Origin of the sequence: Serratia ureilytica, from assembly GCF_013375155.1 — a bacterium.
Taxonomy (GTDB): Bacteria; Pseudomonadota; Gammaproteobacteria; order Enterobacterales; family Enterobacteriaceae; genus Serratia; species Serratia ureilytica.
Window position 1 is genome coordinate 113519 of the sequence record NZ_JABXOF010000002.1, and the last position, 113056, is coordinate 226574.

At 59.8% G+C, this 113056-nt stretch carries 112 protein-coding genes and 1 pseudogene (2 of these 113 cut by a window edge); 64 read left to right on the forward strand and 49 right to left on the reverse strand.

What is annotated here, in order from left to right; translation table 11 throughout:
- Together HWW83_RS03920 and HWW83_RS03925 are read right to left on the reverse strand one after the other, a co-directional pair.
- Positions 1-636: the 5' portion of an ABC transporter permease gene (locus tag HWW83_RS03920; RefSeq protein ID WP_129992984.1), read on the reverse strand. It extends 420 nt beyond the left edge of the window; the window shows 636 of its 1056 coding nt (coding positions 1-636); the start codon lies at positions 634-636; the stop codon falls past the left edge of the window.
- On the reverse strand, positions 636-2204 hold the full coding sequence (locus HWW83_RS03925; RefSeq protein WP_089197169.1) for an ABC transporter substrate-binding protein: 1569 nt from the start codon (positions 2202-2204) through the stop codon (positions 636-638). The genes HWW83_RS03920 and HWW83_RS03925 overlap by 1 nt, the downstream gene beginning before the upstream one ends.
- Before the next feature lie 279 nt (positions 2205-2483).
- Between HWW83_RS03925 and HWW83_RS03930 the strand changes: the two genes are divergently transcribed.
- Together HWW83_RS03930 and HWW83_RS03935 are read left to right on the forward strand one after the other, a co-directional pair.
- On the forward strand, positions 2484-3131 hold the full coding sequence (locus tag HWW83_RS03930; protein ID WP_033643455.1) for a hypothetical protein: 648 nt from the start codon (positions 2484-2486) through the stop codon (positions 3129-3131).
- Entirely contained in the window at positions 3121-3312 is a 192-nt protein-coding gene (locus tag HWW83_RS03935; RefSeq protein WP_033643456.1) for a hypothetical protein, read from the forward strand. The genes HWW83_RS03930 and HWW83_RS03935 overlap by 11 nt, the downstream gene beginning before the upstream one ends.
- A 50-nt stretch (positions 3313-3362) precedes the next feature.
- On the opposite strand, the gene cbl is transcribed toward HWW83_RS03935, so the two are convergent.
- The 3 genes from cbl to chaB all read right to left on the reverse strand — a co-directional run bounded on the left by cbl (position 3363) and on the right by chaB (position 5789).
- A complete protein-coding gene (cbl, locus tag HWW83_RS03940) occupies positions 3363-4316 on the reverse strand; it encodes an HTH-type transcriptional regulator Cbl (RefSeq protein ID WP_033634950.1) in 954 nt (317 codons plus the stop codon).
- A gap of 299 nt (positions 4317-4615) precedes the next feature.
- Complete coding sequence (locus HWW83_RS03945; RefSeq protein ID WP_033643457.1) at positions 4616-5311, reverse strand: gamma-glutamylcyclotransferase; 696 nt, start codon at positions 5309-5311, stop codon at positions 4616-4618.
- A gap of 250 nt (positions 5312-5561) precedes the next feature.
- Complete coding sequence (gene chaB / locus HWW83_RS03950) at positions 5562-5789, reverse strand: putative cation transport regulator ChaB (protein ID WP_033643458.1); 228 nt, start codon at positions 5787-5789, stop codon at positions 5562-5564.
- A 130-nt stretch (positions 5790-5919) separates the two neighbouring features.
- Between chaB and HWW83_RS03955 the strand changes: the two genes are divergently transcribed.
- Positions 5920-6738, forward strand: coding sequence for a siderophore-interacting protein (locus HWW83_RS03955; protein WP_033643460.1), 819 nt, complete (start codon positions 5920-5922; stop codon positions 6736-6738).
- A 292-nt stretch (positions 6739-7030) separates the two neighbouring features.
- Positions 7031-8134: a sodium-potassium/proton antiporter ChaA gene (chaA, locus tag HWW83_RS03960; RefSeq protein WP_025303229.1), complete on the forward strand. Its 1104-nt coding sequence runs from the start codon at positions 7031-7033 to the stop codon at positions 8132-8134.
- 36 nt (positions 8135-8170) lie between these two features.
- On the opposite strand, the gene lpxO is transcribed toward chaA, so the two are convergent.
- The 6 genes from lpxO to putP all read right to left on the reverse strand — a co-directional run bounded on the left by lpxO (position 8171) and on the right by putP (position 15856).
- Positions 8171-9073 carry a lipid A hydroxylase LpxO gene (lpxO, locus tag HWW83_RS03965; RefSeq protein ID WP_025303230.1) on the reverse strand — a complete coding sequence of 301 codons (903 nt, stop codon included), beginning with the start codon at positions 9071-9073 and terminating at the stop codon, positions 8171-8173.
- A 234-nt stretch (positions 9074-9307) separates the two neighbouring features.
- Positions 9308-10096 (reverse strand): phosphate starvation-inducible protein PhoH, encoded by a 789-nt coding sequence (gene phoH, locus HWW83_RS03970; protein WP_015378226.1) that lies wholly within the window; start codon positions 10094-10096, stop codon positions 9308-9310.
- A 717-nt stretch (positions 10097-10813) separates the two neighbouring features.
- Positions 10814-12112, reverse strand: coding sequence for an iron uptake transporter deferrochelatase/peroxidase subunit (efeB, locus tag HWW83_RS03975; RefSeq protein WP_060660591.1), 1299 nt, complete (start codon positions 12110-12112; stop codon positions 10814-10816).
- 11 nt (positions 12113-12123) lie between these two features.
- Positions 12124-13260, reverse strand: a complete 1137-nt coding sequence (gene efeO / locus HWW83_RS03980; RefSeq protein WP_170853382.1) for an iron uptake system protein EfeO — start codon at positions 13258-13260, stop codon at positions 12124-12126.
- Between the two features lie 20 nt (positions 13261-13280).
- Positions 13281-14126: an iron uptake transporter permease EfeU gene (gene efeU, locus HWW83_RS03985; RefSeq protein WP_033643493.1), complete on the reverse strand. Its 846-nt coding sequence runs from the start codon at positions 14124-14126 to the stop codon at positions 13281-13283.
- 245 nt (positions 14127-14371) lie between these two features.
- Positions 14372-15856, reverse strand: a complete 1485-nt coding sequence (putP, locus tag HWW83_RS03990) for a sodium/proline symporter PutP (protein ID WP_033643494.1) — start codon at positions 15854-15856, stop codon at positions 14372-14374.
- A 571-nt stretch (positions 15857-16427) separates the two neighbouring features.
- Here putP and putA point away from each other — a divergent pair.
- Together putA and HWW83_RS25825 are read left to right on the forward strand one after the other, a co-directional pair.
- A complete protein-coding gene (gene putA / locus HWW83_RS03995) occupies positions 16428-20399 on the forward strand; it encodes a trifunctional transcriptional regulator/proline dehydrogenase/L-glutamate gamma-semialdehyde dehydrogenase (RefSeq protein ID WP_046896608.1) in 3972 nt (1323 codons plus the stop codon).
- Between the two features lie 202 nt (positions 20400-20601).
- Positions 20602-20694 (forward strand): annotated as a pseudogene (locus HWW83_RS25825) (type II toxin-antitoxin system HicB family antitoxin); the annotation flags it as partial.
- A 29-nt stretch (positions 20695-20723) separates the two neighbouring features.
- Here the strand turns inward: HWW83_RS25825 and tcyN are convergent.
- The 7 genes from tcyN to HWW83_RS04030 all read right to left on the reverse strand — a co-directional run bounded on the left by tcyN (position 20724) and on the right by HWW83_RS04030 (position 26713).
- Positions 20724-21476, reverse strand: a complete 753-nt coding sequence (gene tcyN / locus HWW83_RS04000) for an L-cystine ABC transporter ATP-binding protein TcyN (protein WP_033643496.1) — start codon at positions 21474-21476, stop codon at positions 20724-20726.
- Between the two features lie 3 nt (positions 21477-21479).
- Complete coding sequence (gene tcyL / locus HWW83_RS04005) at positions 21480-22142, reverse strand: cystine ABC transporter permease (RefSeq protein WP_033643498.1); 663 nt, start codon at positions 22140-22142, stop codon at positions 21480-21482.
- Positions 22142-22942, reverse strand: a complete 801-nt coding sequence (gene tcyJ / locus HWW83_RS04010) for a cystine ABC transporter substrate-binding protein (protein WP_122003927.1) — start codon at positions 22940-22942, stop codon at positions 22142-22144. Before tcyJ ends, tcyL begins: the two co-directional genes overlap by 1 nt.
- Before the next feature lie 115 nt (positions 22943-23057).
- Entirely contained in the window at positions 23058-24050 is a 993-nt protein-coding gene (locus tag HWW83_RS04015) for a D-cysteine desulfhydrase (protein ID WP_033643500.1), read from the reverse strand.
- A gap of 124 nt (positions 24051-24174) precedes the next feature.
- Entirely contained in the window at positions 24175-24684 is a 510-nt protein-coding gene (fliZ, locus tag HWW83_RS04020; protein WP_033643501.1) for a flagella biosynthesis regulatory protein FliZ, read from the reverse strand.
- A 56-nt stretch (positions 24685-24740) separates the two neighbouring features.
- Positions 24741-25463 carry an RNA polymerase sigma factor FliA gene (locus HWW83_RS04025; protein ID WP_004934752.1) on the reverse strand — a complete coding sequence of 241 codons (723 nt, stop codon included), beginning with the start codon at positions 25461-25463 and terminating at the stop codon, positions 24741-24743.
- Between the two features lie 182 nt (positions 25464-25645).
- Positions 25646-26713, reverse strand: a complete 1068-nt coding sequence (locus HWW83_RS04030; RefSeq protein ID WP_033643502.1) for a flagellin FliC — start codon at positions 26711-26713, stop codon at positions 25646-25648.
- 281 nt (positions 26714-26994) lie between these two features.
- Here HWW83_RS04030 and fliD point away from each other — a divergent pair, with 281 nt between their 5' ends.
- The 4 genes from fliD (at position 26995) to HWW83_RS04050 (ending at position 30369) form a co-directional block, all read left to right on the forward strand.
- Entirely contained in the window at positions 26995-28395 is a 1401-nt protein-coding gene (gene fliD / locus HWW83_RS04035) for a flagellar filament capping protein FliD (RefSeq protein ID WP_033643503.1), read from the forward strand.
- Between the two features lie 26 nt (positions 28396-28421).
- A complete protein-coding gene (gene fliS, locus HWW83_RS04040) occupies positions 28422-28832 on the forward strand; it encodes a flagellar export chaperone FliS (protein WP_004934758.1) in 411 nt (136 codons plus the stop codon).
- Complete coding sequence (gene fliT / locus HWW83_RS04045) at positions 28832-29200, forward strand: flagella biosynthesis regulatory protein FliT (RefSeq protein ID WP_033643504.1); 369 nt, start codon at positions 28832-28834, stop codon at positions 29198-29200. The genes fliS and fliT overlap by 1 nt, the downstream gene beginning before the upstream one ends.
- A 308-nt stretch (positions 29201-29508) precedes the next feature.
- Positions 29509-30369, forward strand: coding sequence for a helix-turn-helix transcriptional regulator (locus HWW83_RS04050; RefSeq protein ID WP_033643505.1), 861 nt, complete (start codon positions 29509-29511; stop codon positions 30367-30369).
- Positions 30370-30845: 476 nt separating this feature from the next.
- Here HWW83_RS04050 and HWW83_RS04055 read toward each other — a convergent pair whose 3' ends face one another.
- Positions 30846-31775, reverse strand: a complete 930-nt coding sequence (locus HWW83_RS04055) for a LysR family transcriptional regulator (RefSeq protein WP_033643506.1) — start codon at positions 31773-31775, stop codon at positions 30846-30848.
- Positions 31776-31904: 129 nt separating this feature from the next.
- On the opposite strand from HWW83_RS04055, the gene HWW83_RS04060 reads away from it, so the two are divergent.
- On the forward strand, positions 31905-32504 hold the full coding sequence (locus HWW83_RS04060) for an FMN-dependent NADH-azoreductase (RefSeq protein WP_176589000.1): 600 nt from the start codon (positions 31905-31907) through the stop codon (positions 32502-32504).
- A gap of 168 nt (positions 32505-32672) precedes the next feature.
- Here the strand turns inward: HWW83_RS04060 and HWW83_RS04065 are convergent, their stop codons facing one another.
- Together HWW83_RS04065 and fliE are read right to left on the reverse strand one after the other, a co-directional pair.
- Entirely contained in the window at positions 32673-32873 is a 201-nt protein-coding gene (locus tag HWW83_RS04065; protein WP_176589001.1) for a hypothetical protein, read from the reverse strand.
- Positions 32874-32952: 79 nt separating this feature from the next.
- Positions 32953-33267, reverse strand: coding sequence for a flagellar hook-basal body complex protein FliE (gene fliE, locus HWW83_RS04070; protein ID WP_033643509.1), 315 nt, complete (start codon positions 33265-33267; stop codon positions 32953-32955).
- A 315-nt stretch (positions 33268-33582) separates the two neighbouring features.
- On the opposite strand from fliE, the gene fliF reads away from it, so the two are divergent.
- The 14 genes from fliF to sra all read left to right on the forward strand — a co-directional run bounded on the left by fliF (position 33583) and on the right by sra (position 44814).
- The gene (gene fliF / locus HWW83_RS04075; RefSeq protein WP_033650870.1) at positions 33583-35277 is read left to right on the forward strand and encodes a flagellar basal-body MS-ring/collar protein FliF; all 1695 of its coding nucleotides are present in this window, start codon (positions 33583-33585) and stop codon (positions 35275-35277) included.
- Positions 35274-36266 (forward strand): flagellar motor switch protein FliG, encoded by a 993-nt coding sequence (gene fliG / locus HWW83_RS04080; RefSeq protein WP_004934775.1) that lies wholly within the window; start codon positions 35274-35276, stop codon positions 36264-36266. The genes fliF and fliG overlap by 4 nt, the downstream gene beginning before the upstream one ends.
- Complete coding sequence (fliH, locus tag HWW83_RS04085) at positions 36259-36963, forward strand: flagellar assembly protein FliH (RefSeq protein WP_176589002.1); 705 nt, start codon at positions 36259-36261, stop codon at positions 36961-36963. The genes fliG and fliH overlap by 8 nt, the downstream gene beginning before the upstream one ends.
- Positions 36963-38324 (forward strand): flagellar protein export ATPase FliI, encoded by a 1362-nt coding sequence (gene fliI, locus HWW83_RS04090; RefSeq protein ID WP_004934781.1) that lies wholly within the window; start codon positions 36963-36965, stop codon positions 38322-38324. Before fliH ends, fliI begins: the two co-directional genes overlap by 1 nt.
- A 20-nt stretch (positions 38325-38344) precedes the next feature.
- Positions 38345-38791, forward strand: a complete 447-nt coding sequence (fliJ, locus tag HWW83_RS04095) for a flagellar export protein FliJ (RefSeq protein WP_033643513.1) — start codon at positions 38345-38347, stop codon at positions 38789-38791.
- Positions 38788-40017 carry a flagellar hook-length control protein FliK gene (locus HWW83_RS04100; RefSeq protein ID WP_176589003.1) on the forward strand — a complete coding sequence of 410 codons (1230 nt, stop codon included), beginning with the start codon at positions 38788-38790 and terminating at the stop codon, positions 40015-40017. The genes fliJ and HWW83_RS04100 overlap by 4 nt, the downstream gene beginning before the upstream one ends.
- 165 nt (positions 40018-40182) lie before the next feature.
- Complete coding sequence (gene fliL / locus HWW83_RS04105) at positions 40183-40668, forward strand: flagellar basal body-associated protein FliL (RefSeq protein WP_033643515.1); 486 nt, start codon at positions 40183-40185, stop codon at positions 40666-40668.
- Positions 40669-40673: 5 nt separating this feature from the next.
- Positions 40674-41678 carry a flagellar motor switch protein FliM gene (gene fliM / locus HWW83_RS04110; protein ID WP_004934798.1) on the forward strand — a complete coding sequence of 335 codons (1005 nt, stop codon included), beginning with the start codon at positions 40674-40676 and terminating at the stop codon, positions 41676-41678.
- A complete protein-coding gene (gene fliN / locus HWW83_RS04115) occupies positions 41671-42087 on the forward strand; it encodes a flagellar motor switch protein FliN (RefSeq protein WP_004934799.1) in 417 nt (138 codons plus the stop codon). The genes fliM and fliN overlap by 8 nt, the downstream gene beginning before the upstream one ends.
- The gene (gene fliO, locus HWW83_RS04120; RefSeq protein WP_033650868.1) at positions 42087-42491 is read left to right on the forward strand and encodes a flagellar biosynthetic protein FliO; all 405 of its coding nucleotides are present in this window, start codon (positions 42087-42089) and stop codon (positions 42489-42491) included. The genes fliN and fliO overlap by 1 nt, the downstream gene beginning before the upstream one ends.
- Positions 42488-43249 carry a flagellar type III secretion system pore protein FliP gene (fliP, locus tag HWW83_RS04125; protein ID WP_033632755.1) on the forward strand — a complete coding sequence of 254 codons (762 nt, stop codon included), beginning with the start codon at positions 42488-42490 and terminating at the stop codon, positions 43247-43249. Before fliO ends, fliP begins: the two co-directional genes overlap by 4 nt.
- 21 nt (positions 43250-43270) lie before the next feature.
- Positions 43271-43540, forward strand: a complete 270-nt coding sequence (gene fliQ, locus HWW83_RS04130; protein ID WP_004934803.1) for a flagellar biosynthesis protein FliQ — start codon at positions 43271-43273, stop codon at positions 43538-43540.
- 2 nt (positions 43541-43542) lie between these two features.
- Positions 43543-44325 (forward strand): flagellar biosynthetic protein FliR, encoded by a 783-nt coding sequence (fliR, locus tag HWW83_RS04135; RefSeq protein ID WP_033632754.1) that lies wholly within the window; start codon positions 43543-43545, stop codon positions 44323-44325.
- Between the two features lie 354 nt (positions 44326-44679).
- A complete protein-coding gene (sra, locus tag HWW83_RS04140) occupies positions 44680-44814 on the forward strand; it encodes a stationary-phase-induced ribosome-associated protein (protein ID WP_004934807.1) in 135 nt (44 codons plus the stop codon).
- Positions 44815-45086: 272 nt separating this feature from the next.
- On the opposite strand, the gene flgL is transcribed toward sra, so the two are convergent.
- From flgL to flgB, 11 genes are all read right to left on the reverse strand, one after another.
- On the reverse strand, positions 45087-46046 hold the full coding sequence (gene flgL / locus HWW83_RS04145; protein ID WP_033643518.1) for a flagellar hook-associated protein FlgL: 960 nt from the start codon (positions 46044-46046) through the stop codon (positions 45087-45089).
- Between the two features lie 59 nt (positions 46047-46105).
- Positions 46106-47755, reverse strand: a complete 1650-nt coding sequence (gene flgK / locus HWW83_RS04150; protein ID WP_176589004.1) for a flagellar hook-associated protein FlgK — start codon at positions 47753-47755, stop codon at positions 46106-46108.
- 206 nt (positions 47756-47961) lie between these two features.
- The gene (gene flgJ, locus HWW83_RS04155) at positions 47962-48906 is read right to left on the reverse strand and encodes a flagellar assembly peptidoglycan hydrolase FlgJ (protein WP_176589005.1); all 945 of its coding nucleotides are present in this window, start codon (positions 48904-48906) and stop codon (positions 47962-47964) included.
- On the reverse strand, positions 48906-50006 hold the full coding sequence (locus HWW83_RS04160; RefSeq protein WP_004934816.1) for a flagellar basal body P-ring protein FlgI: 1101 nt from the start codon (positions 50004-50006) through the stop codon (positions 48906-48908). The genes flgJ and HWW83_RS04160 overlap by 1 nt, the downstream gene beginning before the upstream one ends.
- 10 nt (positions 50007-50016) lie before the next feature.
- Positions 50017-50718 (reverse strand): flagellar basal body L-ring protein FlgH, encoded by a 702-nt coding sequence (gene flgH, locus HWW83_RS04165; protein ID WP_004934817.1) that lies wholly within the window; start codon positions 50716-50718, stop codon positions 50017-50019.
- An 83-nt stretch (positions 50719-50801) separates the two neighbouring features.
- Positions 50802-51584, reverse strand: coding sequence for a flagellar basal-body rod protein FlgG (flgG, locus tag HWW83_RS04170; protein ID WP_004934819.1), 783 nt, complete (start codon positions 51582-51584; stop codon positions 50802-50804).
- An 18-nt stretch (positions 51585-51602) separates the two neighbouring features.
- Positions 51603-52358, reverse strand: a complete 756-nt coding sequence (locus tag HWW83_RS04175) for a flagellar basal body rod protein FlgF (protein ID WP_033643521.1) — start codon at positions 52356-52358, stop codon at positions 51603-51605.
- Between the two features lie 12 nt (positions 52359-52370).
- Positions 52371-53594 (reverse strand): flagellar hook protein FlgE, encoded by a 1224-nt coding sequence (gene flgE / locus HWW83_RS04180; protein WP_033643522.1) that lies wholly within the window; start codon positions 53592-53594, stop codon positions 52371-52373.
- 54 nt (positions 53595-53648) lie between these two features.
- The gene (gene flgD, locus HWW83_RS04185; RefSeq protein WP_033643523.1) at positions 53649-54326 is read right to left on the reverse strand and encodes a flagellar hook assembly protein FlgD; all 678 of its coding nucleotides are present in this window, start codon (positions 54324-54326) and stop codon (positions 53649-53651) included.
- Between the two features lie 12 nt (positions 54327-54338).
- Positions 54339-54743, reverse strand: a complete 405-nt coding sequence (flgC, locus tag HWW83_RS04190; RefSeq protein WP_004934826.1) for a flagellar basal body rod protein FlgC — start codon at positions 54741-54743, stop codon at positions 54339-54341.
- A 5-nt stretch (positions 54744-54748) separates the two neighbouring features.
- The gene (flgB, locus tag HWW83_RS04195) at positions 54749-55162 is read right to left on the reverse strand and encodes a flagellar basal body rod protein FlgB (RefSeq protein ID WP_033643526.1); all 414 of its coding nucleotides are present in this window, start codon (positions 55160-55162) and stop codon (positions 54749-54751) included.
- A gap of 160 nt (positions 55163-55322) precedes the next feature.
- On the opposite strand from flgB, the gene flgA reads away from it, so the two are divergent.
- From flgA to HWW83_RS04220, 5 genes are all read left to right on the forward strand, one after another.
- Entirely contained in the window at positions 55323-55976 is a 654-nt protein-coding gene (gene flgA, locus HWW83_RS04200) for a flagellar basal body P-ring formation chaperone FlgA (protein ID WP_033650864.1), read from the forward strand.
- A gap of 129 nt (positions 55977-56105) precedes the next feature.
- A complete protein-coding gene (gene flgM, locus HWW83_RS04205; protein ID WP_004934832.1) occupies positions 56106-56417 on the forward strand; it encodes a flagellar biosynthesis anti-sigma factor FlgM in 312 nt (103 codons plus the stop codon).
- Positions 56418-56457: 40 nt separating this feature from the next.
- The gene (locus tag HWW83_RS04210; protein ID WP_033650863.1) at positions 56458-56892 is read left to right on the forward strand and encodes a flagella synthesis protein FlgN; all 435 of its coding nucleotides are present in this window, start codon (positions 56458-56460) and stop codon (positions 56890-56892) included.
- A 229-nt stretch (positions 56893-57121) separates the two neighbouring features.
- Positions 57122-57496 (forward strand): type II toxin-antitoxin system RelE/ParE family toxin, encoded by a 375-nt coding sequence (locus tag HWW83_RS04215; RefSeq protein WP_176589006.1) that lies wholly within the window; start codon positions 57122-57124, stop codon positions 57494-57496.
- Positions 57489-57791: a helix-turn-helix domain-containing protein gene (locus HWW83_RS04220; protein ID WP_015378258.1), complete on the forward strand. Its 303-nt coding sequence runs from the start codon at positions 57489-57491 to the stop codon at positions 57789-57791. The genes HWW83_RS04215 and HWW83_RS04220 overlap by 8 nt, the downstream gene beginning before the upstream one ends.
- Positions 57792-57793: 2 nt before the next feature.
- Here the strand turns inward: HWW83_RS04220 and HWW83_RS04225 are convergent, their stop codons facing one another.
- From HWW83_RS04225 to HWW83_RS04300, 16 genes are all read right to left on the reverse strand, one after another.
- The gene (locus HWW83_RS04225; protein WP_033643530.1) at positions 57794-58198 is read right to left on the reverse strand and encodes a flagellar protein FlhE; all 405 of its coding nucleotides are present in this window, start codon (positions 58196-58198) and stop codon (positions 57794-57796) included.
- Positions 58198-60276 carry a flagellar biosynthesis protein FlhA gene (gene flhA, locus HWW83_RS04230; protein ID WP_122003931.1) on the reverse strand — a complete coding sequence of 693 codons (2079 nt, stop codon included), beginning with the start codon at positions 60274-60276 and terminating at the stop codon, positions 58198-58200. Before flhA ends, HWW83_RS04225 begins: the two co-directional genes overlap by 1 nt.
- Complete coding sequence (gene flhB, locus HWW83_RS04235) at positions 60269-61420, reverse strand: flagellar biosynthesis protein FlhB (protein ID WP_033640021.1); 1152 nt, start codon at positions 61418-61420, stop codon at positions 60269-60271. The genes flhA and flhB overlap by 8 nt, the downstream gene beginning before the upstream one ends.
- Before the next feature lie 165 nt (positions 61421-61585).
- The gene (cheZ, locus tag HWW83_RS04240; protein WP_004934858.1) at positions 61586-62230 is read right to left on the reverse strand and encodes a protein phosphatase CheZ; all 645 of its coding nucleotides are present in this window, start codon (positions 62228-62230) and stop codon (positions 61586-61588) included.
- Between the two features lie 10 nt (positions 62231-62240).
- Entirely contained in the window at positions 62241-62630 is a 390-nt protein-coding gene (gene cheY / locus HWW83_RS04245) for a chemotaxis response regulator CheY (protein ID WP_004934862.1), read from the reverse strand.
- A gap of 102 nt (positions 62631-62732) precedes the next feature.
- Positions 62733-63782, reverse strand: coding sequence for a protein-glutamate methylesterase/protein-glutamine glutaminase (locus HWW83_RS04250; protein WP_033643532.1), 1050 nt, complete (start codon positions 63780-63782; stop codon positions 62733-62735).
- Positions 63782-64654, reverse strand: coding sequence for a protein-glutamate O-methyltransferase CheR (gene cheR / locus HWW83_RS04255; RefSeq protein WP_025159837.1), 873 nt, complete (start codon positions 64652-64654; stop codon positions 63782-63784). The genes HWW83_RS04250 and cheR overlap by 1 nt, the downstream gene beginning before the upstream one ends.
- Positions 64655-64691: 37 nt before the next feature.
- The gene (locus HWW83_RS04260; RefSeq protein ID WP_033643533.1) at positions 64692-66308 is read right to left on the reverse strand and encodes a methyl-accepting chemotaxis protein; all 1617 of its coding nucleotides are present in this window, start codon (positions 66306-66308) and stop codon (positions 64692-64694) included.
- A gap of 75 nt (positions 66309-66383) precedes the next feature.
- A complete protein-coding gene (gene tsr / locus HWW83_RS04265; protein WP_033643534.1) occupies positions 66384-68054 on the reverse strand; it encodes a methyl-accepting chemotaxis protein in 1671 nt (556 codons plus the stop codon).
- Positions 68055-68249: 195 nt separating this feature from the next.
- Positions 68250-68750 carry a chemotaxis protein CheW gene (gene cheW, locus HWW83_RS04270; protein WP_025303271.1) on the reverse strand — a complete coding sequence of 167 codons (501 nt, stop codon included), beginning with the start codon at positions 68748-68750 and terminating at the stop codon, positions 68250-68252.
- 32 nt (positions 68751-68782) lie between these two features.
- Positions 68783-70804: a chemotaxis protein CheA gene (cheA, locus tag HWW83_RS04275; RefSeq protein ID WP_060660580.1), complete on the reverse strand. Its 2022-nt coding sequence runs from the start codon at positions 70802-70804 to the stop codon at positions 68783-68785.
- The gene (gene motB / locus HWW83_RS04280; RefSeq protein ID WP_033643536.1) at positions 70801-71865 is read right to left on the reverse strand and encodes a flagellar motor protein MotB; all 1065 of its coding nucleotides are present in this window, start codon (positions 71863-71865) and stop codon (positions 70801-70803) included. Before motB ends, cheA begins: the two co-directional genes overlap by 4 nt.
- Positions 71862-72752: a flagellar motor stator protein MotA gene (gene motA, locus HWW83_RS04285; RefSeq protein WP_015378266.1), complete on the reverse strand. Its 891-nt coding sequence runs from the start codon at positions 72750-72752 to the stop codon at positions 71862-71864. The genes motB and motA overlap by 4 nt, the downstream gene beginning before the upstream one ends.
- 145 nt (positions 72753-72897) lie before the next feature.
- Positions 72898-73482: a flagellar transcriptional regulator FlhC gene (gene flhC, locus HWW83_RS04290; protein WP_016927281.1), complete on the reverse strand. Its 585-nt coding sequence runs from the start codon at positions 73480-73482 to the stop codon at positions 72898-72900.
- Positions 73482-73832, reverse strand: coding sequence for a flagellar transcriptional regulator FlhD (gene flhD / locus HWW83_RS04295; protein ID WP_033643537.1), 351 nt, complete (start codon positions 73830-73832; stop codon positions 73482-73484). Before flhD ends, flhC begins: the two co-directional genes overlap by 1 nt.
- Positions 73833-74661: 829 nt before the next feature.
- On the reverse strand, positions 74662-74910 hold the full coding sequence (locus HWW83_RS04300; RefSeq protein ID WP_127897182.1) for a hypothetical protein: 249 nt from the start codon (positions 74908-74910) through the stop codon (positions 74662-74664).
- Positions 74911-75188: 278 nt separating this feature from the next.
- Here HWW83_RS04300 and ydgT point away from each other — a divergent pair, with 278 nt between their 5' ends.
- The 3 genes from ydgT (at position 75189) to curA (ending at position 77138) form a co-directional block, all read left to right on the forward strand.
- Complete coding sequence (gene ydgT / locus HWW83_RS04305) at positions 75189-75404, forward strand: transcription modulator YdgT (protein ID WP_004934895.1); 216 nt, start codon at positions 75189-75191, stop codon at positions 75402-75404.
- Between the two features lie 197 nt (positions 75405-75601).
- Entirely contained in the window at positions 75602-76021 is a 420-nt protein-coding gene (uspC, locus tag HWW83_RS04310; RefSeq protein ID WP_033650858.1) for a universal stress protein UspC, read from the forward strand.
- 85 nt (positions 76022-76106) lie between these two features.
- Positions 76107-77138 carry an NADPH-dependent curcumin/dihydrocurcumin reductase gene (gene curA, locus HWW83_RS04315; RefSeq protein WP_176589007.1) on the forward strand — a complete coding sequence of 344 codons (1032 nt, stop codon included), beginning with the start codon at positions 76107-76109 and terminating at the stop codon, positions 77136-77138.
- A gap of 35 nt (positions 77139-77173) precedes the next feature.
- Here the strand turns inward: curA and pcp are convergent, their stop codons facing one another.
- Entirely contained in the window at positions 77174-77821 is a 648-nt protein-coding gene (gene pcp / locus HWW83_RS04320) for a pyroglutamyl-peptidase I (RefSeq protein ID WP_033644303.1), read from the reverse strand.
- 97 nt (positions 77822-77918) lie between these two features.
- Between pcp and HWW83_RS04325 the strand changes: the two genes are divergently transcribed.
- From HWW83_RS04325 to tssH, 31 genes are all read left to right on the forward strand, one after another.
- Positions 77919-78851 carry a LysR family transcriptional regulator gene (locus HWW83_RS04325; protein WP_176589008.1) on the forward strand — a complete coding sequence of 311 codons (933 nt, stop codon included), beginning with the start codon at positions 77919-77921 and terminating at the stop codon, positions 78849-78851.
- A gap of 513 nt (positions 78852-79364) precedes the next feature.
- Positions 79365-81710 carry a type VI secretion system Vgr family protein gene (locus HWW83_RS04330; protein WP_047574740.1) on the forward strand — a complete coding sequence of 782 codons (2346 nt, stop codon included), beginning with the start codon at positions 79365-79367 and terminating at the stop codon, positions 81708-81710.
- A gap of 12 nt (positions 81711-81722) precedes the next feature.
- Positions 81723-82112 carry a DUF3592 domain-containing protein gene (locus HWW83_RS04335; protein WP_033643543.1) on the forward strand — a complete coding sequence of 130 codons (390 nt, stop codon included), beginning with the start codon at positions 81723-81725 and terminating at the stop codon, positions 82110-82112.
- A gap of 102 nt (positions 82113-82214) precedes the next feature.
- Positions 82215-82715 carry a hypothetical protein gene (locus HWW83_RS04340; RefSeq protein WP_096242350.1) on the forward strand — a complete coding sequence of 167 codons (501 nt, stop codon included), beginning with the start codon at positions 82215-82217 and terminating at the stop codon, positions 82713-82715.
- 173 nt (positions 82716-82888) lie between these two features.
- Positions 82889-85435 carry a DUF2169 family type VI secretion system accessory protein gene (locus tag HWW83_RS04345; protein WP_170853562.1) on the forward strand — a complete coding sequence of 849 codons (2547 nt, stop codon included), beginning with the start codon at positions 82889-82891 and terminating at the stop codon, positions 85433-85435.
- The gene (locus HWW83_RS04350; protein ID WP_176589009.1) at positions 85432-86499 is read left to right on the forward strand and encodes a pentapeptide repeat-containing protein; all 1068 of its coding nucleotides are present in this window, start codon (positions 85432-85434) and stop codon (positions 86497-86499) included. The genes HWW83_RS04345 and HWW83_RS04350 overlap by 4 nt, the downstream gene beginning before the upstream one ends.
- A gap of 30 nt (positions 86500-86529) precedes the next feature.
- Complete coding sequence (locus HWW83_RS04355; RefSeq protein WP_033650852.1) at positions 86530-87165, forward strand: DUF3540 domain-containing protein; 636 nt, start codon at positions 86530-86532, stop codon at positions 87163-87165.
- Positions 87166-87182: 17 nt separating this feature from the next.
- Positions 87183-87575: a DUF4150 domain-containing protein gene (locus HWW83_RS04360; protein WP_033643549.1), complete on the forward strand. Its 393-nt coding sequence runs from the start codon at positions 87183-87185 to the stop codon at positions 87573-87575.
- A gap of 48 nt (positions 87576-87623) precedes the next feature.
- Positions 87624-88124 carry a type VI secretion system accessory protein TagV gene (gene tagV / locus HWW83_RS04365; protein ID WP_033643550.1) on the forward strand — a complete coding sequence of 167 codons (501 nt, stop codon included), beginning with the start codon at positions 87624-87626 and terminating at the stop codon, positions 88122-88124.
- A gap of 29 nt (positions 88125-88153) precedes the next feature.
- Complete coding sequence (gene tssJ, locus HWW83_RS04370) at positions 88154-88684, forward strand: type VI secretion system lipoprotein TssJ (RefSeq protein WP_176589010.1); 531 nt, start codon at positions 88154-88156, stop codon at positions 88682-88684.
- Between the two features lie 40 nt (positions 88685-88724).
- Positions 88725-90071 (forward strand): type VI secretion system baseplate subunit TssK, encoded by a 1347-nt coding sequence (gene tssK / locus HWW83_RS04375; RefSeq protein WP_060660890.1) that lies wholly within the window; start codon positions 88725-88727, stop codon positions 90069-90071.
- Positions 90072-90092: 21 nt separating this feature from the next.
- Positions 90093-91295: a DotU family type VI secretion system protein gene (locus tag HWW83_RS04380; RefSeq protein ID WP_176589131.1), complete on the forward strand. Its 1203-nt coding sequence runs from the start codon at positions 90093-90095 to the stop codon at positions 91293-91295.
- A complete protein-coding gene (gene tssM, locus HWW83_RS04385) occupies positions 91295-94930 on the forward strand; it encodes a type VI secretion system membrane subunit TssM (protein ID WP_176589011.1) in 3636 nt (1211 codons plus the stop codon). Before HWW83_RS04380 ends, tssM begins: the two co-directional genes overlap by 1 nt.
- 18 nt (positions 94931-94948) lie before the next feature.
- A complete protein-coding gene (tagF, locus tag HWW83_RS04390; protein WP_038876781.1) occupies positions 94949-95668 on the forward strand; it encodes a type VI secretion system-associated protein TagF in 720 nt (239 codons plus the stop codon).
- 23 nt (positions 95669-95691) lie between these two features.
- The gene (tssA, locus tag HWW83_RS04395) at positions 95692-96723 is read left to right on the forward strand and encodes a type VI secretion system protein TssA (protein ID WP_122016289.1); all 1032 of its coding nucleotides are present in this window, start codon (positions 95692-95694) and stop codon (positions 96721-96723) included.
- Between the two features lie 122 nt (positions 96724-96845).
- Positions 96846-97382, forward strand: coding sequence for a type VI secretion system contractile sheath small subunit (gene tssB / locus HWW83_RS04400; RefSeq protein ID WP_047730442.1), 537 nt, complete (start codon positions 96846-96848; stop codon positions 97380-97382).
- 3 nt (positions 97383-97385) lie between these two features.
- Positions 97386-98891, forward strand: a complete 1506-nt coding sequence (gene tssC / locus HWW83_RS04405) for a type VI secretion system contractile sheath large subunit (RefSeq protein ID WP_176589012.1) — start codon at positions 97386-97388, stop codon at positions 98889-98891.
- A gap of 57 nt (positions 98892-98948) precedes the next feature.
- Positions 98949-99455: a type VI secretion system amidase effector protein Tae4 gene (locus HWW83_RS04410; RefSeq protein WP_071605363.1), complete on the forward strand. Its 507-nt coding sequence runs from the start codon at positions 98949-98951 to the stop codon at positions 99453-99455.
- Positions 99452-99892 carry a T6SS amidase immunity protein Tai4 family protein gene (locus tag HWW83_RS04415; RefSeq protein ID WP_038876774.1) on the forward strand — a complete coding sequence of 147 codons (441 nt, stop codon included), beginning with the start codon at positions 99452-99454 and terminating at the stop codon, positions 99890-99892. Before HWW83_RS04410 ends, HWW83_RS04415 begins: the two co-directional genes overlap by 4 nt.
- Positions 99893-100087: 195 nt before the next feature.
- Positions 100088-100570 (forward strand): Hcp family type VI secretion system effector, encoded by a 483-nt coding sequence (locus tag HWW83_RS04420; protein WP_004934962.1) that lies wholly within the window; start codon positions 100088-100090, stop codon positions 100568-100570.
- An 81-nt stretch (positions 100571-100651) separates the two neighbouring features.
- Positions 100652-101446 (forward strand): lysozyme inhibitor LprI family protein, encoded by a 795-nt coding sequence (locus HWW83_RS04425; RefSeq protein WP_046688506.1) that lies wholly within the window; start codon positions 100652-100654, stop codon positions 101444-101446.
- Positions 101447-101462: 16 nt separating this feature from the next.
- Positions 101463-101798, forward strand: coding sequence for a T6SS amidase immunity protein Tai4 family protein (locus HWW83_RS04430; RefSeq protein WP_046687348.1), 336 nt, complete (start codon positions 101463-101465; stop codon positions 101796-101798).
- A 62-nt stretch (positions 101799-101860) separates the two neighbouring features.
- Entirely contained in the window at positions 101861-102622 is a 762-nt protein-coding gene (locus tag HWW83_RS04435; protein ID WP_033643557.1) for a DUF4225 domain-containing protein, read from the forward strand.
- A gap of 405 nt (positions 102623-103027) precedes the next feature.
- Positions 103028-104755, forward strand: a complete 1728-nt coding sequence (gene tagH, locus HWW83_RS04440; protein ID WP_033643558.1) for a type VI secretion system-associated FHA domain protein TagH — start codon at positions 103028-103030, stop codon at positions 104753-104755.
- Complete coding sequence (locus tag HWW83_RS04445) at positions 104755-105528, forward strand: PP2C family protein-serine/threonine phosphatase (protein WP_033643559.1); 774 nt, start codon at positions 104755-104757, stop codon at positions 105526-105528. Before tagH ends, HWW83_RS04445 begins: the two co-directional genes overlap by 1 nt.
- A gap of 29 nt (positions 105529-105557) precedes the next feature.
- Positions 105558-106544 carry a hypothetical protein gene (locus tag HWW83_RS04450; protein ID WP_033643560.1) on the forward strand — a complete coding sequence of 329 codons (987 nt, stop codon included), beginning with the start codon at positions 105558-105560 and terminating at the stop codon, positions 106542-106544.
- A gap of 15 nt (positions 106545-106559) precedes the next feature.
- On the forward strand, positions 106560-107381 hold the full coding sequence (locus tag HWW83_RS04455) for a type VI secretion system accessory protein TagJ (protein WP_033643561.1): 822 nt from the start codon (positions 106560-106562) through the stop codon (positions 107379-107381).
- A 2-nt stretch (positions 107382-107383) separates the two neighbouring features.
- Positions 107384-107959, forward strand: a complete 576-nt coding sequence (locus tag HWW83_RS04460) for a type VI secretion system baseplate subunit TssE (RefSeq protein ID WP_033650842.1) — start codon at positions 107384-107386, stop codon at positions 107957-107959.
- 4 nt (positions 107960-107963) lie between these two features.
- Entirely contained in the window at positions 107964-109850 is a 1887-nt protein-coding gene (gene tssF / locus HWW83_RS04465) for a type VI secretion system baseplate subunit TssF (RefSeq protein WP_060660568.1), read from the forward strand.
- Positions 109847-110917, forward strand: a complete 1071-nt coding sequence (tssG, locus tag HWW83_RS04470) for a type VI secretion system baseplate subunit TssG (protein ID WP_021505743.1) — start codon at positions 109847-109849, stop codon at positions 110915-110917. Before tssF ends, tssG begins: the two co-directional genes overlap by 4 nt.
- Positions 110918-110973: 56 nt before the next feature.
- Positions 110974-113056, forward strand: the 5' portion of a protein-coding gene (gene tssH / locus HWW83_RS04475) for a type VI secretion system ATPase TssH (protein ID WP_033643564.1). The gene runs 572 nt beyond the window's last position; the window shows 2083 of its 2655 coding nt (coding positions 1-2083); it begins with the start codon at positions 110974-110976; its stop codon lies off the right edge, out of view.

Genomic DNA, 113056 nt, shown 5'->3' on the forward strand with positions numbered 1-113056 from the left:
CATTTCGCGATCGCCGGACAGCCAGCTGTCGATCAACACGAAACCGCTGCGCGGCTCCATGCTGTACAAGTAGATGTCGTCAAGCCGCCCCGGCCCCGCCGACCAGTGCAGCGTGGCATAGAACAGCAGCAGCCCGAGCAGGCTCAGCCAGAAAATCGGTACCGAATAGCCGATCAGCGACAGCAGACGCGCCGCGTTATCCAGCCAGCTGCCTGGTTTGAGCACCGCCAGAAACGCCAGCGTAATGCCGCCGAGGGCGCCGAGGATAATGGCGCAGGTGGCTAACTCCACCGTCGCCGGGAAAGTACGCAGCAGATCGCTCAACACCGGCTGGGCGGTTATGCGTGAAATGCCTAAATCGCCGTGCGCCAGGTGCACCAGATAGCGCCAAAATTGCACCGGCAGCGGCTGATCCAGCCCCAGGTCATGACGCACCTGCGCATAGGTGGCTTCGCTGGCGTGATCGCCCGCCACCTGCAGCGCCGGATCGATCGGCGCCAGGTGCGACAGCATAAAGGTGAACAGCAGCAGGCCGAGCAGCGTTAACGCCAGCGACAACACGCCGCCGAGCAGCCGCCCGCCCCAGCGCCAATACCGCCGGGCTAGCCCGGCGGAGGCGGAGAGTTCAGCGGCCATTACTTGCTGACCTTGCTGTAGAACACCATGTCAGGGTTGATGCCCTGCACATAGCCCTTGAGGTTGTCACGCACCGCGATCAGGCTGCGCGCCTGCAGGCCGATAACGAACGGCGAGCTTTGCTGCACCTGTTTTTGCAGTTGCTGATAGTCGGCCACTCGTTTGGCGGTGTCGTTTTCCGCGGTGGCGGCCAGCGTCAACTTGCTCAGCGCCGGGATCTGCCAGTTGGCTCGCCAGGCCAGCGTCTTGCTGCCGTCCTCCGGGTTGTAGGCAAAGGCGGCCGCGTTGGTGTTGGGGTCGAAGTAATCCGGCCCCCAGGAGGTCAGCGTCGCATCGTAGTTAAGCGCTTTCACCTTGGTGGAGACCTGCGAGCTGATGCCCGGCACCAGTTCGACCTTCACGCCGCCCTGAGCAAAACTGGCCTGCAGCGCCTGAGCGATATCCAGGTACGGCGGCTGGTTGTTGACGTCCAGACGGAAACTGACGTTGCTCAGCCCCGCTTTGGCCAGTATTTCTTTGGCTTTCTGCGGATTGAAGCTGTACGGCCTATCCTTGAGCGCGCCCAGATAACCGTCCGGCAGGAATGCCTGATGGCTCTGGAACTGCCCTTTCAGCAGATCGTCGGCGATGCCTTGGTAATCGAACAGCCAGCGCGCCGCCTCCCAAAACGCCGGGTTGCCGAGCGCCGGCGACGCCTTGGCGTTGAACTGCAGGAAATAAAGCGAGGCGTAAGGAATGGCCAACGGTTTGACGCCCGGCTTGCCCTTCAGGGCCGCCATCTGGTCCGCCCCCAGGTTGCGCGCGATGTCGGCATCGCCCTGCTCAATCAGCAAACGGCGCGCGGCCGGATCGGGCACGTTTTTGATCAGGATGGTTTTCAACGTCGGCGCCCCTTCCGGCGAGCCGGGGTTCGCGTCCAACACCACCACTTCGTGCGGCACATAGGTGCGGATTTTGTAAGGGCCGCTGCCGGCGGAGTGGCTGTTCAACCATTGGTGCCCCAGATCGTCGCCCTGCTGGTGCGCCAGCGCCTCTTTGGCGTCGACGATCGAGGATACCGGCGCCGACAGCAGACTGAGCACGAAGGCCGGGCTGACGTTTTCATCCCAGCTGATTTTTACCGTATGGTCATCCACCTTGGTCAGGTGTTGATCCACGTTCTTCGCGTTCCAGCCCAGCTGCGTCAGGATAAACGACGGTTCGAGATTGAGTTTCACCACCCGTGAAAGCGAAAAGATCACGTCCTCCGGCCGCAGCGGGTTGCCGCTGGCGAATTTGGCGTCCGGGCGCAGGCTGAAGGTCAGGCTGCGGTTATCGGCGCCGGCCTGCCAACGGCTGGCCAGGGTCGGTTTGAGATCGACGGGATTGTGCGGATCGGACTGGATCAGACGTTGATACAGGCTGTTGAACGACTGCACCGTGGTTAACTCAAATCCCTGAGCCGGGTCAAAGCTGACCACGTCATCGATAGACTGCGCGATCACCAACGTGTTGGCCGGCGTCGCCGCCTGTACGTCAACGCTGGCCGCCACGGCCAAAAACAGCAAAGAAGGAACGAGCGCTTTCATCTGAAACTCTCCAAGCGGATGGAATTTATAATAATTTCGCGAGTGTATGCGAGCGCGATCGGCAGCTGAAGGTACTTAAATCACTATAGATATTCTTTTTATGTATATAGATGGGGTTTTGATTATTAGAGCGAGGATTGCGCGGCCGATCGCACTCTCGCGGCACCTCGCAGCAATTGCCCATTGTCTTTGCGGCGCGATTCGCAGCGATGAAAGTCGAGGTTTGAGTCTGTTTCATCGGGTGATTAACGTGAGCTCGGTCACCCAAAGGACGGGCAAATGGAAAACCATCCATCAGAAAATGGCTTCTCACTCCGGCATGAGAGAGCGATAGAGCAAACATTGGCAGATATGAACAGCGTGCTGCTTGAGTCGGATCTCTTTATGACTCGTCTGACGGTACAAGACAGGCGCTGGCAAAAAGGCAGAAAAAACGGCCATACGTTAAATTGGCGCTCTCTCTTTAAATATCATGCCCAAATGCCCATAAGTTTCGCTTTTGTCTACCGGCGAATAACCAGCCCGCTGAGCCGTGCAGGCTTTTGTCTGTGCCGTTATCTCCAGGCCGAGAACGTTATCGAACTTGTCGCGCTGGAGAATTTCTCCTTGCGCGAAACGCAACATCCACTGAAAGGCAATATGCTGCGCAACTGCTTGCAGGCTCTGTATCTGTATGGCCTGAACCTGCAAGAGCAGGGGCTGACGCCGGCGTCTCCGCCGGACATGCTGATCAGCCACGCCATTAATCACCGCGTGTTGGCGCTGTATACCCGTCAGGCCGCCTTTGAAGTGATACCCGGTACCATGACATGTAAAACCAGCTTCAACGCACTGAAAAAGTACATACAATCGCTGGAAAAATACGGTGCCAAATGTGATAAGGTGCGTACAAATAACGCGCAAAAAGGAAGCAAAAATGAAAAATAAGGATCTGACCGACCCGACGCTCTCCATTCAAGAGCAAAAACGCATCGCCATAGAGATTCTACGTCAGTACCATCGCTGGGAGATGGCCAACCCTCGCCCCCCCGAAGAACTCCCGGAATGGGAAGCCATCGGCCCGTTCAGAAAAAGTAAACGTCATCTGATCGAACGTACCGACGACTGATCCCGCATTAGCCCGCAAGCAATCCGGTCCGGCAGGGCAATGACGCGCTGTTAAATCTGGTAATCAATCACCGCGTCCAGCTGCGACGAGAAGACCTTGTCCTTTATTTCGGTCAGCGACAGCGTCGGGTTGCACAGTTGGATAAAGCGCCAGGCATAGTTGCGCTGCAGCTGGCTGCGTTTCAGGCCCAGCCATACCGTATTAGGCTCAAACAAATGCTCGGCGTTGAGACTGACCAAGCCGCGATCGCGCTCTTTTTCATACGACATGTCCGCCAGCACGCCCACGCCTAACCCCAGCTCGACGTAGGTTTTAATCACGTCGGAGTCCTGCGCGCTGAGCGCGATGTCCGGGGTCAGGCCCGCCGCTTTGAACGCCGCATCCAGCTTCGCGCGCCCGGTAATGCCCTGGCGGTAAGTGATCAGCGGCAAGGTGCTGAGCATCTCCAGCGTCACCTGCGGCTGACGCGTCAACTCATGCCCTTCCGGCACCAGGATGGTGTGATGCCAGCGGTAGTAAGGGAACGCCGCCAGCGATTCGTCACTCATCAGCCGTTCGCTGGCGATGCCGATATCGGCTTCTCCGGCGGCCAACATCGAGACGATCTCCTCAGGGCTGCCCTGATTGAGCACCACCCGCACCCGCGGATAAAGCGCGCGAAACTCTTTGATCACCCCCGGCAGACTGTAACGCGCCTGAGTGTGCGTCGTTGCGATATGCAGCTGCCCCGAGTCGTTGCTGCTGAAAACGTCCGCCAGGCGACGGATGTTGTTGGCGTCGTTGAGAATGCGCTCCGCCACCACCAACAGCTCTTTGCCGGGTTCGGTCATGCCCAGCAGCCGTTTGCCGCGGCGAATGAATATTTCAATGCCCAGCTCTTCTTCCAGCTCGCGAATATGCCGACTGACGCCGGACTGCGAGGTAAATAACGTATTGGCGACCTCAGTCAGGTTGTAGTTGCAGCGCGCCGATTCACGAATAATTTTTAATTGTTGAAAGTTCATCCCCGTCTCCCTGTTTCTTCCAGTAGCGTTAGCCATATTGATACGGAGTCCGAAGAGTCTGAACAAATAAGAAATAACCTTTACTTATGCAATTTAATACTAAGTCGATCATTCTGCTTCGCAGGTGGGGTGGGAAACTGACAAAAAACAGCTAATGACTTTAAAAATAACGGGATAGATAACCACAATAAAAGCATGCCTTAAATCACTGTGGAAATTAAGTTATTAAATATAGGCATTAGATATAAAAAAGGGCTCAGCATGCTGAGCCCCTCACCGTTCGTATTCCCGCAGCAGCCTCAGGCGGTGGCCTCGCTGCCGATGCCGCCGGTGCGGTTCTGCTGCAGCCACTGCTGTACACAGCGCACCAGATCGCCGATGCAATCATCCTGCATGCCGTGGTGCTTCAACTCGTTATCCAGCGCAAACAGATATTGCGCGTTGGTGCCCAGCGGGCCGCTGGCGCTGGCGATCAATGGCGCAATCACCTGGTAGCTGGTGTCTTCTTCAAACAGCGGATGTTGCGGGTTCATCACGAACACCAACGCAGTAACCTTCTCGCCGCCATCCAACTGCAGCTCGCACCAGGTGGGCACGTAGCAATCGGTCACCATTTCGCGCTTCCAAAGCAGCTCCAACTCTTCACGCAACTTGCTTTCCGGCAAACGAAACGCCAGGCCCGTGGTGTGGCCGCCGGCTTTTAACGCCAGCATGCGCCCCGGCTGATGCAGCGTGCCGCGCCCGGCGGTCAAGCGCATGCAGAACGCCCGGTGCCAGCCCTGCAGCGTGGCCGGCCGCACTTCTTCCGATTCGAAAACTGGATTCCACATCAGCGAACCGTAACCGAATATCCATACGGGGCTGTGATCCGGCCGGCGCGATAAGGTGCAATCCAACGAGGCTGCACGCTGTTCAGGCGTCAGCAACAACGACTCCTCAATAGCGCCGAATGCAGTTTTGCAATCCGCTTTTTGCAGAAAATCTCGCGTTAACACTGATATTACCTCCCGGGAATACGATTTCTCGCCTTCCCTCGCCACTGCTGAACCTTTGATGTTTTATTTTCGGCTGCGGATTTTTATTAATTCAATCACCGCGCCTTATAAGAATGACCTTATTCTTTTCCTGACGTGCAATCAAGTTACAAAGCGGCGTTAAAGTGAAAAAGTATTTGTACTGAGCAGCAATAATATTAATTGCCGGGTTCCACATAATGTCTGCGCGATTTTACTGCGTGATAATTCATTACTTTTTATGCCAGCGTTCGTCGTCGCCCTTGCGATAGCTTTGCTTGACCGCCGCCCAGGCCACCTTATGCGCCGTCTCTTCCCGGCTGTCGTCACCGCGCCGCTCATCGGGATCCCGGTATTGTTGCCAGGCGCTGTTGAACGCTTCTTTATAGATCGCCTGCGCATGTTCCGGCAGCACATGCTTAACGTTGTCCGGCAAGTCGTTCGTGCTGTGGTAGGGCATATGGCCTCCCCTTTCAGGATGAGTGAACCTTAAGCCTAGCCCACATGCGGTTTCGTCTCAATTAGCAAACAATTCTCATTATCAAACGACATGTTATACTCACCGCCAAACGAACTATAAGGAGAATCCCGTGACTACCGAAGCCCCTCGCTCACGCGCCCCCTACCTGATCGCCGTCAGCCGCGTACAGGACATGACGCCGCACCTGCGCCGCATTACCTTTACCGCTCCCGATCTGCGTTACTACCCGGCCAATGCCGCCGCTGCACACATCAAAGTCTTTTTGCCGCTCGCCGGCCAGACGCAGCCGGACCTGCCGACGCTGACCGAAAACGGCCCGCGTTGGGCTGCGGACGCCGTGCGCCCGATCGTGCGCACCTATTCCATCCGCGCCGTGCGCCCGGAACTGGCGGAAGTGGACATCGAGTTCGCCATTCATGATCATCAGGGCCCGGCGGTGGACTTTGCACGCCAGGCGAAAGCCGGTGATAAAATCGGCATCAGCAACCCGGGCGGCCCCAAGCCGATGCTGCCGGCCGCCGACTTCTACTGCCTGGCGGGCGATCCTTCCTCACTGCCTGCGCTGGCCGCACTGCTGGAAAACCTGCCGCCACACAGTGCCGGACGCGCTTTCGTCCGCGTCGACAGCAACGCTGACGTCATTGACCTGAAGAAACCCGCCGACGTTGAGGTCAATTGGGTCGTCGGCGGCACGGAGAAGACCGACGAGTTGGTCGCTCGGTTCCGCGCGCAGTCCCTGCCGCAGGGCGAAAGCCACTTCTGGCTCGCCGGTGAAGATCGCCTGGTGGTAGAGCTGCGCCGCTACCTGCGTCGCGAACGTCAATGCGATCGTAATCGTCTTTATGCCGTGCCTTACTGGCGTGAGGGGCTAAATGAAGAGGGTTACCACAATAAACGGCATGAAATCATGGACAACATTGACGACTGACGGTCTCATTTTCCTTGATTAACCACGAGCTAAACAAGTAAACACGACTTTTCTCAAATCTAACGCTAAAAATTGGCGTTATTGCGTAAAAGTAAGTAAATAAAACCGCACCCCGTGCGGTTTTTTTGTTACCCTGATCACATAAGCAAGCAATTGCTTTCTCAGATAAAACAACATCACACCGGCGCCGCGGGTGTATCCTAATATAAAATACCTACTGGAAACGCAACGTTGCCGTATCACGGCGACCGGCGCTGACGGGCTACGCTGTTTGAGAAGGAGTGCCACCCTCATGAAGTCGCAACACGATCCTGGCCGATCCACCAAATCTCGCCACACCGAATACTCGCTGATCTTCCCTATCGCCGCGCTGGTGGTGTTAAATCTATGGGGCAGCACCGATAACTTTCCGCTGATCGTCGGCATCAATATTCTCGCGCTGGTGGGGATCCTCAGCAGCGCCTTCAGCGTGGTGCGCCACGCCGACGTGCTGGCTCACCGATTGGGCGAACCCTACGGCTCGCTGATCCTCAGTTTGTCCGTCGTGATCCTCGAAGTCAGCCTGATTTCCGCGCTGATGGCCACCGGCGACGCCGCGCCGGCGCTGATGCGCGACACGCTGTACTCCATCATCATGATCGTTTCCGCCGGCCTGGTCGGCTTTGCGCTGCTGCTCGGTGGGCGCAAGTTCGCCACCCAGTACGTCAACCTGGGCGGCATCAAACAGTATCTGATGGCGATTTTCCCGCTGGCGGTGATCGTGCTGGTGTTCCCGAGCGCGCTGCCAGGCGGCAACTTCAGCACCGGGCAAGCGCTGCTGGTGGCGTTGATCTCCGCCGCCATGTATGGCGTGTTCCTGGTGATCCAGACCAAAACCCACCAGAGCCTGTTCGTGTACGAGCATGAAGACGACGATGGCGACCCGCACCACGGCAAGCCCTCTTCCCACAGCAGCGCCTGGCACGCCGCCTGGCTCATCGTGCACCTGATCGCGGTTATCGCCGTCACCAAGTTCAACGCCAACCCGCTGGAAGGCCTGCTGACCAAGATGAATGCACCGGCGCAGTTCACCGGTTTCCTGGTGGCGCTGTTGATCCTGTCGCCGGAAGGCCTGGGCGCGCTGCGCGCCGTGTTGAACAATCAGGTGCAACGCGCCATGAACCTGTTCTTCGGTTCGGTGCTGGCAACCATCTCCCTGACGGTGCCGGCGGTGACCATCATCGCTACCCTGACCGGGCAGACGCTGATCTTCGGCCTGCAAACGCCGCATATCGTGGTGATGTTGACGGTGTTGCTGCTGTGCCAGCTGTCGTTCTCAACCGGCCGCACCAACGTGCTGAACGGCACCGCCCACCTGGCGCTGTTCGCCGCCTACATGATGACTATCTTCGCCTGATCAAAAAGGGGCGCACTCTGTGCGCCCCTGCCTTCGTTATACCGAGAAGAATATCGCCGCGGCGATCCCCCCGAACAAAATCCACTTGATGATGTAATAACCGGTGCGGTTCCAGGCCTTCAGGCGTTTCCCCACCCGGCGTATCGCATAGATGTATTTGAACATCTTGTTGACGCCGCCGGTGCGATCGCCCTCTTCATTCGGTGCCGTGGCGGCGCTCATCAGGTTGCGCCCCAGCCAGTGATTCACCGCCTGCGCCCAGCGGTAGCGCATCGGCCGTTCGATGTCGCAGAACAGGATCAGACGATTCTGCCCGCTCTGGTTTTCCGCGTAGTGCAGATAGGTTTCATCGAACATCACCCCTTCACCGTCGCGCCAGCTGTAGCGCTCACCGTCCACCTCAATGAAGCAGCGGTCATCGTTGGGGGTAATCAACCCCAGGTGATAACGCAGCGAACCGGCGTAAGGATCGCGGTGGCGCGGCAAACGGCTGCCGTCCGGCAGTTCGGCGAACATCGCCGCCTTGACCGAAGGCAGGCTGCGCAGCAGTTCCGTGGTCTGCGGACACAGGGTCATGGCGGAAGGATGGCTGTCTTCATACCATTTCAGATAAAAGCGTTTCCAACCGGTCTTGAAGAACGAGTTGAAACCGGCATCGTTGAATTGATCGGACGCTTTGATCTGCTGGATCTCCATCAGCTTCTGTCCTTCGTCGCGGATGGTTTCCCAGTTCTCCCGCAGTACCGCCAGCTCAGGGAACTGCTCCGGCTTCAGGTACGGCGTAGTCGGCACACGAGAAAACAGATACATGAAGACGTTCAGCGGTGCGGTAAAGGTGGAATGGTCAGACAGCTGCCGCCAAACGTTGTAGCGTACCCGTCCGCGGTAATGCACATAGACGACGCATAAAATAAGCAAAATCAGAATGATGTATTTCATGTTTGAATCGCAGCAAGGAACCCACACGCTATGCGCCGCGCGGCGCACACCCCAGAAAATGTCCTTTTGGCGGCGCAGGCAAACTGCGCGCCAATCTGGAACCCATTAATCATTAACGCTAACTCAACGAAAATCTATACAGAAAACCACAATAATTTACACAAAGGTTAAACGAGAGGGGAAATGGGGGGCGAGAAAAAGGCCGCCGAAGCGGCCTTTCCATTAGCGGATAGGTTAACTGTAAGCGTTGAGCGTGCGCTGGCACAAAGCGGAGCGCACGCAGTCCTGTTTTTCAAAGCGGATAACGCCGATCATCTCGTCCTCTTCGAAGCGCTCCAGGGCATCGCTGAGACCGGATTTCACGCCGCGCGGCAGGTCGCACTGGGTCACGTCGCCGTTAACGATAACCGTCACGTTTTCCCCCAGGCGGGTCAGGAACATTTTCATCTGGCTGGCGGTCACGTTCTGGGCTTCATCCAGGATAACGACCGCATTTTCGAAGGTGCGTCCGCGCATATAAGCGAACGGCGCAATCTCTACCTTGCCGATTTCCGGGCGCAGGCAGTACTGCATAAAGGAAGATCCTAAACGACGTACCAGAATGTCATACACCGGGCGGAAATAAGGGGCGAACTTCTCGGAGATATCCCCCGGCAAGAAACCGAGGTCTTCATCCGCCTGCAAAACAGGACGGGTAACGATAATCCGATCCACCTCTTTATGGATCAGCGCCTCCGCCGCCTTGGCGGCGCTGATGAATGTTTTGCCACAGCCGGCTTCGCCGGTGGCGAAGATCAGCTGCTTATTCTCTATGGCTGATAAGTAATGACCCTGAGCTTCGGTTCTAGCCTCGATGGGTGAGCTATCGCGCTTGTCTCGCGCCATGCCGATAGACTCGACTCCCCCCATTTGCACCAGCGAGGTCACAGACTCTTCTTCCAGCTGGCGATGACTACGAGCGTCACGACGAATAACGCGTTTCGCTTCACGACGTGCTTTGATCACTGCTTTCTGTCTACCCATAGTGGCACCTTACAGTTTGTTTCACCTACCGCAACGGCCAGGCCGCGCGATTATGTTTCACACACGTATTAGGTTTTGGCCTCCTCCGAGCCAATAAGAGCCAAGGGACAATGTGAATTGACGGCAACGCTTAAGCGCCGTTGCTTCACGGGACAACGCGGACTGCATCAATAAATGTGGAGTAAAAAGTGGTGAGATTCGGTAGCGATAAGAGTGCGGAGTTGCCGGTAAAAGAGAGTCGGAGAGAGAACCCTCGTTACAACGAGAAATCAGGGGAGATGTGTTATTTTTTCTTTCCAGCCCAACCAAGGACTTTACCATTAGCGATCCCCGCAGTGATATTTACAGCTTCAAGCTGTGCACCGTGTGAAAACTACCGCCAGATGATTACAGTATAATGACATTCAATCCTGTCGCGTTACTAAAATGTAAAAAAATTTTATATGTTTGGTTTTTAGTTATCGCTAAAACACTATATCACGCGCGACACGTCATTCCATAAAAATTTTTAACATATAAATTTCAACGAATTACAATTAAAAACCGCGAATGACACTTTGGTTTACTGATTAAATTTTGCACAGCCCAAAAACGCGGGCGGTGTGTGCTTTTTAATCCATAGGCCAGGTGTCGAATTGACTTTCGACGCTCAATCTTCCGTACGGCAGGCAACACAAAGTAAAACGAGGCAGGCGAGCCCGCCTCGTCATTGCGCGCTCAGGCCTTGAGCAAACCGCTGGCCAAATAATCGCCGCGTTCTTTCACGCCCGGCAGCACGAAGAAATACCCGCCGCCAATCGGCTTGATGTATTCCTCCAGCGCTTCGCCGTTCAGCCTTTTTTGCACCGTCAGGAAACCTTTCTCCAGATCGGCCTGATAGCAGACGAACAGCAGCCCCATTTCCAGCTGGCCGGCATTGGATACCCCCAGTGAATAGCTGTAGCCGCGTCGCAGCATCAGATTGCTTTGGCTTTCCGGCGTGCGTGGGTTAGCCAAGCGAATGTGCGCGTCCATCGGGATCACCTTGCCGTCGGGATCGTTCGCGTAATTCGGCTCGTCATGTTCATGCTTCATGCCCAGCGGCGCGCCGCTGTGCTTCTCGCGGCCGAAAATGGTTTCCTGCTCCTGCAGCGGCGTGCGATCCCAAAACTCGACGCGGAAACGAATAATGCGCGCTGCCTGGTAGCTGCCGCCCGCCGTCCACGCCGGTTCACCGACGCTGTCGCCGACCCACACCACCTTATCCATCAGCGGTTTGTCGTCGGTTTTCGGGTTGGCGGTGCCGTCTTTGAACCCCAGCAGGTTGATCGGCGTCTCTTTGCCTTTGCTGCGCGCCGCATGCGCGGAGATAAATCCTTCCCGCTTCCAGCGCACGCTGAGCAGATCCGGCGAATGCTTGATGATGTCGCGCAGTGCGTGAATCACCGTTTCATTGGTGTTGGCGCAGATCTGCAGCAGCAGATCGCCGTGGCAAAGCCCGGCGTCCAGCGCATCGTTGGGGAAGCGGGTCATTTTCTGCAACCGCAGCGGCTTTTGCGCCTGCAGGCCAAAGCGTTCGTCGAACAGCGATGCGCCGACCGAGACGGTGATGGTCAGGTTATCCGGGTAAATCTCCGGCCCCATGATCCCCGAATCAAGCGGCGGCAGCTTGGCGTCCACCTCCGGCGCCTTGCCGCCGTGGGTCAGGAACGCGATGCGATCGGTCAGCAGCCGGAACAGGCGCTCCAGATCCGCTTTGCTGGTCGCCAGCACGTCGAACGCCACCAGCATCATCGCCGCCTGTTGCGGGGTCAGCACCCCGGCCTGATGGCGGCCATAAAACGGCTGTTTCTGCCAGCGCTCATCCTGCGGCGTCGCCAACGGCTCCGCCACGTTGCCCGTCGCCTGCGCCAGGCGGGTGCCGCCCAGCGCCAGTGCGCTTAGCCCCAGCCCCTGCAGCAAACGGCGCCGCGAAGGCGATGCCGCCCCCTGAGAATGCGGATGAGGCCCGTTATTCGGGCCTGCCTTGTTGCTCATAACCGTATGCCTCAGTCCAGACCCAATACGCCGCGCAGTTGGGAAAGGTCTTCCGCCAGCGTGGTGATCGGCCCTTTCAACGCATTGCGATCGGCATCGGTCAGCTTCTCATAGGACTCATAGCCCTCTTTGGTTTGGTACTTCGCCAAAATGGTGTCGACGGTTTTGAAGTTGGCGTCGATCTTGTCCAGCAGCGGCTTGTTGGCCTTGGCCAACAGCGGGCGCAGCAGGTTGACTATCTTCTGCGCGCCGTCGACGTTGGCCTGGAAGTCCCACAAATCGGTGCGGCTGTAGCGGTCTTCTTCACCGCTGATCTTGCTGGCCGCCACTTCTTCGATCAGCCCGGCTGCGCCGCCCACCACCTTGCTCGGCGGGAAGGTCAGTTCACTCACGCGCTTTTGCAGCTCTACGGTGTCGTGGTACAGGCGATCGGCGTAGGCGCCCATGTCTTTGGTGGAGTTGTCGGCAAACAGCGCCTTCTCGAGGCGGTGGAAACCGGTGAAGTTAGGATCCGCCGCTTTCTTCTCGTAGTCGTCTTCACGGGCATCGATGCTGCCGTCCAGATCGGAGAACAGCTCGGCGATCGGCTCAATGCGCTCATAGTGCTGGCGGGTCGGCGCGTACAGCTTGCGCGCTTGCTCCACGTTGCCGGCCTTCACCGCGTCGGTGAACAGCTTGGTTTGTTTCACCAGCCCATCGACTTCTTTGATGACGTAGACTTTGTATTCGGCGATCGGGCCAACCAGATCCAGCGCGTTCGGTTTGCCGTCGGTCGCGCCGTTGGCCGCTGCGGTGACAGTCAGTTTGCCTTTCGGGTTGCTGAGCAGCCCGCAGGTCATGTCATATTCGCCCGCCTCCAGCGTGGCGGTCATTTTCTGGGTAAAGCCCGGCGCGATGTTCTCACGCTCTTCCACCACCATCACCCCTTTCAGGATTTCCCATTCGACGTTTTTCTGGCTGGTGTTGTGCACCACAAACTGCGTCTTGCCGGCCGGCACCGTCAGCTGCATCGGTTCGCACTGCTTGTCGTTGACCGTGACCTTGACCTGCGGCACGTCCGCCGCCAAGGCGTCGATGCTCAGCGCAAACGCCGGGATAGCCAGTAATGCTGCGTGCAACGCCTTGCGGCGAAATAACGGAGTAGACATACGAGATTCCCTATTAAACATTAATGATTGATTTTACGTTGCGCCGGGGCCGCTGCCGGCTCCGCGCGCTGCGGCAGAAAGAAGAAAATCAGCGCCGGGATCAAATACAGGAAGTAGACCGCCACTTCGCTGACCGTCGGCGCTTCCTGATAACCGAGGATGCCTTCCAGCAGGGTGCCGAACAGCGAATGGGTCGACAGGGTGCTGCTGAAATCGAAGGCGATGTCCTGAAAGTGGTTCCACAGACCGGCTTCGTGGAAGGCGCGGATCGCCCCGGCGGCCAGCCCGGCGGCGACGAACAGAATGAACAGGCTGGTCCATTTGAAGAATTTGGCCAGATGCAGCTTCACCCCGCCCCAGTAAATCATCATGCCCAGCACAATGGCGGCGACCAGGCCGAGCACCGCACCGATCGGCGCTGCGGCGCCCACGTCTTGCTGAAACGCCGCCAGCAGGAAGAATACCGACTCCAACCCTTCGCGAGCGACGGCGAAGAACACCATCGCCACCAGCGCCCAACCCTGCCCTTTACCGGCGCTGAGCGCCTGATCGATCGCCCCTTCCAGATGTACCTTGACCGACCTGGAGACTTTGCGCATCCAGAACACCATATAGGTGAGGATCAGCACCGCCACCACCGCCACGATGCCTTCGAACAGCTCCTGCTGTTTCTGCGGGAACTCGCCGGTGGTCTCATTGATGAAGATGCCGAGCGCCAGACACAGCGCCGCCGCGACAATCACGCCGATCCACACCGCGCCCAGCCATTGGCTGCGCTGCGTGCGCTTCAGGTAGCTGGCGATCAGGCTGACGATCAGCGCGGCCTCCAGCCCCTCACGGAACATGATAAGAAAGGGAACGAACATAACTAATCACCCCTGAAAAGACCGCGGCGGCAGAGAAAACCGGCTCGCAATGAGCCGCGGCGAGTATGTAAAGAAACGTAAAATACAACGAGAGTGATTATCATTCTGCCAAAAAGAAATACAAGAGGCGCAAGCGTGATTTTTTCTAATCAAATGTCGCCAGGTGTTACAGCTGAATGACAGTGGCGAACAGGCAAAAAGAAGGGGCGCTCTGAGCGCCCCTTGCTGACTGACAGTGAACGGCGTTATACCGTTTTGTACTCGGCTTCCGCCTGATCGAAACGTTCGGTCATGGTGGAAGACGGTTGGCGGCCCATCAGGCTCACCACCACTATGGCCAGACAGCCCAGGATGAAGCCCGGGATGATTTCGTACAGGCCCAGCCATTCGTACTGTTTCCAGACGATCACCGTCACCGCGCCGACCAACATGCCGGCCAGTGCGCCGTTGCGGGTCATGCGCGACCACATCACCGAGATCAGCACAACCGGGCCGAAGGCGGCGCCGAAACCGGCCCAGGCGTAGCTCACCAGGCCCAGCACGCGGTTCTCCGGGTTGGCCGCCAGCGCGATGGCGACCAACGCCACCACCAACACCATGACGCGGCCGACCCACACCAGTTCACGCTGGCTGGCGCCTTTGCGCAGGAACGCTTTGTACAGGTCTTCGGTGATTGCGCTGGAACAGACCAGCAGCTGGCAGCTCAGGGTACTCATAACCGCCGCCAAAATCGCCGACAGCAGCACGCCCGCCACCCATGGGTTGAACAGCAGCATCGCCAGTTCGATGAACACGCGCTCGCCGTTTTGCGACACGTTGCCGGCCTGATCCGGGTTATTGGCAAAGTAAGCGATACCGAAGAAACCGACGGCGATGGTGCCGGCCAGGCACAGGATCATCCAGGTCATGCTGATGCGGCGCGCGCTGCGGATGGTGCGGTGAGAATCCGCCGCCATGAAACGCGCCAGGATGTGCGGCTGGCCGAAGTAGCCCAGGCCCCAACCCAGCAGTGACAGGATGGCGACGAAGTTCAGCCCCTTCAGCATGTCGAGGTTGGCCGGGTTCTGCGCCTGGATCACCAGCATCGAGGTATCGATGCCGCCGACGGCGAAGATCACGATCACCGGGGTCAGGATCAGCGCGAAAATCATCAGGCTGGCCTGCACGGTGTCGGTCCAGCTCACCGCTAGGAAACCGCCGATGAAGGTATACAGGATGGTCGCCGCAGCGCCGGCCCACAGGGCGGTTTCGTAGCTCATGCCGAAAGTGCTTTCGAACAGACGCGCGCCGGCCACGATGCCGGAGGCGCAGTAAATGGTGAAGAACACCAGGATGACGATGGCCGAGATCACCCGCAGCAGCTTGCTGTTGTCTTCAAAACGGCTGGTGAAATAATCCGGCAACGTCAGGGCATTGTTGTTGGCTTCGGTATGCACGCGCAGCCTTCCTGCCACCAGCTTCCAGTTCAGGTAAGCGCCGATGGTCAGACCGATGGCGATCCAGCTTTCGGAGATGCCGGAGAGGAAGATGGCGCCCGGCAGGCCCATCAGCAGCCAGCCGCTCATGTCGGAAGCGCCGGCGGACAGCGCGGTCACCACGCTGCCCAGACTGCGGCCGCCGAGAATATAGTCATCAAAGTTATTGGTTGCCCGGTAGGCAAGCAGGCCGATCAGCACCATCCCGAAAATGTATACCAGGAAGGTCACCAGCATAGGTGTGCTCATTGTCATTTAATTCTCCACTTTCATTATTATTCGCGTTTCGCTCCGGCCAAGCCGGCGCCGGTAAACCCACGCGCAATGCATTTCACTGGCCGCCGCGCCGGAACGTGGCGCAGCCTGCGAGCAAGTGCAGGTAAAATAGTTTCTGCCCGTAATTGTTGACCGTCGGTTATCCTAGATGAGCCTTTCATCAACCAACAAGATATTTAACAACAAAGTTACACAAAGTTTACCCTGCGTCACATTTACCGGGCTCAAAGGTTGCACTCACGACAAGCAAAATGAGTTGCACCTTGCTATTACCCTTATATACCGCAAGGTAAAGCGCCTGCGGCATCATTAACCCCGCCGCGTTCGCTCAATAACGCAACATTCGTGCCAACTGCCCGTGTTAAAAAATCGATGAAACTCACACTTCGCTCATCCGCCTGATTTAACAAGGTTGCACAAAGTTGCAACATGCAGGATATTGTCTGCATTCTTGACACCACACATCTCACGAACCTATCCCAACAGGCTTTCCGGCCTGCTGTTTGTCTAGCCTGATGGGATAGGTTCTAAACACAGGAGTTGGACAGGCATGGGCACTACCACAATGGGCGTGAAACTCGACGAGGCAACACGCGACCGGATCAAGAGCGCCGCGCAGCGCATAGATCGCACGCCGCACTGGCTCATCAAGCAGGCCATCTTTAATTACCTCGAGCGTCTCGAGAGCGGTACCGATATTCCTGAAATTCCAGCGCTGGCCGCAGCGGGCCAGCCTGAAGCGGACGACATTATGCCGCAAGCGCAGGAAGAGTCACACCAGCCATTCCTCGATTTCGCCGAACAAATTCTGCCGCAGTCGGTGACCCGCGCCGCCATCACCGCCGCGTATCGCCGCCCGGAGACCGAAGCGGTGCCGATGTTGCTCGAACAGGCGCGATTACCCGCCGATCTTGCACAGGCGACTCACAAAATGGCCTACGGCATCGCCGAGAAGTTGCGTAACCAAAAAAGTGCAAACGGCCGCGCCGGCATGGTGCAAGGCCTGCTGCAAGAGTTCTCCCTCTCCTCGCAGGAAGGCGTGGCGCTGATGTGCCTGGCGGAAGCGCTGCTGCGCATTCCGGACAAACCGACCCGCGATGCCCTGATCCGCGACAAGATCAGCAACGGCAACTGGCACTCGCACCTGGGGCGCAGCCCGTCGCTGTTCGTCAACGCCGCCACCTGGGGCCTGCTGTTCACCGGCAAGCTGGTGTCGACCCATAACGAAGCCAATCTGTCCCGCTCGCTGAACCGCATTATCAGCAAGAGTGGCGAGCCGCTGATCCGCAAAGGCGTGGACATGGCGATGCGCCTGATGGGCGAACAGTTCGTGACCGGCGAAACCATCGCCGAAGCACTGGCCAACGCGCGCAAGCTGGAAGAAAAAGGCTTCCGCTACTCCTACGACATGCTGGGGGAAGCCGCCCTGACCGAAGCTGACGCCCAGGCCTACCTGGTTTCCTATCAGCAGGCTATCCACGCCATCGGCAAAGCCTCCAACGGCCGCGGCATCTATGAAGGCCCCGGCATCTCCATCAAGCTGTCCGCCCTGCACCCGCGCTACAGCCGCGCGCAGTACGAACGCGTGATGGAAGAGCTTTACCCGCGCCTGCTGTCGCTGACCCTGCAGGCACGCCAGTACGATATCGGCATCAATATCGACGCCGAAGAGGCCGACCGTCTGGAGATCTCGCTCGATCTGCTCGAGAAGCTGTGCTTCGAACCGCAGTTGGCCGGCTGGAACGGCATCGGCTTCGTGATTCAGGCCTACCAGAAACGCTGTCCGTTCGCCATCGACGCAGTGATCGACATGGCGCAACGCAGCCGCCGTCGCCTGATGATACGTCTGGTGAAAGGCGCCTACTGGGACAGCGAAATCAAACGCGCCCAGATGGACGGCCTGGAAGGCTACCCGGTATACACCCGCAAGGTGTACACCGACGTTTCCTATCTGGCCTGCGCCCGCAAGCTGCTGTCGGTGCCGAACCTGATCTATCCGCAGTTCGCGACCCACAACGCCCATACGCTGAGCGCCATTTATCACCTGGCCGGCAACAATTACTACCCTGGCCAGTATGAGTTCCAGTGCCTGCACGGCATGGGTGAACCGCTCTACGAACAGGTGGTGGGCAAAGTGGCCGACGGCAAACTGAACCGCCCTTGCCGCATCTACGCGCCGGTCGGCACCCATGAAACGCTGCTGGCTTACCTGGTGCGCCGCCTGCTGGAAAACGGCGCCAATACCTCGTTCGTCAACCGCATCGCCGACGCCACCCTGCCACTCGACGAGCTGGTGGCCGATCCGGTCAGCGCCGTGGAAGCGCTGGCGGCCAGCGAAGGTCAAATTGGCCTGCCGCATCCGCGCATCCCGCTGCCGCGCGAGCTGTACGGCGAGAAGCGCACCAACTCCAGCGGTCTGGATCTGTCCAACGAACAGCGTCTGGCTTCGCTGTCCAGCGCCCTGCTCACCAGCGCCAGCCATCCATGGCGCGCGGAACCGATCATCGACGCCGAGTTGGATCAGGGCGTCGAACAGCCGGTGATCAACCCGGCCGAACCGGGCGATGTGGTCGGCTACGTGCGTGAAGCCACCGAAGGCGAAGTCAGCCGCGCGCTCGACGCCGCCGCGGCCGCCGGCCCAATCTGGTTCGCCACACCGCCGACGGAGCGCGCCGCGATCCTCGAACGCGCCGCCGAGCTGATGGAAAGCCAGCTGCAAAGCCTGCTGGGCATTCTGGTGCGCGAAGCGGGTAAAACCTTCAACAACGCCATCGCCGAAGTGCGTGAAGCGGTCGATTTCCTGCACTACTACGCCGGCCAGGTACGCGACGATTTCGCCAACGACAGCCATCGCCCGCTGGGCCCGGTGGTCTGTATCAGCCCGTGGAACTTCCCGCTGGCGATCTTCACCGGCCAAATCGCCGCCGCGCTGGCGGCGGGCAACAGCGTGCTGGCCAAACCGGCCGAGCAAACGCCGCTGGTGGCCGCGCAGGCGGTGCGTATCCTGCTGGAAGCCGGCATTCCGCAAGGCGTGCTGCAGCTGCTGCCGGGCCAGGGTGAAACCGTCGGCTCAACGCTGGTTAACGACGCCCGCGTCCGCGGCGTGATGTTTACCGGCTCCACCGACGTCGCCGGCATTCTGCAGCGCAGCATCGCCGGCCGTCTGGATCCGCAAGGCCGTCCGACGCCGCTGATCGCCGAAACCGGCGGCCTGAACGCCATGATCGTCGACTCCTCCGCCCTGACCGAACAGGTGGTGACCGACGTGGTGGCCTCCGCCTTCGACAGCGCCGGGCAGCGTTGCTCCGCGCTGCGTATCCTGTGCATTCAGGAAGACGTGGCCGAGCACACGCTGCAAATGCTGCGCGGCGCGATGGCCGAATGCCGCATGGGCAACCCGGAACGCCTGTCCACCGACGTGGGCCCGGTGATCGACGCCGAAGCCAAAACCGGCATCGAACGCCACATCCAGGCAATGCGCGCCAAAGGCCGCAAGGTGTACCAGGCAGCCAAAGGCAGCGCGCAGGATGAGAAAGAGTGGGCGCGCGGCACCTTCATCAAACCGACGCTGATCGAGCTCGACAGCTTCGACGAGCTGCAGAAAGAGATCTTCGGCCCGGTGCTGCACGTGGTGCGCTTCCAGCGCAACAATCTGGACGCGCTGGTCGATCAGATCAACGCCGCCGGTTATGGCCTGACGCTGGGCATTCACACCCGTATCGATGAAACCATCGCCCGGGTGACCGAACGCGCCAAGGTCGGCAACCTGTACGTCAACCGCAACATGGTCGGCGCGGTGGTCGGCGTGCAGCCGTTCGGCGGTGAAGGCCTGTCGGGCACCGGCCCGAAAGCCGGCGGCCCGCTGTACCTGTACCGTCTGCTGGCCAACCGTCCGGACGACGCGCTGCAACGTACGCTGCACCGCCAGGACGAAGAGCGCCCGATGGAAGCCACCGCGCGGCCACAGCTGCTGGGCGCGCTGCAATCGCTGGAGAAGTGGGCGGTCACCAGCCAACAAGGCGAACTGGCGGCATTGGCGCAACGTTATGCGGAACTGGGCCAGGGCGGCACCGTACGTCCGCTGCCGGGCCCGACCGGCGAGCGCAACACCTATGCCCTGCTGCCGCGTGAACGCGTGCTGTGCCTGGCGGATAACGAAACCGACGCGCTGATCCAGCTGGCCGCCGTGCTGGCGGTTGGCAGCTGCGCGCTGTGGCCGGAAGCGGAACTGCAACGCAATCTGTTCCGCCGCTTGCCGAACGATGTGCAGGCGCGCATCGCCTTCAGCAAAGACTGGCAGCAGGACAAGGTTGAGTTCGACGCCGCCATCTACCACGGCGATGCCGACCAGCTGCGCACCCTGTGCGAGCAGATCGCCCAGCGCGGCGGCGCCATCGTCTCGGTGCAGGGCTTCGCCCACGGTGAAACCAACATCCTGTTGGAACGCCTGCTGATCGAACGTTCCCTGAGCGTCAACACTGCCGCCGCCGGCGGTAACGCCAGCCTGATGACCATCGGTTAACGCATCCTCAAGGCTGCACGCGTTGCAGCCTGATGGGCTTACCGCTAGGCAAACCCTGCACTCGTGCAGGGTTTTTTATTGTCCGCAGGCCGATCGGCCGTTAGCGTCTTGTTATCCTTACAGGGTGGGGCATCGCTCATGGACGATAACAACATAGACGGATTACTCTGCTTGAAAGCCGCGTCAGAGCGCTACGAGACACATTGACTTTCGGGTTCGGCAATATCCGGGATACGGCAGCCGCAGCGGATTTCTCGCCGCCGCCGCGCGAAACGAATGGTTGAAAGCGGAGTGAATGCGGTCGGGGGAAACGCCCCCGCCGCCTTATTGATTCCGGAACTTGTCGAGGAATTGCTGGGTGCGCTGATGCTGCGGATTGGCGAACAGCGCTTTGGCCGGGCCCTGTTCGACGATGCGGCCGTGATCCATAAAGATAACCCGATCGGCTACGTCGCGAGCGAAGCTCATCTCATGGGTGACGATCACCATGGTGCGTTTCTCTTCCGCCAGTGAGCGCATGGTATTGAGCACTTCCCCCACCAGCTCGGGATCGAGCGCCGACGTCGGCTCGTCGAACAAAATCACCTCCGGCTGCATCGCCAGCGCGCGCGCGATAGCCACCCGCTGCTGCTGCCCGCCGGACAGCCGACGCGGATAAGCCGCCTCTTTGCCGCTCAGGCCCACTTTGGCCAGCAACGCGCGAGCACGCTGTTCGGCGCTGGCTTTCGCCTCACCTTTAACGATAACCGGCCCTTCAATGATGTTTTCCAGCACCGAACGGTGCGGAAACAGGTTGAAGTTCTGGAACACGAAACCGACCTGCTGACGCAGCGCGCGCACCTGATTTTTCTGTTTGCTCAGCGGCTTGCTGCCGTCGATCCGGATATCGCCGACGCGGATGGTGCCGGAATCCGGCTCCTCCAGCAGGTTGATGCAGCGCAACAAGGTGGTTTTCCCGGAACCGCTCGGCCCGATGATCGCCACCACTTCGCCGGCGTCCACCGCCAGATCGATCCCATGCAGCACCGTCTGACCCTTGAACTGCTTGGTCAATTGCTTAACTTCAATGGCACTCATGCGCTACTCCTGATCCTGGCGATTAACGTGGGCTTCCAGACGGTTTTGCAGTGCGGAAAGCAGGGTCGCCATCACCCAGTAAATCAGCGATGCCGCCAGGTACATGGTGAACACTTCCAGCGTGCGCGAGGTGATCAGCTGCGCCTGGCGGAACAGTTCCGGCACCTGAATGGTGGCGGCCAGCGAAGTGTCTTTCACCAGGCCGATAAAACTGTTGCCCAGCGGCGGCAAGGCGGTGCGCGCCGCCTGCGGCAAGATCACCCGGCGCAGGGTTTGCCAACGAGTCATGCCGATGCTGGCGGCGGCTTCCCACTGCCCTTTATCGATCGACGAAATCGCCGCGCGCAGCGTTTCTGAGGTGTAAGCGGCGGTATTGAGCGACAGGCCAATCAGCGCCGCCGGGAAGGGATCGAATTCAACGCCGAACTGCGGCAGACCGTAATAGATCATAAACAGCTGGGCGATCAGCGGCGTGCCGCGGAACAGCGATACGTAAATGCGCGACAGCCACGACAGCGGCCAAAGCGGCGAAAGGCGCATCAGCGCCAGCAGAAAACCGAGCAACAGGCCGAACGCCATGCCGCCCAGGCTAAGCTGGAGCGTCAGTATTGCGCCCTTCAATAAAAATGGCGCTGAATCCAGCGCCAGTTGAATACTTTCGTGCATTATTTAGTTACGTCCGCGCCAAACCATTTCTCGGAGATCTTCGCCAGCGTGCCGTCTTTTTGCATCTCGGCGATCGCCTGGTCAATCGCGGCCAGCAGCTCTGGGTTATTCTTGCGCAGCGCCACGCCGGACTCCTGGCGGGAGAATGCCGGGCCGGCCACCGCCAGCGTATCGCCGGTTTTCTTCACCAGATCCAGCGCCGCCAGACGGTCCACCAGAATGGCGTTGATACGGCCGACGCGCAGATCCTGATACTTGGTCGGATCATCGTCGTAAGTGCGCACGTCTACACCCTGCACGTTCGCACGCAGCCATTGCTCATAGTTGGTGCCCAGGCCAACGCCGACCTTCTTGCCCTTCAGGTCTTCCGGCTTGGTGATCGTGCCTTCGTTGCCCTTTTTCACCAGCGCCTGAATGCCGGAAACGGTGTAAGGGGTGGAGAAGTCATATTTCTTCTTGCGCTCATCGGAGATTGTCACCTGGTTGATCACCACGTCGATGCGTTTTGACTCCAGCGACGCCAGCATGCCGTCCCACTTGGTCGGGTTCAGCTTGGCTTTCACGCCCAGATGTTGCGCCAGCGCGTTGGCGAAATCCACTTCGAAACCGGTCAATTTGCCGTCTTCACCCTGGAAGCTGAACGGCGGATAGGTGCCTTCCAGCCCGACGATCAGCGTGCCGCGCTGTTTCACCTGCTGCAGCAGATTGTCGGCGGCATAGGCTTGAGTCGTCACACCGGCGGCCAATGCGATACCCACCACGCCCAACAACCATTGACGACGAACTTTCGCAAACATCATAAACACCCCTGTGTGTTATTTATCTTTTTTGATATCAGCACTTTAACAGTGCGACCGTCCGCATAAAGGAATATAACTTTATAAATATAGTTCAAAATGGAATAACAAGCGGCATTTACACCTGCGGATGGTAGGCGAACAGCGCCGGCGCACCGCCGGTGTGAACGAACAGGATGGGCCCTTCATCGCGGAAGCGCCGCTGGGCGATGCCGTCGATCAAACCGGCCATCGCTTTGCCGGTATATACCGGATCCAGCAATACCCCCTCTTGCTGCGCCAGCAGCTGCACCGCCGCCATGCCTTCTTCATTCGGCATGCCGTACTGCGGCGCGAAGTAATCGTCCCACAGCGCGATCGGCGCCAGTTCGTCGATATTCAGCGAACAGGCCAGGGCTTTCTGGATTTGTTCCACCTTCGGCAACTGATCGATCACGGTGCGCGAGACCGTCACGCCGATCAACTCGGTTTCAGGCAGCAGCTGTTGCAGCCCCACCGCCAGCCCGGCGTGGGTGCCTGCGCTGCCGGACGCCACCACCACCGAACTGAACGCCACGTTGCTGCGTTGGCTCTGTTCGGCGATTTCCAATGCGCACTGCACGTATCCCAGCGCGCCCAGCGCATTGGAGCCGCCCACCGGCACCACGTAAGGCCGGAAGCCCTGCGCCTCGAGGCGCGTCGCCAGCTCCGCCAGCTGCTGCTGCGGATCGTGCAGCGCTTCGCACATCACCACTTCGGCGTTGAACAAGCCGAGCAACAGGCGGTTGCCGTTGGTCAGGTAGTTTTCCGCGCGGGTATCGATAGGGTTTTCCAGCAGCGCGACGCAGTGCAGGCCCAGTTTCGCCGCCACCGCCGCCGTCTGGCGCACGTGGTTGGATTGAATGGCGCCGGCGGTAACCAGCGTATCGGCGCCTTGCCTCAGCGCATCGGCAGCCAGAAACTCAAGCTTTCTCAGCTTGTTGCCGCCCAGGGCCATAGGGGTGACATCGTCACGTTTAAGGTAGATTTCACGGCCGAGATAATCGGAGAGACGGGACAGCTTTTCCAGCGGCGTGGCGACGCCAACCAGATCCAGACGCGGAAATTGCGCCAGTTGTTGTTGCAGGTTCACTACTTCCCCCCAGGGAATCGAGTATCAACATCTGATAACCGATAGATTTAGCAGATGTGAACTGAATAATCATCCTTTATCACGGGGGGATCCGCAGACCCCGGCCCAGCGGCCGGGGAAAATCTCAGTAGCTGCGCTGCCAGGCGAGATACTGATCGTATTTGCGCAGCGCAATGCGATAGTTGTTGTGCGCCGCGGTAGGCAGATCGTCGATAATGCGCTGATGGCTGGCGCAGTTGGCGAACTTGTCCGCCGGGTAATTACGCGCCACCAGCATTTCGTCCAGCCGGCGCAGCCGCACCACGTACTCGCGAATGGTGCTGTGGCTCATCTCGGTCTGTTCGAACAGATATTGCTTGAACGCCATGATGTCGAAATAGCTCGGGTGGCTGTTGCAGGAAATCTCGCTGCAAAAGCGGCACAGCGCGGTCAGCTCATGCTGCACGTTTTGCCAGACCGCATCGTCGATCGGCTGATCCATGCGCGCGATGGCTTCTTTATTGATTATCTTGCCGCGAAACACCAGCGCCATGCGGTCCAACAATTTACCGCACTGGGAGCAATGGGTCTGGCTGTGCTTGTAATCTTTCAGGTAACGGCTAAGCGGCCGTTTCTTCAACAGTATTCCTGGCATAAGGGGCAGTCCGATTGTCGCATGAGTCATCGAGTTGAGGGGGCGGCAGCCCGCCGTCAGGTATCGTTCGCCAGCCGCGCACGCAGCCGTTTGATCGCCTGACTGTGCAGTTGACTGACGCGGGATTCCCCGACGTCCAGCACGGCGCCGATCTCTTTGAGATTCAACTCTTCCTGGTAATACAGCGTCAGCACCATTTTTTCGCGCTCCGGCAACGCCTCGATGGCGTCGATCACTCGCTGGCGCAGGCTGCCTTCCAACAGGTGATGCAGTGGGTTGGCCTCTTCATGCCCTTCCAGCATCGGTTCCGCGTTTTCGCCATGCTCCTCGCGCCATTCGTCGTAAGAGAAAAGCTGGCTGTTATTGGTGTCCAACAGAATTTGACGGTACTCATCCAGCGAAATATTCAGCGTCTGCGCCACTTCCGTCTCGCTCGCCGGCCGGCCATAACGCTGTTCCAGTTGCCGCATCACCTGCGCGACCTCGCGCGCGTGGCGCCGCACGCTGCGCGGCACCCAGTCGCGGCTGCGTAGCTCGTCGAGCATCGCGCCGCGAATGCGCTGCACCGCATAGGTGGTAAAGGCGGTTCCCTGTAGGGCGTCATAACGCTCAACGGCGTTCAATAACCCGATTCCCCCGGCCTGCAGCAAGTCGTCAAGCTCCACGCTGGCGGGCAACCTGACCTGCAGGCGCAGCGCCTCGTGGCGCACTAACGGGACGTAGCGCAGCCAGAGAGAATTTTTGTCCATCACGCCTTCGGCGGTATACAGATCGCTCACTATGTCTTAAACCTGCGGATAAGAGAGTCAGCGCTATTATGCGTAGGGGGCGAAATGCCAATCGGCTGAACAGTCACACAAAACGGGCTTTATTTGCGCCATGTAATAACCGCGCGGTGCGCGAGCATAAAAAAACCCCGCCGAAGCGGGGTTTCTTTGCGACAGTTAATCGGGAGAGACGATTAACGCAGCAGGGACAGAACGTTCTGAGTAGACTGGTTAGCCTGTGCCAGAACAGAGGTGCCAGCCTGTTGCAGGATGTTGGCACGGCTCATGTTGGACACTTCGGTCGCGTAGTCAGCATCCTGAATACGGGACTGAGAAGCGGACAGGTTGTTCACGGTGCTGTTCAGGTTGTTGATAACAGAATCGAAACGGTTCTGTACCGCACCCAGAGAAGAACGCAGGCCGTCAACCTGTGCCAGCGCTTTGTCCAGGGTTGCCAGTGGATCTTTAACGTCAGTAACGTCAGCACCCTTGGTTACAACGCCTTTGTCGTCGATTTTCGCAGTAGCGTAGGTTTTTGCGCCAGTCGCTGCATCAGTAGTCTGAATGTAGTAACCTTCTTTACCGTCTTTGTCTTTACCGGAAACCAGAGTCGCTTTCTCTAAAGCGCCACCAGTTTTGGAAGATTCAGCCAGGTCGAAAGCAACATCTTTACCGGTGTCATCTTTAACCATGGCTTTATCGGCAATTGCAGAGCCAATTTTGGTGCCTTTTTCGGTTACATCGAAACCAGTCAGACCCAGTTTGCCAGAATCGATCTTCTGCAGGTCGATATCGATGGTTTCACCGTCGTTAGCGCCAACCTGGATAGTCAGTTTCTGATCGCTGCTCAGCACTTTCACGCCGTTGAAGTCAGTCTGCTCGGAGATACGGTTGATTTCCGACATGCGCTGAGTGATTTCGTCCTGGATGGATTTCAGGTCGCTGGTGGAGTTAGAACCGTTCTGCGCCTGTACGGTCAGACGACGGATGTTCTGCAGGTTGTCGTTAACTTCGTTCAGTGCGCCTTCAGTGGTCTGCGCCAGAGAGATACCGTCGTTGGCGTTACGGGAAGCCTGAGTCAGGCCTTTGATGTTAGCGGTGAAACGGTTGGAGATCGCCTGACCCGCAGCATCGTCTTTCGCGCTGTTGATACGCAGACCGGAAGACAGACGCTCAATCGCAGTGCCCAGAGAAGACTGAGATTTGTTCAGGTTGTTCTGCGCCATCAGAGACAGGCTGTTAGTGTTGATTACTTGTGCCATTGTTTGCTTTCCTTACGAGTCAGTTGCGTTCTTCGCAACACAGTTAAAAGGTTCGGGCTTGTTTGCCCACGGCGTCAACCACCGTCCCCTCAGGTATCGGCCCTCCCCTAACAACCTTTAGAATTTTTTTAATTTTTTTTGCGTCCGCCGCAATGGCGGAAATAACGCGGTTTTTCCCTCTTCTATTGCGCCATCGGTTTTTTGTTTTTTTCGGTAAACTTTTTCATCACTGGGCCGATAACGCGTAAAGCGAATAAAGTCATAATCAAGGAGAATTACCCATGGCAACGATCAGTTCATTAGGTCTCGGCTCAGGACTCGACCTCAATGGCCTGCTGGACAAGCTGACCAAAGCGGAACAACAGCGCCTGACCCCTTACACCACCAAACAATCCAGCTATAAAGCCCAGTTGACCGGTTACGGCACGCTAAAGGGCGCGTTGGAAAAATTCGACAACCTCAGCAAAGAGATGGCGAAAGAGGACTTCTTCAAGGCCACCACCGCCACCGAACATGACGCCTTCAAGATCACCACCAACGCCAAGGCGGTGCCGGGCAACTATGTGGTGGAAGTGAAGAACCTGGCGCAGGCGCAAACCCTGACCACTCAGGCGAAAGTCAGCGACCAGGGCGAAAAATTAGGTAAAGAAGGCATCACCAACCGCTCTCTGACCATCACCGCCGGCAACCCGCCGAAAGAAACCAAAATCCCGCTCAGCGACGATCAAACCTCGCTGGTTGAGATGCGCGACGCCATCAACGGCGCCAAGGCCGGCGTCACCGCCAGCATCATGCGCGTCGGCGACAACGACTACCAGCTGGCGATCAGCTCTTCCACCACCGGCGAAAACAACAAGATCTCCCTCCAGGTCGACAATGACGACAAACTGGGCGATATCCTGAACTACAACGCCACCCGCGGCACCACCACCGCCATGAAGCAGACGGTCGCGCCGCAGGACGCGGAGCTGATGGTGAACGGCACGGCCATCAAACGCAGCACCAACTCGATCAGCGATGCCCTGCAGGGCGTCACCATCGATCTGAAAACCAAAACCAAAACCGATGAACCGCAACACCTGGTGATCAGCACCAACACCGCCGGCACCACCGACAAGATCAAAGAGTGGGTCGACAGCTATAACTCGCTGCTGGACACCTTCAACTCGCTGTCCAAGTTCACCCCGGTGAAAACCGGCGAAGCGCCAAACCCAACCAACGGCCCGCTGCTGGGCGACAACACCCTGCGCGGCATTCAGTCGTCGATCAAAAGCGCGCTGAGCGCCGCCCAGGACAACCCGGAGTTGAAAGGCCTGGGCAACCTCGGCATTTCCACCAACACCAAAACCGGCAAGTTGGAAATCGACAGCGCCAAGCTGAAGAAAGCGATGGATGAGAAGCCGGATCAGGTCAGCAACTTCTTCGTCGGTAACGGCAAAGACACCGGCATGGCCACCGAGATCCACAACGAGATCCAGAGCTACATCAAATCCGGCGGCATCATCGAGAACTCGACCAAAAGCATCAACACTAACCTCGATCGCCTGAACAGCCAGATCACCACGGTCACGGCCAGCATTCAAAACACCATCGATCGTTATAAACAACAGTTCGTTCAGCTGGATACCATGATGTCGAAAATGAACGGCACCAGTAACTATTTGGCTCAACAGTTCAAGTAACCCTTTAACAAGGCAAAGAAAACAGCATGTATAACCGTAGCGGCACTCAGGCCTATGCACAGGTCAGTCTGGAAAGCGGCGCCATGAGCGCCAGCCCGCACCAGTTAATCGTGATGTTGTTCGACGGGGCGCTCAGCGCCCTGCTTCGCGCACGCATCCTGATGAACCAGGGCGATATCGCTGGCAAAGGCATGGCGCTCTCCAAAGCCATCAACATCATCGACAACGGCCTGAAAAGCGGCCTCGATCCTCAGCAGGGCGGCGAGATCGCCGAAAACCTGGCGGCGTTATACGACTATATGAAGCGTCGCCTGATGCAGGCCAATCTGCACAACGACGAAGCGGCGATTGCCGAGGTGGTCAAACTGCTGGAAAACATCGCCGACGCCTGGCGCCAGATCGGCCCCAACTACCAACCTTCGCAGGACGCCGTGTAATGGAACGTCAACAGCAGCTGTTAGCCGCTTATCAACAAATTTACACCCTGAGCAGCCAAATGATCGCGCTGGCGCAAACCGGGCGCTGGGAAGAGCTCGTCGAGCTTGAGTTCGCCTACGTGACGGCGGTGGAAAAAACCGCCGCCTTTACCGGGCAAGCCGGCCCGTCCATGGCGTTGCAGGAGATGTTGCGCAATAAGCTGCAACAGATCCTCGACAACGAAACCGAGCTCAAACGTCTGTTGCAGCAACGGATGGATGAGCTGAAAACGCTTATTGAACAGTCAACGCGCCAAAACGTGGTCAACAACACCTACGGCCAGTTTCATGACCGCGCGCTGCTGCTGGGAGAGCCACAGGTCCGATAAGATCGACAATACTGACGAAAATGGATTAAATAGCACTATGCGCTATTACCCTCGGGTTACGTTAGGATATTAATCTATGGCATTTGAATTATTCAGTTTATGGGTAATTGGTAAAATGCGCGCTTCGAGCCTGGCTCTCACTTTAATGGATAAACATCATCCCGACACGGACGTTTTCTGTTCATCAGGAAATTGATTTTTGATAGATAAAACTCGCCGCTGTGTTTCACGGCCCATGGAAAAATGTTGCTCCAGCGCGGATCAAAGCGTAAAGATATTCCCAGATAATGGCTGCGAAATGAATATCGATGGAACGTACAATTAATCTCTGTCCTGGAATTGGCGCCTCAGCGCACATCATTCAGTATACTGAATTATTATTCCCTTCAGTCTATTTTGAGCAACCACATCTGTATCTGATACAACAAGGCCATAAGCGCGTACGCTGGCAACAACACGAAGTGGTCGCTCATCCCGGCGAGCTGTTGATTATCGACGGCGGGCAAACGGTGGACATTATTAACGGCCCGTCCGAAGACGGCGTATTCAGTTGCCAACTGCTGACCTGCGATCCCCTGTTGCTCACCGTCCAGCCTCCGGCCGAGGAAACGCCGGCGGCGATGCCGTTCGATGCCGTCCTGGCGCTGCGCAATCTGCCCTGCGCCCTAAAGCACAGTTTTGAAACCACCGGCCTGGCGCTGACGCTGCGGCAACGCTTTCCCACCATCATCGTGCGGCACAAAATGCTGGAAATTCTGCTGTGGCTGGCCCAATTCGGCATTCGCTTTATTCACAACGAAGCCAAGGATCTGACGCAGCGGGTGCGTCGCTGCCTCGCGACCGATCCGCACAGCATTTGGACGGCGGCCAAAGTCGCGGAGAGCCTGTCGATGAGTGAGGTGATGTTGCGCCGCAAACTGTCGATGGAAAACACCGCGTTGCGCAACCTGATGATCGACGTCCGGATGAGCAGCGCGCTGGCCCTGCTGCAATCGACCGACTGGCCGATTTCCGCCATCGCGCAGCATGTGGGTTATGAAAGCGCGTCGCGTTTCGCCGAACGTTTTCGCAAACGCTTCGGTTTCGCGCCTACCGCCATTCGCGGCCACCAAAGGATTATGGAACCCGGCTCTCAGGGCGTTGAGGCGATGGTCGCCGGAGAAACATAAATAGACGCGCAACAAAATGGCTTTATTTAACACAAGTCCCTAACGGTTGTAACAACGCTGAGATACGCTAAGCCACGTCTATCCGCCGAAAGCGAATTAAACGATGCGCAATGAAAAGCGATTATTTTCTCTGGCAATAATGTTGTTGGGGCTGTGGCTGCTAGCCTTACTGTATGAAGAAGACATGATGCGTTTACTGGCCGCACAATAAAACGGCCAGGTTTTTTATCGCCTGGTCAGACTTCAATCCAGTTTGACCAACACGCCAATTAACGTGACTAACACCGCCAGCATTAAAATACTGATCAGGCGCCATCTGGATTCGCTTTTACTGCTCATTGACCTGCCTCGAATAATAACCCTACTAATAAGGCCATAATAAACGCTCACCGGCACATTCAATAAGCCTGACAGCACAATGTTCGCCCCTCTATTCGGGACATTGCCCCCATTTCCTGTCGGTTGCGACGCGGCGATTACCGCTGCGATAACGGCGGCGGCACAAGCGCCAATTTTGCGGGCAGCTCAGCCACCAGTTTGTCCACCGCCAGCCGCACCTTGAGCGGCTGGTAAGGCATATAGGGCCACACCACGTTGACCGGGAAACTGAGGTTGGACTCACCGCGCATGATCTCCACCAACGTCCCCGCCATCAGCCGCTCGCGCACCAGCCACTCCGGCAGCCAGGCAATGCCGGCGCCGGCGGATATCGCATCGACGATCCCCTGCATATCATCCATCATCATCTTGGCCGGAGGGCTGAATGATTGCAGCTCACCGTTTTCGCCACGCAGCTGCCACGGCAGCACGGCGCCGGCGTGCAGATACCCCACCGCCTGATGCCGGCTTAACGCTACCACCGTGCTCGGCTCGCCGCAGCGCCGCACGTAGTCGGGCGACGCGCACAGGAGCATGCCATGTTCGCCCAGACGTCGGGCAACCAAACTGCCGCTGTCCGCCAGTTCGCCGATACGCACTGCCAGATCGAATCCCTCGTCGACGAGATCGATCCTGCGGTCGCTGAATGAGATTTCCAGCGTCAGTAACGGATGCTCATTCGCCAGCGCCGTCAACAAGGGCGCAATGCACAGGTGGCCGAACAGCACCGGCACCGAGACTCTGAGCCGGCCGCTGACCTGCATCTTGCCGCTGTCGAGCTGATTTTCCGCCGCCTGAACGTTCGCCAATGCCTGTCGACAGTGTTCATAGTACAGCGCGCCTTCGTCCGTCAGGCTCAGGCTGCGCGTCGTGCGCATAAACAGCATCACGCCCAGCCGTGCCTCCAGACGCGACACGATTTTGCTGACCGCAGAACGCGTCAGATGCAGTTTCTCTGCGGCGGCGGCGAAACTGCCGCCTTCCGCTACGGCAACAAAGGCCGGCAGCGCACTCAGATCGCTTTTCATCTTAATGTTGCCAATATGGAATCAATTAGGTGAAAACCTATCACCACTGGTGAACCTTAAGCAATGATAACCTGCAGTCATTCCGGAGTCTCCGGTGAAAACCACAGATTACCGTCAGAGGACAACAGCATGAAAAAAATACTGGCTCTCAGATCCAGCATTATGGGAAATGACTCGCAGACCAATAACCTGATTGACCGCTATCTGGCGGCGCGCAAAGCGAAAGGATACGACGATCGGATCGTCGAACACGATCTGACGGCGCTGGATCTGCCGGTGTTGGACGGCGAGCTGTTCAGCGCGCTGCGCGGCGCGGAAAATGTCAGCCCGCGCGCCAAAGCCACGGTTGCGCTCTCCGATCAACTGATTGCCGAACTGAAAGAGAGCGACCTGTTGCTGATCGGGGCGCCGATGTACAACCTCAACGTGCCGACTCAGCTGAAAAACTGGTTCGATCTGGTGGCCCGCGCCCGGATGACCTTCAACTATACCGCCACCTACCCGGTGGGGCTGGTGGAAGGCGTCAATGCGGTGGTCTTCAGTTCACGCGGCGGCATGCACGCCGGGCATCCGACCGACGCCGTAACGCCCTACCTGCGCTCGGTGCTGGGGCTGATGGGGATCGGCGACGTGCAATTCATCTATACCGAAGGGCTGGACATGAAGCCGCACGGCCGCGACCAGGGGCTGGCAAGCGCCCACCAGCGCATCGTGGCGTTAGCAGGCTGAGGCAAACGCACGGCAGCATTGATTTGTTATAACATAACAAATATGATGTTCGCGTTGACGCACCTCGAACGTGCGTCGGCGCTCCTACATCACATAAATGTTTTATCGCACCTTCAGCCAGCTATTTCGATAGCTGGCTTTTTTTGTCCATCGACTGGCGTCACGGCTTCAGTATTGCCGGGCGGCGCGTTTCATTTCACGCTCGCCGGGCGACTGTGTCTTCACCGACAGCGGCGCGACAAACGCCTTCCAGTCTTTGCCGGCATCCTGATGAGGCGCCGTTTTTTGCGCCGATGGATAGTCATCATTCTGGCCGGCGCATCCAGACAACGCCATCATGGCCAGAGCAAGGCACAGCGATTTACACATTATCCTATCCCTCCTATAACCATCGCCATAGGCTAACGGCGCCAAGCCAAATTTCACTGAAAAATGGACGGTACGTTCATCACACCGGCATATTCATGATGTCCTGGTAGGCCGCCACCAGCTTGTTGCGCACCTGGACACCCAGTTGCAAAGACACCGACGATTTCTGCAGGTCGACCATCACATCATTCAGGCTGATGCCCGGCACGCCCAGCTCAAAGTCCTGCGCCTGTTTGCGCGCCGTCTGCTGGGTGTCGCTGATCTTGCCAAGCGCCGCAGTCAGTTCGCTGGCGAAGCTGACGCCCTGCGGCGCCGCATTTTGCCCCATCTTGCCGGCCTGAACCGCCATGGTCTGCATCTGCTGCAGTACCCCTTCAATGCCCTGAATCGCCATCTGGTCCTCAATCCTCTCGTCTCGCCGGGTGACGTTTTCACCCTGTACTTCTCCAATGATGCACACCCTAGCACAGCGTTTTCGGACCTAAAGCGGTTAATTAACTGCAAAAAACCCGGCTTATCGGGCAATCGGAATTGTCTGATAAGGCGAATAATGGCCTGCCCAGAAATGGGAGCGCCGCTATTTAGAAGATATGTGTATCAGGGAGTCTGTTTTGTCACACAACGCTAACCATACCGTTCATCAGCCTGGCAGGGAGCTGCTCAGCGGCCCGTACGGGATCGTGAGCGCCATTGAAGGACGAGACCTAAAATGAGTGCTTCGATAACCGCCGGCGAAAGCCGCGACAACGGCCTGCAGGCCATCTGGAACCGTCTGCGCGCCAACCCGAAAATTCCGTTGCTGGTCGCCGCTTCCGCCGCGATCGCGATCGTCGTCGCACTGCTGTTGTGGGTGAAAAGCCCCGACTACCGCGTGCTGTACAGCAATCTGAACGACCGCGACGGTGGCGCCATCGTCACCCAGCTGACGCAGATGAATATCCCTTATCGCTTCGCCGAGAATGGCGCAGCGCTGCTGATCCCGGCGGAAAAGGTGCATGAAACCCGTTTGCGCCTCGCGCAGCAGGGGCTGCCGAAAGGCGGCGCCGTCGGCTTCGAACTGCTGGATCAGGAAAAATTCGGCATCAGCCAGTTCAGCGAGCAGATTAACTATCAGCGCGCCCTCGAGGGCGAGCTGTCGCGCACTATCGAGTCGTTGGGGCCGGTGCAAAACGCCCGCGTTCACCTGGCGCTGCCTAAACCTTCGCTGTTCGTGCGCGAACAAAAATCCCCTTCCGCCTCGGTAACGCTGACCCTGCAACCCGGCCGTGCGCTGGACGACGGCCAGATCAACGCCATCGTTTATATGGTGTCGAGCAGCGTCGCCGGTCTGCCGCCGGGCAACGTGACCGTGGTCGATCAGGCCGGCCGCCTGCTGACCCAGTCCGACGGGACCGGGCGCGATCTCAACGCTTCGCAGCTGAAATACGCCAACGAAGTCGAAAACGGCTTCCAGCGCCGCATAGAAGCGATCCTCGCCCCGGTGGTCGGCAGCGCCAACGTGCGTGCGCAGGTCACGGCGCAGATCGACTTCGCCACGCGCGAACAAACCGATGAACAGTACCAACCTAACCAGCAGCCGGATAAAGCCGCCATCCGCTCACAGCAAACCAGCCTGAGCGAGCAGATCGGCGGGCCGCAGGTCGGCGGTGTGCCGGGCGCGCTGTCCAACCAACCGAGCGCTCCGCCTACGGCGCCGATTGAAACCGCCAAGCCGGCGGCGGGCAATAACGCCAACGCCACCGCGCAAAACGCCGCGACCACCCGCAGCGCGGCGGCCAGCGGCGTGCCGCAAAATACCCGTCGCGACGCGACCACCAACTACGAGCTCGATCGCACCATCCGCCATACCCAGCAAAAAGCCGGCACCGTGCAGCGTCTGTCGGTCGCCGTGGTGGTCAACTACCTCGGCGCGGATAAAGACGGCAAACCGCAACCGATGAGCAAAGAACAGCTGGCGCAGATCGAAGCGCTGGTGCGTGAAGCGATGGGCTACTCCAGCAGCCGTGGCGATACCCTGAACGTGGTCAACACGCCGTTTACCGACGCTCAGGTGACCGGTGGCGAACTGCCGTTCTGGCAGAGCCAGTCGTTTATCGATCGCCTGATCGACGCGGGCCGCTATCTGCTGGTGCTGCTGGTTGCCTGGCTGCTGTGGCGCAAACTGGTGCGGCCGCAGCTGCAACAGCGCCAGGCGGCGCAACAGGCCGCCATCGCCGCCGCCAACGCGCCTGCCGCCAAAGCGGTCGACAGCAGCAAACCGAGCAACGAGGAGCTGGCGCAGCGTCGTAAATCGCAGCAGCGCGTCAGCGCAGAAGTCCAGAGCCAGCGGATCCGCGATCTGGCTGACAAAGACCCGCGCGTGGTCGCTCTGGTAATCCGCCAATGGATGAGTAACGAGATATGAGCCTGACCGGAACCGACAAAAGCGCCATCTTGCTGATGACGCTGGGTGAAGATCGCGCGGCGGAGGTGTTCAAGCACCTCTCCTCGCGCGAAGTACAGCTGCTGAGCGGCACCATGGCCGGCATGAGCCAGGTGTCGCACAAACAGCTCGGCGAAATACTGACCGAGTTTGAAGACGACGCCGAGCAATACGCGGCGCTGAGCGTCAACGCCAGCGACTATCTGCGTTCGGTGCTGGTCAAGGCGCTGGGCGAAGAGCGCGCCGCCAGCCTGTTGGAAGACATTCTCGAATCGCGCGAGACCACCACCGGCATGGAAACGCTCAACTTTATGGAGCCGCAGAGCGCCGCCGACCTGATCCGCGACGAACACCCGCAGATCATCGCCACCATTCTGGTGCACCTCAAACGCGGCCAGGCGGCGGATATTCTGGCCCTGTTCGACGAACGCCTGCGCAACGACGTGATGCTGCGTATCGCCACCTTCGGCGGCGTGCAGCCGGCGGCGTTGGCGGAGCTGACCGAGGTGCTGAACAACCTGCTCGACGGTCAGAACCTCAAACGCAGCAAAATGGGCGGGGTGCGCACCGCCGCCGAGATCATCAACCTGATGAAAACCCAGCAGGAAGAAGCGGTCATCGACGCGATGCGCGAATACGACGGCGAGCTGGCGCAGAAGATCATCGACGAGATGTTCCTGTTCGAAAACCTGGTGGAAGTCGACGATCGCAGCATCCAGCGCCTGCTGCAAGAAGTGGAAGGCGAGTCGCTGCTGATCGCGCTGAAAGGCGCCGAACAGCCGCTGCGCGAGAAGTTCCTCAAGAACATGTCGCAACGCGCCGCCGACATCCTGCGCGACGATCTGGCCAACCGTGGCCCGGTGCGCATGTCGCAGGTGGAGAACGAGCAGAAAGCCATCCTGTTGGTGGTGAGACGCCTGGCGGAAACCGGCGAAATGATCATCGGCGGCGGCGAGGACACCTATGTCTGATCGCATTAACACCCTGCCCTGGCAGCCCTGGTCGCTCAACGATTTGGGCGAACAGAAACCGGCGTTCGAACTGCCGCCGCTGTCGGATCTCGAACACAGCGATCCGTCGCCGGACGCGCAGGCCGAATTGCAACAGCAGTTGGCGACGCTGCGGCTGCAGGCCGAGCAACAGGGCCAGCAATTGGGCTATGCCGACGGCCAGCAAAAAGGCTATGAGGCCGGTTTTCAGTCCGGTCTGGAAGAAGGCCGTCAGCAAGGGCTGCTGGAAGCGCAGCAGCAGCAACAGCCGCTGACCGCCCACTGGCAGCAGTTGGTCACCGAATTCCAGCACACGCTGGACGCGCTCGACAGCGTGATCGCTTCCCGGCTGATGCAGCTGGCGTTGACCGCCGCCAAACAGGTGCTGGGCCAACCGCCGGTGTGCGACGGCACCGCCCTGCTCGCGCAAATCCAACAGCTGATCCAGCAGGAGCCGATGTTCAACGGCAAACCGCAGCTGCGGGTCCACCCGGACGACTACCCCCGCGTCGAGCAGCAACTGGGGGTTACCCTCAGCCTGCACGGCTGGCGCCTGCTGGCGGACGGCGAACTGCACCCGGGCGGCTGCAAGGTCAGCGCCGAAGAAGGCGATCTCGACGCCAGCCTGGCGACGCGCTGGCATGAACTGTGTCGCCTGGCGGCACCGGGAGAAGTCTGATGACCGCGCGTCTCGGCCGCTGGCTGAGCTCTCTGGATACGTTGGAAAAACGCATCGCCCGCGCGCCGACGGTGCGCCGCTACGGCCGCCTGACCCGCGCCACCGGGCTGGTGCTGGAGGCCACCGGGCTGCAGCTGCCGCTCGGGGCGACCTGCCTCATCGAACGGCACGACGCCGGTGAAGTGCAGGAAGTGGAAAGCGAAGTGGTCGGCTTCAACGGCCAGCGGCTGTTCCTGATGCCGCTGGAAGAAGTGGAAGGCATCGTGCCGGGCGCGCGGGTTTACGCCCGCATCGCGCCGGAAGGCCAAAGCGCCGGCAAGCAGCTGCCGCTCGGCCCGGCGCTGCTGGGGCGCGTGCTGGACGGCAGCGCCAAACCGCTCGACGGCCTGCCGTCGCCGGAAACCGGTTACCGCGCGCCGCTGATCACCGCGCCGTTCAACCCATTGCAGCGCACGCCGATCGAGCAGGTGCTGGACGTGGGAGTGCGCACCATCAACGGTCTGCTGACCGTCGGTCGCGGCCAGCGCATGGGCCTGTTCGCCGGTTCCGGCGTCGGCAAGAGCGTGCTGCTCGGCATGATGGCCCGTTACACCCAGGCGGATGTGATCGTCGTTGGCCTGATCGGCGAGCGTGGCCGCGAGGTCAAAGACTTTATCGAGAACATTCTCGGCGCCGAAGGCCGGGCGCGCTCGGTGGTGATCGCCGCGCCGGCGGACGTATCGCCGCTGCTGCGCATGCAGGGGGCGGCCTACGCCACCCGCATCGCCGAGGATTTCCGCGATCGCGGGCAGCACGTGTTGCTGATCATGGATTCCCTCACCCGCTACGCCATGGCGCAGCGTGAGATAGCCCTGGCTATCGGCGAACCGCCGGCGACCAAAGGTTATCCGCCTTCGGTCTTCGCCAAACTGCCTGCGCTGGTGGAACGCGCGGGCAACGGCATCAGCGGCGGCGGTTCCATCACCGCCTTCTACACCGTGTTGACCGAGGGGGACGATCAGCAAGACCCGATCGCCGACTCGGCGCGCGCCATCCTCGATGGCCACGTGGTGCTGTCCCGACGCCTGGCGGAGGCCGGCCACTACCCGGCTATCGACATCGAAGCGTCAATCAGCCGCGCCATGACGTCGCTGATCGACGAGGAGCATTATCGCCGGGTTCGCACCTTCAAACAGATGCTGGCCAGCTATCAGCGCAACCGCGATCTGATCAGCGTCGGCGCCTACGCGGCCGGCAGCGATCCGTTGCTGGACAAAGCGATGACGCTGTACCCGCAGATGGAGGCGTACCTGCAACAGGGCATCTTTGAACGCAGCGGCTATGATGAAGCCTGTCAACAGCTGCAGCAGTTGATTGTTTAACGTCACAGAGGCGCAGAGCGATGAAATCACAGTCACCCCTGATTACCCTGCGCGATCTGGCGCAGGACGCGGTGGAACAAGCCGCGCAACAGCTGGGCCAGGTTCGGCAGGCGCAGCAGGCGGCGGAGCAACAGCTGTCGATGCTGCTCAACTATCAGGACGAATACCGCCAGAAGCTGAATCATACGCTCTGCGACGGCATGGACAGCTCACGCTGGCAAAACTACCAGCAGTTTATCGGCACGCTGGAACAGGCCATCGACCAGCACCGCCAGCAGCTGCTGCAGTGGGGGCAGAAAGTGGATCATGCGGTGAAGCAATGGCAAGACAAACAACAGCGGTTGAACGCTTTCGAGACCCTGCATACCCGCGCCTTAAATGCGGAGCAGCAGCAGGAGAATAAACGGGATCAAAAACTGATGGATGAGTTCGCTCAACGCAGTGCACAAAGGAATATCAACCCATGAATCTGAACGCCCTGCCCGGCCTGGCCTTACCCGGCGATGCCGGCGGCCTGGCTGAACTGACGTCGGCGCTGGATGAGAGTCAACTGTCGACGGCATTCGCCCAGTTGCTCGGCGCGCGTTTCGCGCCCGCCGCCGATGGCAAACAGCCGCCGGTCACGCTGAGCGCGGACGATGAACGCGCCCCGGCCCTGAGCCGCAACCAGCTCAATCAACTGCTGGCCGCCTTCGGCGAGCGCGGCGGCCTGCTGGAGAACCCGGCAATCTCAGCCGATGCGCTTTCATCTGAACGCCCCGAGACCGATGCGCCCCTCGCCGGCGATAAACAGGCGCAGCCGCCGATCGCCGCGGCCAAAGAGCTGGATGCCGCGACGCTGCAGGCGCTGTACGCCATGCTGCCGGCCGCGATCGTCGCCCAGACTCAACCGGCCGACGGCCAGCGGCCGCTGCCGGTGGAAAACGCTGACGATGCGACCGCGCTGCAGCCTGGCAACGGCCTGCTGAACATCGCGGCGGCCGGTGATAACACCGCCGCGCGCTCGTCGGCGTCAGCCGCCACGACGGTGACAAACGCTAAAAACCCTGCCCCGGACGGCGATAGCGCCACGGCGGCGCTCCCGCAGCCGACCAGCGGTGAGCGCGCCAGTGCCGCTCAACCGCTGCCGGCGAGCGATACGCAGCAGCCGACGACGCTCAATCACGCCGTCGCCCTGGCCGCCGCCAGCCCCACGCAAACGGCCGCCCCGGCCGGCGCGCTGGTGACGGCGCCGCCCGCGCCGCAGTTAAACGCACAGCTGGGCAGCCCGGAATGGCAGCAGGCGTTGAACCAACAGGTGCTGATGTTCCACCGCAACGGCCAGCAAAGCGCCGAGCTGCGCCTGCACCCGCAGGAGCTGGGCGCCTTGCAGATCACGTTGAAACTGGACGATCAGCAGGCGCAATTGCACATTGCCTCCGCCCACGGTCAGGTGCGCGCGGCGGTGGAAGCGGCGATGCCGCAGCTGCGTCACGCGCTGGCCGAGAGCGGCATCAACCTGGGACAGAGCAGCGTGGGCGGCGAGTCCACCCCGCAATGGCAACAGGCGCAGCAGCAGGCTTCCAATGGCCAGGGGCGTTCCAGCTATGCTGAACACGCTGGCGGCGAGGCTGCGGCCGCCGACGGCGTCAGCGCGCCGGTGGCGTTGCAGCGCATGGCCAGCGCGGTCAACGGCGTCGATATTTTCGCCTGAGCCGCTGCAAACGCCCAAGCTGGCACCCATTTGCGCGTCTATTCAGGCTATTGCACGCCGCGATAGACGCGATAATACCTTTACATGTCATGCGTGCGGCTTTGCCGCGCGCTATGCCCGCCGCCACGCAGGCCGCGGGTGGAACAACAGGAATTAGATTTGGCTATGTCTCAGAACTCCCTTCCGGCAGCACCGAAACGCCCCCTTCTGGTCATCCTGCTGGTATTGATCAGCGTCGTCGCCTGTGGCGCCGCGGGCTACAGCTGGTGGCTGCTGCAACAGCATAAAAACGGCGCCGAACCGGCCGCCGTCAAACAGCAACCGCCGGCCGCGCCGGTGTTCATGCCGCTCGACACCTTTACCGTCAACCTGGTGACGCCGGACAACAACCCGGATCGCGTGCTGTATATCGGCCTCACGCTGCGCCTGCCGGACGAAAGTACCCGCCGTCAGCTGAACGATTTTCTGCCGGAGGTGCGCAGCCGCTTGCTGATGCTGCTTTCCCGTCAGGAAGCGAGTCAGTTGGCCAATGAACAAGGGAAGCAACAGCTGGTGGCGCAGATTAAGGACGTGCTCAGCCCGCCGCTGGTTAAGGGACAACCGAAGCAGGTGGTCAGCGACGTGCTGTTCACCGCCTTCATACTGCGGTAATCACTATGGGCGATAGCATTCTTTCACAGGCAGAGATCGACGCCTTGCTCAACGGCGACAGCGCGGGTGATGAACCCGAAGCGGTGGTCGGCAAAGAGAGCGAGGTCAAGCCTTACGATCCGAACACCCAGCGCCGCGTGGTGCGCGAGCGACTGCACGCGCTGGAAATCATCAACGAACGTTTTGCCCGGCAGTTCCGCATGGGGTTGTTCAACCTGCTGCGCCGCAGCCCGGACATTACCGTCGGCCCGATCAAAATCCAGCCGTATCACGAGTTCGCCCGCAACCTGCCGGTGCCGACCAACCTGAACCTGGTGCACCTGAATCCGCTGCGCGGCACTGCCCTGTTCGTGTTCGCGCCGAGCCTGGTGTTCATCGCCGTCGATAACCTGTTCGGCGGCGACGGCCGCTTCCCGACCAAGGTCGAAGGCCGCGAGTTCACCCCGACCGAACAGCGGGTGATCAAGCGCATGCTGCGCCTGGCGCTGGACGCCTACGGCGACGCCTGGAGCGCCATCTACAAGATCGACGTGGAGTACGTGCGCGCCGAAATGCAGGTGAAGTTCACCAACATCACCACCTCGCCGAACGACATCGTGGTCACCACGCCGTTCCAGGTGGAGATCGGCGCGCTGACCGGCGAGTTCAACATCTGCATTCCATTCGCGATGATCGAACCGCTGCGCGAACTGTTGACCAACCCGCCGCTGGAAAATTCGCGGCAGGAAGACAGCCACTGGCGCGAAACGCTGGTGAAGCAGGTGCAGCACTCCGAACTGGAGCTGATCGCCAACTTCGTCGATATCCCGATGCGGCTGTCGAAAGTCCTGAAGCTGCAACCGGGCGATGTATTACCGATAGACAAGCCGGAACGCCTGATCGCCCATGTGGACGGCGTACCGGTTCTGACCAGCCAATACGGCACGTTAAACGGGCAATACGCCCTGCGTGTTGAACATTTGATTAACCCTATTTTGAATGCTCTGAGTGAGGAACAGCCCAATGAGTGATCCTAAGCAACCGTCTGGCGAAGGAAAGGAATCCGTAGACGATCTGTGGGCTGATGCGTTTAACGAGCAGCAGTCTTCAGAGAAATCCGGCGCGAGCACCGAAGGGGTGTTCAAGTCGCTGGAAGCTCAGGATGCGCTCGGCAGCCTGCAGGATATCGACCTGATCCTGGATATTCCGGTCAAGCTGACCGTGGAACTGGGGCGCACCAAGATGACCATTAAAGAGCTGCTGCGCCTGTCGCAAGGCTCGGTGGTGGCGCTGGACGGCCTGGCCGGCGAACCGCTGGATATCCTGATCAACGGTTACCTGATCGCGCAAGGTGAAGTGGTGGTGGTGGCCGACAAGTTCGGCGTGCGCATCACCGACATCATCACCCCATCCGAACGCATGCGTCGACTGAGCCGCTGATGACCGCCGCGGCGCCCGTTACCGTCCAAAGCACCCAACCGCCCGCCGCGCCGGCCCTGCCGGCCGGTTCGGTGTTGATGCAGGTCAGCAGCGCACTCGGCGGCATTCTGCTGCTGATCCTGCTGGCCGGTTGGCTGTTCCGTCGGCTGGGTTTCGCCCCGCAGGCGCGCAACAACAAACTGCTTAACCTGCGCGCCAGTTGCCAGGTCGGGCAGCGCGAGCGCGTGGTGGTGGTGGAAGTCGATGACACCTTGTTGGTATTGGGCGTCACCGCCCAGCAGATCACCCCGCTGCACACCCTGCCCGCTCCGCCGAAAGACGCAGGCGAGGCCGACGCGGCGACACCGGCGGACTTCCGCCAACTGATGCAAAAAGTTCTGAAACGCCCGGAAAAATCGGCATGACCTCGACTCTTCATACCCTCGTCCGCCGCCCGGCGGTTTGGCTCCCTGCCGCCCTGCTGTTCATCAGCCCGGCGGCTTTCGCGCAACTGCCGGGGCTGATCAGCCAGCCGCTGGCCAACGGCGGCCAGAGCTGGTCGCTGCCGGTGCAGACGCTGGTGCTGTTGACCTCGCTGACCTTCCTGCCGGCCATGCTGCTGATGATGACCAGCTTCACCCGCATCATCATCGTGCTCGGCCTGCTGCGCAACGCGCTGGGCACGCCGTCGGCGCCGCCGAACCAGGTGATGCTGGGGCTGGCGCTGTTCCTGACCTTCTTCATCATGTCGCCGGTGTTCGACAAGGTTTATCAGGATGCCTATCTGCCATTCAGCCAGGACAAAATCGGGCTGGAAGTCGCGCTGGATAAAGGCGCGCAGCCGCTGCGCGAATTCATGCTGCGTCAAACGCGCGAAACCGATCTCGCGCTGTACGCCAGGCTGGCCAATCAGCCGCCGCTGGCCGGCCCGGAAGCGGTGCCGATGCGCATCCTGCTGCCCGCCTACGTCACCAGCGAACTGAAAACCGCCTTCCAGATCGGCTTTACGGTGTTCATTCCGTTCCTGATCATCGACCTGGTGGTCGCCAGCGTGCTGATGGCGCTGGGGATGATGATGGTGCCGCCCGCCACCATCTCGCTGCCGTTCAAGCTGATGCTGTTCGTGCTGGTCGATGGCTGGCAGCTGCTGCTCGGCTCGCTGGCGCAGAGCTTCTATTCGTAACCCCTGACCGGAGAAAGCGAGATGACACCTGAATCGGTTATGGCGCTCGGCACCGAGGCGATGAAAGTCGCGCTGGCGCTGGCCGCCCCGCTGCTGCTGGCGGCGCTGATCAGCGGCCTGGTCGTCAGCCTGCTGCAGGCCGCCACCCAGATCAACGAAATGACGCTGTCGTTCATCCCTAAAATTCTGGCGGTGGTGGCCACCATCATCATCGCCGGTCCCTGGATGTTGAATCTGTTGCTGGACTACATGCGCACCCTGTTCAGCAACCTGCCTACCCTGATCGGCTGACCGTGCTCACCTTCGACAGCGCCCAGCTCACCGTCTGGCTCAGCCACTACTTTTGGCCGCTGCTGCGCATTCTGGCGCTGATAAGCACCGCGCCGATATTCAGCGAAAAGCAAATCAGCAAAAAGGTCAAAATCGGCCTTGGCGGGCTGATCGTCATCCTGATTGCGCCGACGCTGCCCGCCAGCAATATCCCCATCTTCTCCGCCGCCGGCCTGTGGCTGGCGATTCAGCAGATTCTGATCGGCGTGGCGCTCGGATTGACCATGCAGTTCGCCTTCGCGGCGGTGCGCCTGGCGGGGGAAGTGATCGGCATGCAGATGGGACTGTCGTTCGCCACTTTCTTCGATCCCAGCGGCGGCCCGAACATGCCGGTGCTGGCGCGCCTGCTCAACCTGCTGGCGATGTTGCTGTTCCTCAGCTTTGACGGCCATCTGTGGCTGATTTCGCTGCTGGCGGACAGCTTCCATACCCTGCCGATCCAAACGCAGCCGCTGAACGGCAACGGCTTCCTGGTGTTGACTCAGGTCGGCTCGCTGATCTTCATCAACGGCATGATGCTGGCGTTGCCGCTGATCTGCCTGCTGTTGACGCTCAACATGGCGCTCGGCCTGCTCAACCGCATGACGCCGCAGCTGTCGGTCTTCGTGATCGGTTTCCCGGTCACCATGACCTTCGGCATCATGACGCTGGGCATGATGATGCCGATGTTGGCGCCGTTCTGTGAGCACCTGTTCGGTGAAATCTTCGATCGACTGGCGGCGGTGATCGGCGGCATGACCTTCTGAGCCCCTGCGGCCCCTTCCTTTCCCCCTCTTCCGCCTGAGACAAAATGGCAATAAAAACGCTTTCTTGGGACAAAAGCCTGAGAAACGTCTTTTATCCGGATTAAGGTTCAAATGTCTCCGGCGGCTTGAATAAATAAAACCCCGACCTAAAATAGACCCGATAGAAAAATATCGCCCGCACCCCGTCAGTCGCCCGCGGCGATAATATAAACTTATTGGTTAGAGAAAAATAAAATAACGCAGCCGCGCAGAGTTAAATGCGCGGCAGATAACTTACACCCTGAATAAATGCGTCCGGCAGCCTGCCGGCTGCAGGGCGCAGCATCGACCTTTGCTAACTACAGGAGCGAGATCATGATTAAAGCGAAAAGCAACCGCAAAGCACGCCGGTTATTCGGCATGGCCCACTGGAAAAGCAACAAATTTAAAGTTGCCATCAGCGAAACGGCCGCCGGTGAAAAATGGAAAGTGGTGAAGAAAAAGAAATAGCACCGATATTTATCGCCAGGGAAATAATATCCATCGTGATTTTTCCACCGCTGATTTCAATAATGCCATTGCGCATTAAACAGGGGTGACAATCGTATTATTTCTTCCCTGATGAAAAAAAGGCGCGTCACTCAGTCAGTAGTGGGAGAACGAGCGACGCGCCAAACGAGTGCGCCCGGTTTCAAGAAGCCTCCCTCCCCGCGGGGCGGAGAAGGCGTTTTCTAAGCGCACTAAAGGGAAACCCGTCGCGGTCAGGCAACGGGGTATTGCTCTTAACGATTCATCTGGAACAACGACATGCCCTGCATATCGCTGAAAGTTTTGTACGACGCCTGCAGCGCCGCCTGCTGCATGAAGTAGGACGAGATAGACTCGGCCAGGTCGGCATCCGTCAGCGCGCTCATCTGGATCTGATTGGTCATGTCACGCTCTTTACCGATGCTGTCCAACTGATCCATCTCCTGCAGCTGGCTGCCCAGCTCGGCGCGCACGCTCAGCACGTTGTTGTAGGAGTTGTCCAGACCGCGGTTGGCTTTCGCCAGCGCATCGTTCACCTGCTGCTTGGTGGCCTCGTCGGCGCCCTGCAGCGGGGTTTTCAGCGCGTTCAGCGCAATATCGATGCTCTCGAATACGTTGCTGACCGGCGCGCTGCCGTCCGGCTCGGGCTTCGGATTGCTGGTCAACGACATGAACACCGCGTTGCCGGTATGGCCGATGGTCATGGTGCGGTTGGCGTCCACTTTCTGCTCAACCGTCTTGTCGCCGCCCTGGTAACTGACGGTGCCGCCGTTGTCGACGAACGGCGCCTTGTCGTTCACATACCCGCCGAACATATAGCGGCCGTTGCCGTCGGTGCTGTTGGCCTGGTTCAGCAGCTGATCTTTCAACCCCTGCAGCTGGGTGGCGAGCGACTGGCGATCGTTATCGCTTTCGGTGCCGCCGGCGTTGACGATCAACGCCTTCATGTCCGCGATGGTGGAGGTCGCGCCGGCCAATACCGTTTCTTCCATCGACACGTTCTGACGGGCGAAGGTGCGCGCCAGCGTGTATTGACTGTTTTCCGCCTGCGACTGCGACAGCATCACCGCGCGCGACGCCGCCAACGGATCGTCGGACGGGTTGATCACTCGCTTGCCGGAGGAAAGCTGCTCGGCGGCCTTCATGAACAGCGACTGGTTGCCCGTGATGCCGTTCATGTTTTGTTGGTACATCATGCCGGTACTCATGCGCATGCTGTGGGTTCCTTACTCTGAGCGACCGGCGCCGTTATCGGCGCCGATTAACAATGAAATCAACGAATGTTCAGCAGCGCGTCGAACAGCGAGCTGGCGGTCTGAATCACCTGCGCGTTGGCCATGTAGTACTGCTGGAAACGCAGCAGTTCACCGTACTCTTCGTCAAGGTTGACGCCGGACATCGACTGCTGTTGCGCGCCCAGTTGGGTGACGATTTTGGCCTGCGACGTGGCGATGGCCTTGGCGGCGGCGGTCTGGTTGCCGACGCCGCTGACGATGCCGGCGTAAGCGCCGCTCAGGGTCGCTTTGCCGTCCACCAGGTTTTTGGTTTGCAGATCCAGCAGTTTCTTGGCGTTCTCGTTATCGCCGCGGCCGCTGTCGTCTTTACCGGCGGCGGCGATCTTGGACGAATCGGTGATGGCCACTTTCAGGTTGCCCGCCACGTCGCTGACCGGTTTCACGGTGAAGCTGTCTTTGGCCTGCACATTGCCGTCGATGCTCACTTCCAACCCGTCGAAGTTCAGCGTCGGTTTACCGTCGGCGCTGGTGCCCGGCGTCGCGTTAACTTTCACGTTGTCCGGCAGGCGGCTGACCTGCCAGTTGCTGCCGTCGAACTCGACGCGATAATCGTTGGCCTTCACCTTGCCGGTATCGGTGTAAGAGACCGACAGCGACGCGTCGCCGGTGTTGCGGGTGTTATCCACCACTCGGCCGCCGCTGAAGCTGAAGAAGTCGCCGCCCGCGTCACCGTTCAGATCGAAGCCGGCGCGATGCTGTTGGTTAAAGCTGTCCGCCATCGCCAGCGCCAACTGGCCCAGCTGATTGCGCACGCCGTCCAGCGTTTCGCTGCGGAATTTCAGCACGCCGCTCAGCGTGCCGCTGGTGATCTGGCCTTCCGGCACTTCGCTGGCGCCGTTGCCGCGGTTATAGCCGATGGTCAGACGGGAAGGATCGCTGCTGGAAGGCACGGCTTCCACCTGATACGTATTGCTGCCCTGCACCAGGGTCAAACCGTTGGCGAAGGAAACGGTATAGGCGTCGCCGTCCTGTTGCGTGACCTGTACGCCCACCAGCTGGTTCAATTCGGTGACCAGCTGATCGCGCTGATCCAGCAACGCATTCGGTTCGCCGCCGGCGCTGCCGCGCAAACGGGTGATCTCGTCGTTCAGCTTGGCGATCTGTTGGCCGTAGCTGTTGATCTGCTGCGCCGTATCGCTGATCTGCTGATTGACGCCGTTGTCCATGTCGCGCAGGAATTTGTCGGTGTTGTTGAACTGGTTCACCAGGCCGTTGGCCTTGCCCAGCACCGTCTGGCGCGCGGCGTCGTCACCGGCGTTGCTCACCAGGTTCTGCAGGTTGGTAAAGAAATCCTGCATGTTGGTCGACAGCGGGTTGGTCTTGCTCGCCAACAGGTTGTCGATCTGCGAAATCTTCTCGTAATAGGCGTTTTGCGCCCCGAACGCGCTTTGCGCGCCGCGCAGCTGGTTGGTGATGAACTGGTTGTACTCGCGGTTGACGCTGGTGACGGTCACGCCGTTGCCGATAAAGCCGCTCATGGTGGCCATGCCGCCGTTCTGCGCCAGGATCGCGGTCTGACGGTTGTAGCCCGCCACGTTGTAGTTGGAGATGTTGTTGCTGACGGTACTGAGCGCCACCTGAGCCGCATTCAGCCCGCTCATCGCGGTATTGATTAAGCTATTGGACATCGAAATTCCTTATGCTGCGGCGCCGGTGGCCCACAGGGTTCTTAATTGAGCTGCTGAGCCTGTTCGCTCAGCCTGTTTCGGTTATCGGCAAAAATGAGAAGAACTTGAGGAAAAAAAGCGGCAATGCGGTCAGCATCCAGCCAGCCTCCATTGCCGCCTACCCCCTAAATAATTGGCGCCGCAGCGGCGTCAAGAATGACGGGGATTTAGAACAAATCTTTCAGATCGTGGGTGTAAGCTTTCACCGCCTGTTCCCCCGCGCTCTTCATCTGCTGAATCACGCTGACCAACTTGCTGGCGTACTGGGGATCGGTGGCGTACCCGGCGCGCTGCAGCGCATGCGCCGCCTGCTCCGGGCTGCGCGCGGCGGCCACGTCGGCGTAGCGCGGGTTGTTGGTCAGCAGTTTGACGTAATCGGCGATCGCTTCGACGTACGACCCGTAAACGCGGAACTTCGCCTTCACCTTCTTCGCCGCGCCCTGTTCGAACTCGGTGGTGGTGATCTCCGTCACCGGCCCGCTCCAGCTGCCGCCGGCCTTGATGCCGAACAGGTTGTAGCTCGGCGTGCCGTCTGAGGTTGGGATCTCGCGCTGCCCCCAGCCGGATTCCAGCGCCGCCTGCGCGACGATCAGCTGATGCGGAATGCCGCTCTGCTGGCTGGCGACCTTCGCCGGTATCGACAGACGAGCGACGAAGTTGCCGTTGTTGAGCGACGGCGGCGCGGCGGCCGGCGGGGCTTTCGGCATCGCGCGGCGCACCATCTGCTCCAGCGCCTGGTTCGGCAGCGTTTGCAGCACCTCGTTGTCCAGCGCCATCGGCGACATGCCCGCGGTTTCGCTCGGCACCGCGTTGGCGTTGCTCATCTGCTTGACCATCATGTCGGCCAGCCCCAGCCCTTTTTGCGACATCTGCTGGGCGATTTGCTGATCGTACATCGAGGTATAGAGCCGCGTTTGATCGCTACTCAACACCCCGTCCTGCGGCAAGGCGGAACGCATGCTTTTCAGCATCATCTGCACGAACATGCCTTCCACCTGCTGGGCCACCTGCTTGAGGTTGCCCTGCGGGTCGGCCGCCGCGTCGCGCTTCAGGCCGTTCAGCGCCTGGGCGTCATAGGCCGCGCCCGACATCGCCATCAGATCGCGCGCCATCAGATGATTTCCAGCTTGGCGCGCAGGCAGCCGGCGCTCTGCATCGCCTGCAGGATCGACATCAGATCGATCGGCGTGGCGCCCAGCGCGTTCAGCGCGCGAATGACGTTGTTCAGGTTGGCGCTGGCGTTCACCTTCTGCAGCGACCCGCCCTGCTGTTGCACCGAGATCTGGGTGTTTGGCGTCACCACCGTCTGGCCGCCTCCGAACGGCGTCGTCGGTTGGCTGACGGTGTTCTGCCGATCGACCACCACCGACAGGTTGCCCTGAGCGACGGCGCAGGAATCGAGGATCACATCGCGGTTCATCACCACCGACCCGGTGCGCGAGTTGATGATCACTTTGGCGTCCATCGCGCCGACGTTGACGGTGATGTTTTGAATCTCCGCCAGGAAGCGCACCTGAGAGCTGTTGCCCTGCGGCACCAGCACCTGGATCGTGCGGGCGTCGAGCGGCGTCGCGGTGCCGCCGCCGCGTTGGCGGTTGATGGCGTCGCTGATCTGCTGCGCCAGCGTGAAGTCTTCGTCATTCAGCTGCAGGTTGAGTACGCCGCCGCTGCCGAAGGTGGTCGGCAGCTCGCGCTCAATGGTGGCGCCGTTGCTGATGCGCCCGCCCGCCAGCTGGTTGACCTGCACGCTGCTGCCGCCGGCCGCCGCGCCCGCGCCGCCGACCAGCACGTTGCCCTGCGCCAGCGCATAGACCTGGTTATCCACGCCTTTCAGCGGCGTCATCAGCAAGGTGCCGCCACGCAGGCTCTTGGCGTTGCCCATTGATGAGACCACCACGTCGATATTCTGCCCGGCGCGCGAGAACGGCGGCAGTTTGGCGGTCACCATCACCGCCGCCACGTTTTTCAGCTGCATGTTGGTGCCCGGCGGCACGGTGATGCCCAGCTGCGACAGCATGTTGCTCAGGCTTTGGGTGGTGAACGGCGTCTGCATGGTCTGGTCGCCGGAGCCGTCCAGCCCCACCACCAGGCCGTAGCCGATCAGGGCGTTGTCTCGCACGCCCTGCACCGTCACCAGATCGCGGATGCGCTCCGCCGCCGCCGGCAAGCACACCAGCCCGACGCACAGCGCGATAAACCATTTTTTCAGCATCAGTCAATCCTTAGAACGGTGAAACATTTAAGAAGAAGCGCTGCAGCCAGCCCATGGTCTGCGCTTCGTTGATATAGCCATTGCCGACGTATTCGATCCGCGCGTCCGCCACCTGCGTCGAGGTGACCGAGTTGTTGCCGCTGATGGTGCGCGGGTTGACGACGCCGGAGAAACGAATGAATTCGGTGCCCTGGTTGATGGCGATCTGCTTTTCCCCCACCACGTGCAGGTTGCCGTTGGCCAGCACCTGGTTGACCGTCACCGTAATGGTGCCGTTGAAGGTGTTGTTGGCGTTGGCGCCGCCCTTGCCGCCGAAGGTGCTGTCGCCGGAAATGTCCATATCGGCGCGCGCATTGCCCAACAGGCCGTCAAGGTAACGCGGCGAGGTGGCGACGCCGAACTTGCTGGCGCCGTTGCGGCTGGCATTGGCGGAGGAGCTCTTGCTGGCGCTGACGTTTTCCTGCAGCACGATGGTCAGGGTGTCGCCGACGTTGCGCGGACGGCGGTCTTCGAACAGCGGCTGATAGCCGTAGTTCATCGGCTGCACCGTCTGGAAGATCGAGCCGTTCGGCATCGGCGCGCTGGCCGGCGCGGGCTGCGCCGTGGTCGCACCGTCCACCAGCGGTTTATGCGGAATATAAGCGCAGCCGCTCAGCGTCAGCATCACCATTCCCGCCAGCCAGCGTTGTCCCTGCCGCGGCAGGATTGCCATCGAATATGTGGTTACCACGGGTATCGCCTTTGTTTCACGAAAGAGAATGACGGGCGCGGCAAGCCGGGCCCGTCAATGACAGATTACAGTTGCGTCAGCTTTTGCAGCATCTGATCGGAAGTCGATACCGCTTTGCTGTTGATCTCGTAAGCGCGCTGAGTCTGGATCATGTTGACCAGCTCTTCCGCCACGTTAACGTTGGAGGTCTCCACGTAGCCCTGATACAGCAGACCGGCGCCGTTGAGCCCCGGCGTGCTCTCGTTCGGCGCGCCCGAGCTTTCGGTTTCCTGATACAGGTTCTCGCCCACGCTCTCCAGACCGCTGTCGTTGACAAAGGTCGTCAGCGTCAGTTGACCCACCTGCTGGGCGGCGGTTTGCCCCTGCTGGGTGACGCTGACGATGCCGTCGCGGCCGACGGTGATGGACAGCGCGTTAGCCGGAATGGTGATCGCCGGCTGCACCTGGAAACCGCTGGAGGTGACCAGCTGGCCGTTCTGATCGATCTGGAACGAGCCGTCGCGCGTGTAGGCCTGGGTGCCGTCCGGCAACATCACCTGGAAGAACCCCTGCCCCTTGATGGCGACGTCTTTGCTGTTGTTGGTCTGCGACAGGTTGCCCTGGCTGTGCAGCCGCTCGGTCGCCACCGGACGCACGCCGGTGCCGATCTGCAGACCGGAAGGCAGCGTGGTCTGCTCGGAGGACTGCGCCCCCGGCTGACGCATGGTCTGGTACAGCAGATCTTCAAATACCGCACGCTGGCGTTTGAAGCCGTTGGTGCTGACGTTCGCCAGGTTGTTGGCGATCACGTCCATGTTGGTCTGCTGCGCGTCCAGACCGGTTTTGGCAATCCATAAGGATGGAATCATCGGTTATTTCCTTGCTGCTTAGCTCACTGAGAGCAGTGAGTTGGCACGCTGTTCGTTTTCATCCACGCTGTGGATGACCTTCATTTGCATTTCAAAACGGCGGGCGTTGGCGATCATGTCGACCATGGTCTCCATCGGCTTGACGTTACTGCCTTCCAGCACCCCGGGCATCACCCGCACCTGCGGATCGTTTTGCAACTGATTGCCGCGCAACTGTTGGGTTTCCGGCGTCAGGCGGAACAGCCCGTCGTCACCGCGCATCACTTCGCGCGCGTCGGCTTTCACCAGCTTCAGGCGGCCGATCTGCGCGATGGTGTTCGGCGGATCGCCGGCGTTCAGCGCCGAAATGGTGCCGTCGGCGGCGATGGTGATCTCCGCCGACGGCGGCACCTCGATCGGCCCCCCGTCGCCCATCACCGGCAGCCCCTGCACCGTCAACTGCCCGGTGGAGGAGATCTGGATGTTGCCGTTGCGGGTATAGGCTTCACCGCCGCCCGGCAGGCTCACCGCCAGGAAACCGTCCTGCTGCAGCGCCACATCCAGCGGGCGCGCCGTATAGTTCAGCGCCCCCTGGCTCATGTCGGCGCCCGGCGTCGACGCGGCCACCAATGTGCGCGTCGCCAGGCTCGGCCCGTCAACCGGCACCGCGCGCAGCGCGGCGAGCTGAGCGCGAAAGCCCGGCGTCGACGCGTTGGCCAGGTTGTTGGCGGTAATGGACTGCTGCTCCAGCGTTTGGCGAGCCGCGCCCATCGCGGTATAAATCGCGTGATCCATAACTCGACCCTATTAGCGCAGGCTAACCAACGTCTGCAGAATGGAGTCCTGCGTCTTGATGGTCTGGGCGTTGGACTGATAGTTACGCTGTGCGACGATCATGTTCACCAGCTCCTGGCTCAGATCGACGTTGGAAGACTCCAGCGCGCCGCTGGTCAGCTTGCCTAAGCCGCCGCCGCCCGCAAGACCGACGCGCGGCTGGCCGGACGCGCCGGTTTCCTGCCAAACGTTATCGCCCTGCGACGCCAGCCCTTCCGGGTTGGAGAAGTTAGCCATGACGATCTGGCCCAACAGCTGGGTTTGCTGGTTGGAGTAGACGCCCACGATGGTGCCGTCGTTGTTGATCTGATAGCCCGTGTATTCACCGGCGGCATAACCGTCCTGCGATACCTTGCTCACCGAGTCGCTGCTCACGTTCTGCTGCATGCTGCCGGCGAAGCTCAGGGTGAAGTTTTGCGCCGGCGCGCCGTCTTTGGCGGTCATCGGGATCACCATGCTGAACTCGCCCGGCGCGCCGTTGGTGCTGGTGGTTTTCACCAGGGTACCGCTGGTGCTGAACTCCATGGTGCCGGCGTTCACTGGCGCTGCGCTGCCGTCCTGGGTGTAGACCTGCCATTTATTGTCTTCGGTCTTCACGAAGTAAGCGTTGATGTTGTGCGCGTTACCCAGCGAGTCGTAGGCGGTGATGGTATTGGTATAGTTGTAGCTGTCCTGTTTGGTCGGATCGAAGGTCTTGTTTTCCGGCACCTTATGGGTCGACATCAGGTTGGCAACCATCTGGCCGGAAGTGGACGCTTTCGCGTTCATCATGCCTTCAGGAATGCTCAACGGCACCGGGTTGGCGCCCTGCTGAATGGTCGGCGGGGAGCCGGCCGCCGGATAGCCGGTCAGCTGCAGACCCTGCATGTTGGTCAGATTGCGGTTCTCGTCCAGCTTGAACTGGCCGTTGCGGGTATAGAAGATGCCGCCGTCTTTATCCTGCATGCGGAAAAAGCCGTTGCCGTTGATGGCCACATCCAATGAACGGCTGGTGCCGGTGGTGGTGCCGCCCTTGAAGTTCTGGGTGATGCCGGACACTTTGACGCCCAGACCGACCTGTGAACCGGCGAACATGTCGGCAAAGGAGACGCTGCCGGATTTGAAGCCCGCCGTCGCGGAGTTGGCGATGTTGTTACCGATCACGTCCAGGTTGGTTGCTGCCGCGTTCAAGCCGCTGACTGCCTGAGAAAAAGCCATGTTATTCTCCGAATAGTGGTCAGGCTATCGTCCGATTGAGCCTGATGCTTAGGGTTATAAGATCTGTCGCACGTCTTCCAGGGTGGCGTTGCCCGCCAGGCCGAGATCCAGCTTGGCGCCGTTGCCGTCGCGGATCACGCCGTTCACCAGGCCGAAGTGCAGGCTGCGCGCCACCAACTGCTCGCCGTTGCCTTTGGCGTTAATCGCCACTTTGTAGGCGCCGTCGGGCGCGGTGGAGCCGTCATCCAGCGAACCGTCCCAGGTGAAGGCATGCACGCCGGCGGTCAGACCGCCGATTTCGATGGTGCGCACCACCTGCCCGCTGGCGTTGGTGATGGTGGCGGTTACCTGATCGGCGGCGCGCTCCAGTTCCACGCCGAACGGCGTGGTGCTGACTTTGCCGTCCTTGCTGCCGACCAGAATGTTGCTGCCCGGCACCATCACGCCGTGGCCGATCAGCGCGGTGGCCTGCAGCGACTGATTGCTGTTGATCTGACCGGAGATCGACCCCAGCGTGGTGTTGAGTTTTTCGATGCCCTGAACGGTGTTGATCTGCGCCAGCTGCGAGGTCAGTTCGTTGTTCTGCATCGGATTGGTCGGGTCCTGGTTTTTCAACTGCGCCACCAGCAGCGTCAGGAAGCTGTTGTGCAGATCCTGGCTGTTGGTATTTTTGCTGTTGTTACCGATGACGGTATTGTCCAACGACTCGTTCGTGGTTGGGGCGATAGCCATGGGAACCTCCGGTTACTGACCCAGCGTCAGGGTTTTCATCATCATCGACTTGGTGGTGTTGAGCACCTCGACGTTGGCCTGATAGCTGCGGGAAGCGGAGATGGTGTTGACCATTTCCCCCACTACGTCGACGTTCGGCATGCGCACATACCCCTTGGCGTCCGCCAGCGGGTTGCCCGGCTGATACACCAAACGCTCGGGCGCCGGATCGTCCACCACCTGGGCAACGCGCACGCCGCCGGTCGGCTGTCCCGGCGCCGCTGCGACCTGGAACACCACCTGCTTGGCGCGGTAAGGTTCGCCGTCCGGGCCGGTCACGCTGTCGGCGTTGGCCATGTTGCTGGCGCTGACGTTCATGCGCTGGGATTGCGCCGATAACGCCGAGCCGGAGATATCAAAAATATTCAGTAAAGACATGCGCCTTATCCTTGTTGCAGTACGGACATCATCCCTTTGATCTGACCGTTGAGCAGCGTCAGGTCGGTCTGATATTTCAGGCTGTTATCGGCAAAGTTGGTGCGTTCGCGATCCATGTCCACCGTGTTGCCGTCCATCGACGGCTGATCCGGCACCCGGAACAGCAGATCGAGCTGCGGCGGCTGCAGGGTCTGCGCCGGGATATGGCGCGCCGCCGTCAGGTTGAGCGCCATGCCGTTGCCGCTGACGCGCCCCTGCTCCATCACTTTGTTCAATTGGCTGGCGAAATCGATATCCCGCGCCTGATAACCCGGTGTGTCTGCGTTGGCGATGTTGGCGGCCAGAATTTCCTGCCGCTGGGCGCGCAAGTTCAGCGCCTCTTGGCCAAAGCGCAGAGCCGCGTCCAGTTTGTCGAGCATGCTCCCTCCGCGAGGTTAGAATTTGGAGTCGACAGCATAAACGCCCCCCGCGCTACCCTATCGCGGGAATAAACGCAAAATGGGGCGCTATTTATCTGCTTAGCCTGCGCGCGCTGCGGGTACACTTACGCGTATCCCGATGAAGCTTGAGAAGATGACGATGAAAGGTAAAATGCTGCTGCTTATCGGCCTGCTGTGCAGTCTGAACGCGCGCGCCGACGATCTGGCGACGCAAATCGAAAGCTTCATCCAAGGCAAGTTCAGCGGCGAACCGGTGCAGGTAAAAGTGCGGGTGCGCACGCCGCCGAACCAATGGCCCGCTTGCGAACTGCCGCAGCTGTCGCTGCCGCCCAACGCGCGGATCGGCGGCAACGTCAGCATTTCGGCGCGCTGTGGCCAGGAGCGGCGTTTTATCCAGACGCAGGTGCAGGTGTTCGGCCGCTATCTCGTTTCGGCGCGCGGCATCACCGCCGGCAGCCGGTTGACGGCGGCGGACCTGACGTTGAAAGAAGGTCGGCTCGATACCCTGCCGCCGCGCGCGCTGACCGAAGCGGGCAAAGCGTTAGGCGCCGTCAGCCTGCGCAACATCAGCCCCGGCCAGCCGCTGACCCTCGCCATGCTGCGCCGGGCCTGGATTATCAAGGCCGGGCAACCGGTGCAGGTCAATGCACAGGGCGAAGGATTCAGCATTAGCGGCGCGGGCAAGGCGATGAACAACGCCGCCGCCGAAGACAGCGTGCGCGTGCGCATGGCGTCCGGGCAAATCGTCAGCGGCGTGGTCGGGGACGACGGCGCGATTCGCATTACGTTATAAAAAAGTAAAGGTTCCGCAAACCTTGCCGATAAGACAAATCAAGCAGCATTTTATTGGCCATCAGGGCCGCAACACTTTCATTGCAGCGTCGTCGCCCGAGAGCGGTCACGGCGTAAACGGAGATGGACCATGAGTATCGATCGCACCCAGCGGTTACAGCCGGTTTCCACTGTGCAACCGCGTGAAACCCCGGCCGACAACCCGCTCCAGCCGCGTAAGGCCGCCGTGGCCGAAACCGCCGTCAGCGGTACGCAGGTCAAACTGAGCGAGGCGCAGGCGCGCCTGATGCAGCCGGGCACCCAGGATATCGATATGGGCCGGGTCGAGGCCATCAAGCAGGCGATCCGCAACGGTGAACTGAAGATGGACGCCGGCAAAATCGCCGACGCACTGCTGCAAGACGCGCAGAGCGATGTTCAATGGATCGCCGGACGCGACTGACAACGCGGCGGCGGGTAGCGGTAAAGGATAAGTCATCACTATGGAAAAGCTGGCACAACTGCTGGACAAACTGTTGGAAACGCTGCAGGCGCTCAATGGCGTGCTGGAAGAAGAGCACGATCTGTTATGCTCCGGCCAGCTGCCGGGCGTGGCCTTGCAGCGCGTAACCGATGCCAAAAGCCAACTGTTGGCGACGGTCGCCTACCTCGAGCAACAGCGCCTGGGGCAGGAAAAAACCTGCGGGCAACGCGCGCCCTATGCCAGCCACGCCCCCCTGGCCGACCGTTGGCAGCGCGTTCAATTGCTGAGCCAAACACTGCGCGAAAAGAACCAGCACAACGGCCTGCTGCTCAATCAGCAGATCGACCATAACGCTCAGGCGCTGGCCATCCTCAGCAAAAACAACAAATCGCTGTATGGCCCGGACGGCCAATCGCACGCCGGCAGCCTGCTCGGCAGAAAAATCGGCGTCTGACCTGACTCATTTGCCCGGTGAGCCTATCACCGGGCATGCGTTAACCGGCTTCTGCGCATCCCGTCGCATTTTCTCCCTATCACTCTTTGAATTCACTTAAGACTTTGCGCCAGGCTGCGCATGGCGTGAATTTGGCTGTTTCTTTCCCTTTGGCCGCTTGTCACCCTGTGGTTATTTTTAAACCACTTGAAATATACCCTTAACGGGTATAGATTCGCAGGGAGAGCGAATGGCCGACATTTATCTCACCAAAACCTTTCAGGGTTTTGCCGCACGCGAGCGCATTAGCGACGCCACGATAGTGAAAGCGGCGCGAGAGATGCAACATCAGCTGTACGACGCCAATCTTGGCGGTTGCGTAGACAAAAAGCGCATCGCTAGGGCTGGTGAGGGCAAACGTGGCGGCTATCGGGTACTGATCGTTTTTCGCGATGAAGACCGCCTGTTTTTTATGCGCGGCTTTGCCAAAAGCGAGAGAGAAAACATCAGTGCGGATGAGTTACAGGGATTGAAACATCTGGCTGCGCTGTATCTGGATTATTCGCCATTCAGACTCTACCAGCTGGTCAACAACAGGGAGTTACGGAGGCTAAGCGATGAGTAAAATTCTTGCCGAGATCCACCAGGAAGTTCAGGGCCTGCACCGCGCCGGTTTCGTCGACGACGTGACCATGCGCACTTTCGACATGCTGTGCCTGCGGCCGGTAAAGCAGTTCGGGCCGGCCGAGATCCGCGCGTTGCGCGAACGGGAAAACGTCAGTCAGCCGGTGTTTGCGCTGTATCTCAACGTCAGCAAAAAGGCGGTGCAGAAATGGGAGCGCGGCGAAGCGCAGCCGAACTCCGCCGCGATGAAACTGCTGACGCTGGTGGAACGCAACGGCCTGCAAATTCTGGCCTGATCTTACTGATAATTGACGATCACCTGATTGCCAATCACCCGCAGCGGCGGATTCAGCCCGCCTTGCGACTGCACGTAATAGACAAAGCGCAATTCCGCATTGGCCGGCTCGCCCTGCAGACCGATGCTGCTGCCGCTGCCGCCGCCGAGCGGAATGCAGCGGTTTACCGTGCAAAGCTGGGCCTGCAGCCCCACGGGCTCTGGCCCCAGCAAACGGTAGCGCCAGCTGACGCTGGTGATGCGCGCATTGGCATCCGGCAGCGCGTTAGGCGGCCGCAAACCGGCGGATTCATCGCGCATCCCGCCCTGTTCCAGCGTGACCCCCGCCCCTTCAGCCACCCAGGAGCCGGACACCGCGCCGGCGGCTAGCGGCGCCAGCAAACACAACAAGGACAGACAGCGTTTCATCAGGCGGCTCCAATGGTCGAGGTCATGCGAATCTGGCGATCGTCGTTGATCTCCAGGTTGGACAGCACCACGAGCTGCGGCAGGCTGCGACGCAGGAAGCGCGCCAGTAAAGGACGCAGCGCATGGTTAACCAACAGCACCGGCGGCGCGCTGAGCATCTCTTGCCGTTGCAGCGCCTGACGCGCCTGCTCCAGCAGACGGTCAGCCAGCCCCGGCTCCAGACCGCCGCCGCCCTGCAACGCCTGCAGCAACAGGCGCTCCAGCTGGGTATCCAAGCCGATAACCTGAATCTCGCCGTTGCCCGGGAACCACTGCTGCGTGATCGCCCGGCCCAGCGCCACCCGCACCACGGTGGTCAATTCGTGAGGATCGCTCTGCGCCGGGGCATGTTCCGCCAGCGTTTCGACGATGGTGCGCATATCGCGGATGGACACGCGCTCGGCCAGCAGATTTTGCAGCACCTTGTGCAGCGTCGTCAGTGACACCACGCCCGGCACGAAGTCTTCGGTCAGCTTCGGCATCTCCTGCGACACGCGATCCAACAGCTGTTGGGTCTCCTGGCGGCCGAACAGCTCGCTGGCGAACTGCCCTATCAGGTGATTGAGGTGCGTCGCCACCACGGTGCTGGCTTCCACCACGGTAAAGCCCTGGATTTGCGCCTGTTCGCGCAAGGCGCTGTCTATCCACACCGCTTCCAGCCCGAAGGCGGGATCGACGGTTTTGTCTCCCGCCAGCTCGCCCACGGCATTGCCGGGGTTGATCGCCAGCCAGCGGCCCGGCTGCGCTTCACCGCTGCCGATCTCGACGCCTTTCATCAGGATGCGATAGCTGGCTGGCGGCAGTTCCAGGTTGTCGCGAATGTGCACCACCGGCGGCAGATAACCCATGTCCTGCGCGAATTTCTTGCGGATCCCGCGGATACGCCCAAGCAGCTCGCCGTTCTGTTGAAAGTCGACCATCGGAATCAACCGGTAGCCCACTTCCATCCCCAGCGGATCTTCCAACTGCACGTCGGCCCAGCTGGCCTCGGCGGCCTGCGGATTCTCCGGCATCACCGGATCTTCCACCGTTTTCGGCGCCTGTTGTTCACGGCCGCGCAACCACCAGGCGAGGCCCAGCAGAGCCGCGGTAAACAGCAGGAACACCAGGTTCGGCATGCCCGGCACCAGGCCCAGCAGGCCCAGCACCCCGGCACTCAGCAGCATCACGCGCGGATTGTTGAACAGCTGGCCCACCATCTGCTCGCCGACATCCTGATCGGTCGCGACGCGAGTGACGATGACACCGGCGGCGGTGGAGATCACCAATGCCGGGATCTGCGCCACCAGGCCGTCACCGATGGTCAGCAGCGTATAGCTTTCCGCCGCCGCCCCCAGTTCCATGCCGTGTTGCACCACGCCAACCAACAGGCCACCGACCACGTTCAGCACCATGATCATCAGGCCGGCGATGGCGTCGCCGCGCACGAATTTACTGGCGCCGTCCATCGAGCCGTAAAAATCGGCCTCCTGGGTCACTTCGGCGCGGCGTTTCTTCGCTTCGTCTTCGCCAATCAATCCGGCGTTCAAATCGGCGTCGATCGCCATCTGTTTACCCGGCATGCCGTCCAGCACGAAGCGCGCGCCCACTTCGGCGATACGCCCTGCACCTTTGGTAATTACCATAAAGTTGATCAGCACCAGGATGATGAACACCACGATGCCGATGGCGAAGTTGCCGCCCACCAGGAAGTGGCCGAAGGCTTCCACCACGCGCCCGGCGGCGGCGGAACCGGTGTGGCCTTCCAGCAAGATGATGCGCGTCGAGGCGACGTTGAGCGACAAACGCAGCAATGTGGAGAACAGCAGGATGGTCGGGAAAGCGGCGAACTCGAGCGTACGCTGGGTGAACATCGCCACCAGCAGCACCATGATCGACAGCGCGATGTTGAAGGTAAACAGCAGGTCGAGGATAAACGCCGGCAGCGGCAACACCATCATCGACAAAATCAGCAGGATCAGCACCGGGCCGGCCAGCACCTGCCACTGCGTATCTTTAAAATTGCCCGGCAAACGAAGCAGGGAGGCCAAATTAGCCATCAGAGTCACTCTCTCTCGCAAAATCCAGTGCTTCCGGCACCGGTAAACGTTCAGGTTTTTTCGGGATCAGGCCGCCCTCGCGCCGCCAGCGGCGCAGTTGGTATACCCAGGCCAGCACTTCGGCGACCGCGGCATACAGGGTGGCCGGAATGTGTTGTCCAATCTCGCTGTGCCGATACAGCGCGCGCGCCAGCGGCGGCGCCTCCAGCATCGGAATGCGGTGCTCCGCACCGAGCTCACGAATGCGCAAGGCGATTTCGCCGGCCCCCTTGGCCAGCACCTTCGGCGCACTCATTTTCTTGTCGTTGTACTGCAACGCGACGGCGTAGTGCGTCGGGTTGGTGACGATCACGTCCGCCTTAGGCACGTCGGCCATCATGCGGCGCCGGGCGATCGCCCGCTGCTGCTGGCGAATGCGCCCCTTGACGTGCGGGTCCCCTTCCTGGTCTTTGAATTCGTCGCGAATATCCTGCTTGGTCATCTTCAGCTTTTTGAAGTGGCTCCACAGCTGATAGAACACGTCGAACGCCACCATCGGCGTCAGCCCCAGCACCACCAGAAAACCGCAGAACAGGATCATCTGCAGCGCATTGCCCAGCGCATCGAGCGGCTGCTGGGTCATCAGATGCAGCATCGCCGCCCAGTTGTGCCATAGATAGAGGCCGGTCACCCAGCCGACCAGCGTCGCTTTGAGGATCCCTTTCAGCAGCTCGGCCAACACCTGGCTGGAAAAGATGCGTTTCAACCCGGACAGGGGGTTTAGCCGCTTCATATCGAACTTGATCGACTTGCCGCTGAACAAGATGCCCCCCAACAGCATCGGCGCGGCGAGCGCTACCAGCACCAGACCCGCCATGATCGGCAGCAGCGCCAGCACCGCCTGACGCAGCAACATGCCCAGTTGGCGAAGCATCTGCTTGTCGTTACTGACCATGCCGTGGTCAAAGTTCAGCCCTTGCGTGAGCATCGCCGCCAGCTGTTGCGCCATGTTGCTGCCGGACATCAGGATGATCGCCAGGCCCGAGAGCAACATCAGCACCGAGGTCAGCTCGCGGGAGCGCGGGATCTGGCCGTCTTCACGCGCCTTCTCCAGCCTGTGGGGCGTGGGGGCCTCGCTTTTTTCCAGATCGCTGTCTTCAGCCACGAAACGCCGTTCCTGTGTCGGGAGGGTAAAGAATGGCGGTCAGCATGCCAAAAAATTGGCGATGTCATTGGCGGAACAACGGGGAAAAAGGCGGGTTATTTAGGGGATGAGACCAAAACTGCGTGGCTTGTTGTCGGGGCGCGCCGTCGCGCGCCCCGAAAGGCCTCAGAAACCGAGGCTGTCGAGCAGATCGTCGACCTGCGCCTGGTTGGCGATCACGCCGACGCCGTTCTGGTCGAGCTGCGGGCCGTTCAGCAGGCTGTCGTTCGGCCGCTTTTCCTTCACCGGCTGCTCCGGCATGTTTTCCATCAGCACCATCAGCAGCTGCTTTTCGATCTCCTGCACCACGTCCATCATGCGCTTGATCACCTGACCGGTCAGATCCTGGAAGTCCTGCGCCATCATGATTTCCAGCAGCTGAGCGTTGGTGAAGGCCGTATGGCCCGGCACCTGATCCAGATACTGACGCGTGTCGTTGACCAGAGAACGCGCGTCGTCCAGTTCGATGGGATTGGCGAACCACTCGTCCCAGCGCCCTTTCAACGCGTTGGCGCCGGACTCCAGCTCCGCCTGGCGCGGTTGCGCCGCCTCCACGCAGTTCAACGCCCGTTCCGCCGCCTGCGCCGTCATGGTTACGACATAGTCAAGACGGTCGCGCGCATCCGGGATCGCCTCTGCCGCCTGGGCAATCGCCTGATCGAGCCCCAATTCGCGCATGCTGTCGCGCAGCATTCGGGTCAGTTGGCCGATGCGGGAGATGATCTCTCCCGCGGTCGCTGCATCGCTGGCAGGCATTGGAATGTCTCTCATCGCCCTCTCCTTACATGCCCAATTTTTCAAAAATCTTGTTGAGCTTTTCTTCCAGCGTCGCCGCCGTAAAAGGTTTCACTACATAACCGCTGGCGCCGGCCTGCGCCGCCGCGATGATATTTTCTTTCTTGGCTTCCGCCGTCACCATCAGCACCGGCATCGCGGCCAGCGCGCTATCGGCGCGGATGGTCTGCAACAGTTCGAGCCCGTCCATGTTCGGCATGTTCCAGTCGGACACCACGAAGTCGAAACCGCCGGCGCGCAGCTTGTTCAGCGCATCTGCGCCATCTTCAGCTTCTTCGACGTTGTTGAAGCCCAGCTCTTTCAGCAAATTTCTGACGATGCGGCGCATGGTGGAGAAGTCGTCCACAACCAGAAATCTGAGGTTCTTGTCTGCCATTGTTACTCCTGAAATAGTTAACCGTTTAATGATGCAAAACCGCAGGCCGCCGCGCGGCGACCGTAGGTCATATCGCCGCCGGGCAAACCCTGCGGACTGAAATCAAATGCGCAATGCCTGGCCGCCGGAAATCTGCGCCAGCATGCGCTGGCTCATCCTGTCCAACTCGACCACTTCGCTGACGCCGCCGCCGGCGATCGCCTCGCGTGGCATGCCGAACACCACACAGCTCGCCTCGTTCTGCGCCAGGGTATAGGCCCCGGCGCGGTGCATCTCCAGCATCCCCGCCGCCCCGTCGTTCCCCATGCCGGTGAGGATCACCCCCACCGCATTGCGGCCGGCATATTGCGCTACCGAGCGGAACAGCACGTCGACCGACGGACGATGGCGGTTGACCGCCGGGCCGTCATGCAGCTTCACCTGATAGTTGGCGCCGCTGCGCGCCAGCTCCAGGTGGCGATCCCCCGGGGCGATGTAAGCGTGGCCCGGCAGTACGCGCTCGCCGTCCTCCGCTTCTTTCACCGTGATCTGGCACAGCTTGTTCAGCCGTTCGGCGAACGAACGGGTGAAACCCGGCGGCATGTGCTGGGTGATCAGCAGCGCCGGACTGGTGGCCGGCAGCGGCTGCAGCACCTGGCGGATCGCTTCGGTGCCGCCGGTGGAAGCGCCGATGGCGATCAGTTTTTCACTGCTCAGCAGCGGCGCATGGCTGAGGATCGCCGGCGCCGGGCTGCTGGAACGCTGCGGCAGGCGCGCTCTGGCGGCGGTGCGGATCTTCTCGGCGATCAGTTCGCTGTAGGCCAACATGCCCTCGCGAATGCCGAGCTGCGGTTTGGTGACGAAATCCACCGCGCCCAGCTCCAGCGCTCGCAGCGTGATCTCCGAGCCTTTACCGGTCAGCGAAGAAACCATCACTACCGGCATCGGCCGCAGGCGCATCAGCTTCTCGAGGAAATCCAGCCCGTCCATGCGTGGCATCTCGACGTCCAGCGTCAGCACCTGAGGATTAAATTTTTTGATCAGATCGCGCGCCACCAGCGGATCCGGCGCGGTCGCCACCATTTCCATGTCGGGGTGGCCGTTCACGATTTCCGTCATCAGCTGACGCATCAGTGCCGAATCGTCTACGCATAACACTCTGATTTTACTCATTACCTCTCCTTGGTCAGCCCATACACGGTCTGCCCACGCAAGTAGAAATCCCGGCTGATCTGGCTGAAGTTCTCGGAGTGGCCGGCGAACATCAGCCCCCCCGGCTTAAGCAAGGGAACGAAGCGGCGCAGGATGCGCTCCTGCGTCGCCTTATCGAAATAGATCATGACGTTGCGGCAAAAAATGGCGTCAAATTGCCCCGGCAGCGCCCATTCCGGCGCCAGCAGGTTCAACGGCTGGAAGTTCACCCGCGCCGCCAGTTCCGGCCGCACGCGCACCAGCCCCTGATGCGGCCCGGTGCCGCGCAGAAAATAGCGCTGCATTTGGGTCGGCGTCAGGGTGCGCAGATCTTCCTGGCGGTAAACGCCCGCTTCCGCTTTTTCCAACACCTGCGTGTCGATGTCGCTGGCCCAGACCTGGCAACTGCCGGCCCGCTGCCCCAGGGCATCGCTCAGCGTGATGGCGATCGAATACGGCTCTTCGCCGGTCGAGGCCGCAGTGCTCCAGACGCTGTAGCCGTTCGGCCGCGAGCGCGCATGCTCCGCCAGGATCGGGAAGTGATGCGCCTCGCGGAAAAATGCCGTCAGGTTGGTGGTCAATGCGTTGATGAACGCCTGCCACTCCGCGCTGTTCGGATCGCTTTCCAGCAGCGCCAAATAGTCGCCGAAATCGTGCAATCCCAGCAGCCGCAACCGGCGCACCAGGCGGTTGTAAACCATCTCGCGCTTATGCTCCGCCAGCACGATGCCGGCGCGTTGATAAATCAACTGGCTGATACGGCGAAAATGCACGTCCGACAGCGGCAGGCGCTGCACCATTTGCGTCAACATCGACGCAGTATCCCGGTTAGAAGTAGACGGCGCCTGTTTCATGCCGCCTCACCGGAGAAAAACGTGCTGTTTATGCGGTTTAACAATCTTGGGCTTCCTTTACCACGGGTGAAACTGCGTTGTTGCTGTTACCTGGCGCGACGACGTTATCGTCCGCCAGACGGAATACCGCGACCGCGTCGGCCAGGGTAATGGCCTGCTCTTCCAGCGCGGTGGCGGCAGAAGCGGACTCTTCCACCAGCGCAGCGTTCTGCTGGGTAACCTGGTCCATCTGGGTCACCGCCTGCGTCACCTGTTCGATGCCGCGGCTTTGTTCATCCGAAGCCGACGCGATCTCGCCCATGATGTCGGTCACGCGAGTTACCGAACGCACAATGTCCTGCATGGTGGCGCCGGAGTTTTCCACCAGCACCGAGCCGTGTTTGACGCGGCTGACCGATTCGTCGATCAGCACCTTGATCTCTTTCGCCGCCTGCGCGCTGCGGCTCGCCAGGTTGCGCACTTCACCGGCGACCACCGCGAAACCCCGCCCCTGTTCGCCGGCGCGCGCCGCTTCCACCGCCGCATTGAGCGCCAGAATGTTGGTCTGGAAGGCGATGCCGTCGATCACGCTGGTGATGGCGCCGATTTTCTGCGAACTGTTGGCAATATCGTGCATGGTGGTGACCACGTCACCGGCCAGTTCGCCGCCCTTAGCCGCAGTGGCCGAAGCGTCGCGCGCCAGCTGAGACGCCTGCCGCGCATTGTCGGCGTTCTGTTTCACCGTCGCGGTCAGCTGTTCCATGCTGGCGGCGGTTTCTTCCAGCGACGCGGCCTGCTGCTCGGTGCGGGAAGAGAGATCGTTGTTGCCTTCGGCGATCTCCTGCAGGCCGATCAGAATCGACTCCGCCCCGTCGCGCACCGCGCCGACGGTGCCGATCAGCGACTGCTGCGTGCGTTGCAGGCTGGCGAACAGCATGCTGATTTCATTACGGCCATACACCTGAATCGGCGTCGCCAGATCGCCGGCGGCGATGCGTTCAAAGTGGCTGCGGATTTGGTTCAGCGGCTGTATCAGCATGGTGCGCAACCACCACATGGCGCTGCCGGTCACCACGATCAGCATCAATACCGCCCCCGCCAGCATCAGGCCCGCCAGCGTGAAGGAGAACTGATTAGCGTCTCTGGCCTCGCTGATGTCACCGTTCACCAACTGCAGGTACTGCACGAAGTCGGCCTCGAACAGGTCCTGGGTTTTCTGCGTCGGCTGATCCATAAACGCCTGCAGCTCACCCTTTTCCAGGAAGCCGATCAGCTCGCGCAGCGCGCCGCGCAGCCGCTCGTAGCTGGCCTTGGTGGTAGCCGTCTGCTGGTTCTGCTGTTCACTGCTGCGTTCAACCGCCATAAACTGATTGAAATAGAGATCGGCCTTCTGCAGCGAACTGCGGGCGTTGCTCATCAGCTCGTTCACCTGCTCCTGCGGCAGTTTCAGCGCCGCGCGGGTGCCGGCGCGGTTCAGCGTATTGCGCGCCTGCAACAGCGACACCCAGCTCAGGCTGAGCGAATCGCGCTGCTGGCTGCCGAGGGTGATGATGTCGAGGTTGTGGTTATCGGAGCGAAACGCGGAATACGACAGGCCGCTGCTGGCCAACTGCAGAACGCAGAAGGTCATCAACAACAGGAATAAGCTGGTAGAGATACGGATTCGGTTAAACACTTGAACCTCCTTGCAGCCGGCCGGCGACCGGCCTACGTAGGGAAAAGGGCCTCTGCGAGAGAGGCCCGATACCGGTCAGAACGTTTCCCAGTTATCCTGCAGATCGCTGGCGTTCATTTTCTTATGATTGATTACCGGTGTTACCGTCGCCTTGCTGGTGACAGGCGCTTTAAATTCTTCCTGGCCTTCCTGCCTCAGACGGAATACCGCTACCGACTGGGTCAGCATGCTGGCCTGTTCTTCCAGCGCCGCCGCCGCCGAGGCGGATTCTTCCACCAACGAGGCGTTCTGCTGGGTGACGCGGTCCATTTCCGCCACCGCCTGGCCAACCTGATCGATGCCGCGACTCTGCTCGTCCGACGCCGAGGCGATTTCGCCCATGATGTCGGTCACGCGGGTGACGGCGTTGACGATGTCGCCCATGGTTTCCCCGGCGCTCTCGACCAGCACGGAACCCATATCGACGCGGCTGACCGAATCTTCGATCAGGCCTTTGATCTCTTTCGCCGCCTGTGCGCTGCGCTGCGCCAGGTTACGCACTTCACCGGCCACCACCGCGAAGCCACGGCCCTGTTCGCCGGCGCGCGCCGCTTCCACCGCGGCGTTGAGCGCCAGGATGTTGGTCTGGAAGGCGATGCCGTCGATCACGCCGGTGATATCGGCGATCTTCTGCGAGCTGCCGGCGATGTCATGCATGGTCTGCACCACGTTAGCCACGACCTTGCCGCCTTTCTGCGCGGTTTCAGAGGCGCTCAGCGCCAGTTGCGAAGCCTGACGCGCGTTTTCGGCGTTCTGTTTCACCGTCGCGGTCAGCTGTTCCATGCTGGCGGCGGTCTCTTCCAGCGACGCGGCCTGCTGCTCGGTGCGGGAAGAGAGATCGTTGTTGCCCGCGGCGATTTCGGACGCGCCGCTGTAGATGGCGTCTGCGCCCTGGCGCACGCCGCTGACGGTTTCAATCAGTTCGCCTTGCATGTGTTTCAGGCTGGCCGCCAGCACGCCCATTTCGTTGCGGCTGTTGACGACGATCTGCTGAGTCAGGTCGCCGGCGGCGATCTGTTTGATGTGCTCGATCATGCGGTTCAGCGGGCGTACCAGGATGTGATGGATACCAGTCCAGACCAGTACGATCACCGCCAGCACCACCACCAGGATCACGATCAGCGTCCAGATGGCCGAGTTGTAGGAGCTGTTGCTGCCGTCGACCGCGATTTGGTACAGCTTGCCGTTTTGCTCCAGGTAAACGTTGTAGCTCTGCTCAAAGTTGTCCTGGTAACTCTGCGTAGGTTGATCGAAGAACGCGTTGATTTTGCCTTCGCCCAGCAGTTGGATCAGCTCGGAGAGCGCGCCGTACAGCACATCGTACTGATGCTTGAGGCGTTCCGCCGCCTGAGGATCCTGACGCGGGTCCTGAGGGATTTTCTCGTACGCGGCGTAGTGTCTTTCCGCTTCGCCCAGCTCTTCCTTCGCCTTGGCCAGCAGTTCATCAATGGTGGCGCCGCTGCCGATCTTGTTGGTATCCATCATGTAGCGAATACCGGCACGGTTCAGGGAGTTGCGCGCCTGCAGCAGGTCAACGCGGCTTTCGCTCAGCTGCAGCTGCTGCTGACGAATAGTTTGCAGGACGGTAAAGTTTTCCTTATCGCTTTTCAGCGAGGAGAAAAAGAGTCCGCCCGAAATCAACTGCAAGGCGCCAAACAGCACCAACACCAGCAACAGGCTGGTGACCACCTTCATACGATTTAACATGATTTCCCTTGTTGAAGCCCGCGCAGACAGGCTCTGATGACGTTGAATGTGAGAGTTATCGGCGCAGCGCGGCAAAACTTTATGCGGGAAAGTAACTATTTTTAGTGGGGGTTCCGGGCGCGGCGGGCGGCATCGCGACAGGTCAGGGAACGTGAAGGTTGAAGGGGGCAGCGCCCTGCCCCCTTGAGTCTTGGATCAGACGCTTTTCGCCACGCTGTCGACCAGCGACATCTCTTCGCTGCTCAGCAGCTTTTCGATATCCACCAGGATCAACATGCGCTCGCCCAGCGAACCGAGGCCGGTGAGGTATTCGGTCGCCAGAGTCACCGCGAACTCCGGCGCCGGACGGATCTGCTCGGCGGTCAATGACAGCACGTCGGAGACGCCGTCAACCACGATGCCCACCACGCGCTGGCCAAAGTTCAACACGATCACCACGGTGTTCTCATCGTAGGAAACGCTCTGCTGGGAGAATTTCACCCGCAGATCGATGATGGGAACAATCACGCCGCGCAGGTTGGTGACGCCCTTGATGAACGCCGGGGTGTTGGCGATGCGGGTCACCTGATCGTAGCCGCGAATTTCCTGCACCTTGAGGATGTCGATGCCGTACTCCTCGTTGCCCAGGGTAAAAATCAGAAACTCTTGCCCTACCGTTTCGCCAGCCAATTTGCTGACGGCTGCCAATCCTGCCATATCATTCACCTTTTAAATCAATAAACTCATTATTATGCGGCGGCGTCCGTCAGACGCTTTTCACGGTTCAAGGTTTGCAACGCCGAGACATCGACGATCAAGGCCACGCTGCCGTCGCCCAAAATGGTCGCGGCGGAAATGCCCGGCACTTTGCGGTAGTTGCTTTCCAGATTCTTCACCACCACCTGATGCTGGCCAATCAGCTGATCCACCAGCAACGCATAGCGGCGGCCGGCGCTTTGCAGGATCACCACAATGCCCTGGGTGGCGTCGGTTTTGGCGCCTTCCACTTCGAATACCCGATACAGTTCCACCAGCGGCAGGTATTCGCCGCGCACCTGCAGCACGCGCTCGCCGCCGGCCAGCGGGTGCAAGTCTTCCGCCTGCGGCTGCAGCGATTCCATCACCGCGTTCAGCGGCAGAATAAAGACTTCGTCGTTCACTTTGACCGACATGCCGTCGAGGATCGCCAGCGTCAACGGCAGCAGAATGCGGATGGTGGTGCCTTTACCGGCCTGCGAACGGATCTCGACGTGGCCGCCCATCTCCTGAATATTTCTTTTCACCACGTCCATGCCGACGCCGCGGCCGGAAACGTCGGTCACCTGCTCGGCGGTGGAGAAGCCCGGCGCGAAGATCAGCATGCCGACCTCTTCGTCGCTCATGCTGTCGCTCACCGCCAGCCCTTGCGAAGCGGCCTTGGCGAGAATTTTTTCGCGGTTCAGACCGGCGCCGTCGTCGATGACCTCAATACAGATGTTGCCACCCTGGTGTTCGGCCGACAGCACCAGATTGCCCACCGCCGATTTACCGGCGGCGATGCGGGTGGCCGGCTCTTCGATACCGTGATCGAGGCTGTTGCGCACCAGGTGCGTCAACGGGTCGATAATCCGTTCGATCAGGCTCTTGTCCAGTTCGGTCGAGCTGCCCTGCAGCGTCAGCTCCACCTGTTTGTTCAGCTTGCCGGCCAGATCGCGCACCAGACGCGGGTAGCGGCTGAAGACGTATTCCATCGGCATCATGCGGATCGACATCACCGACTCCTGCAGATCGCGTGCGTTACGCTCCAGCTGGCTCATGCTGTTCAGCAGATCGCCGTGGTTCACCGGATCCAGCGTGCCGGAACGTTGCGCCAGCATCGACTGGGTGATCACCAGCTCGCCCACCAGGTTGATCAGCTGATCCACCTTTTCCACCGCTACGCGAATGCTGGTAGATTCGCTCGCCTTGGCGCGTGCTTTCGGCGCTTCGGCCGCTGCGGCCGCAGGTTTGGCGGCAGGCAGCGCAGCGCTGGCGTTCGGCGCTGGCGCCGGTTCCGGCGCAGCGACCGTCTCCGGCAAGTTCGCCTCCGCGACGGCCGGCGCGCTTTGCGTCGGCGTCGAGAAGCTGATTTGTTCCGGTTCCAGCACGAAGCACAGCACGGCGCTGATGTCGTCTTCGCTGGCGGAGGTGAGCAACGTCACGTCCAGGCTGTGTTCCGTCTGATGCGGGTCTTTAACTTCGCCGAGGTTGCCCAGCTCTTCCAACATCAAGGGGATTTCACTGGCTTTCAGCCCGTTCAGGCTGATGCGCATGCCGCCTTCGATCGCCGCCGGCGCGGCCGATGGCTGAGCGACCGGCTGCTGAACGGCGGGTTGAGCCGCAGGCGCCTCCTGCTGCTGTTGCGCTTCCAACGCCAGCTGACGCAGCGCCTGGCAAATGTATTCAAAGCTTTCAGCGTCAGGCTGTTGCGAGGTTTTATAGGCGTCCAGTTGCTCCTGCATAATGTCTTTGGTTTCCAGAAACAGGTTGATAATCTCGGTGCTCAGGCTCATTTCCTGGCGTCTTGCACCGTCCAGCAGGTTCTCCAGCAGATGGGTGGTTTCCTGCAGCACCGAAAAACCAAAGGTCGCCGCGCCGCCCTTGATCGAATGCGCCGCGCGGAAGATGGCGTTCAACGGCTCGATATCGGGGGCCAGCGGATCCAGCTCCAGCAGGTGTTGCTCCATGTCGGCCAGCAACTCGTCCGCCTCATCAAAGAAGGTCTGATAAAAATCGCTAATGTCCATGCTCACGGGGTCACCTCTGGCTGTGAGTCGCGGTTAGTCGGTGCGGGTGCGGCCGCCGGTGGTTCCGGCGCCTGGTCGGCCGGGGCTATCGCCGGGGACGCCTGCGGTGGAGCGTTCGGCGTTGGCGCCGCGGGTTCCGGGGCTGTCGTCGAGGATTCCGGCGTTTGGCTGGCCGGCGCGGTCGCCGACGGCGCCAGCTGCTTCAGGCTGTCCGGCTGGGCAATATCCAGCGCGTTGCTTTCGGCATTTTCGTGCTCGATGCCCTCTTGCGTTTGCTTGTTCAACACCAGTACGGTGATGCGGCGGTTAATCGCATCATCGGCGCCATGCTGTTTCAGGCTCATGGTGGCCGCCATGCCTACCACCCGCAGCACTTTGCCTTCCGCCAGGCCGCCGGCGATCAGCTCGCGACGCGACGCGTTGGCGCGATCGGCCGACAGTTCCCAGTTGCTGTAGCCGCGTTCGCCGGTGGCGTAAGGGATGTCATCGGTGTGGCCGGACAGGCTGATTTTGTTCGGCAAGTCGTTAAGGATCGGCGCTATCGCGCGCAGAATATCGCGCATGTAGCTCTCGACCTGCGCGCTGCCGGTTTTGAACATCGGCCGGTTCTGGCTATCGATAATCTGGATGCGCAGCCCTTCGTCCATCATGTTGATCAACAGATGTGGACGCAGCGCCTTCAGGCGCGGATCGGACTCAATCAACTCATCCAGCTTTTCACGCAGCTTGTTCAGGCGCAGCTCTTCGGCGCGCGAGTCCGGCGAATCGACCTGTTTTTTCACCAGGCCATGCTGTTGCGTTGGATCGTCGCCGCCGCCAGGAATGGGGCTGCTTTCGGAACTGCTCTTGTCGCCGCTGGTCAGGGCAACCTTGAGCGGCGTGCGGAAGTATTCGGCGATTTGCGTCAGCTCCTGCGGGCTGGCGATCGCCAGCAGCCACATCACCAGGAAGAACGCCATCATCGCCGTCATAAAGTCGGCATAAGCGATCTTCCAGGAGCCGCCGTGATGGGCGGCATGATGCGACTTGCGCTTTCTGACCAAAACGACCGGATGATTCTGTTTCATGCTTCTTCTTCTTCCGTCGCCTGCTGCGCCGGCGCTTTCACGCGGCGCACGTGTTCTTCCAGCTCAACGAAAGAAGGACGTTCGGTGGTATACAGCGTTTTACGGCCGAACTCGACCGCGATCTGCGGCGCGTAACCGTTCAGGCTCGACAACAGCGTGACTTTGATGCACTGCATCATCTTGACGTTTTCGGCGCTCTTCTGACGCAGCAACGTCGCCAGCGGCGAGATGAAGCCGTAGGCCAGCAAAATGCCGAGGAAAGTACCGACCATGGCGTTAGCGATCAGCGCGCCCAGTTCAGCGGCCGGACGGTCAGCCGAAGCCAGGGCGTGCACCACCCCCATCACCGCCGCGACGATGCCGAACGCCGGCAAGGAGTCGCCCACCATCGCCAGACTGCCGGCGGGCACTTCGCTTTCCTGCTCGTAGGTTTCGATCTCTTCGTCCATCAGCGCTTCGATCTCGAACGCATTCATATTGCCGCTCACCATCAGCCGTAAATAGTCGGTAATGAACTCCACCAGGGTGTTATCGGCAAGGATGCGCGGATAATTAGAGAAAATTTCACTTTCTTGCGGATTATCGATATCGAACTCGAGCGACAGCATGCCCTGCTGACGCGATTTGGCCAGCAGACGGAACAGCAACGCCATCAGATCCATATACAGATCTTTGTTGTATTTGGAACGGCGCATCAGGCGCGGCAGGGCGCGCAGCGTCGCTTTGATCGCCTTGCCGTTGTTGCCGACGATGAAAGCGCCGACCCCCGCCCCGCCGATAATCAGAAACTCCGCCGGCTGATATAACGCACCGAGATGACCGCCCACGATCAGGTAGCCGCCAAACACCGCACCCAATACCACGAGATAACCCAAAATAACTAGCACACGCATTCCTTAAATTAACAATGTGGATGGAAGGTGGGGCAAACGCGCCCTGGCGCGACAGACCAGGCTGCATGTCTGGGGGCGGCATGCCGCCCCTGCGTATCACACGTCGGTATTCATTGCCGAGAGCCGGCAACGTGGCGGCTCAAATGGCGCGTTTGACCTGCTCGTCCAGCAGTTGAGGAATAATATCGGCCAGTTGCGGCGAAAGTTTACGTCTTTTTACGGCGCGGGATGGGGGTTGGCATAAACTGCAGATGAAACCGTTCAGCGGCTGGTGCGCGTGGGTGATAAATGCGCCGCCGCAGCAGCTGCAGGCGGAGAGCTGCAACATGCCGCTGTCGACGAAGCGCACCAGCGTCCAGGCGCGGGTCAACGCCAGCAACGGCGCCTCGCCGGCCTGCTGCGGGCACTGCTCCAGGTAGAGGCGATAGGCTTTGATCACCGCTTCCACCCCGCTGCACTGTCCGCTTTTCATCAGAAACAGGTAGGCGTTATAAAACATCGAGGAATGAATATTCTGTTCCCAAGTCATAAACCAGTCGGTTGAGAACGGCAACATTCCTTTTGGCGGCGGGCTGCCGCGCAACTCCTTGTAAAGTTTAATCAAGCGCCCGCGGCTGAGCTGGGTTTCACTCTCCAGCATCTGCAAACGGGCCCCCAGCGAAATCAGCTCCATGGCGAGCTGAATGTCCTTGGCTTCTTGAACAATGCTTTTCTCAACCATCATCAGGCTCTTTTCTTCGTCGGGCTAGCGTCTTTACTCGATAGCTCTTGCAGTAAATGGCTTGATAGCAAAATGCCGGTATGGATTTGTTGCAGATCGTCGACGCGCGACTCTTTGGTCAGGCGTTCGATGGTCTGGTGATCGTTAAAGCGGAAGTGGCAAACCAGCTGGTTGGTCTCGGCCAGTTTGACCATTTGCGGCAAAGTCAGCTGCGCCAACGCATCGGCCATGGTCTCATCAATACCAAGGCGGAACATCGCGGACGCTTTTTCATCGTTGATCAAACGCTGTGCTAAAAGTAAATATGACAAATTGATGTCATAAATATGCTTAAGTAATTCAGACGTACCCATATTCCCCATCCCGACAGACTATGTTTAAAAACATACGCTGGGTGATAAATTTTATCGCCCGTGACCTGGGTTGTTTCCCAAAGTTGGCAAATTAATCTCTCAAAAACGACTGCTATAATTTTCGCCAATCGCTAAATTCGACCACTGTTCAGTATTTGCTACGAGCGTAAACCAACGTGTATGGATGTACAGCATTCTGCTTCGATAGTGTTTAGTCACCATGAAACTATTTTTACAAATTTAATAAGATTATTCCTAAAGCAGCGCAACTCTACCCCCGAACCATTAGCACACACAATGTAAGTGAGAGGCAATTTTAAATACAATGTGACATAGATCACAAAAATAAAAAATAATTAAGCCAAATACCCCTAAATTCGCACATTTTATGACCCGCATTTTGCTCATAAAATCGCCTTAGGTAAAAAAACGTCTTAAAAACAATGTTTATCAGCCAAAAAATTATCTTTTTTAGATCAATTCGAACAAAACCATCACCAAACCAAAATAACAGAACAAAAATCTGCATATAGGCAACAATCTTAGTATAAATAACCATTTGAGCCGCTAAAAAATATCCCAGGCGAAAAATAACCAATGTAAACTATAAGGTTATTAGCTATCGGATTTGACTTAAACCCTCCGCAGAGGGTTGTTCTAATTTTCAACATCAGGTGATTATGGCTTATCAATGATTCGCTGGCGTAGTGAACAAGCCAATAGACGTAACGATATGTTTCCGTATTAGCGCGGCGCAAGAATGTTTTTTTAACGTTAAATTGCCCCAAAACGACATATCGGCAGCACATCCTAAAGCTTTAGCGTTTTTTTATTTCTTTTTTGCCGGCGCATTAATTACCACGCCGTTCCAGACGTTATTAAAATTCCCGCGCCCCATCGTTTCATTGCAATAAAATAAAACGCAGTTTTGTTTTACTTGCCATAATCGCGCAGGCCAAACAGGCGTAGTTTCAATGCCGACAGCGGCAACATACATCGCCTCGTGCTGCGAGCGCCCTCCGGACAGGCGAAAAAAACGCCGCCAAAGGAGAGCGAGCGCGGCTTCGCGCGCTTGCATGCAGCGAAACGTCGACGCTTAAGCTTCTCGTTCGTGACGCATCGCCCTGAGACTTTCCCTATTTCTTCATTTATCAGCAGGATGAGATTGCTGATGGCGCACTTGCATATTATGATTTATCCCAGCGCCGCCACGGGCGGCGTCACATTATTACCCAGTGCAATTTATTCACTTGAAATGATTTTTGTCAGGTCGTACATCGCTGCCTCGACGGCGTCGCCGTGAGCCGCTATGTGTTATTCACCCGGCTTTAACTATTAACAGGCTATATTTTAATCATGACCGATACGCTCGAATATCTGCTGACATTCCGTAAATGCTCCTCTTTGGACAGCCTGGAGAAGGTGTACGACAAACTGAACTATTCCATTGAAAACGATACAGAAATGAGCAATATGTACCGTGCTGCCGACCACCGTCGCGCCGAGCTGGTTGCCGGTAAATTGTTCGATCTGGGCAAGGTGCCGAAAACGCTGTGGGCGCAGGTGCTTTAATTCAGTGAAATTACGTGCGGCAACGGTTTTATCTTTTATTGCTATATAACCGGAGCAAACTCAGCTTTTATTGCCGCGCGTGATGCGAAACACATTTATTCCCCCCGCCAGGTTCTACCCTTTATCCGAGCGCAGCATTTCATCCAAGGCCCCGACGCGGCAGCCTGAAACACGACGGATGCAACAAGGAGTGGAATATGGGGTATCAAAACGTTCTGGTTACCGTCGCCGTCGCGCCTGACAGCCATCGCCTGGTGGAAAAGGCCGTCTCTATCGTCCGCCCCTACGGCGGCAACATCACCCTGTTAAGCACCCTCGCCAATCCGGAAATGTACAATAATTTCGCCGGGCCGATGCTGGCCGATTTGCGCACGCTGATGGAAGAGGAAACCCGGCTGTTTATGGAGGAACTGCGCCAACGCGCCGGCTACCCGATCGCCGATACCCTTATCGTGCATGGCGAGCTTGGCGACAGCCTGGAATTCGCCAGCCGCCGTCAGCCGTTCGACCTGCTGCTCTGCGGCAATCACCGCGACAGCATGATGAACAAAGTCTCCTGTTCCGCCGCCCGCTTCATCAACATCAGCCATATCGACGTGCTGATCGTTCCGCTCTGAGGCTAAGCACATTCGGTAACGTTGCCTTGGTGCCCCTGGACTAGGCTTAACGAACCTTGTTTGTCGCAACACAAAGGAGCTTTCGATGTCCCCTTCTCAACAGAACCGCCGCTTTCTGCTGGCCTCGCGTCCGCACGGCGAACCGACGGCGGCGAATTTCCGCCTCGACACGGTCGCCGTGCCACAACCCGAGGCCGGCCAGCTGCTGCTGCGCACCGTATATCTGTCGTTGGATCCTTATATGCGCGGACGCATGAGCGATGCACCCTCCTACGCGCCGCCGGTGGAAATCGGTCAGGTCATGGTGGGCGGAACGGTATCTCGCGTGGCGGCCTCACAGCATCCCGATTTCAACGTCGGCGATTGGGTATTGGGCTATGACGGTTGGCAGGATTACGCGCTGTCCGACGGCAGCGGCCTGCGCAATCTCGGCCCACACTTGCCGCACCCTTCCCGCCTGCTCGGCGTGCTGGGCATGCCCGGTTTTACCGCTTACATGGGGTTGCTCGATATCGGCCAACCGCAGGCGGGTGAAACGCTGGTGGTCGCCGCCGCCAGCGGCGCGGTCGGTTCAGTGGTCGGCCAAATCGGCAAACTGAAAGGCTGCCGCGTCGTCGGCGTTGCCGGCGGTGCGGACAAATGCCGCTATGTGGTGGAAGAGTTGGGTTTCGACGCCTGTATCGATCACCGTGCCCCCGACTTTGCCGAACAGCTGGCCGCCGCCTGTCTGCAGGGCATCGACATCTATTATGAGAACGTCGGCGGCGCCGTATTCGACGCCGTGTTGCCGCTGTTGAACGCCAAAGCGCGCATTCCGGTCTGCGGCATCATCGCCCATTACAATGCCACCGGGTTACCCGCCGGGCCGGACCGCTTACCGTTGCTGGAAGGGCTGATCTTACGTAAACGTATCCGCATGCAGGGCTTTATCATCTTCGACGATTACGGTTCACGCTTTGATGAATTCCTGCAACAGATGAGCAGTTGGGTCGAGCAAGGAAAGATCAAGTTCCGCGAGGACATCGTCGATGGACTGGAGCAGGCGCCGCAGGCCTTTATCGGCCTGCTGCAGGGCAAAAACTTCGGCAAATTGGTGATCCGCGTCGCTGACGAATAACGCGCATCAGGGCGTGGCGCGCCACGCCCTGCTTGTCAATGCACGGCACCGTCGCCGAATTGCACATCCTCCTCTACCGTGAGCGTCACCTGCACGAGAGTGCGCACCGCTTCCACCATCGTCGCCAGCGCCATACTCGGCTTGCCCGGATGCGCCGCCGCCAGTTCATGGCTGTACGGAATGTGCACGAATCCGCCCCTGGCCCGCGAATGCCGCGTCTCCAGATAGTGACGCAGACCATAAAAAATATGGTTGCAGTTATAGGTGCCCGCCGTGTAAGAAACGCCCGCCGGGATCCCCTGCCGGCGCAGTTGCTGCACCGCGGCCTTGACGGGCAGCGTACTGAAATAGCCCACCGGCCCGCCGGCAACCACCGGCACGTCAATCGGCTGTTTACCGGCATTGTCGGGAATGCGGGCATCGATCAAATTGATGGCTACCCGTTCCAGGGATATTTCGGCTCGGCCGCCGGCCAGCCCCAGACAGATCACCGCCAGCGGCTGCAATGCCTCAATCGCCGCGATCAGCTGCTGGTTGGCCACGCCCAATACGCACGGCAACTCGAGCACCGCGATCTCCGCGCCGGCGATACGCTCTCCGGCCAATGCCTGCGCGACCTGCCAGGAAGGGTTCACCGCGTCACCCTCGAACGGCTCAATGCCGGTGATTAACACTTTGTTCATCATTTCCCCTGATTGAAGGCTAAATTCGTGTGCTACCAGCCTAGGGAACGCTGTAAGATTCTGGAAATGGATTATCTGTATATAGAGTATTCATAAAATGAATTTAGCCAACGTCGATCTCAATTTACTGGTGGTGTTTGAAGCGCTGTATCAGACTCGTAACGTCACCGCCGCGGGCCGGCGTCTTAACCGCGCGCAACCTTCCGTCAGCAATGCATTGGCGCGACTGCGCATTCTGCTCAACGATCCGCTGTTTGTCCGCAGCGGCGGCGGCATGGCGCCCACGCCGCGCGCCCACCAGCTTATGCCGCAGATACAGCGGGTGCTTGAGCAAATCCATCTGGCGTTGGCGCCCCCTGCCCGTTTCGATCCGGCCACCGCCGGGCAGCGGCGTTTTACGCTGGCCGCCGGCGACTATGCGGATATCTTGCTGCTGCCCGCCATCATCAGCCGTTTGCGTCAGGCGGCACCCGGCATCGATATTCGCGTTTCGCGTCTGGATCGCCGCAATATTTACCGTCAATTGGATAGCGGGGAGGTGGATGTCGCGCTGGGAGGGCATCTTTCCGGGGCGGAAAGTCACTATGTGCGCACGTTGTTTGAAGAGCATCTGGTCTGTATCGCCAGCCGTTCACACCCGCAATTGGCGGATGGCCGCTGGGATCTGGCCCGCTACCTCAGCCTGCCGCACGGGCTGTACGCGCCGGCTGACGACGGCTCCGCCAGAGGCTTGGTCGACCGCCGCCTGGCGGAAATCGGCGGCCAGCGGCGCGTCGCCGTGACCTTTTCACACATTGTCGCCCTGCCGGCGGTGGTCGCCGACAGCGATCTGATCGCCACCCTGGCCGCCAGCGTGGCCCGGCGTTTTTCCGATCCGCAACGCGTACGCATTCTCCCGCTGCCTGATGAGTTGGCCATCGCGCCTTTCCCCATTGAGCTGATCGCCGGCCGACAGGCGCAACGCGACCCGGCCTTAATCTGGCTCTGTGACCTGATAAGCCGACTTTCCCTCGATCCCCTTCCGCGCTAACCGCATCAATTGCTGCTTTATCAACCATTCAGACTCACCGTCGGAGGCCCGCACCGCGGGCTTTTCACGCCGGCCAAATAGGAATCATCCGAATTAACATTCGGTAAATTTATATATTTGATCATCTTTAACTAACGAATGGTAAGGATAAAAAATACTCAGTGACTTTTTTCACGGAAAAAAAGAGTTGTTTTATAAACACGTTGACTTAAGTGTTACAGATTTATTATTTGGTATTACCATTTTCCCAATAATTTTGGATAAAAAAAGATCTGCTCGTATCCATATGTTTTAGATAATAAAAAACCAGATCGTGAGCGAGTTAACGAATTGAGCATTGATCCACAAGGCTATTTTGCAAATGCAGAGCTCTATTGTAGACTGCACAAATCGTGCCTTTGTGTAAACTTTGTTAAATCTTTCGTCAGCCCCTGTCTCAATTCGTGACAGATACGCCATCGGGATCGCGCGTCAAATCTCGTGCGGTAGCTATGCCTAAACCGGGGATATAGTATGGATCGCCTTATCATTGCGCACACACCTTTGCCCGCCTATCAGCTGTTGTTCAGAAGCCTTTCCGGTGAGGAAAGACTGGCCGGGCTGTTCGAGTTCGACGTCGAGCTGCTCAGCCCTGACAATCGCCTCGATCTGAAATCGCTGCTGGGACAAAAAATCACGCTGGAGCTGCGGGGCAACCCGATGGCCCCGCGTTATCTCAACGGCAATATCACGCGTATGACCCTCTCCGGACGAGAAGCCGGCGGCAACCGCTACTATATCTACCGCGCCGTGCTGCGCCCCACGCTGTGGTACCTGACGCAAAACCGCGATTTTCGCATCTATCAGGAAAAGACCGTTCCCGACATCCTGACCCAGGTGCTGGGGCAGTATCAGGTGAAGATCGATAACCGTCTGAGTTACGACTACCGCATCTGGGGGTACTGCGTGCAGTATCAGGAGAGCGATTTCGATTTCATCAGTCGTCTGATGGAACATGAAGGCATCTATTACTATTTCACGCACCAGCAGGACGGCCATACGCTGGTGCTGGCCGACGCGCCGGCGGCGCATCAGGAACTCGCCGGCTATGCCAGCATCCCCTATCAGCTCGCGGAAGGCGGTCTGGTGGAAAACAAGGACAGCATCAACAGCTGGAGCGTCTCGGACGCCATCACGCCCAGCCTGTATAGCCTGGATGACTACGATTTTCGTAAACCGCGCGCGCGGTTGCTGGAGGCCCGGCAGAATCCCGCCTCGTTCGCACAGGACAAAGCCGAGGTGTTCGACTGGCCCGGGCGTTATACCGATCACGCCCACGGCCAGTTTTACGTCAAGGTGCGCCAACAGGAGTTCGAAGCGCAGCATGAGCAGATGAGCGGCGAAGGCAGTTCGCAGGGCATTGCGCCCGGCTACCGTTTTCAGCTGATCCAGGCGCCGCGCATGGAAGACAACCGCGCCTATCTGGTGGTCAGCGCGCGTTACTTCATGCAGGAAAACAGCTACGCCAGCAACGATAACGACGTTGGCGAGCAACATACCGAATTTCAGGTGGTGCCGGCGGACATCAACTGGCGCCCGGCGCGCACCACACCCTGGCCGAAAACCCATGGCCCGCAGACCGCCGAAGTGGTTGGCCCGGAAGGCGAAAGCATCTGGACCGATAAATATGGCCGGGTGAAACTCAAGTTCCGTTGGGATCGCCACGGCAGCGGCAATGAAACCAGCTCCTGCTGGGTGCGCGTCTCCAGCGCCTGGGCCGGCTGGAAATACGGCGGGATCCAAATCCCGCGCGTGGGTGAGGAAGTGGTGGTCGACTTTATCAACGGCGATCCGGATCGCCCCATCATCACCGGCCGCGTTTACAACGAAGACAGCATGCCGCCTTGGGATCTTCCCGGCGACGCCACCAAAATGGGCTTTATGAGCCGCAGCAAAGGTGGCGGCGTCGACAACGCCAGCTTCCTGTTCCTGGAAGACTCGCCCGGCAACGAATCTTTCGACATGCACGCCGAACGCAACATGAACATGACGGTGGAAAACGACAAGAACGTCAATATTGACGGCAGTCGCACCACCACCATCGGTCGCCAGCAGAACGATACCGTCACCGGCGACGCCACGTTCCTGTACAAAGCGAAACGCACCACCACCGTCGATGGGCTGGAAACCGCCAACCTGAACGCTCACCAGACGGTGAACATCAAAGGCGGCCGCGCCCTGACGATTATCGACGGCGGCGATAAAATCGACATCACCGGCAATCAGTCCTTCAAGCTTGACGGCGCGCAGACGCAAAACATTACGCAAACCCAGCATGTCACGGTGAAGGGCGACCAGACCCTCGACATTACCGAGGGGCAACAGACCAACACCATCAACAAGGGGCAGACGGTCAACATCACCTCCGGCGGGCAGCACACCACCATCACCGCCGGCGGGCAAACCACTACCGTCACCGCAGGCGGTCAGACGCTGACGGTGGAGGCCGGCGGCCAGACCACCGACATCACGGGGAATGTCAAAGAAACCTACAAAAACGATCAGCAAACGACCATTAGCGGTTCGCTGACCATCACGGCAAAAACCATCAGCATTACCAGCGAGGACGGCGTGTCTATTTCGGCGCCCACCTGGAAAGATAACTGCCACGGCTATAAGTGGACCGCGATAGGCGCCAACCTTGCCTTAACGGGGCTGAGCGTCAAGCACACGATGTTCGATGTTTCCCATAACCCGCTTTCGATCAGCAAAACCAATTTCAAGCTAAGCAACGATCCCATGACGTTCACGCAGCTTGGGGCCTTAATAACCAACGGTTCTTTGCGATTGAGCAGCAAGGCGCTGGCGATCTTTTTATAAGTAGGGATGCCCATGTCCAAAGCCAAAAATATCTTCACCGTAATCGGTTTGATTTTATTGGCCCCTATTCTCAGCCTGGTGGGTTTTTTCAAATTCATCACGGTCGATATCTGGGGCTATTTCAAACACATCGGTTCCTCTCTCAGCGTGATGGAGAACGGAGTTTCCGCCTCCGGGCAAATCGTCAGCATCCGCCAGACCAACCTGTGGGACGGGAATCGGCCGGTCTGCGAAGTGGAAGTCAAATACATCGCCCAAGACGGAAAAAACCATACGGCCGTCGCGAAAGGCCCGATCAGCGTCGTTGATCTGCCGCGTTATCAGCCGGGTCATTTCACCGCGATAAAGTACGATCCCAAGAACCCCAAAAAAGCGGTGATCGAAGAGTTATCCCGACTTTGAGCGAAAAGAACCTTTTCAATCAACGCGATCCGATTTCAACGTTGTGAAAACGACTTGTCGTCCATCAGCTCGCTAAATCACCTTGCATAAGGAAGTGTCACGATGGGCGCGTTTATTGCCTTTTCGACTCAGGACAGCCTCTGGGGACAAATCCTGTTTACCTTCTTAGGCATCCTGGTTGGCGGCGTATTGATCGCCACCATTTGCAAGACCGTCTTACCCGCGGGCAGAACGGCGGCATTGTCCGTCCGGTTGCTGATCTTTGTCGCACTGATGCTGGCGATACTGAAGTACAACCAGCAGGTGATGTCTGCGGTGAACGCGCCCGCGGAGCTGATCGGGTTCCTGATTTTGCCCGGTTTTTTGATGGGTTATCTGGGTGCGGCGGCCCCCGGCAGACTGGCGCTGGCGATAGAACTGTGCTGTTTTGCCCCGCTCGCCGCGCTGCTGATTCTGGGTACCCCCGGCGTCGGCTTTTTTGCCCCCTATCATCTGGAGAGCGCAGGCCAATTTACCGCCAAGGCGATCGCCGCGGCATTGTCCGTCGCCGTCGTACTGCTGGCTCGTAAAATAAGCGGGAAGGACAACGCACCGTCCTCTTGATAATCCCTTTGACGCGAGGAAATGCTCCCCGCATTCGCGATCGGCTCTGGACGCCGCATCGTTTTCTTCATCTGTTGTGACATAGCCTGATATCTATTAAACCGAAAAACGGATTGTTTTTGAGCAAGCAGCCTGGCTGCCGGCTGATATCCACAGGAAGCTTTACACACACAATGAAAGTCGTAAAACCTCTGCGCCTCAGCGCGCTTCATCGCCCCTTCTCTTGGCAAGGGCAAAATCATCTGGGCGTTTCCATTTTGGCCTTGGCCGACATGGGGGCTTCCCCGCGCCTGCGCCCCGAACCGGAGCTGTGGCAGTTGGCCGCCGACGAACTTACGCTGAGCGGCGGCGTGCTCGATTTGGCTATTCCGAAAGCCTGTGCGGAGTTTCTCGCCACCGGCAACGCCTACACCCACCATCAACAAGACAAAACCGCCTGCGCCGTGAAGATCCAGCTTGATTCGCTGGAGAAAACGCTGGTGGTTTTCGGCGATCGTCATTGGATCAACGATCGCCCCTCCTCTCCTCTCCCTTTTGCAGAAATGCGTCTGGACTGGCGCCGGGCTTACGGCGGGGCTCAGTTCGCCGATAATCCGCACGGCATCGGCGCCACTCCAGAAACATTTCCGCAGGGCCGCATTCATCGCCTACCCAATGTTGAACCGCTGCAGGAGCGCCTCGCGTCTCCTCGGCAAAGCGCGCAGCCGGCAAGCTTTGACGCGTTGGATATCACCTGGCCGCGCCGCTTCTCACGCATCGGTAAAAACTACGACGCCGACTGGTTGAAACACGGTTTTCCCGGCTTCGCCAACGATATCGACTGGCGCCTGTTCAACATGGCGGAAAGCGATCAGCAGTTTCCCCAACGCGACAGCTTGCCGCTTCAGGCTGCCTACCGGATATGGAACATGCACCCTTCAGAGCCGGTTCAGCAAGGCCGTTTGCCGCCGTGGCGCGCACGCTGCTTCATTAACCGGCTGCGCGGCGGCGAAGCGCATTTCGGGGAAGTCGCGATGCGCCACACCACCGTGTGGTTCTTTCCCCATCGCGAACAAATGCTGTTGATCTACCAGGGCAGCCTTCACATCAATGAAGACGATGCCGCAGACGTCATGCAGCTCATGCCGGCGCTGGAAATTGAGGGTAAAAGCCGCACCGTCGCGCATTATCGGCAGGTGCTCGATCGGCGGCTTGATAAAGAGCATGGCGCTCTGCACGCTTTTCGTGAAAAAGATTTGCTGCCGGAGTGCTGTATTGGCCCCTGGCTCGATACGGAAACGCCGACGCAGCAAAGCCCGATGGTGGAAAACATCGCCGCCTACGAGCATCACCAACGCGAACAACACCGCCAACGTCTGCAGCGCGAAGGCCGAGACATCGACGACATGTTTGCCGCGCCGCCAGCTGAACCGATGCCCGCTTTGGATCAGCTGGCCGAGTTTGTCGAGGGCATGGAACAGCGCGCTGAAGCGCATTACCGTGAAATCCGCGATGACGCGCAGGCAAACGGCATTGATATTGACGGCCCTGGCCCCGCCGACCTTTCCGGCGCGGAAAGCTACCAACAGCAGCGCGACCAGCTGTTTCAACAGGCGCGTCAACGCCCCGACGCGTTTAGCGACAAGCAGTTGGGGGAAAGCGAGCGCGCGCTGCACCAAATGTATTTAATGTCGGCACAGGCGCAAAGCCCGGCGCTGCGTTTAAGCGGCGATCTGGCACAGATCATTCGCCAACGCGTCACCGCGGCCATGCAGCGCGATAAAGATCTCAGCGGCCTGGACCTCACCGGCGCCGATCTGTCCGGCATGGACCTCAGCCATGCCACCTTGCGCGGCACGTTGCTGGAAAACGCCAATCTGCGCCAAGCCCGGTTGGTGGGCTGTGACCTTCGCGAGGCAATGCTGGCGCGCGCCGATCTCTGCGGTGCCGTCTTGCAGCAGGCGGATCTGAGCCACGCCTCTTTGGCCCTGGCGAAATGCGAAGCGGCGGATTTCGGCGGCGCGCAGCTGCATGAAACCAACATTCAACAAACGTTGTTTCAACGCTGCGACTTCACGATGGCGTCCTTACGCGATTTGCTGGGGTACGAAACCTTGCTCGGACAGTGTGATTTCAGCCGCGCCACGTTGGCCAACATTACGCTGATGGAGCTGCAGCTGGAGCAACTGACATTCAGTCACGCCCGGCTCGACAAAGTCAGCTTCATCAAATGCCGGCTGCTGGCGGTGAAATTCGAGCAGGCACGGCTGGAAAGCTGCGCCTGGGTTGATACCGAAACGCAAAACCTCAGCTTCCGCGCCGCGCGCCTGACGGCCTGCGCCTTTGCGGCAAAGACGCTGTTGCCCCAGGCGGATTTCAGCGACGCGACGCTGAACCAGTGCAACTTGCGTCAGATGCCGTTGCAGCGGGCAAGTTTCAGCCGCGCGCGCCTCAACAATTGCGATCTGTCGGAAACGCGGCTGAACGAGGCCGACTTCAATCAGGCCAACGGCAGCGGCAGCCTGTTCATTCGCAGCGATCTGACGCGCGCCAACCTGCGCGACGCCAACTTTATTGCGGCGATCCTGCAAAAGTGCGTGCTGTCAGGCGCCGACCTGCAGGGCGCCAATCTGTTCCGGGCCGATCTGTCGCAGTCGAAAGTGGACAAGGCGACCCGGCTCGACGATGCCTATACCGCCAGAGTGAAAACATTGCCTCGCCACAACGGGAAAGAAGTATGACCTCAATGCCAGAGCAGATACGCCAGCGTGTGAAACGCGGCGAACCGATTTCCGGTGAGGATTTGCACGGCCTGTCATTCGCGGGTATGGATTTGGCCGGCGCAATGTTCAACGCCCTGAACCTGAACGGCGTGGACTTCTCCGATTGCGATCTGCGCGACAGCGTATTCAGCGATTGCCGGCTCGAGCACGCTCTGTTTACTCGGGCGAACCTCAAGCAAACGGCCTTCAATCAGTGCGCCATGTCCGCCAGCCGCTTCAGTGAGAGTCATATCGAGCTGACGATGTTCAACGAATGCCGGCTTGAACAGGGTGATTTCAGCCGTCTGCCGCTCACCCAAAGCCACTGGATGTCATGCCAATTGGCCGGCGCGAACTTTTCCGCCACTCAGCACGATCGCACCACGTTTTACGAAAGCCCGCTCGACGGCGCTACGTTGGAGCATGCCCGACTTTCGCTTGTCACGTTTTTTCGCTTAACCCTCTGTAACACAGAATTTGCAGGGGCAGATTTCGACCGCGTCACGTTTTTCGAATGCGACCATCGCGGCAAAAGTTACGCCGGGCAGCGCCTGATCGCCTGCCAGTTTACCGATAACCAATTGGACGACGTCGACTTCAGCCAGGCGACGCTGCGCCAAAGCAACTTCAAGGGCGCTTCGCTGCGGCGCGCCAACCTGACGGGCGTGCAGGCGCAGCAGTCGCTGTGGCTGGAGGCCAACCTGACTCAGGCGCAGTGCCGCAGCGGGCAGTTCGATCAGGCGATTTTCAGCGAAGCGACGCTGGACGCCGCCAACTTCAACCAGGCGCGTCTGTATCAGGGCGTGTTCCAGCACAGCCGCGCGGCGCGCTGTGATTTCAGCGACAGCGACCTGACCTACGCCGATTTTTGTTATGCCGACATCGGCGCCGCCGATTTCCGGCGTGCGCGCTTCATGCGCACCCGCATGCACCGCGCCCACCAGCAGCAAACGCGCTGGGGCGACCGCAGCGGCATTCTCAAGCGCGACGAAGAGCTGTACGCCGCCGAAATCTGGAGCGCACAGCGCCAAAGCCGCATTTGAACGTATTGACCACTTCACGAGGGGATCACCATGAGCGTTGTCAACACTACTCGCGCCGTCAACATCGCGCCGCCCCAGCAGGCCGCCGGCCAGGTCGTCAACCTGTTGCCGGACGGCAGCCTGGTGGTGGAATGTGAAGGCCGCGGCTGGCATTGCCGCCGTGCGGCCAGCTGCCTGCTGACGCCGGCCCTCGGCGATAGCGTGCTGGTCGCCGGTTGCGGCCACCAGCTGTGGGCGATCGCCGTCCTCGAGCGTGCGGAACCGCAAAACGCGGCGCGGCTGAGCGTCGAAGGCGATCTGCACATTGAAACGCTGCACGGCTCGCTGTCGCTGCACGGCGCGCAGGCGCTGAACCTGAGCGGCGATGCCATGACCCTGCAGGCGAACAGCGGCGACTGCCACGTCGACAAGATGAAATACAGCGGCGAAGAGCTCTCGGCTTTCGTCAGCATCAGCCGCCTGGTCGGCAAACGCTGCGAGTCACTGTGGCATTCGGTCAGCCAGATCAGCCACTCGCTGTTTCGCAAAGTGCGCCAGACCGAGCACGTGCGCGCCGGGCAGCTGGATTATCAGGCGGAAGATTACGCCCGCATTCATGCTCGCAACACGCTGATTACCTCGAAAGACATCACCAAGCTCGATTCGGAACAGATCCACGTCGGATAACCTTGCGGAGACCTTTTATGTTTGCCAACAGCCAAATGATCGGCGTGGACCTGGCGTTTCCCGACGTCTGTCTGACGCCAAGCCCGGCGCCGGTGCCCATTCCCTACCCGGATATCGCCCTGGCGCCGACCGCCATCCCGAACGCGTTCAACATTCTGTTCGTCGGCACCCCGGCGCACAACATGGCGACGGTGACGCCCCTGACCAACGGCGACAACCCCGGCGTGGCCACCGGCGTCGCTTCCGGCACGGTGATGGGGCCGTCCCGCCACCTGACCGGCGCCTTTACCGTGCTGCTCAAAGGCACCCCGGCCACCCGGCTGACCAGCCTCAGCCTGCAGAATTCCACCAACGCGCTCGGCATGCGCATCGTGCCGAGCCAATTAAAAGTGTTGCTGCTTGCGCCCTGATGACGGCGCCTTATTACACAGCCATTCAATCAAGAAAAAGAGGACATTGTGAAAACACGGATTACCCTGACGCTGTTGACCGCCCTGACGCTTGCCGGTTGCTCCACCCCACCGCCACCGCCGCCGGCGCTCAATAACGACGCCATCGTCAGCAGTGAAGTCAACGGCGTCACGTTAAAGCACCGCGCCGCGGTGAGCGCGCCGAAACAGTTCAAACCGATCGGTGAGGAGTACCGCAGCCTGTACGCCGCCAGCATCATGAGCAGCCCGAATTATACCGGCACCGCCGTCGGCAGCCTGGACAACGCCGCCGCGTTCTACGCGCTGGGCGAAGTGGAAAACAACTGGCTGGCGATCTCCGCCATCCGCGGCGGCGATCTGGTGGGGTATATCCAGGCCAACGCCGGCGTGCCAGAAGCGCGCTACAAAGCGACGCTGCGCAAAGATCTGCCGCGCCGCGCGCGCGCCGCCAAGCAGGACTGCGTTAAAGTCGGCGGCGACAGCAAGGCGTGCAAAAACGCCGGCTCAGCCACCTGGATCCTCCAGTAGTCAGCACGCCTGCGGGCGACGAGATTCCCATGACGACGACCCCTATCGCTTCCCGCTGGTGCGGGATGCTGTTTCTGCTGCTGGGCGCGCTGGCGCTCGGCGGCTGCATGTCTTCCGCGAAAAGCGTGCCGGCGCGTTACAGCCTGGTCTTCGACGCTGACCGCCAGGTCAATGCCGCCGCCGGCGCGCAACCGACGCCGATCAAAATTCGCGTGCTGCTGCTGCGCTCGGATGCGGAATTCATGGAAGCCGACTTTTTCAGTCTGCAAAACGACGCCAAAAGCGTGCTCGGCAACAGCCTGCTGGACAGCGATCAGTTCTTCCTGACGCCGGGCCAGACCGGCAAAAAGCTCGGTGGGCAAAGCACATTGGACGCACGTTACATCGGCGTGATCGCCGAATATCAAAATCTGGACGGCAAGACCTGGCGCATTTCACTGCCGCTGCCGGAACCCACCGAAACCAATTTCTACAAGGTATGGCAATTCTCGCCGGATGAGCTGGAAGCGCATATCGTCGCAGGCGTGAGTGGCCTGCGCCCCGTAAAAAAGGTCGACTGACCTACCGCTGCGCTGAAGCGAAGTAACTATAGGTGTGATGATGAAAGATGCTCATAAGGTTGTCTGGACTGAGGGGATGTTTTTGCGCCCTCACCATTTCCAGCAGGCGGAAAACTATCTCGAAGGCTATATGCGCAACTGGGGCCAGGCCCACAGCGGCTGTTTCTGGGGCTTTCTCACCCTGGATCTGGACCAAACGCTGTTGCGCCAGGGCAAGATCGCGCTCAACGCCGCCAGCGGCATCATGCCCGACGGCACGCCGTTTCGCTTCTCCGGCGCCCAGCAGGCGCCCGCGCCGCTGGCCATCGCCGACAACAAGACCGGTGAAAACGTGGTGCTGGCTCTGCCGACCTATCGCGCGGGGCGTGAAGACGTGATCTTTCAGGAAAGCCCGGAAGCGCTGGCGCGCTATCTGGCTTACGAGACCGAAGTCGACGATCTCAACGCCGTCTCGGTGGGCAGCGCGGCGCTGCAATTCGGTCGCCTGCGCCTGCGGCTGATGCTGGAGAGCGAGCTGAACGCCGAATGGACGGCGCTCGGCGTCACCCGCGTGCTGGAAAAGCGCGGCGACAACAGCCTGCGTCTCGATACGGCGCAAATCCCGCCGATGCTGAACTGTCAGGGCAACCCGATACTGAAGACCTTCATCAACGATCTGCAGGGGCTGCTGCAACAGCGCAGCCAGCAGATGAGTCAACGCCTGCTGCAACCGGGCCGCGGCGGCAGTTCCGAAATGGTCGATTTCATGCTGCTGCAGCTGATCAACCGCCATCTCGGTCAGGTGAGCCATGCCTACCACCTCGACCATCTGCACCCGGAGCGCCTGTTCGCCGATTGGCTGCAGTTCGCCACCGAACTCGCCAGCTTCTCGGCGCAGCGCACCCCGGAAGGCCGCCTGCCGGTGTATGACCACGACAATCTGGCGCTGTGCTTCGGCAAGCTGATGCTGTTGCTGCGTCAGGGCCTGTCGGTGGTGCTGGAGGACAACGCCATTCAGCTGACGCTGGTCGAGCGCTCCCACGGGCTGAACGTCGCCACCGTGCAAGACGCCAAAATGATGCGCGACTTCGGCTTCGTGCTGGCGGTGCGCGCCGACGTGGCCGCCGAGGTGTTGCTGACCCACTTCCCGGCGCAGATGAAGATCGCCCCGGTCACGCGCATCCGCGATCTGGTGCAGCTGCAGCTGCCGGGCATCGGTCTGCGCACCATGCCCGTCGCGCCGCGTCAGATCCCTTATCACGCCGGCTACACCTATTTCGAGCTGGAAAAAGGCGGCGACCTTTGGAAACAGATGGAAAAATCCAGCGCCTTCGCCCTGCATCTGGCCGGCGAATTTCCGGGGCTGGACATGGAATTTTGGGCGATTCGCAGCCATACGGACCGGTAACCTATGACTCAGGAAAATAGCATGGCGCCGGCGGCCAACCCGCTGGTGGACGCCGCCAACCCGCTGCTGAACGCCATTTCGCAGATCCGCCAATCGGCCACGCACGCCAACCCGGCGCAGCTGCGCCAACAGCTGATCGACGAAATGCGCCGCTTCGAGATCCGCGGCCAACGCGCCAACCTGCCGTACGAAGTGATCATCGGCGCGCGTTATTGTCTGTGCACCGCGCTGGATGAAGCGGCGGCGCTGACCCCGTGGGGCAGCAACAGCGTGTGGTCCGGCAGCGGGCTGCTGGTGACCTTCCATAACGAAACCTGGGGCGGCGAGAAGTTCTTCCAGCTGCTGGCCAAGCTGTCGCAGAACCCGCGCGAGCACATCAATCTGCTGGAGCTGATCAATTATTGCCTGCTGCTGGGCTTTGAAGGCCGCTACCGGGTGATGGAAAACGGCCGCTCGCAGTTGGAAACCATGAAGCAGCGCCTGCTGCAGCTGATTCGGTCGGTGCGCGGCGGCTACGCCCCGCCCCTGTCGCCTCATGCGTTGGATCTGCCGGTACAACAGAAACTGTGGCGTCCGCTGGTGCCGCTGTGGGCCTGCGTGGCGCTGACCGGCTTCCTGGCTTCGCTGCTGTTTATCGCCCTCAACTGGCGGCTGGGCGACAACACCAGCCCGGTGCTGGCGGCGATTTACCAAACCAACCTGCCGCAGGTGGCGATCGGTAATCCGGCGCCGGCCGCGCCGCCGACGCTGAGCCTGAAAAGTTTCCTGCGCAAGGAGATCGCCGAAGGATTGGTGGTGGTGCGCGACGAAGCGCAGCAAAGCGTGGTGATCCTCAAAGGCGACGGGCTGTTCGACTCCGCCGCCACCACGGTGCGCGCCAACTATATTCCGGTCATCGACCGCATCGCCGCCGCCATGAACGGCGTCAGCGGCAAAATCCTGGTCACCGGCTACAGCGACAACGTGCCGATCCGCAGCGCCCGCTTCGCCTCCAACTGGGAGCTGTCGCTGGCGCGCGCCGAAGCGGTCAGCGCCCGCTTGCAAAAACACCTCGCCAACCCGCAGCGGGTCAAGGCCGAGGGCCGCGGCGAGAGCAACCCCGTCGCGCCGAACGATAACAAAGTGAACCGCGCGTTGAACCGCCGGGTAGAAATTACGCTGTTGGTCGCCCCGGAAAACACCCAGGCGGAAATCAACGGCTTGCCGCAAGGAACCGGAAAGTAATGCTCAGTACGTTATTCTCCATCATCACCAGCCGCCTGCTGTGGGGCTTTGTCGGCATCACCGCGCTGGCGTTCATCATCTGGACGATCGGCCCGCTGGTCGCCATCGGTGACTATCGCCCGCTGGAGCCGGAACTCAACCGCCAGATCGCCATCGGCACTATCTACCTGATTTGGTTCCTGTGCCGCCTGATCCCGCGCCTCTACAGCGCCTGGTTCAACAGCCGCCTGCTGAGCAACCTGCGCGCCGCCGAAGCGGTGCCGGCGGAAGACGGCAAGCCCGAGATCAAACCAGACGATCCGCTGGCCCAGCGTTTCGACGAAGCGGCGCAGCTGTTGAAAAAGGCGCGCTTCGCCCCGGGCCAGGGCGACGGCAAACATCGCTGGATGACCCGCTTCAGCCGCCAATATCTGTATCAGCTGCCGTGGTATGTGATCATCGGCGCGCCCGGCGCCGGTAAAACTACCGCGCTGGTCAACTCCGGCCTGCATTTTCCGCTGGCGGATCGCTTCGGCAAGTCCGCGCTGCGCGGCGTGGGCGGCACCCGCAACTGCGACTGGTGGTTTACCAACGACGCAGTGCTGCTCGACACCGCCGGCCGCTACACCACCCAGGAAAGCCAGCGCGAAGAAGACGCCGGCGAATGGCAAAGCTTCGTCGCGCTGCTGAAAAAATATCGCACCCGCCAGCCGATCAACGGCGTGATGGTCACCATCAGCGTCGCCGATCTGCTGAGCGACAGCGCGGAAGCGCGCGCCGCGCAGGCCAGCGCGCTGCGCAAACGCCTGATAGAACTGCACGAACAGCTGGGCATTCACTTCCCGGTCTATGTGCTGGTGACCAAAACCGACTTGCTCAACGGCTTTATGGCCTATTTCGGCAGCTTCGACAAAGCGCAGCGCGACCAGATCTGGGGATTCACCTTCCCTTACGAGCGCTCGCGGCAGCCGGACTTCAACCTGAACGCCGCCTTCGAACAACAATACGCCCTGCTGCAACAACGGCTGGATGCGGCGCTGCCGGATACGCTGCTGATGGAGCACGACGCGCGCCAACGCGCCGAAAGCTACCTGTTCCCGCAGGAGTTCGCCGCGCTGCGCCCGCTGCTCGGCCAATATCTGGAACAGGTGTTCGCCACCTCCAGTTTTGAAACCCGCTTTACCCCGCGCGGCATCTACTTCACCAGCGGCACTCAGGAAGGCCTGCCGTTTGACCGGGTGATGGGCGAACTGAACCGCTACCTGCAGCTGCCGCCGGCCAATTCAGGGGCGCAGGCCAACGCGGCCTGGGACAGCGTGGGCCAGGAAACGCCGATCCCGGCAGCCAAAGGCCAGAGCTTCTTCCTGAAAGAGACGCTGGAATCGGTGGTCTTCCAGGAGTCCGGGCTGGCGGGCAGCAACCGCTGGTGGGAATACCGCAACCGCGCCCTGCACTGGGCAGGGTACATCGCGCTGACGGTGATCCTGGCGGTGCTGGCGATGTTGTGGTTCACCAGCTACGGCAACAACAAGGCCTATCTGGCGGAAGTGGCCGCCAAGGTGCCCGGCGTCGAGCGCCAGGGGCAAAGCCTGACCCAGTTGGGCAACGGCGATATGTTCTCGCTGCTGCCGTTCCTCAACAGCCTGCTGCATCTGCCGGACAGCCAGAACTTTTCGCTGGACGATCCGCCGTTCACCTATCGCATGGGATTGTTCCGCGGCGATCAGGTCGGCGACGCCGGCAATGCCCTGTACCAAAAAGCGCTGAAAGAACTGCTGCTGCCGCAGGTGGCGCAACAGATCGCCGCCACGCTGCGCAACGATAACCACGGCGACGCGGACTTCAGCTATGAAGCGCTGAAGGCCTACCAGATGCTGTATCTGCCGAAGCAGTACGACGGCAAATTCCTGCGCGCCTGGGTGATGCTCAACCTGCAGCGCAACCTGCCGCAGGGCAGCACCCAAAAACAGCTGCAGCAGATCGAATGGCACCTGAGCCAACTGCTGGATACGCAGATCCAGGCCTCGCCTTACGCCAAAGACGAGCCGTTGGTGGCACAGGCGCAGGCCGCGCTCAATCGGGCGCCGCTGTCGCAACGCGTCTACGGCCGCCTTAAGCGTCTGCTGCTGAAACAGACCGACATCAAGCCGGTCAGCCTGGTCGATTTGGCCGGTCCGCAGACCGAACTGGCGTTCAGCCGCAAAAGCGGCAAACCGGTGACCGACGGCGTGCCGGGCCTGTTCACCTCACAGGGGTATTGGAAAGCGTTCAACGACAACATCGATCCGGTGACCGATACCCTGCGCAAGGAAGACGTCTGGGTGTTGAACAGCCAGACGCCGGAGCAGAAAAGCGCCGATCTGACCAAGACCATCCGCCAGCTGTACATGCAGGACTTTATCAGCGCCTGGGATGAGCTGCTGGGCGATATCCAACTGGCCAACATCGGCAACCTGACCCAGCGCATCAGCAGCGCGCGCCTGCTGTCCGGCAATCCGTCGCCGATGCGCAATCTGCTGGTTAACGTCAGCAAAAACGTCACCCTGCGCGACGAGAAAAGCGACGCCGATTCCCGCTCGCTGCTGGCCAAAACCGAAGACAAACTGAATCAAAACGCCAACCGCACGCTGGAGGCGCTGTTCACCAACCGGCCGGCCAACGCCGACGGCGACGTGTCGGCCCAGCCGGAACAGCTGGTGATGGCGCACTTCGCGCCGCTGCTTGAGCTGGCGCAAAGCCAGGGCGAAGGCAATAAGGCGATCCCTTTTGACAGCGTGCTGAAACAGGTCGATGAGCTGTACAGCTACCTGACGGCAGTGCAAGGCGCGGCCAACAGCGGCATGTCGGCGCCGCCGAGCGACATCATCCCCCGCCTGCAGGCCGAATCCGGCCGCTTGCCGGTGCCGTTCAAACAGATGCTGCTGTCGCTGGCGATCGGCGCCAGCAGCGACACCCAGCGCAAAGAGATGGAGAACGTGAAAAAGCGCATCAGCTTCGAGGTCGGCAGCTTCTGCCGCCAGGCGATCGCCGGGCGTTATCCGTTGGTGGCCCGGGCGCGCCAGGAAGTGACGCCGGACGATTTGGCGCGCATGTTCGCGCCGAACAGCGGGCTGATGGACAGCTTCTTCCGCGACAACCTGCAGGGCAAGGTCGATACCACCCGCGCCAACTGGCGTTTCACGCCCGGCGTGGACGGCAAGACGCTGCCCGGCGGCGAAGGCATCCTGCGGTCGTTCCAGCAGGCGCAGCGCATCCGCGACGCCTTTTTCGCCAACGGCACGGCGACGCCCTCTTACCGCGTGACCGTGCGGCCGGTGCGGATGGATAACGACATCCTCAACCTGACGCTGGATATCGACGGGCAGCTGTTCAAATACAGCCACGGCCCGCAGGTGCCACTGGTGGTCAGCTGGCCGGGCACCCGCAATACCAACCAGGTGCATCTGCAGCTGGCGCTGGCCAACGGCACCACCGCCAGTCTGGTGACCAGCGGGCCGTGGGCGCTGAACCGCCTGGTGGATATGGCGCAGTCTTCGGGCACCGGCGGCCTCGGCCGTCAAGCGACGTTCAATCTCGACGGCCACCGCGTCACGCTGGAGTTCACGCCCAACAGCATTCGCAATCCGTTCCAACTGCCGGCCTTCTCGTGCCCGTAGCCCCGAAAGGACATGACCATGAGCACTGATTCAAGCGCCCCGACGAGCCTCGGCTGGTACGGCAAACTTCCTTCCGCCGGCGATTTTCTGCAGCGCCGCCTGCCCGATCCGGTGGTCAATAACTGGGCCCACTGGTTCCATAACGGGCTGGTGAATTTGCAGCGCGATGCGCAGGGGCCAAACGGCCACCCGTTCAGCAACGCGCCGGTGTGGAACTTCGTGATCCCCGCCACGCTCGGCAGCCCGTACGTGCAGATGGGCTGCCTGTTGCCGGCGCGCGATCGCGTCGGGCGGCGCTACCCGATCTGCGCGCTGCGCCTGTTCAGCCTGCAAGAATGGCGCCCGCAACAGCTGAACATGGCGGCGAGCTGGTACCAGCAGCTCGGCCATACCCTGCTGAACGGCGTGCGCAACGGCTTCTCCGCCGAACAGATCGACCGCACGCTGCAGGCAATCCCGGCGCTGCCCAGCCCGCCGGCGGAAGCGGATTCCGAGATATTGTCGATTATCGGTTTTCAGCATCCGGACGTGCCGGGTCTCGGCTGGCAACAGGCCGCCGACTGTTTCGACCCGGCGCAGTACACCAGCTTCTGGTGGACCAATCAGGCCGACGGACACCCGCTCTACACTCACGTGCACAGCGGCAACCTCACCGTGCAGCTGTTTTCACTGCTGTTCGAGCCCAACGGCTGGGCGCGCCCCGGCCGCGGCGGCCAGTACCCGCAAATGTTTGATTAACATCGTTCGTTGAAGGAAATTCTATGGCTATCGATACCGATACCCTGCTGGCCCCGGTTGACGCGGACAATCCCTGCGGCGACAACCTGGAATACGACGCCGACTTTCTGGCCATGGCGCGCGCCGCCACCGGCAAGGCCGAACAGCAGTTCGGCAGCACCATCATTCCGGAAGAAGCGCCGGATTGGGTGCAGGTCGAACGCCTCGCGACCTCGCTGCTGGCGCGCACCAAAGACCTGCGCGTCATGCTGTACCTCACCCGCGCCTGGACCCAACTGCGCGGGTTGCCGGGCTACGCCGACGGGCTGACGCTGATCCACCAGTCGATACTCCGTTACTGGGATGCCCTGCAGCCGGCATTGGCGTTCGACGGCGAAGCCGACCCGCTGTTTCGCATCAATGCGTTGGCCGACCTCGGCGACAAAGCCGCGTTGGCCGCCAGCGTGCGCACTGCGCCGCTGCTGAAAAGCGCCGCCGGTGAAATCTCGCTGCGCGATGCCGGCGCCCTGCTCGACGGCAGCAAGCAAGAGTGCCCCAACTTTCCCGGCGGCCGCGCACGGCTGCAGGATGAGCTGGCGCAGCAGGGCCGCCCCGAAGGCGCACTGGTGATCCACATCGCCAACACCCTGGGCGCCATTCGCAGTGAAGTGACCCGCCATCTGGGGGAAAGCGCCCTGCCGGAAATGAGCGCGCTGACCAAGGTATTTTCTCTGGTGGCGCTCGCCGGCCAGAGCGATGCCCCGGCCGCCGCCGAACCCGAAGCCCCGCCAGACGCCGCCATCCTGCAGCAACCGGCTGCGATGCAAAGCGCCACGGCACCGCTCAACTGGCGCAGCGCGCAGATCCAGTCGCGCGACGACGCCCAGCTGATGCTGGACAAGGTGAAAAATTATTTTCGTCTTCATGAGCCGAGCCACCCGGCGCCGCTGATGATCGATCGGGTCCAGCGGCTGATTACGCTGGACTTTATGCAAATCGTCCGCGATTTGGCGCCCGATGGGCTTAACCAACTGGAGACCATTCTCGGTCGCCCCGACAACGAGGAGAACAGCTAGCCGCCGACTTTTGTTCTCTTGACGACACCCGATACCGTCTGCCCCGGCGCAGACCCGAATCAGAACCTGACTCTCCCAGCCGGACGAGGCGCGTTCCCAATCGCCATTAGATGGAGTAAATCATGTCAAACTCGAAATCCCGCAGCGGGCAGAAATTCATCGCCCGCAACCGCGCGCCGCGCGTACAGATTGAATACGATGTCGAAATTTATGGCGCAGAGCGCAAAATCCAGCTGCCGTTCGTGATGGGCGTGATGGCGGATCTGGTGGGGAAAGCGGTCGATCCGCAAGCCAGCGTGGAAGAACGCAAATTCATGGAGATCGACGTCGACAACTTCGACGAGCGCATGAAATCACTGAAGCCGCGCGTCGCTTATCAGGTCGATAACACCCTGACCGGCGAAGGCAAGCTGAACATCGATCTGACCTTCGAAAGCATGGAAGACTTCTCCCCCGCCGCTATCGCCCGCAAGGTCGACTCGCTGGGCAATCTGCTGGACGCCCGCACCCAGCTTTCCAACCTGCTGTCTTATATGGACGGCAAGAACGGCGCCGAAGAACTGATCTCCAAGATCCTGCAAAACCCGGCGCTGCTGCAATCCCTGACCGACGCGCCGAAGCCGGCGGTTAACGATGACAACAACGAGCGTGAGGATTAATCGATGAGCAACTCGCCTCAGCAACACAATGCGTTGCAAACCACCGAGACTTTTTCCAGCGATGAATTCAGCGCGCTGCTGAACAAAGAGTTCCGGCCGAAGACCGATCAGGCCAAAGAAGCGGTCGAGAATGCGGTGAAAACCCTGGCGCAACAGGCGCTGGAAAACACCGTCACCGTCTCTTCCGACGCCTACCGCACCATTCAGGCGCTGATCGCGGAAATCGACGAAAAGCTGTCGCAGCAAATCAATCAGATCATTCACCACGACGACTTCCAGAAGCTGGAAGGCGCCTGGCACGGCCTGCATTATCTGGTCAACAACTCCGAAACCGACGAGATGCTGAAGATCCGCTTTATGAGCATCTCCAAGCAGGAGCTGGGCCGCACGCTGAAGCGCTATAAAGGCGTGGGCTGGGACCAGAGCCCGATCTTCAAGAAAGTCTACGAAGAAGAATACGGCCAGTTCGGCGGCGAGCCGTTCGGCTGCCTAGTGGGCGACTACTACTTCGATCACAGCCCGCAGGACGTGGAGCTGCTGGGGGAAATGGCCAAGATCGGCGCCGCCTCACACTGCCCGTTCATCGCCGGCACCGCGCCAAGCGTGATGCAGATGGAGTCCTGGCAGGAGCTCTCCAACCCGCGCGATCTGACCAAGATTTTCCAGAACACCGAATACGCCGCCTGGCGCAGCCTGCGCGAATCGGAAGACGCGCGCTACCTGGGCCTGGTGATGCCGCGCTTCCTGGCGCGCCTGCCGTATGGCATCCGCACCAATCCGGTGGACGAGTTTGACTTCGAAGAAGATACCGACGGCGCGACCCACGGCAACTACACCTGGACCAACGCCGCCTACGCCATGGCCGCCAACATCAACCGTTCGTTCAAAGAGTTCGGTTGGTGCACCGCCATTCGAGGGGTGGAATCCGGCGGCGCGGTGGAGAACCTGCCGTGCCATACCTTCCCGAGCGACGACGGCGGCGTGGACATGAAGTGCCCGACCGAGATCGCCATCAGCGATCGTCGCGAAGCCGAGCTGGCCAAAAACGGCTTTATGCCGCTGGTGCACCGCAAAAACTCCGACTTCGCCGCCTTTATCGGCGCGCAGTCGCTGCAGAAGCCGGCGGAATACTACGACGCCGACGCCTCCGCCAACGCCCAGCTTTCCGCGCGCCTGCCATACCTGTTCGCCTGCTGCCGCTTCGCGCACTATCTGAAGTGCATCGTGCGCGACAAAATTGGCTCCTTCCGCGAGCGCGACGATATGGAGCGCTGGCTGAATGACTGGATCATGAACTACGTGGACGGCGATCCGGCCAACTCATCGCAGGAAACCAAGTCGCGCAAACCGCTGGCCGCGGCGGAAGTGCAGGTGGAAGAGATCGAAGACAACCCGGGCTACTACAGTGCCAAGTTCTTCCTGCGCCCGCACTACCAGCTGGAAGGCCTGACCGTCTCCCTGCGCCTGGTGTCGAAGCTGCCTTCGCTGAAACAAAACGACGCGTCCTGATGGACTGAAGTCAGGCCGCGATAGTGCGGCCTGATAAATAAAACATGGAGGTAAATCATGGGAACAAGACCCCGTTTTCTGGCTGCCTGGACTGCGGCTAAAAATATTTATGATCCAAACGATCCTCTGGGAAAAGTTAAAAATACGATTGGCGGTGCCGTAAAACGAAACTTTGAGATACCCGCCGAATCAGGTGGCTGGGAAAACAGCTGTGCCGTAAGGATGAGTTACGTGCTCAATTACACAGGCCATCCAGTTCCCAGAATAGGTCAGTTAACCGTCTCAGGCGCAGATAAAAAATGGTACTTTTTCCGCGTGCGGGATTTGATTCCCTACCTGACTAAAACGTGGGGAAAACCTGACATGATTGTTAATTACCCTCAATTACCTGTTACGCAACTGGCCAACAAAAAAGGATTAATACTTTTTGAAGTATCAGGTTGGGGAAATGCGGGCGGGCACGCCACTTTCTGGAACGGAAACAGTTGTTCAGATCATTGCTATTTCAATGAGCCCGGAACCAATTACTCTACTCCGCGAGCCAATTTTTGGGAGTTGCCATGAACAAGTTAATCACAATCGGATTGGCAACTACCTTGTTGGGGCTCTCGCAGTCATCGCTCGCCAAGGACATTCAAGATCCGGTGGCATTTATCAAACAGATGCCTTATCACCAGGTCGTAAAAGAACTGGCATTGTCACGCTGCCTGGCACAGGTCTCCGATTCGGATAAAGCGTTCTCTCTTGATGCAGCCAGAACGGCGAATGCGATGAGAGAATGGATGCCATTCGATATCGAATCAGGTGATGAGAAAATCAATGCTCTCATCGGCAAATATAAATCCAGAGTCAATGAGTTTCACAGTGAAACCAAAGGCAAGAGTCAAGGTGTCACCTTAAACTGCCTGCGGTTGTACCATAGTCCGGAATTGGACAAGCTTTCCCGACAGCTCATTGCAGGCAATCCAGATCGCACGTGGAATCAAGATAACGCGAAATAATCAAGCATTGAGCCATTAGCACTTAATAGTGGCTCGGTAACCCGTACCGATAGTTTTCGGTATTTAAGAAGGTGCATGGCACAAGGATATAAATTGGTAATGCATTACCACACTTGCAATTCCTGCTGCTATTACCTGAGTTTTTCAACGTAACGTTAATACTACTGTTAACCCTTAATAAAGAGTGAAGAAACTATGGCTATTGATATGTTCCTGAAAGTTGAAGGTGCCAGCGGCGAATCCAAAGATTCGAATCACAAAGGCTGGACCGACATTACTTCTTTCTCCTGGGGCGCTTCTCAACCGGGCAATATGGGCGTTGGCGGCGGCGGTGGCGCCGGTAAAGTGTGCTTCAACGATCTGCACGTCAACGCGCTGATCGACAAGTCAACCCCGGCCTTGCTGAAACACTGCTCAAGCGGCAAACACCTGACCAAGATTGAGCTGTCGGTTTGCAAGGCGGGCGGCACCCAGGTTGAATACGCAAAAATCACCCTGGAAGACGTGCTGGTCACCGCCGTGCAGTACACCGGTGCAGGCGGCGAAGACACCGTGGGCGTCACCTACTCCTTCCAGGCGGCGAAAGTGAAACAGCAGTACTGGGAGCAGAGCGACAAAGGCGGCAAAGGCGCCGAAAGCAGCGCAGGTTGGAACATCAAGGAAAACCGCGAAGCTTAATTGTTATACAACCTCCCCATTATGGGGAGGTTTATTAGCAAACTAAGGACAGTATTTTGCAGAGATAAGGACATCACTCAATTGAGTAAACATCAATTTCTCATCAGTAGCGTCTTATTATCGTTCAGTACATACGCAGCAGAAAAAAACGTTAATGCCCCAACATCATCAACTATTGATGGCTTATGGCAAGTGACTCAGGTCAACATAGACAATGAGACTACCCGCACGCTTAGCTATCAATTTAACGATCCTCGATTACTAGGAAGAGTGATCAATATTTCCGCTCAATCAATAGAAAACAATCTGCCGGAAAAAGACGTCTGCACAGCGCCAACCTTAAGTATTGAGAGAAGCACGCTAAATCAATTCATCGGCAAGTCGATGGGCGGAGATAAAAGCATCTCGGCTAAAAACTATGCATTGAAAGAAAACGGCCAAGCAGAAGTCTCTCTTTTCAAGATCGCTTGTCACTCCGGATCATTCGGCCCATCCGATAATGGTGCAGGCTCCAGCTTTGCCGCTCTCAATCCACAAAAAATGCTGGTTAATTGGTACGATGGTTCGCTACTGCAATTAGAACGGTTACCGAAAGATCCTAAACCTGTAGCGTCTTTTGACTGCGCTAAATCTACAAGCGTTGTTGAAAAAACTATCTGCTCAGACTTCAATTTATCCGCCTATGACAAAAGCGTTTCTCAAGCTTGGCTGTTGGCAAAAAAGCAGGCGACCGATGTAGGAGATAAAAAACTGGCAGCCTCTTTAAACAGCACGCAAAAATCTTGGTTACTGCAAAGGGATAAATGCCGAGATGACAAAGATTGCCTGGCCGATACGATGCAAAAACGAATCGATGCACTTACGTCACACGATTAAAACTGCGTTCCTACTCATGTTGGCGGTATTGAATACTGAAGCTTCCGCCAACGAAAAGTACTCCTCTGCCGAGTACCTCAAAAACTACGCGCTTAGCGTCTGTATCGCCGAGGGGTACTCAGCAAAAGAAGTCAAAAACGATGCCGCAGCCGCTGCTCGGGGTTACATGGAGTTCGGCGATTATTCTCTGGAGGCGCATACCGCCGTCAGGGCGCTGGCAAAAGAATTTCTGGCAAAGCCCTATGACAGCATGTCTGGGGAGCCGATGACGATGGCCAAGTGCATCGATCTTGTACATAGCCAAGCGTTGCAAGCCATCATCAAGAAGTACCAAGGGAAAGACGACAACTGATAATAAATACGCATCCTTACATATAATAAATGTTAGTTTAGAAAAATAGGAAAGGAATCCTGATGCAATACAAAACAAAAGCAGATCTGGATAGATCTGTCGATGAACTCAAAAAACTATCAAGAACGTTTTCACGACAGTATCTATACACCAACGAATCAAGAGCTAATTTCTCACTGGAAATAGACCAACTTATTCAGTTTGCACAAAGGGATATCAGTATACACTGCACATCCTACGCTGGGGCAATCAGGGACATTGAAGACGAGACTAATCATCTTAAACGCCAAGCTTTTGCTATCGACGCAGGAAGAAATACGCTCTATATATCAATAGAAAAAAAGAAGAGTAACAACACCACCAACCTTATTTTGAAGCAGATAGGTTTTGTCGGTGGAGGAACACAAATATTCGCCGGAGTCGGTACTTGTGCAGCGACTCTCGGTATGGCGTGTGGCGGTTTTGGCTTACCGCTGATTGCTCAAGGTACTAACAATATTTATGAAAACGGTTACTATTTACTTTTCCGAAAAGATAAATCAGGCAGTGTCAGAAATGCCTATCGATATACTGCAAAAGCACTAGGATATAGTCAGGATGCTGCGGATACAATTTATGGCACTGTAGATCTTAGCCTATCTGGATATGGAATGATCAGGAAAACATTAAAACCAGATGCCTGGAGATTATATAGGAATATCAATAGCGACTTTATTCGTGGTTGGCAAGAGATGGGCCGAACAGGTTTGACGATTGAGGTTATATCAGATTTAACAACCGGCAGCGGGATGTACGAACTCATAAAGGACAACCAAAGAAAATGACTCCAGACGTCACGCTATCAACTTACTCATATGGATTCTTATTTTCCTACTTTTCATTGTCACTCATAATTTTAGTGGCATTATATTACTTAAAAAAAATATCGGCACGCAAACACAATTATCCATTGTTTGTTTTCAACTGTCTCATTGTTGTTGTTATGGGAGTCCTACAGCTCTCAATTTTTGCATATGGAAATGATTTTCTTAATCTTTTCTACCCAATAGGCAACGATAACTATGACTCTATTCACTACGGCAGTTTGATGTTCACCTTTATCTACTTAACTCAACTACCAAAAAACACCTATTGCAAAGAAGAAAAGAATCGAAGTTAGCCATCTGATTAGATGACTAAATCAACATACGCCCAAAGCAGTCTAAAATCCCCATCAGCAGGAATGCCTTATGCGATTTTCCATTGTAAAAAATAAAAGCGGCCAGGTTCCGCCGCAAAGCAGTTGCGATTTTCTGCCGCCGGGCGGCACCATCGGCCGTAGCGTGGACAACAACCTGGTGCTGCCGGACGAAGAGCGCGCCATTTCCCGTCTGCAGGCGATCGTGCACATTTCCTCTGACGGCGAATGCCGCATCACCAATCGCGGCAACGTCACCCGCGTGCTGCTGAACGATATTCCGCTGGAGCGTGGCCGCCAGGTTGAACTGCAGGATGGCGACGTGCTCGGCATCGACGATTACCAGATTGAAGTCAGCGCGCTGCAACAGCACGCCGCGCCGCAGGCTCAACCGGTGGCCAAGGCCGTTGCCGCTGCTGCGGCCCCTGCAGCCGCCGCCAAAGAAAAATCCGCCGCGCCGATCCCCAACGAAATCTGGGACAGCCTGGTGGAAGAATTTACGCCGAATGCGTCGGCCGCCGTCACACCGCCGCCGATCGCCAATCCAGACAGCCATCCGCTGCTGGATACCCCCGCTCGCGAGCTGAACCCGGCCGATCCGCTGGCGCAGCTGGCGGGCGATGTCGATCTGCGCCAATTGCAGCAACAGCAAACCGATCCGGCCGCCCTATTCAACACCGACTCCACTTTTGAGCGTGAGCATATCCTGGCCGACACCACCCCCAGCGCGCTGCTGGCGGAGCAGGCTGCGCCACCGCGCCCGGCTCCCCCCGTCCAGAATGCGCAGCAACCGGAACAAGAGCTGGATCCGCTGGCGCTGTTCGGCGGTTCATCCGCGCCCGCTTCGCCAGAGACGTTAAACAGCAACGACCCGCTGGGGCTGTTGATGGGCGGCGCCGTGCCGCTGGCTCAGCCGGAGGAACCGGCACAACCGCCGTCCCCACCACCGGCGCCGATCGCCGCACAACCGCAAGCGCCGCGCCCTCAACCGACGCCGCCGCCGGTGCAGAGACCCGAGCCGCAGCCCCAACCCGCACCGCAGTTCAGCCAGCAGGAACCGCCTGCGCAACCTCCGCGCCCGCGCCAGGGCAACCGCTTGGGCATCGATCCGGTCGCCTACCAGTCCGCCCAGCGGCAGCACGCCGCCGCGCCGAATGGCGACACCTTGGAGGGGCCGCTGCTGACGGCGCTGTTGCAAGGCATCGGTCTCGACGATCTGCAGCCGCAGCCGCATTTCGACGAACAACAGATCCGCCAGGCCGGCCGCCTGCTGAGCCTGTTCTCGCAAGGCACCGTCGCCCTGCTCTCATCCCGCTCGATCCTCAAGCGCGGCGTGAAGGCTGAGATGACCATGATCCTCGACGAGGCCAACAACCCGTTCAAACTGCTGCCTTCGGGGAAAACGGTGCTGATGCAGATGTTCGGCAGCCAGATGCCGGGCTTTATGCCGCCGGAACAGGCGGTGCGCGATGCGCTGATCGACCTGCAGGCGCACCAGCTGGGGATGATCGCCGGCATTCGCGCCATCATCGCCGCCATGCTGCAGTCGTTCAACCCGGAGCGCCTCGAAGAGGAAGCGCGCAAGGAAGGCGTGGCGCCGCGTCTGTCGCTGCCCGCCAACCGCAAGGCCGCGCTGTGGGACTACTTTGTGAAGAACTATCAGCAAACCTCCGGCGAAATCGAGGACGATTTCCACACTCTGTTCGGCGAAGCCTTCCTGCACGCCTATGACGTTGAAGTGAATCAATACAAAGACTCACAGACCAAACCGGACGCGTAATGAATATCACCATAGCCTCTACCTCCAATCAGGGCGGCCGCGCCTCCAACCAGGATCAGACCGGCGAGGTGCTCGGCAACCGCGCCGCCTGCTTCGTGGTGTGCGACGGCATCGCCGGTTTTCCGGGCGGCGATATCGCCGCCAAACTGGCGCGCGACACCATTTTGCAAAACTTCGACGGCGAAAAGCACCTTAACGCCCAGAGCATTCGTCAGCACATTACGCGCGCCAATGCCGCCATCCACCAGCAGCAGCGGCAGTCGGACGAATACAGCAAGATGGGCACCACGCTGGTCAGTCTGTTTATCGATCGCGATTACCAGCTGGCCTACTGGGCGCACGCCGGCGACAGCCGCCTGTACCTGTTCCGCCGCGGCTACCTGCATGCCGTCACCACCGACCACAGCCTGATCCAACAGATGCAGGACGCCGGTTATCAGACCAACGGCATCAACAGCAACCTGCTGTATTTCGCGCTGGGGCTCAACGAAGAGCGCGACGCCACCTACAGCGACGTGCTGCAGCTGGAAGACGGCGACGTTTTCCTGCTGTGCACCGACGGCTTCTGGCACAGCTTCAGCCAGGCCGAACTGGAACAGTCGCTGCACATGGTCAACTCCCCCAGCGAGTGGATCGCCCTGATGCAGCAGGCATGGAAGAAAAACAATAACAGCGATAACTACAGCGCTATCGCCGTCTGGATTGGCTCACCGCAGGAAACCACCCTGCTGCATTCGCTGGCGGATGCGGAACGGTTTCTCATCCGCGACTGAGTCGGCGCACATTCACAGCAAGGTTCACTATGAAATACTGGATGCCGGGGCTCGTCGCCCTGATGGCGGTACCGACCGCGCAGGCGATGAACTATCGCCTGGTTTACTCCCCCAGCCAGAAGCTGGAAGTGTTTATTGATGACGTCAAGAACAGCAATCCGGAAAGCTGGTGCGGCAAAAGCATCCCGCTGCGCATCGTCTCGGCGCAAGGCAAAGATCCGGCCGTGTTGAACGACTTTCTGCCCCGCGTCGGCAATCTGCTGGAAAAGCAGTGCCCAAAAGCCGGTCATCTGCCCTGGACGCTGACCGACAAGCGCGGTGAGAAGCTGGCGACCGGCGAAGCCGCCAAAGCGCGCGGCTGGAAACCGGTGGTCAAGCAAGAGACCGCCGAGCAGCCGCAAACCCCGCCGCCGCCGACCATTCCTGCGGCGGTGGCCGTCACCTCTGCGCAGGCGGACACCGCGCCGCCACAGCGTTTCAGCCTGCCGCAGGGCTGCCACTTCCGCACCTTCTGGGGTGACGAAGCCACCGGCGGCTCGCTGTTCATTCCCGCTGGCGACGCGCTGCGCTGCGGCGAGGACGGCTGGCTGCAAGGCAGCGGCGCGGTCACGCTGCAACACGGCGGGCAAACCCTCTCGCCGACGCTGTGGTTCCTGCAAGGTTACCCGCTGGCGAAGATTAACGGCGGCGATCGCGCGCTGACCGTCGTCAGCGCCAACGCCCAACGGCTCATTTTGGGCGGCAACCCGCAGGCGCCGGGCAGCTTCCTGCTGCTGACCTTCGAACCGCAGTTGCATGCCTGGGCGTTCAACGGTGAAGCGATCGTTGAAATGCCGCGTGTCGACGCCGCCGACGAGACCAAGATCACACAGCGCGTGCAGCAGGCGCAAACCGCCTGGCAGCCGCTGCTGAGCGCCTCCGCCCCGCTGACCTTCAAGCTGGTGGAACAGTTGGCCGCAGACCGGGTCGATCCCGCCAGCGGCAGCTACCTGTCGGTTAACGGCGCCACTCACTGATTATAAGGAAAGCCTGTGAAATCATTAGCAAGCATGCTGCAAGGCCAGTCGATCGCCGCGGCCATCACCGCCGTCGAGAACGATATCAAGGCAAAACCGGCGGATGCCGACCTGCGCGCCGCGCTGGTGCAACTGCTGTGTCTGAGCGGTAACTGGACGCGCGCCAACGCGCAGTTGAAATCCTGGCAGGCGCTGAAACCGATCGCCCAACCAACCACCTTGCTGCTGATGCAGTCGGTCAACGCCGAGCTGCAACGCCAGGCGGTATTCGCCGGCACGGCCGCGCCGACGCTGCTGCGGCAGGCGCATCCCTGGCTGAAACTGATGGTGCAGGCGCTGCATCAGGATGCGCAAGGGGCGGCCGAGCAGGCCCAGACGCTGCGCGATGAGGCGCTGGAGGCCGCCCCGGCCGGCGCCGGGCGGTTAATGCTGGCCGAAGGCGACCAAGAGCGGCAGCTGAGTTTCGACTGGCTGACCGACGGTGACGGCCGCCTCGGGCCGGTGTGCGAGCTGGCGCTCAACGGCGTTTACTACTGGGTGCCGTTTGCCGACATCGCCGCGATCCAGTTCCAGGCGCCACAGAGCGCCATCGATCTGGTGTGGAGCCATGCGCTGGTGCGCCTGACCGACGGCCGCGAACAGGTATGCCAACTGCCCGCCCGTTACCCGCTGCCCGAAGGCAGCGACGACGCGCTGCTGCTCGGCAAACGCACCGAATGGCAACCGCTGGGCGACGGCGCCCACTATGCGGGGCTGGGCCTGAAGACCTGGCTCAGCGAAAGCGACGAATTCCCGCTGCACAGCCTGCGGCAGTTGAGCTTCGACGCGAGCGCCTGACCATGAACGACAAGCGCCCCCCCCACTATGACGGCGGCGATCTGCGCCGCCAGGGCTATCGCTCTCGTCAGGACAGCGAACGCCTGACTTCACGCGACAAAATGCAGCCGGTGCTGCTCGATATGCTGACCGACGACGAACCGCAGAAAAAGCAGGAGGCGCAGGTGCGCAACCTGGTGTCGCACAGCGAGCTGCGCCGCCGGGTATTGCGCGATTTGCAGTGGCTGTTCAACTGCGTCAACAGCGAATCCAATCTGGATCTCGGCGATTTTCCGCAGGTGCGGCGTTCCACCCTGAATTACGGCATCGCCTCGCTGGCGGGCAAGCGCATGTCGGACATCGAATGGCTGGACATTCAGCGCGCGCTGACCGATTCCATCCTCCATTTCGAGCCGCGCATTCTGCCCGACGGGTTGCAGGTGCGCTGCATTTCGGACACCGGCTCGCTGGATCTGCACAACGTGCTGTCGATCGAAATCAAGGGCCGCCTGTGGTGCGTGCCCTATCCGCTGGAGTTTCTGTTCCGTACCGACGTGGATCTGGAAAACGGCCACTTCGATCTGAAAGACATAGGGTAAGGCGATGGACAGTAAACTGTTAGATTATTACAACCGCGAGCTGGCCTATCTGCGTGAGATGGGCGCCGAGTTCGCCGAACAGTACCCGAAGGTCGCGGGCCGTCTCGGCATGCGCGGCATCGACGTGGCGGACCCTTATATCGAGCGTCTGATGGAGGGCTTCGCCTTCCTCACCTCGCGCGTGCAGCTGAAAATGGACGCCGAGTTCCCGCGCTTTTCTCAGCGCTTGCTGGAGATCATCTACCCCAACTACCTGTCGCCGACACCGTCGATGGCGATCGCCGAGCTGCAGCCGGACAGCAGTAAAGGCGATATCAGCAACGGCTTCGTGGTGCCGCGCGGCACCATGATGGACAGCCAGACGCTGAAGAAAAGCGGCATCACCTGCAGTTACACCACGGCGCATGACGTCACGCTGCAGCCGGTGCGCATCGCCGGCGTCGAGCTGGGCGGCATTCCGGCCGATATTCCGCTGGCCTCGCTGGGGCTGCAGCACAGCGGCTGCGTCAGCGCGCTGCGCATTCGGCTCGAGTGCTACGAAAGCGTGACGCTCAACAACCTGCAGCTGGACCAATTGATGTTTTACCTGGCCGGGCCGGACATGCAGGCGCAGCAGCTGCTGGAGTTGCTGATGCAGCACAGCGTCGGGCTTGTCTGCCAAACGGTGGAGGCTCAGCCGCAGCGGCGGGCGCTGGCGTTGGACGGGCTGCGACAGGAAGGCTTTGCCGCCGATCAGGCGCTGCTGCCCAACGATCTGCGCAACTTCGAAGGCTACCGGCTGCTGCAAGAATATTTCGCCTTCCCGGCGCGCTTCCAGTTCTTCAGCGTCAACGGCCTGCGCCCGCTGTTGCAAAGCGTGCGCGAAAGGAAAAAGGCGCTGCGCCAGTTCGAAATCGTGGTGCTGCTCGATAGGCACGACGCCGCGCTGGAACGAGTGGTCGACGTTGCCCATTTGGCGCTGCACTGCACGCCGGTGATCAACCTGTTTCCGAAAGTGGCCGAACGCATCGCGATCAACGAAAAGAACCACGAATACCATCTGGTGGTCGACAATATCCGGCCGCTGGATTACGAAGTGTTTTCGGTGCAGCGGCTCGGCGGCAGCGCCAGCGAAAAACGCTACGAGCAAGAGTTTCGGCCGTTTTACAGCACCCTGAGCGCGGACGACGGCAACTATGGCGCCTACTTCTCGCTGCGGCGCGAACAGCGCACGCTGTCGGAGCACGCCCGCCGCTACGGCACCCGCACCGGCTATGCCGGTTCGGAAGTGTTCGTATCGCTGGTGGACGAACGGCAGTCGCCGTGGCACAGCGATCTGAAATACCTCACCGCCGACGTGCTGTGCACCAGCCGCGACCTGCCGTTGATGCTGTTGCAGCAGGATCAGGGCAATTTCGTGATGCCCGATTCAATCCCGATCAAGCAGGTCTCGCTGCGCAAAGGCCCTACACCGCCGCGTCCGGCGCTGGCCGAAGGGATGATCACCTGGCGGTTGATCAGTCAGCTGCAGCTGAATTACCTCAGCATGATGGACGGCGATCCGGAACAGGGCGCCGCCAGCCTGCGCCAGCTGCTGGGGCTGTACGGCAACCTGAGCGAGCCGGCGATCGCCAAACAGATCCAGGGCGTGCGCCACTGCAACCTGCGGCCGGTCTATCGGCGAGTGCCTGAACCCGGCCCCATCGTGTTCGCGCGCGGTATCGCCATCGATCTGACGGTCGATGAGCAGGCGTTCTCCGGCAACAGTCCTTACCTGCTCGGCAGCGTGCTGGAGCGCCTGTTCTCGCGCCTGGTGGCGATGAACACCTTCACCGAGATGACGCTCTCCAGCCAGCAGCGCGGCGAGATCGCCCACTGGCAGGCGCGCATGGGCAAAAGGACGCTGATATGAGCGCGGAGATGATCGCCACCGAACTGGCGCCGCCGCAGATCAACGCGCTGTATCGCCTGCCGGACGACTTCTGGCCGCGGCTGCGCAGCGCACCTTACAAGCACGATCTGTTTCAACTGCTGCGGCGCATCGACGCCCAGGGCGGCCAGCCCTACCTGCTGGGGCGCGCGCCGCTGCCGCGCCACGAGATGCTACGCCTGGGCCAGGAACCTTCGCTGTCGTTCGCGCCGTCCACGCTGGCGCAGGTGACGCCGCGCGCCAACAGCCCACTGCACGACGTTTCGATCTTCAGTTTCGGCCTGTTCGGCCCCAACGGGCCGCTGCCGCTGCACCTGACCGAATACGTGCGCGAACGGGTGTATCACCATCAGGACACCACCCTGCTGGCGTTCACCAATCTGTTCCATCACCGGCTGACGCTGCTGTTTTACCGCGCCTGGGCCGACGCGCAGCCGACGGTATCGCTGGATCGCCCGGACAACCGGCGCTTCGACGAGTACCTGTCGAGCCTGATCGGCATCGGCCAGCCGGCGCAGCAAGAGCGCGACAGCATCAACGCCCACGCTAAACATTTTATGGCCGGTCATCTGATTCGCCACAGCCGCGATCCGGAAGGCCTGAGCAAAATTTTGCAGCAGTATTTCAAAGTGCCGGTGCGCATCGTCGAAAACGTGCCGCACTGGCTGCGGGTGGAGCCGCGCGAGCAGGCGCGGCTCAAGGCCGGACGCGGCGCGCCGCGGCTCGGCGAGTCGGCCTTTCTCGGCATCGCGGTGCGGGATATTCAGCACAAGTTCCGCATCGAGCTGGGGCCGATGCCGCAGCAGGACTATGACCGCTTTCTGCCCGGCGCCGACCTGTGCCGGCAACTGCGCGACTGGGTGCGCCAATACCTGGGTATCGAGTTCGTCTGGGAAGTGCGCCTGATCCTGGCGAAGGAGCAGGCGCACGGCATCCAGCTCGGCGGCGCGCAGCGATTGGGCCTGAGCAGCTGGCTGGCCGACCATCGACGACAGCGCGATCTTGACGATCTGATCTTCAGCCCTGAACCGCTGGAAAACCCGTTCTGACCCTATTTCGGCCGACGCCCTGCGGCGCCAGGCCACTCTGAGACCTGAGGAAAACCATGTCTGAAATCAGCCGCTCGGTATTATTTGGCAAACTGGATAGCCTGTTATTCACCTCTCTGGAAAGTGCGACGGCGTTTTGCAAGCTGCGCGGTAACCCCTACGTCGAACTGGCGCACTGGCTGCATCAGCTGATGCAATCGCCGGACGGCGATCTGCAGCAGATCGTTCGCCACTTCGCGCTGGACGAGGCGCAGCTGGCGCGCGACATCGTCGAGGCGCTCGATCGCCTGCCGCGCGGCGCCAGCGCCATCTCCGATCTGTCCGAGCACATCGACAGCGCGGTAGAACGCGCCTGGGTCTATGGCTCATTGAAGTTCGGCGCGGCGCGCATCCGCGGCGGCCACCTGCTGCTCGGCATTCTGAAAACCTACAGCCTGCGCCACCTGCTGAAGGCCATTTCCCCGCAGTTCGAGCGCATCAACGCCGATCTGCTGATGGAACAGTTCGCCGCCATTACCGCTCACTCGGCGGAAAACGCCCAGGATGCGGCGGCGCAAAGCGGCGCCGAGCCCCTGCCCGGCGCGGCGCGCAGCGGTGAAAGCGTGCTGGCGCAGTATGCCCAGGATCTGACTGCCAGAGCGCGCAACGGCGAGATCGACCCGGTGGCCGGCCGCGATGAAGAGATCCGACAAATCGTCGATATTCTGATGCGCCGCCGCCAGAACAACCCGCTGCTGACCGGCGAGGCCGGCGTCGGCAAAACCGCCGTGGTGGAAGGCCTGGCGCTGCGCATCGTGGCCGGCGACGTGCCGCCGCAGCTGCGCGACGTGAAGCTGTGCCTGCTGGACATCGGCATGCTGCAGGCCGGCGCCGGCGTCAAGGGCGAGTTTGAAAAACGGCTGCAGGCGGTGATCGACGAAGTGCAATCCAGCCCGACGCCGATCATCCTGTTTATCGACGAAATTCACACCCTGATCGGCGCCGGCGGCGCCCAGGGCACCGGCGACGCCGCCAACCTGCTGAAACCGGCATTGGCGCGCGGCCAACTGCGCACCATCGGCGCCACCACCTGGTCGGAATACAAGAAATACATCGAGAAGGATCCCGCGCTCACCCGCCGTTTCCAGGTGGTGCAGGTGCACGAACCGAGCGAAGACAAAGCGCTGCTGATGCTGCGCAGCACCGTCAGCCCGCTGGAGCAACACCACCGCGTGCTGCTGCTGGATGAAGCGGTGGACGCCGCGGTGCGGCTGTCCCATCGCTATATTCCGGCCCGCCAGTTGCCGGACAAGGCGGTGGCGCTGCTGGATACCGCCTGCGCGCGCGTGGCGGTCAGCCAACATGCCGAGCCCGCCCAGGTCGAAGACTGCCGCCACCGCATCGATGCGCTGCAGATAGAGTTGGATATCGCCCGCCGCGAGGCCAAGGTCGGCATCGGCGATCCCCTGCGCCCGCAGGAGATTGAAGCCCAATTGACCGCGCTGCGCCAGGAACTCGAACAGTTGACCGAGCGTTGGCAGCAGGAGCTGGCGCTGATCCAGCAGATCATCACGCTGCGCGCCCAACTGCACGCCCAAGAAGAGGCGAGCACCGACGAAGAGACGCAAACGCGCCCTGATGCCGACGCGCTGCGCGCCCAATTGGGCGAACTGCAGCAGCAGCTGAGCGCGCTGCAGGGCGAAGCGCCGCTGATCTTCGCCGCCGTCGACGCCAACATCGTGGCGGCGGTGGTGGCCGACTGGACCGGCATCCCGCTGGGCCGCATGGTGAAAAACGAGATTGAAGCGGTGCTGCAGCTCTCCGACACCCTGAATCAGCGCGTCATCGGCCAACGCCATGCGCTGGATCTGATCGCCCGCCGGGTGCGCACCTCACGAGCGCGGCTGGACGATCCGAACAAACCGGTCGGGGTATTCCTGCTGGCCGGGCCCTCCGGCGTCGGCAAAACCGAAACCGCGCTGGCGCTGGCGGAAACCCTGTACGGCGGCGAGCAGAACGTCATCACCATCAACATGAGCGAATTCCAGGAGTCGCACACCGTTTCGACGCTGAAAGGCGCGCCGCCCGGCTATGTCGGCTACGGCGAGGGCGGCGTGTTGACCGAGGCGGTTCGCCGCCGTCCTTACAGCGTGGTGCTGT

What these genes read in the sequence shown, in the direction of transcription:
- pcp (WP_033644303.1), bottom strand. Translation starts at nt 77,821, where the DNA reads ATGAACAAAGTGTTAATCACCGGCATTGAGCCGTTCGAGGGTGACGCG.
- HWW83_RS04350 (WP_176589009.1), top strand. Translation starts at nt 85,432, where the DNA reads ATGACCTCAATGCCAGAGCAGATACGCCAGCGTGTGAAACGCGGCGAA.
- flgE (WP_033643522.1), bottom strand. Translation starts at nt 53,594, where the DNA reads ATGGCTTTTTCTCAGGCAGTCAGCGGCTTGAACGCGGCAGCAACCAAC.
- fliI (WP_004934781.1), top strand. Translation starts at nt 36,963, where the DNA reads ATGACCGCGCGTCTCGGCCGCTGGCTGAGCTCTCTGGATACGTTGGAA.
- HWW83_RS04210 (WP_033650863.1), top strand. Translation starts at nt 56,458, where the DNA reads ATGGAAAAGCTGGCACAACTGCTGGACAAACTGTTGGAAACGCTGCAG.
- HWW83_RS04215 (WP_176589006.1), top strand. Translation starts at nt 57,122, where the DNA reads ATGGCCGACATTTATCTCACCAAAACCTTTCAGGGTTTTGCCGCACGC.
- fliZ (WP_033643501.1), bottom strand. Translation starts at nt 24,684, where the DNA reads ATGCCAGGAATACTGTTGAAGAAACGGCCGCTTAGCCGTTACCTGAAA.
- fliO (WP_033650868.1), top strand. Translation starts at nt 42,087, where the DNA reads ATGACCGCCGCGGCGCCCGTTACCGTCCAAAGCACCCAACCGCCCGCC.
- flgC (WP_004934826.1), bottom strand. Translation starts at nt 54,743, where the DNA reads ATGTCTTTACTGAATATTTTTGATATCTCCGGCTCGGCGTTATCGGCG.
- fliD (WP_033643503.1), top strand. Translation starts at nt 26,995, where the DNA reads ATGGCAACGATCAGTTCATTAGGTCTCGGCTCAGGACTCGACCTCAAT.
- HWW83_RS04100 (WP_176589003.1), top strand. Translation starts at nt 38,788, where the DNA reads ATGAATCTGAACGCCCTGCCCGGCCTGGCCTTACCCGGCGATGCCGGC.
- HWW83_RS04220 (WP_015378258.1), top strand. Translation starts at nt 57,489, where the DNA reads ATGAGTAAAATTCTTGCCGAGATCCACCAGGAAGTTCAGGGCCTGCAC.
- HWW83_RS04160 (WP_004934816.1), bottom strand. Translation starts at nt 50,006, where the DNA reads ATGCTGAAAAAATGGTTTATCGCGCTGTGCGTCGGGCTGGTGTGCTTG.
- efeB (WP_060660591.1), bottom strand. Translation starts at nt 12,112, where the DNA reads ATGAGCAACAAGGCAGGCCCGAATAACGGGCCTCATCCGCATTCTCAG.
- cheZ (WP_004934858.1), bottom strand. Translation starts at nt 62,230, where the DNA reads ATGAGAGACATTCCAATGCCTGCCAGCGATGCAGCGACCGCGGGAGAG.
- fliS (WP_004934758.1), top strand. Translation starts at nt 28,422, where the DNA reads ATGTATAACCGTAGCGGCACTCAGGCCTATGCACAGGTCAGTCTGGAA.
- fliQ (WP_004934803.1), top strand. Translation starts at nt 43,271, where the DNA reads ATGACACCTGAATCGGTTATGGCGCTCGGCACCGAGGCGATGAAAGTC.
- efeU (WP_033643493.1), bottom strand. Translation starts at nt 14,126, where the DNA reads ATGTTCGTTCCCTTTCTTATCATGTTCCGTGAGGGGCTGGAGGCCGCG.
- fliE (WP_033643509.1), bottom strand. Translation starts at nt 33,267, where the DNA reads ATGGCGATTCAGGGCATTGAAGGGGTACTGCAGCAGATGCAGACCATG.
- putA (WP_046896608.1), top strand. Translation starts at nt 16,428, where the DNA reads ATGGGCACTACCACAATGGGCGTGAAACTCGACGAGGCAACACGCGAC.
- flhC (WP_016927281.1), bottom strand. Translation starts at nt 73,482, where the DNA reads ATGATGGTTGAGAAAAGCATTGTTCAAGAAGCCAAGGACATTCAGCTC.
- HWW83_RS04300 (WP_127897182.1), bottom strand. Translation starts at nt 74,910, where the DNA reads ATGCAAGCGCGCGAAGCCGCGCTCGCTCTCCTTTGGCGGCGTTTTTTT.
- HWW83_RS04030 (WP_033643502.1), bottom strand. Translation starts at nt 26,713, where the DNA reads ATGGCACAAGTAATCAACACTAACAGCCTGTCTCTGATGGCGCAGAAC.
- motB (WP_033643536.1), bottom strand. Translation starts at nt 71,865, where the DNA reads ATGAAACAGAATCATCCGGTCGTTTTGGTCAGAAAGCGCAAGTCGCAT.
- HWW83_RS04175 (WP_033643521.1), bottom strand. Translation starts at nt 52,358, where the DNA reads ATGGATCACGCGATTTATACCGCGATGGGCGCGGCTCGCCAAACGCTG.
- HWW83_RS04360 (WP_033643549.1), top strand. Translation starts at nt 87,183, where the DNA reads ATGTTTGCCAACAGCCAAATGATCGGCGTGGACCTGGCGTTTCCCGAC.
- curA (WP_176589007.1), top strand. Translation starts at nt 76,107, where the DNA reads ATGTCCCCTTCTCAACAGAACCGCCGCTTTCTGCTGGCCTCGCGTCCG.
- HWW83_RS04330 (WP_047574740.1), top strand. Translation starts at nt 79,365, where the DNA reads ATGGATCGCCTTATCATTGCGCACACACCTTTGCCCGCCTATCAGCTG.
- fliL (WP_033643515.1), top strand. Translation starts at nt 40,183, where the DNA reads ATGTCTCAGAACTCCCTTCCGGCAGCACCGAAACGCCCCCTTCTGGTC.
- fliF (WP_033650870.1), top strand. Translation starts at nt 33,583, where the DNA reads ATGAGTGCTTCGATAACCGCCGGCGAAAGCCGCGACAACGGCCTGCAG.
- HWW83_RS04065 (WP_176589001.1), bottom strand. Translation starts at nt 32,873, where the DNA reads ATGTGTAAATCGCTGTGCCTTGCTCTGGCCATGATGGCGTTGTCTGGA.
- sra (WP_004934807.1), top strand. Translation starts at nt 44,680, where the DNA reads ATGATTAAAGCGAAAAGCAACCGCAAAGCACGCCGGTTATTCGGCATG.
- lpxO (WP_025303230.1), bottom strand. Translation starts at nt 9,073, where the DNA reads ATGAAATACATCATTCTGATTTTGCTTATTTTATGCGTCGTCTATGTG.
- tssJ (WP_176589010.1), top strand. Translation starts at nt 88,154, where the DNA reads ATGACGACGACCCCTATCGCTTCCCGCTGGTGCGGGATGCTGTTTCTG.
- HWW83_RS04225 (WP_033643530.1), bottom strand. Translation starts at nt 58,198, where the DNA reads ATGAAACGCTGTCTGTCCTTGTTGTGTTTGCTGGCGCCGCTAGCCGCC.
- HWW83_RS04415 (WP_038876774.1), top strand. Translation starts at nt 99,452, where the DNA reads ATGAACAAGTTAATCACAATCGGATTGGCAACTACCTTGTTGGGGCTC.
- fliH (WP_176589002.1), top strand. Translation starts at nt 36,259, where the DNA reads ATGTCTGATCGCATTAACACCCTGCCCTGGCAGCCCTGGTCGCTCAAC.
- flgM (WP_004934832.1), top strand. Translation starts at nt 56,106, where the DNA reads ATGAGTATCGATCGCACCCAGCGGTTACAGCCGGTTTCCACTGTGCAA.
- fliM (WP_004934798.1), top strand. Translation starts at nt 40,674, where the DNA reads ATGGGCGATAGCATTCTTTCACAGGCAGAGATCGACGCCTTGCTCAAC.
- flgG (WP_004934819.1), bottom strand. Translation starts at nt 51,584, where the DNA reads ATGATTCCATCCTTATGGATTGCCAAAACCGGTCTGGACGCGCAGCAG.
- flhD (WP_033643537.1), bottom strand. Translation starts at nt 73,832, where the DNA reads ATGGGTACGTCTGAATTACTTAAGCATATTTATGACATCAATTTGTCA.
- tssK (WP_060660890.1), top strand. Translation starts at nt 88,725, where the DNA reads ATGAAAGATGCTCATAAGGTTGTCTGGACTGAGGGGATGTTTTTGCGC.
- HWW83_RS03930 (WP_033643455.1), top strand. Translation starts at nt 2,484, where the DNA reads ATGGAAAACCATCCATCAGAAAATGGCTTCTCACTCCGGCATGAGAGA.
- HWW83_RS03935 (WP_033643456.1), top strand. Translation starts at nt 3,121, where the DNA reads ATGAAAAATAAGGATCTGACCGACCCGACGCTCTCCATTCAAGAGCAA.
- fliG (WP_004934775.1), top strand. Translation starts at nt 35,274, where the DNA reads ATGAGCCTGACCGGAACCGACAAAAGCGCCATCTTGCTGATGACGCTG.
- HWW83_RS04345 (WP_170853562.1), top strand. Translation starts at nt 82,889, where the DNA reads ATGAAAGTCGTAAAACCTCTGCGCCTCAGCGCGCTTCATCGCCCCTTC.
- chaA (WP_025303229.1), top strand. Translation starts at nt 7,031, where the DNA reads ATGAAGTCGCAACACGATCCTGGCCGATCCACCAAATCTCGCCACACC.
- tssF (WP_060660568.1), top strand. Translation starts at nt 107,964, where the DNA reads ATGGACAGTAAACTGTTAGATTATTACAACCGCGAGCTGGCCTATCTG.
- flgD (WP_033643523.1), bottom strand. Translation starts at nt 54,326, where the DNA reads ATGGCTATCGCCCCAACCACGAACGAGTCGTTGGACAATACCGTCATC.
- HWW83_RS04460 (WP_033650842.1), top strand. Translation starts at nt 107,384, where the DNA reads ATGAACGACAAGCGCCCCCCCCACTATGACGGCGGCGATCTGCGCCGC.
- HWW83_RS04430 (WP_046687348.1), top strand. Translation starts at nt 101,463, where the DNA reads ATGTTGGCGGTATTGAATACTGAAGCTTCCGCCAACGAAAAGTACTCC.
- tagH (WP_033643558.1), top strand. Translation starts at nt 103,028, where the DNA reads ATGCGATTTTCCATTGTAAAAAATAAAAGCGGCCAGGTTCCGCCGCAA.
- HWW83_RS04445 (WP_033643559.1), top strand. Translation starts at nt 104,755, where the DNA reads ATGAATATCACCATAGCCTCTACCTCCAATCAGGGCGGCCGCGCCTCC.
- HWW83_RS04410 (WP_071605363.1), top strand. Translation starts at nt 98,949, where the DNA reads ATGGGAACAAGACCCCGTTTTCTGGCTGCCTGGACTGCGGCTAAAAAT.
- phoH (WP_015378226.1), bottom strand. Translation starts at nt 10,096, where the DNA reads ATGGGTAGACAGAAAGCAGTGATCAAAGCACGTCGTGAAGCGAAACGC.
- fliN (WP_004934799.1), top strand. Translation starts at nt 41,671, where the DNA reads ATGAGTGATCCTAAGCAACCGTCTGGCGAAGGAAAGGAATCCGTAGAC.
- HWW83_RS04420 (WP_004934962.1), top strand. Translation starts at nt 100,088, where the DNA reads ATGGCTATTGATATGTTCCTGAAAGTTGAAGGTGCCAGCGGCGAATCC.
- tssC (WP_176589012.1), top strand. Translation starts at nt 97,386, where the DNA reads ATGAGCAACTCGCCTCAGCAACACAATGCGTTGCAAACCACCGAGACT.
- HWW83_RS04050 (WP_033643505.1), top strand. Translation starts at nt 29,509, where the DNA reads ATGGAACGTACAATTAATCTCTGTCCTGGAATTGGCGCCTCAGCGCAC.
- flhA (WP_122003931.1), bottom strand. Translation starts at nt 60,276, where the DNA reads ATGGCTAATTTGGCCTCCCTGCTTCGTTTGCCGGGCAATTTTAAAGAT.
- HWW83_RS04380 (WP_176589131.1), top strand. Translation starts at nt 90,093, where the DNA reads ATGGCGCCGGCGGCCAACCCGCTGGTGGACGCCGCCAACCCGCTGCTG.
- tcyN (WP_033643496.1), bottom strand. Translation starts at nt 21,476, where the DNA reads ATGAGTGCCATTGAAGTTAAGCAATTGACCAAGCAGTTCAAGGGTCAG.
- HWW83_RS04325 (WP_176589008.1), top strand. Translation starts at nt 77,919, where the DNA reads ATGAATTTAGCCAACGTCGATCTCAATTTACTGGTGGTGTTTGAAGCG.
- HWW83_RS03925 (WP_089197169.1), bottom strand. Translation starts at nt 2,204, where the DNA reads ATGAAAGCGCTCGTTCCTTCTTTGCTGTTTTTGGCCGTGGCGGCCAGC.
- cheY (WP_004934862.1), bottom strand. Translation starts at nt 62,630, where the DNA reads ATGGCAGACAAGAACCTCAGATTTCTGGTTGTGGACGACTTCTCCACC.
- fliJ (WP_033643513.1), top strand. Translation starts at nt 38,345, where the DNA reads ATGAAATCACAGTCACCCCTGATTACCCTGCGCGATCTGGCGCAGGAC.
- flgJ (WP_176589005.1), bottom strand. Translation starts at nt 48,906, where the DNA reads ATGGCGCGCGATCTGATGGCGATGTCGGGCGCGGCCTATGACGCCCAG.
- HWW83_RS04340 (WP_096242350.1), top strand. Translation starts at nt 82,215, where the DNA reads ATGGGCGCGTTTATTGCCTTTTCGACTCAGGACAGCCTCTGGGGACAA.
- HWW83_RS04450 (WP_033643560.1), top strand. Translation starts at nt 105,558, where the DNA reads ATGAAATACTGGATGCCGGGGCTCGTCGCCCTGATGGCGGTACCGACC.
- tagF (WP_038876781.1), top strand. Translation starts at nt 94,949, where the DNA reads ATGAGCACTGATTCAAGCGCCCCGACGAGCCTCGGCTGGTACGGCAAA.
- efeO (WP_170853382.1), bottom strand. Translation starts at nt 13,260, where the DNA reads ATGTCTACTCCGTTATTTCGCCGCAAGGCGTTGCACGCAGCATTACTG.
- flgH (WP_004934817.1), bottom strand. Translation starts at nt 50,718, where the DNA reads ATGGCAATCCTGCCGCGGCAGGGACAACGCTGGCTGGCGGGAATGGTG.
- tssM (WP_176589011.1), top strand. Translation starts at nt 91,295, where the DNA reads ATGCTCAGTACGTTATTCTCCATCATCACCAGCCGCCTGCTGTGGGGC.
- tcyL (WP_033643498.1), bottom strand. Translation starts at nt 22,142, where the DNA reads ATGCACGAAAGTATTCAACTGGCGCTGGATTCAGCGCCATTTTTATTG.
- HWW83_RS04060 (WP_176589000.1), top strand. Translation starts at nt 31,905, where the DNA reads ATGAAAAAAATACTGGCTCTCAGATCCAGCATTATGGGAAATGACTCG.
- cheW (WP_025303271.1), bottom strand. Translation starts at nt 68,750, where the DNA reads ATGGCAGGATTGGCAGCCGTCAGCAAATTGGCTGGCGAAACGGTAGGG.
- flgL (WP_033643518.1), bottom strand. Translation starts at nt 46,046, where the DNA reads ATGCGCATGAGTACCGGCATGATGTACCAACAAAACATGAACGGCATC.
- tcyJ (WP_122003927.1), bottom strand. Translation starts at nt 22,942, where the DNA reads ATGATGTTTGCGAAAGTTCGTCGTCAATGGTTGTTGGGCGTGGTGGGT.
- HWW83_RS04250 (WP_033643532.1), bottom strand. Translation starts at nt 63,782, where the DNA reads ATGAGTAAAATCAGAGTGTTATGCGTAGACGATTCGGCACTGATGCGT.
- fliP (WP_033632755.1), top strand. Translation starts at nt 42,488, where the DNA reads ATGACCTCGACTCTTCATACCCTCGTCCGCCGCCCGGCGGTTTGGCTC.
- fliT (WP_033643504.1), top strand. Translation starts at nt 28,832, where the DNA reads ATGGAACGTCAACAGCAGCTGTTAGCCGCTTATCAACAAATTTACACC.
- tsr (WP_033643534.1), bottom strand. Translation starts at nt 68,054, where the DNA reads ATGTTAAATCGTATGAAGGTGGTCACCAGCCTGTTGCTGGTGTTGGTG.
- chaB (WP_033643458.1), bottom strand. Translation starts at nt 5,789, where the DNA reads ATGCCCTACCACAGCACGAACGACTTGCCGGACAACGTTAAGCATGTG.
- cheR (WP_025159837.1), bottom strand. Translation starts at nt 64,654, where the DNA reads ATGAAACAGGCGCCGTCTACTTCTAACCGGGATACTGCGTCGATGTTG.
- HWW83_RS04355 (WP_033650852.1), top strand. Translation starts at nt 86,530, where the DNA reads ATGAGCGTTGTCAACACTACTCGCGCCGTCAACATCGCGCCGCCCCAG.
- flgK (WP_176589004.1), bottom strand. Translation starts at nt 47,755, where the DNA reads ATGTCCAATAGCTTAATCAATACCGCGATGAGCGGGCTGAATGCGGCT.
- HWW83_RS04335 (WP_033643543.1), top strand. Translation starts at nt 81,723, where the DNA reads ATGTCCAAAGCCAAAAATATCTTCACCGTAATCGGTTTGATTTTATTG.
- tssB (WP_047730442.1), top strand. Translation starts at nt 96,846, where the DNA reads ATGTCAAACTCGAAATCCCGCAGCGGGCAGAAATTCATCGCCCGCAAC.
- uspC (WP_033650858.1), top strand. Translation starts at nt 75,602, where the DNA reads ATGGGGTATCAAAACGTTCTGGTTACCGTCGCCGTCGCGCCTGACAGC.
- flgA (WP_033650864.1), top strand. Translation starts at nt 55,323, where the DNA reads ATGAAAGGTAAAATGCTGCTGCTTATCGGCCTGCTGTGCAGTCTGAAC.
- tssA (WP_122016289.1), top strand. Translation starts at nt 95,692, where the DNA reads ATGGCTATCGATACCGATACCCTGCTGGCCCCGGTTGACGCGGACAAT.
- putP (WP_033643494.1), bottom strand. Translation starts at nt 15,856, where the DNA reads ATGACAATGAGCACACCTATGCTGGTGACCTTCCTGGTATACATTTTC.
- tssG (WP_021505743.1), top strand. Translation starts at nt 109,847, where the DNA reads ATGAGCGCGGAGATGATCGCCACCGAACTGGCGCCGCCGCAGATCAAC.
- cbl (WP_033634950.1), bottom strand. Translation starts at nt 4,316, where the DNA reads ATGAACTTTCAACAATTAAAAATTATTCGTGAATCGGCGCGCTGCAAC.
- HWW83_RS04435 (WP_033643557.1), top strand. Translation starts at nt 101,861, where the DNA reads ATGCAATACAAAACAAAAGCAGATCTGGATAGATCTGTCGATGAACTC.
- HWW83_RS04055 (WP_033643506.1), bottom strand. Translation starts at nt 31,775, where the DNA reads ATGAAAAGCGATCTGAGTGCGCTGCCGGCCTTTGTTGCCGTAGCGGAA.
- flgB (WP_033643526.1), bottom strand. Translation starts at nt 55,162, where the DNA reads ATGCTCGACAAACTGGACGCGGCTCTGCGCTTTGGCCAAGAGGCGCTG.
- ydgT (WP_004934895.1), top strand. Translation starts at nt 75,189, where the DNA reads ATGACCGATACGCTCGAATATCTGCTGACATTCCGTAAATGCTCCTCT.